A 115,343-nucleotide genomic window follows, 5' to 3' on the forward strand; every position below is an offset into this window, starting at 1 on the left:
GTATTCGGAATAATCCATTTTCATTTTCATTTCCTTCATCTTCGGCTTCAGCACAGCGGCCGCAAGCTTAGACGTAAAGTTTGACGTGAGCGCTTCTTTCATCATTTTAAAAATGGACATCGCAGAGCCTTCAAGCGTTTTGAGTGTAACATTCCCGGTAAATCCGTCCGTTACTACGACATCTGCTACATCGTCTAAAAGGTCCCGTGCTTCCACGTTTCCAATAAAGTTGATGTTTGCCTCTTTTAATAATTGGAACGTCTGCTTCGTCAATTCGTTTCCTTTTTTATCTTCTGTTCCGACATTCAAAAGTCCGACTCTCGGTGAAGTCACGCCTCGGACTTGCTGGGAATAAACAGAACCCATAATGGCGTATTGAACGAGATGCTCAGGCTTGGCATCTACATTGGCGCCGACATCAAGGAGCAGAAATCCGCCGCCTGATACAGTCGGCAGTGTCGGTGCAAGCGCAGGGCGGTCAATTCCTTTAATTCTTCCCACAATAAACAGGCCGGCTGTCATTAGCGCGCCGGTATTTCCTGCTGAAATGCAGGCGTCAGCTCTGCCTTCTGCAACTTCCTGCGCCATCAGGACCATAGAGGAGTTCTTTTTTCTCCGCACGGCGCGGACCGGTTCGTCCGTAGGCTCAATCACTTCATCTGCGTGCAGCACCGTGATGCGGTCTGATGATGTTGTTAAATACGATTCTATTGTTGTCTTGTCACCGACAAGTGTAATATGAAGATCATCAAATGACTCTATACCCTTCATAACTCCGTCAATAACAGCTTTGGGAGCGTGGTCTCCTCCCATTGCATCTACAGCTATTCTCATGCATGCTCCACCTTTATGAATGTTTTGAACGGTACATGTCAAAATGTCCAGAAAAAACAATTTCCTCTGCAACATAGCTGTTCACTTCGACAACCGTTCTTCCTTTATCTTTCTCAACCGCCGTCACTTTCGCTTTCGCAACGACGCGCTCACCCTGCTTTACCTGCCTGGTAAAGCGGATGTCTGCACTTGCAGTCAGCGCCAATTCGTCATCTATAATTGCAACGGCCAAAGAATTCGCCTGAGCAAATAAATGGTGTCCTCTCGCAATTTGATTCCGGCTGAATACATGCTCCTGTTTTATTTCTAAAATAGAAATCGCCTGATCATCCAGCTCAAGGTCAATAATTTCTCCGATGACTTCGTCTAGTGACAGGGACTTCACTTCATCTTCAAGCGTTTTCTCTGCCACGTTCTTAATTCTTTCTCTTAGCTCCGGTATGGAAAGCTCCAAGCGGTCCAAACGAATCGTCTGAATGCTAACTCCGAATTTTCCCGCTAATTCTTCATCTGTAATAAATGGGGTTGCTTTGATCGTCTGCTGAAGTAATTCCTGGCGTTCTTTCTTATTTCTTCTCATATCTAAACACCATCCGGCAAATTAAGACTAGGTACTAATAGTAGTATATAATTTCATAGATTGGAATGCAATGATTGTTTCTGGCTAAACACCAAAAACTTCTTACCTCAGCTCAATTTTTCCCCGTCCATGACTCCGCTTTTCAGCAAATGCTCTCTTAGCGCCCCATATTCAGGATCGTTCCAGAACGCTTCCGAAGCCACCAGATTTGCAGCGTCCTGCCTTGCCGTTTCAAGCGCTCTGTAATCATGAACCATGTCCGCCACCTTAAAATCAGGCATTCCGCTTTGTTTTTTTCCAAAGAAATCTCCCGGGCCTCTCAGTTCCAAATCCTTTTCAGACAGTTCAAAGCCGTCATTGGTTTCCGACATGATTCTCATCCGTTCTTTTCCTGTTTCTGATTTCGGATCAGCCATAAGAATGCAGTAAGATTGGTGCTCGCCGCGGCCTACACGGCCGCGCAGCTGGTGAAGCTGGGACAAACCAAAGCGATCGGCGTCGTAAATGACCATAATCGTTGCATTCGGGACATTCACTCCGACTTCAACAACAGTGGTTGATACGAGAATTTGACACGTATTCGCGCTGAATTCCCTCATCACCTGATCTTTTTCATCGGAATGCAGTTTTCCGTGCATAAGGCCGACGTTCCATTTTCCACGGAAAACCTCAGAAAGCATATTGTATACATCTATAGCGTTTTGCACATCAAGCTTGTCTGATTCTTCGATCAGCGGACAGATAATATATGCCTGTCTGCCCTGCTTTAATTCTTTTTCGACGAATGCCAGAATGCGGTCCAGCATGTCATGTTTCACCCAATAGGTCTCGATTTGTTTCCGCCCCGCCGGCATCTCATCAATGACGGAGACATCCATTTCACCGAAAACAGTAATCGCCAGGGTTCTCGGAATCGGAGTGGCTGTCATAAAGAGAACATCGGGATCCTGCCCTTTGTTCCGAAGCTTCTTCCGCTGTTCAACTCCAAATCGGTGCTGCTCATCCGTGATGACAAGACTTAGCGCTTTAAACTCGACCTCATCCTGGATTAAAGCATGGGTTCCTACAAGAATATCAATCTCTCCCGCACCAAGCCGCTCAAGCAATTCCCTTCGGCGCTTCCCTTTTACAGAGCTTGTCAGAAGGGCGACATTGACATCCCACTTTTCAAACAGTGAAACAAGGGAATCAGCATGTTGTTCAGCAAGAATTTCTGTCGGAACCATAAGCGCTCCCTGATATCCGGATAAAATGGCCGCATAAAGCGCGATGGCAGCGACTGCCGTTTTTCCTGATCCGACGTCTCCTTGAAGAAGACGGTTCATTCTGTATGGGGAAGACATGTCTGCTGTTATTTCGCGAAGCACGCGGGACTGGGCGTTGGTGAGAGGAAACGGGAGGCTTTTGACAAATGTCATGAGTTCTTCGTTTGAAAAACGCTGCCGTATCCCTTGCGACTGCTCTCTTTCCGCCTTTCGGAACGCCTGCATTTTCAACTGAAATAATAAAAATTCTTCGTAAACGAATCGGCGTCTGGCCAGCTTTAATGCTTCTCTTGTTTCTGGCTGGTGCATCGCTTTTAACGCTTGATGATAGTCCGGCAGCTTATAGCGAATTTTAAGATTTTCCGGGAGAGGATCAGGTATTGAGTCCGCATATTGTGTCAGCCCGTGCTGAATAAAACGTCTCATCATTTTGACGGTGACATTTTCTTTCACGGAATAAACTGGTTCAATGCTTTTATCCTCTTGATGCGGCCCATTTTTTAATTCCTGAACAGAAATGGTCTGACGGTGCTTGTCCCATTTACCGGAAATCGTCACAACAGAGCCCAGCGAAAGCTTTTTCTTTAAATAAGGACGGTTAAAACAAATGGCAGTGATTAAATAATGGCCGACAAGAAGGCGAAATGTCAGCCTGTTTCGTTTTTTTCCGTAATAGGTAAGAGAAGGCTCTGAATGAACCTTCCCTTCAACTGTGACTCTTTCATCATGCTGTACTTCTTCTAAATCCCTCAGCTCGTAGTCATCATAGCGATAAGGGAAATAATTCAGAAGATCAGAAATGTCATAAATACCGAGTTCATTTAATGTTTTTTCTGTTTCCGGCCCAATGCCCTTAATGTTGGCTATACTAGTTTGCTGATGTTGTTTCACTTGAACCCAGCGCTCCTCCGAATATTTTTTTCTCTAATTCTCTTCCCGTCGGTGTGGCCGCTAAACCGCCCTGGCCTGTTTCTCTAAGGGCAGTGGGCATCGTTTGGCCGATTTTATACATCGCATCGATGACCTCGTCACATGGAATCCGGCTTGTAATGCCTGCTAATGCCATATCAGCAGCAATCATCGCGTTTGATGCGCCCATTGCATTCCGCTTCACACAAGGCACTTCAACAAGGCCCGCAACAGGATCACACACAAGGCCGAGCATATTTTTTAATGTAATGGCCATGGCCTCCGCACTTTGCTCAGGTGTTCCGCCTGCCATTTCAACAATTGCCGCAGCTGCCATGCCCGAGGCAGATCCTACCTCTGCCTGACACCCGCCGGCCGCACCGGAAATACTTGCATTATTTGCTACGACAAAGCCGAAAGCTCCGGCCGTAAATAAAAAGCGGATCATTTGTTCTCTTGTGGGGTTCAGTTTTTCTTTCACGGCAAATAACGTACCCGGCACTACACCCGCAGATCCGGCTGTCGGTGTCGCACAGATTGTTCCCATGGCGGCATTCACTTCATTTGTTGCCACAGCTTTCGATACCGCGTCTAAAATCAGCGCTCCCGACAGGCTTTTTCCAGATCGAATGTAGGCCTGTAATTTAACGGCATCCCCGCCTGTTAAGCCCGTTTGACTCGTAACCCCTTCAAGCCCTTTCTGAACCGCCGCTTCCATAACAGTCAGATTGTGATCCATCTGCTGAAAAATTTCTTCTTTTGTTTTTTCTGTTACTTCCATCTCTTGAGCGATCATAATGTCAGAAATGGACATTTGCTTTTCTATCGTTATCTCAATTAATTCTTTTACATTACGAAACATAACTGGCTCCTCCTGACCCTTCGCTAGTCAGCAATCTTTGTCACTTGAATAATGTTCGGCAGCTTCGACAGCTCATCGAGAACATCATCGTCAATATTTTGATCCACTTCTATTGTCATCAGCGCAAGCTGACCAATATCCTTGCGGGCGACTTCCATATGGCCGACGTTGATTGAGAATTTCGCAAGGACATTGGCAACTCCTGCAATGGTGCCAAACTTGTCATTATGGACAACTAGAATGGCAGGGTGGTTTCCAGACAGACGGAGCTCAAAGCCGTTTAATTCTGTGATTTCAATTTTTCCTCCGCCTATCGAAATTCCCGTCAGTTCAAGTTCTCCCTTTTCATCAGAAATGCTGATTCGAGCTGTGTTCGGGTGAACCGGAACAGCGTCTTCGACTCGAAACTCTATATCAATTCCTTTATCTTCTGCAATTTGTATAGCAGTTTTAATCCGTTCGTCAAATGTATCAAAATCAAGCAGACCGCCGATGATTGCCACATCTGTGCCGTGACCCTTATATGTTTCAGCAAAAGAGCCGTAAAAGGACACAACGATGCGCTCAGGCTCTCTGCCAAATAAACTTCTGGCCACTCTCCCGATTCTCGCCGCTCCTGCTGTATGCGAACTGGACGGACCGATCATAACCGGGCCGATAATATCAAAAACGCTTCTGTATTTCATGCTATTCCTCCTTATGAATCAGAGCTTATAAGCGGCTTTGCTTCTAGACTAATTGATCGGATATAAAATGGCAAGCGGGCGCGTTACAGCGCTGCCGCACTTAAAAGCAGACATAAGAATAGAAGGGCAATTTGCCCTTCTATTCTGCAGAAACTATATACGAATACAGCGGCTGTTTTCCGTTGTGGATTTCAACCTCAATCTCTTCGTACTTGTCGTTGAGAAACGCTTCAAGCTCTTCAGCTTCTTCTTGAGACGCATCTTCTCCATAAAGAATGGTGACAATTTCGTCCTCTTCTCCGATCATTTCTGACAAGAGCATTTTTGCAGCACCCAGCTGATCTTCAGCACTGCCGATAATCGTTCCATTCAGAATTCCCATAAAGTCGCCTTTTTTTATGTCTTGCCCGTCAATATGAGTATCCCTGACTGAGTATGTCACCTGTCCGCTTTTTACTTGCTGAATGGCACTTAGCATATTGGCTTCATTTGCTTCAGGCTCTTGATCCGGATTAAATGCCAGCAGCGCTGACATCCCTTGCGGAACCGTTTTGGCAGGAATGACAAAAACCTTATCGCCTATCACACTTGCGGCTTGATTGGCAGCCATGATAATGTTGGAGTTATTCGGTAAGATAAACACAGTGTCTGCATTTACAGATCTTACAGCATCGACAATATCCTCAGTGCTTGGATTCATCGTCTGGCCGCCTTCAATCACAACGGAAGCGCCAATGCTTTTGAATAAATCAGAAATGCCTTCTCCCATCGCAACAGTCACAATGCCGTACGGCTGCTTTGCCGCTTTCTCGCTGTGAGCAGGCTCGCTGCCCTGGCTGATGATGGAAGTGTGCTGCTCTCTCATGTTTTCAATTTTGATTTTTATTAATTCACCGTAATTTTGAGCGTAGTTTAACACGTTTCCCGGCTCTTCAGCATGAATATGAACCTTCGCCAGAGACTCGTCTGCAATAACCAAAAGAGAATCACCAAATTGGCTGAGGTCATTTCTGAATGTGCCTTCATCAAATTCTCTTTTATTCTGATCGAGCCTTACCATCACTTCTGTACAGAAACCGAATTCAATATCATCTGTATTCATCATGCTCTGCGCACTCTTATGATGCTCTGCGCTGACCATGTCATCAAGTGACGGAAGAACGGTTTTCTCAGGAACGGTCTCTCCTTTTAATGAAGCGAGGAAACCTTCATACACACAAAGCAGGCCTTTGCCTCCGCTGTCAACGACTCCTACTTCCTTCAGGACAGGTAGCAATTCCGGTGTCCGATTTAAGGATGCCTCAGCTTCCTTTGTCACCGATGTCATCAGCGCAATGATATCGGTTTCTTTTTCCGCCAGGGCCACCGCTTGTTTCGCAGCATCTTTTGCAACTGTTAAGATGGTGCCCTCCACAGGCTTCATGACTGCTTTGTAAGCCATATCGACACCGGCTTGCAGCGCGGCGGCAAACTCTTTTGCATTAATTTCTTTTTTTGTTTCAATGCTTTTACTGAATCCTCGGAACAATTGGGACAGGATGACTCCAGAATTCCCTCTTGCCCCCATGAGCAATCCTTTAGATAACGCGGAGCCCACTTTACCGATATCAGTTGTCTCCAAATGCTCCACTTCTCTTGCCCCGGAAGTCATTGACAGGTTCATGTTTGTTCCCGTATCACCGTCCGGCACCGGAAACACGTTGAGCGCGTCAACCGCACTCGCGTTTTGCGACAGATTCTGTGCACCTGCAAGAATCATCTCGGCAAAGGTTCTGCCGTCTAATGTTCTGATAGACAATCCTACTCCTCCTAACTACGGGTTCGTCACTCGTACGCCTTGGACATAAATATTGACAGAGTCCACTGCAAGTCCGACTGTTTGATTTACTGTGTACTTTACTTTTGTTTGGACGTTATGTGCCACTTCAGAAATTTTTGTGCCGTAGCTGACAATGATATACATGTCAATATGTATCTGTTCTGCTTCTTGGCGAACTTGAACACCTCTGCTGAAATTCTCTTTCCGAAGGATTTCAGTCAGTCCGTCTTTAATTTGGTTTTTAGAGGCCATTCCAACGATGCCGTAACAGTCAATCGCAGCGCCGCCGGCAACCATTGCAATGACTTCATTCGATATATCAATCTGCCCGTATTTCGTTCTTAATTCAATGGACACACTAGTTCCTCCTTCGAATGCATAGAGTTACAGCTATTCTACTATATGAATTCCATTATGAAAAGAAAAGACGCGACAAACGCTGCACGTCTCTTTACATATACTATAGCGCCGCTGTTTGCGCAAGATGTCAAGTGAATTTTCTTGAAAGATGATGAAACAATAGTTGCAAACGTTTTTTAGCTGTGGTAAATTATTTAAAGTATCCATATCGAAAGCATCTAAGAACATATGAAAGTGAAAAAGTAGATGTTTTGTGCAAGTGAGGAGGGAAACAAATGGCACGTAAATGCGTTATCACAGGTAAAAAAACAACAGCTGGGAATAACCGTTCTCACGCAATGAACGCTTCTAAGCGCACTTGGGGCGCGAATCTTCAAAAGGTTCGTATCCTTGTGAACGGAAAACCTAAAAAAGTATATGTATCTGCTCGAGCTTTGAAATCCGGTAAAGTTGAGCGTGTATAACAAAATGAACGCCTGCCCTGATATGTGGCAGGCGTTTTTATGTGGTGAAAGGGGGCTTGAACCCCTGGGCTTTAATCTTTTCTAAATGAGCCCAGCATCGCCCGGACAATTCCTCCTAAAAACTTCGGCAATTTAATGGTGTAAAATTTCATTTTTGTCCCCTCCTATAAGTCCCGTAACCGCCTGTTCATCGCTTTAAGGTTCATTAATTTCAACAAATGAGTGAAAGCAGAAGCTAATCCGTGCTTCTTATCATTATTAATATGCCTTTCGCAAACGAAAAAGTACCTCGTGAATGAATGAGTTCGTTACTAATACATAGTGTTGAACCAAGCGTAATATGACACTTATTTAGCGGATATTTAAAACCGATGAGAGTCAGCTCATCCACTTCTTCTGTAAATGGGATGAAGGAGATATACCGTTTGTTTTGATCGATAAGAAGAGAATATTCGCCTGGAGAGAACATCTGAATATCATTCTGTTTGTCTATAAGCTTCATTTTCGAATTTGTTTTTACTCCCCTGTACAGCAGCTGAATATTTCCTAAAAAGTGATCTGCTCTGCCTCCCGTAATACCGAAGATCTGAATGACATCCGGCTGCTTTTCCAGGGCCCAATCAAGAGCGAGGTCTAAATCAGTTTGATCTTTTTCTGCCTGGTACACATGGAGAGCGGGCGCGGCTTTTTCGATTTGCCGGCGTTCCTGCTCCGTAATGCTGTCAAAATCTCCGAAAGCTTCATCAGGAATGATGCCGGCATCTAAAAGCGTGACTGTGCCCTTGTCAACCCCGACCCAGATCGTGTGATCAGCCGTATAACCAGTCAGGTCAGGGATCAAATCTTTTGGGCCTCCCGCAACGATATTGATTTTTCTCATCTCTTTTTCCTTTCTGCTTCTGGGTACAGGAAAAAGAGCTCGGGCTAAATGCGCCCGGCTCTTTCTCCTGCTGCTTATTTGCTTCCTCTTATCTCAGAAATAGCTTTTTCGCGATCAGTTTGGCCATAAACAGCAGAACCGGCAACAAGTAAATTTGCGCCCGCTTCGATGACTAGCGGGGCTGTTTCTTTGTTGACGCCGCCGTCTACTTCAATTAGCAGATCATGTTTCCCTTTTTCCTCTGCCATTCGTTTCACTTCTTTTATTTTCGGAAGAACAGAATGAATAAATTTCTGTCCGCCAAATCCAGGGTTCACCGTCATTAAGAGAACGAGATCAAGTTCTTCAAAAATATGCTCAATTACTTGAACAGGTGTATGCGGATTCAGGACAACGCCAGCTTTTACACCCTGCTCTTTCATAAGCTGGATTGTCCGGTGAAGGTGCGGACAGGCTTCGGCATGTACAGACAGGATATCTGCTCCAGCTTTTGCGAAAGCCGGGATATAACGATCCGGCTCTTCAATCATTAAATGTACATCCAGGGGCAGTTTCGTCACCGGACGAATTCCTTCTACAATCAGCGGCCCAATCGTAATATTCGGGACAAAATGGCCGTCCATGACATCAACATGAATGTAATCGGCTCCGCCTTTTTCTACATCTTGAATCTCTTTGCCTAAAGCGGCAAAATCAGCTGAAAGAATAGAAGGTGCAATCTTTACCATGATCTAATACCTCGGCTTTCTGTCTTTGATCTCTGTAATAAATTCAACATAATGGTCGTAGCGGTACTGCTTTAATTCCCCTTCTTCAACAGCTTGTTTGACTGCACATTTCGGCTCTTTCAAATGCAAACACCCTCTGAATTTGCATGATGCGCTTTTTTCTCTGATGTCAGGGAAAGTGTAGCCCAGCTCTCCTTCTTCTATGTCTGTAAACTCAAGAGAGCTGAAACCCGGCGTATCCGCAACCAGACCTCCGGACGTGTGAATGAGCTCCACATGGCGGGTTGTGTGCTTCCCGCGGCCTAAATGCTCGGAAATCTCGTTTGTTCTCAAACCCAGCTCGGGACTGATCGCGTTGAGAAGCGAGGATTTGCCAACCCCAGACTGACCGGCAAAGACCGTTGTTTTGCCGCGGAAATGCGGGATGATCTCCGTTAAACTGTCTTGGTCCTTTGAAGAGGTAAGATACACGTCATAGCCAATATTCCGGTAGTCTTCAGCATACGCTTGAATGAGCTTTTGTGTATGTTGATCTTCAATTAAATCCATTTTTGTAATACAAATAATCGGCTGGATGTCATTCGCTTCTACGAGAACCAAGAAACGGTCGAGCAATGCTGTGCTGAAAGATGGCTGCATCGCCGAGAAAACAAGCACCGCTTGATCAACGTTGCAGATCGGCGGCCTGATAAGTTCATTGGTTCTTTCTTTAATCTCTAGAAGATATCCTTCTTTATTATTTTCAGCTTGATAAACAACATAATCACCGACCAAAGGGGTGATTTTATTTTTTCTGAAAATGCCTCTTCCTCTGCATTGTATAACTTTTCCGTTATTTGAATCCTCTGATTCATCCAGTACGTAATAAAAGCCGCTAAGCGCTTTAATAATTTTGCCCTCAGGCATATTTTCCCTCCTTGTTATTCATCTTTCGGATACTCAATTGTTTTGTAGCTGACGACTTTATTATTTACCATCACTTGATAGTACCCTTTTTGGCCAGGTTCAATCTTCAGTTCGATCGTCCGTTCTACGGGCTCTTTAATCTTAAAATGTTCGTAAGTGTCAGAAATGCTGTGGTCCGCGTCGTCAATCGCGATTTGCACCTCCAGCTCGTCCCCTTCGTTTTCAGGCTCATATGGAATCTTGACTTTTTCTTTCACTGTTTTCGCCGGTTTTTTCTCAGGTCCGAGAGAAAATGTCACTTCGACCTCATTTCCCGGCTTTAGCGCCGTTCCCGCTGCCGGTTTTTGTTTGACAACCTGTCCTTCCGGAACGTCATTTGAGTACGCTTCTTTTTCCACCAGCTTGAGCCCGTTATCTTCCAGATATCCTGAGGCTGCTTCTTTACTGTATGTTTTTAAATCTCTGAGCGTAATATCTTCCGGCCCGATGCTGACTGTGAGCTTAACTTGATCTTCGTCCGGCACAAGTTCGGTCCCTGCTGACGGATTCTGGTCTATGACAGTGCCGGCGTCTTTCTCATCATTATTTACTTCATCCACCGTTACATTTTTAAAGCCCTGTTCCTTTAACACTTTTTTTGCCTTGTCGACTGATTGGTCCGTCACATCACCGATCTGCTTTTTTGCTTTACCTGTACTCTTATAAAGCGTAACCGTTGCTCCTTCTTTAACAGTGGACTCGGCTTTAGGATCGGTTTTGACCATCAGGCCTTCTTCGATCTTCTCATCTGAGATTTCCAAAACGTCTGAATCTACCTGCAAGCCTTCTTTTTCTAGAAGATCTGCCGCTTTCTCATATTCCATCCCTGCTACATCGGGTATTTTGACATCCTTAGGCATAAAAAGAGAAGGAAAAACAGTGACGGCGAGAACTCCTGCCGTGATAAAAATCAGGCATATGGTGAGCAAAATCCACGGCCATTTTTTTCTCTTAGCTTTTTTCTTCGTTTGGTTTTCTTGAGGAAATGTCATGTCAGCTTCGGTTTCATTAGAAGCTTTCGCAAGCTCTGCATCCTTAATAATCGGAATCGCTTTCGTCATTTCTTCATCATCTTGAATCGTAAATTTCTTTTCGTTGAGCCTGTCCGCGTCAAAAGCTGTTCGAATATCTTCTTCCATATCTTCAGCAGTTTCATAGCGATGAAAAGGATCTTTGGCGGTTGCCTTTAATATGATGTTTTCAACGCTTTGGGGTACTGAGGGATTCCACCTTTTCGCTGAAGGGGTTTCAGCCTGAAGATGCTTTAAGGCGATGCTGACAGCCGATTCTCCATCAAACGGGATTCGGCCGGTTAACAGCTCAAATAAGACAATCCCAAGTGCATAAATATCTGATTTTTTTGTGGCCAGACCGCCCCGCGCCTGTTCGGGGGATAAATAATGGACTGAGCCCAGCACAGAATTGGTGTGGGTGATTGTTGTCGAAGTCAGTGCAGTCGCAATTCCAAAATCCGTTACTTTGATATTGCCCATATGGTCGATCAAAATGTTATGCGGTTTAATATCCCTGTGGACAATATGATTTTGGTGGGCATGGGCAATGGCTGAGACAATTTGCTCCATGATGCTGAGCGCTTCTTTGGGGTGAAGCGGCCCATTTGCTGTTATGTATTCTTTTAGCGTCATGCCCTCTACGTATTCCATGACAATATAGTAGATATCATCTTCCTCGCCCAAATCATAAATGCTGACAATATTCGGGTGATCAAGGCTTGATGCCGATTGGGCTTCTCTTCGGAAACGCCTGATAAACTCATTGTCATTCACATAGTCAAACCGCAGGATTTTGATTGCGACTTCACGATCAAGAATAATGTCCTCAGCTAAATAAACGTTGGCCATTCCCCCGCCGCCTATGGCACGGAGAATCTGGTAACGCCCGCTGATTCGCTTGCCGATTAGCACTGATCTTCACCCTCTTCAACATGTAAAGCAAGCTCAAGCAAAACTGCTGTAATATTGTCTTCCCCGCCATTCTCATTGGCTTTGTCCACAAGCAGGTTTACTTTTTCCTGAGGAGCTGAATCGCTTTGCAGGATGTCTTTTAATTCAGTGACTTCCACTTTATTCGTCAGTCCATCAGAACATAAAAGGAGTTTGTCTCCGGGTTCAATTTCGAAAGAACGTGCGTCAATACTGACAGATTGATCTGTTCCGAGCGCCTTCGTCAGCACATTTTTGCGCGGATGATGCTCAGCATCTTCTCTGGAGATTTCACCGGTGCGAACCAGTTCATTCACAAGAGAATGATCCTCTGTCACCTGAACGAAAAGATCGTCCTGAAGCAAATAGCATCTGCTGTCGCCTATATGAGCAACGGAAACCGTTTTGCCTGTAAAAAGAGCGCATACAATGGTTGTTCCCATGCCTTGGCATTCTTCGTGCGCTTGGGCATGATCGTAAATCTTACTGTTTACCGCGAGAATCTGTTCAATGAGCCACTCTTCACACTCTGACGGCGCCGCAGGAACCGTATCTGCCTCATTCCATTTCTCTCCCATGGCTTTCACAGCCATCTTGCTTGCAACATCTCCAGCAAGATGGCCGCCCATGCCATCAGCGACAACCGCTAATACAAAATCGTCTTTCCCCTTAAAAATACCCGCATCATCTTCATTATGCTGGCGGATTTTCCCTGTATCTGTTTTTAAGGCTGTTAACAACCCTCATCACCTCGTCTCGTCTTGACGCTCCTTCGCGCGAAGCTGACCGCAGGCTGCGTCAATGTCATGGCCTTGCTCTCTTCGGATCGTGACATTTACTCCGCGGGATTTCAGCGTTTTCTCAAAAGCAAAAATCTGCTCGCGCGGTGTGCGGACGTAATCCCGTTCAGGCACATAGTTTACCGGAATCAAGTTCACGTGGCATTTTACGCCTTCCAGCAAGTCTGCAAGCTCTTCAGCGTGCTCGACCTGATCATTTACGCCGCCGAACAGACCGTATTCAAAGCTGATCCGGCGTCCTGTTTTATTAATGTAATATTTAACGGCTTCCATTAAATCAGGCAGCTTGTACGCTCTGTTAATCGGCATCAAACGGCTTCTGATTTCTGTATTTGGCGCGTGCAGAGAAATCGCAAAGTTAATCTGCATTTGCTGATCAGCGAATTCGTAAATTTTCGGGATGATTCCGCTTGTAGAAACAGTAATATGGCGGGCTCCTATATTCAGTCCCTTATCATGGTTAATGATTTTTAAGAAGGCAAGCATTTCGTTAAAGTTATCAAATGGTTCGCCAATTCCCATGATGACGACAGAGCTGACGCGTTCATCCGTTTCATCCAGCGCTTTTTGAACTTTCACCACTTGAGCGACAATTTCGCCCGCTTCAAGATTTCGTTTTAAGCCGCCGAGCGTTGATGCGCAGAATGTGCAGCCAATGCGGCAGCCGACTTGTGTCGTTACACATACAGAATTACCATACTCGTGTCTCATTAAAACGGTTTCGATTGTATAACCGTCGTGAAGCTCGAATAAAAACTTCATCGTACCATCTTGAGAAGTTTGTTTAACTGCTGTTTTCAGCGTCGTTAATACGAAATGAGTGTTTAATTTCTCACGCAGATCCTTTGACAGGTTTGTCATTTCGTCAAAAGAAGATACTCGTTTTTCGTAAAGCCATTCAAAAATCTGTGCCGCGCGGAACGGTTTCTCTCCGTTGTCTGTCAGCCATTGTTTGATTTCGTCTAATTCAAAAGAATAAATTGAAGGACGCTCTGTCCGCAATTCTTTTCTGATCTTTGTTTTTTTAAGTTCTGTCATTGCTTATCCCTTCTTTCTCATGCTGCAAATAAAGAAACCATCTGTTCCGAAATAATGCGGAAGGATTTGAAGCCTCCCATCCCGAACAAAGGGTCTCGCCTTTTCGGGCAGCCGCTTTTCAAGAGACAAATCGGGTTCAAAATCAGGATGTTCTTGTATAAAAGCATGGATAACTTCTTCATTTTCTGTCCGATCCATTGTACACGTACTGTAGACAAGAGTGCCACCTTTTTTTACTAATGGCGCAATTTCCCTTAAGATAGACAGCTGGATTTCAGCAAGCCGGGAGCTGTCATTCGGGGTTTTGGTGTACTTCATATCCGGCTTTCTTCTGATCACGCCAAAGCCTGAGCATGGAGCGTCAACCAAAATACGGTCAAACTGTTCACTTTTAAACGTTTCTCCCGCTTTTCTCGCGTCCATTGTTTTCGCATCAATAATGGAAAGGCCAAGCCGTTCTGACGCTTCTTTGATCAGCTTCACTTTATGTTTGTGAAGGTCAAGCGATGTCACACTTCCCTTGTTCTCCATTAATTCAGCGATATGGGCTGACTTTCCGCCCGGCGCTGCGCACGCATCAAGCACCGTTTCACCTGGCTTAGGGTCAAGGGCCCGGGCAACCAGCATGGAGCTTTCATCCTGGATGGACACTTCACCGGTCTGGAAGAAGTGAGTTCCGGCGATTGTTCCCTTTACAAGCTTCACAGCATCCTCGGCGAGATCGCCTTTTTCTGCTTCGATTCCTTCAGCTGCCATTTGATCAAGTATCTCCGCTCTGTCTGTTTTCATTTGATTGACACGCAGCGTTTGCTTAGGCGGAATGAGATGAATGCGGCAAATCTTTTCAGCCGCATCAAATCCGTATGCGTCTGCCCACTCTTTCACGAGCCATTCGGGATGGCTTGTTTCTGTCGCAAGCCGGAGAACAGGATCTTCGATGGCGTCAAAGGAAGGGACTCCTTCGCGCTGAATAGAGCGAAGCACGCCGTTGACAAATGAGGCAATGCCTTTATGCCCGCGGTTTTTAGCAATCTCTACCGCTTCATGGATGACTGCCCGGTCCGGGATTTTTTCTAAATATTCCATTTGATATAGGGACAGGCGGAGAAGCTGGATAACCCACGGCTTCACCTTTTGCGGCTTGTTGATAAACGGCTTGAGCATATAATCCAGCGCGATTTTGTTTTGCAATGTACCGTACACTAGTTCAGTCAAAAGCCCCCGGTCCTGATCGCTCAGTTTATTGGATTTAATAACCGATTTCAAAAGCAGGTTACTGTATGCCTGATTTTGTTCTAATTTGACCAGCGCCTCCAGCGCAATATCACGAACGCTATTTGTTTTCATTGTGCACTCCTAACATATCACCTGTCTCAACATGAGCGCCACGGACGAAGTCTTCGCCTCGCATGCGTTTTTTGCCGGCAGGCTGCAGTTCTGTTAATAACAGTGCCGTATCGTTTCCTGTGGCCACGATAATTCCTTCTTTTTCAATAGCAATGACTGTGCCGGGCTCGGCTTTTGCCGGCGCCGCTGTTTTCTTGGCCGCCCACACTTTCAGGTTTTGTCCATTTAAAGTCGTATAGGCAACAGGCCATGGGTTTAAACCTCGAACTTGATTATAAAGCTCTTCTCCTGCTCTGGACCAGTCAATCAGCTCTTGTTCTCTTTTAATGTTTGGCGCATACGTCGCTTTCTCGTCATCCTGCTTTTCAGGTGATATGTCGCCGGCTATAACTTGAGGAACTGTTTCAGACAGAAGCTTCGCGCCAGCAACGCTTAATTTATCGTGCAGGGTTCCGACATTGTCGGTTTCTTCAATGTCTACTTCCACTTTTGAAATCATATCGCCTGCATCTAATTTTTCCACCATGTACATAATGGTAACTCCGGTTTTTTTCTTTCCTTGGAGAATGGAATAATGGATAGGGGCCCCGCCTCTCAGTTCAGGCAACAGAGACGCATGAACATTAATGCATCCGTACTTAGGGCTGTCGAGTAGCTCTTTAGGCAGAATTTGCCCAAACGCTGCCGTCACAATAAGATCCGGTTGTAACGCCAGCACCTTTTCTATTTCTTCTGTCAGTCTGACTTTCTCAGGCTGAAGAACCGGGATGCCGTGACTTAAAGCTTCTTCCTTTACAGGCGGAGGCGTGAGCACTTTTTTTCTGCCCTTCGGACGGTCAGGCTGCGTGACGACCCCCACTACTTCATATCCGTCATCTATCAGGGTTCTTAAAACAGGAACTGAAAAATCGGGTGTTCCCATAAACACGATTCTCGTCATCAAATCATCCTTCCATATCCGCTAGTTCATCTTCTGTATAATATTTGCTTATTTTTGATGTGAACAGCACGCCGTCCAAGTGGTCCATTTCATGCTGCACGGCTCTCGCGAAAAAGCCCCTTGCTTCAAGAATAAACGGTTTTCCCTGACGGTTATACGCCCGCACTTTCACATAATCGGCACGCGTGACATCTCCGTAGACGCCGGGAAAACTCAAGCATCCTTCAACTCCGGTTTGCTCGCCGCTTTGTTCAAGAATTTCCGGATTCACAAGGTCAATTCTGCCGCTTTCTTCTCCGATATCAACAACAGCCGCTCTTTTTAAAATACCGATCTGCGGCGCTGCCAGTCCGACTCCATCCATTTCGAGCATGGTATCGTACATATCATCAAGCAGTTTTTTTATCTTTTTATCAAAAACAGTCACGGTTTCCGCGGGCGTTTCCAAAACCTCCGCGGGATGTGTGACGACCTTTTTTACTGCCAATTCATTACCCTCCAAGACGTGAGATCTTACATCATCATATAAGGATTCATATCAATTGAAATCATTACATGTTTTTGTTCAATTTCCCGTTTATAATGTTCCAGTATCTTCTTCAATAAAGCTGATATCTGGGTTTCCTGTTTGTATTTTATCACGCATTGATAGCGATATCTATCTTTGATCCTGGCGATCGGCGATGCGCTTGGACCAAGTATTTTCGTATCTGCCCCGCAGTTTGCTTTCAGAAAGTGTGCGATTTTCTCAGCGGTTACAGCCGCTTTTGCCACTTCCTCGTGAGAAACCGTCACAAGAGCCAAATAGTAATACGGCGGGTAGGATTGCTCCCTCCTGTGCGCCATTTCATGCTGATAAAACGTTTCATAATCATGCGTTTTCGTCAGCTGGATGCTGTAATGGGACGGTGTGTACGTTTGAATGATTACATTGCCGGGTTTTTCATGTCTTCCCGCGCGGCCGCTGACTTGTGTTAGCAGCTGAAACGTTTTTTCAGCAGATCTGAAATCAGGAATGTGCAGTGTTGTGTCAGCGCTTAAGACTCCGACAAGTGTCACATTCGGAAAATCAAGCCCTTTCGCAATCATTTGCGTTCCAAGAAGAATATCTGCTCTTCCTTCTCCGAAAGCAGACAATAATTTTTCATGGGCACCTTTCCGAGAGGTCGTATCAACATCCATCCGTATGACTCTTGCATGTGGCAGCACCTTTGTTAATTCTTCTTCCACTCTTTGTGTTCCCGTTCCGAAAAAACGGATATGATCGCTCCCGCATTCAGGGCAAGTATGCGGAACAGGCTCTTCATGTCCGCAATAATGGCATTTCATCCTCTGGCCGGAACGGTGATACGTCATGGAAATGTCGCAGTGAGGGCATTGCGGGACATATCCGCAGTCCCTGCACATCACAAAGGAGGAATAGCCCCTTTTATTTAAAAACAGCACAGCCTGTTCACCCTTGGCAATGGTTTCTTCAAGCTTTTCCATCAATTCTATTGAAAACATAGAGCGATTGCCGTTTCTGAGCTCCTCTCTCATATCCACAAGCGAAACCTCAGGCATCACTTGGTGATTGACGCGGTGTTTCAGCGAAAGCAGCTCGTACACTCCTTTTTGCGCCCGTGCATATGACTCTAACGTCGGTGTAGCACTACCTAACACAACCGGACAGCGGTGGTGCTCCGCCCGCTTGATCGCTACTTCTTTCGCATGGTAGCGCGGCATTTCCTCTTGTTTATAGGACGATTCATGCTCCTCATCGATGATAATCATCCCGAGATTTTCAAACGGGGCAAAAATAGCGGACCTCGCGCCAACGACAAGCCGTACTTCCTTGCGGTGGATTTTGCGCCACTCGTCATACTTTTCACCAGTGGATAACCCGCTGTGCATCACGGCTACCTGAGAGCCGAAGCGCCCTTTAAAGCGATGAACCATTTGCGGCGTTAACGATATTTCCGGTACAAGTACGATGGCTTCTTTTCCTTTCGCAAGCACTTTTTCAATCGACTGGAGATAAATTTCCGTTTTGCCGCTTCCTGTCACCCCGTGCAGGAGAAACACTTGATGTTCATTGTTATCTAACGTCCGGCGTATCGGCTGAAAGGCCGCGCTCTGCTCGTCTGTCAGCGGCAGCGGTTCTGTTTTTTTGAACATTTTGTCCTGATAGGGGTCTCTGTAAACCTCTTCATAGGTTTCTTTCAGAAGCCCCTTTTGGATCAGGGTCTTGATGGTGGCTGAGCTTGCGTCTGTTTTTTTGCACAGGTCCGCAGCAGGTATTTTCGTGCCTTCCGGTTCTGTCATGAAAAAGTGCAGGATCGCCTGCTGTTTAGCCGCTTGTCGGGATAAACCCTCAGCCTGCTTGGAGAGCTCTTCTTTACCGGCATTGGCCTGAATATACCTGACCATTTTTTTGTTCGCTTTTTGCGCCACTTTATAAGTTACATCGATATGGCCTTTTTGAACCTGCTTCTGGATGATTTTCAGCGTATCGTGATCAGGTATATCGGAATACAGCAAGCTCTTTGTTTCAGAAAACAGCCGTTCTACCTGCGGCGGGATATCCGCACCTTCCGCAATCTTCAGCTCTTTTTCATATTTTGCCTTTAATGCGGCAGGCAGCATCGCTTGAAGCGCCGTAATCTTAAAAGACAGCGTTTTGTCTGACAGCCATGAAGACAAATGCATCAGCTCTTCTGTCAAAACAGGCGTAAGATCTAATAAATCCTCCACTTCTTTGACAGATTTACCTGAGAGATCAGACGTATCTTTGACAGCTGTCACAAACCCTTGAATTTTACGGGGCCCAAACGGAACAATGACCCTCATTCCCGTTTTGATCATACCTTTAAGATGGTCTGGGATTTTGTAATCAAACGGCCTGTCTATATTTTTGGTGCTGACATCAACGATGACTTCGGCAAAATTCATGAGTGCTCTCCGGTTTGTTTTAAGAGGGCTGCGACTTCTCCAAGAATGTCAAACGAAACATCGAGCTTAGACATCTTCGGCAGCTCGCGTTTGCGCCCGCCTTTGAAAAAGAGCGTCACAATATTCGTATCAGCACCAAAACCGGCCCCTGCCGCTTTCACATCATTCGCCACAATCATGTCAAGATTTTTGGCAGAAAGCTTTTTGCGGGCGTAATGTTCCACATCTTGTGTCTCAGCAGCAAAACCGACTAACAGCTGATGCTGTTTTTTCTCGCCCAGTTCTTTTAAGATGTCGACTGTTCTTTTTAATTCAAGGGTCATTCCGCCGTCTTGTTTTTTCATTTTTTGGTCAAATACTGTTTTTGGCGTAAAATCGGCAACAGCAGCTGTTTTTATGACGACGTCGCTTCTCTCATACACAGAGAGCACCGCATCGCGCATGTCCGCAGCCGATTGGACAGGGATAAACTGAGAAAGCCCTTTAGGGACATCAAGAGAAACCGGCCCTGAGATCAAGGTCACGTTTGCACCAAGCCGCACCGCAGCCTCAGCTAATGCGTATCCCATTTTACCCGTCGATTTATTCGTGAAAAAACGCACAGGATCAACTGCCTCCCGTGTCGGGCCTGCTGTGATCACCACTTGTTTGCCTTCTAAAGGCGCGTCTTTTTCTTCTGCAAAATGCTTTGCCGCAAGCTTCACGATGTTTTCGGGTTCTTCCAATCTTCCTTTTCCGACGTAACCGCATGCTAAATAGCCCTCGCTCGGCTCAATAAAACGAAAACCATCCTGATATAGGACAGAAATATTGCGTTTGACTGCCGGATGATCATACATATGCACATTCATGGCGGGCGCAATCCATACCGGAGCTGTTGCCGCTAATAAGGTTGTTGTCAGCATATCATCTGCAATGCCGTTGGCCAGTTTTCCAATCACATTGGCCGTAGCCGGCGCTACGATAATCAGGTCGGCCCAGTCAGCTGCGTCTATATGAGAGATGACGTTTGGATTTTGTTCTTTAAATGTATCTGTATATACTTCATGGCGGCTCAATGCCTGAAATGTCAGCGGTGAAACGAACTGGCACGCAGATTCAGTCATAATGACTTTAACATTTGCCCCTGCCTGCACCAGCTTGCTTGTCAGCGCACAGGCTTTATAAACAGCGATGCCTCCGCTCACGCAAAGTAACACATTTCGATTGTTCAGCAATGACTTCTCCCCCTCTGCAATTTAAAACAGCACGGAAAAAAATAACAACCTACATGATATAGGTTGCTACTTGTGCTACTATTCGCGGTCTTCCTTTTCAAACGAAAGCAGGCCTGCATCAATTTCTTCTAAAGCTTTGCCTACATATTTGTGTGAAATCGTATGTTCAATCATCTGGTCTTTTTTGATTTGCATTTCACGCGCGCGTCTAGCAGAAACGGTTACGAGCGTGTATTTCGAATCCAATTTATTCATTAATGAGTCAATTGACGGATCTAACATCAGTTATTCAACCTCCAGCATTTTCTTATATCTTGGTGCAACGCGCTCACGCTTCAAATGTTCAGCGAGAACGATTGCTTTGATTTTGTCGCAAGCCGTTTCGACATTATCATTTTCTACGACGTAATCATATGCGTCCATCATTTCGATCTCAGCTTTTGCGGCTTTCATGCGATTTTCAATCAGAGCATCTGTTTCCGTTCCTCTTGTCACAATTCTGTTCTTCAGTTCAGAAAGACTCGGAGGCGCAAGGAAAATAAACAGACCTTCCGGGAAAGCATTTCTCACTTGAAGAGCGCCTTGAACTTCGATTTCTAAAAAGACGTCTTTTCCTTCTTGGAGCGTCTGTTCAACATAATCGACAGGAGTGCCGTAATAATTGCCGACATATTCTGCCCATTCAAGCAGTTTATTGTTTGCAATCATTTGCTCAAATTCTTCTCTCGTTTTGAAAAAATAATCGACTCCGTTCACTTCGCCCTCTCGCGGGTTTCTCGTTGTTACTGAAATCGAATACTCGAATTTTGTATCTTCTTGCGAAAAAATCGCTTGCCGAACCGTTCCTTTACCAACTCCTGAGGGACCTGAGAGAACGATTAATAACCCTCTTTCTTTCATGCGGCAATTATCCCTGCCCTTCATCCATAATTTCTTCTTTAACAGAAAGTCTGTGTGCAACTGTCTCAGGCTGGACGGCAGATAAGATAATGTGATCACTATCCATGACGACAACTGCACGGGTTCTTCGTCCGTATGTAGCGTCAATTAGCATTCCGCGGTCTCTTGCATCCTGGATCATCCGTTTGATTGGCGCAGACTCCGGGCTGACAATCGAAATCATCCGATTGGCGGAGATAATATTGCCAAATCCGATATTAATCAGTTTAATCGTCATCTTCTACGTTCCCCCTGTAAAATAGACGTCTCTAGTTTAGCCTAGCAAGTCCGTCTGTAAACAATACGCACAGTCACTATTCTATATTTTGCACTTGTTCTTTTATTTTTTCAATAGAACTTTTCATTTCGACGACAAGCTTTGTGATCTGGTGATCATTTGCTTTTGAGCCAATTGTATTTGCTTCCCGATTCAGCTCCTGGACAAGAAAGTCGAGTTTGCGCCCGACAGCTCCGCCTTCAGCTAATATATCACGAAACTGAGCGAAGTGGCTCTTCAGTCTTGTAATCTCTTCTGTAATATCAGAACGATCTGCAAAAATAGCGCATTCTGTAACAAGCCGGCTCTCATCCAACACGTCTTCGGTCCATTCCTTTATTCTGGCGTACAGCCGTTCCCTGTAACGAGATACCGCATCGGCTGCCAAAGATTCGGTCTTTTCGGCCAGCTCTTCAAGCTGATCAATATGCATCAGACAGTCTTTGGCTAAAAGCAGCCCCTCTTTTTCGCGCATCTCACAGAGTCCTTTTACGGCTTCCTCTGCAGCAGCTGTTATTAACTCCTCAAGCTTTTCATTTTGAGTCTGTTCCTCATGAATCTGGACGACATGATCAAGCTTGAAGAAGTCCATGACATCAGGCTCTGCGGACAATTGATAACGCTTTTTCATATCCTCTGCAGCTGCGACAAACTCATCGAGCAGCGGCCAATCAATGTCAAGCCTTCTCTCTACAAGCATATCACTGTCAACGGAGACGAAAAGCTCAATTCTTCCGCGCTGTATGTACTGCAGAATCGTCTGTTTCAGCTTATCTTCTAAATATAGCAAAGGCCTTGGCAAACGAGCGTTCACTTCTTTAAACCTGTAATTCACAGATTTAAGTTCAACGCTTACAGAGAGATCATCTTGTGTTTTGCTTGCACTGCCGAAGCCTGTCATACTTCGTATCATAAATAAAACACCCAATTTCTTCCCTGTTCTCAAAATAAAAGGGCAATAGACATGCTATTACCCCTAAGATTATATCATATGAATTTATTTTTTTCTTGTCAAAAGTGACCCCGCCAGCAAAAAAGTAGGGATGGCCGACATGCCGATGACCAGCATCCAGTCTCCCGGCGTGATGGCAACCGTATGGAAAATCGGCTGAAGCGGCGGATAGTAAATGACCACCAGCATCAGTAAAATCGATGACAATACAGCGCCGATCAGATACAAGTTTTCAAACGGATTTCTGGAAAAAACGGACGTTTCGCTCCGGCAGTCAAATACGTGAATGAGCTGAGCCAGCACCAACGTCGCAAACGCAATTGTCTGCGCATAAGACAAATTCTCAGGATTGCGGTGATACACGATGATAAAAGCCAAAATCGTGGCAGCACCGATTAAAAATCCTCTGGAGACCACCTTCCATCCAAGCTTGCGGGCAAACACCCCTTCTTTCGGGTGACGCGGCTTCCGCTTCATAACGTCTCCTTCCGGCTGATCCATGCCGAGCGCCATCGCCGGCAATCCATCTGTCACCAAGTTGACCCACAAAATCTGAATCGGCACGAGCGGCAAAGGAAGGGCAAGCAGCATGGCGAAAAGCATGACCAGAATTTCTCCTACGTTAGAAGCCAGCAGGTATCGGATAAATTTTCTAATATTTTCATAGATGTTTCTGCCTTCTTTAATCGCTGATTTAATGGTTGCAAAATTATCATCTACGAGAATGAGGGATGATGCTTCCTTTGCCACATCCGTTCCTGTAATACCCATGGCAACGCCGATGTCAGCCTGTTTGATAGCCGGCGCGTCATTGACGCCGTCTCCTGTCATTGCAACGATATGTCCGTTTTCCTGATACGCTTTAACAATTTTCAATTTATGCTCAGGGGAAACGCGGGCAAACACATACACATCCTCCACTACGTCAGAAAGCTCTTCTTGCGAAAGCTCATTCAGCATCTTGCCGTCCATGATTTTTCCGCTTTTCGGGAGGAGGCGCAAATCTTTCGCTATAGCTTTTGCTGTCTCAACATGATCCCCTGTAATCATGACAGTCTTAATTCCCGCTTCACGGCATTCTTTAATCGCCTGTCTGACTTCAGGGCGCGGCGGATCTATGATGCCTGAAAGGCCAAGCATTGTCAGGTCTTTTTCCGCCTGCTCCATTGACGGTGTTTCCCCTGCTTTTACCGGTCTATAGGCAACCGCAATCGTTCGGAGCGCCTGGGAAGCCAGTTGCCGTAATACTGCCTCTGTTTCTGCTTTTCTCTCATTTGAGAAAGGAGCGGCAGAGCCGTCATAATAAATACGGGCAGACCGCTGCATCAGGACATCCGGCGCGCCTTTCGTAATGATATAGCGCTTTCTGTCCTGATCCTCTACAATGACAGTCATCATTTTTCGTGCTGAATCAAACGGAAACTCCTCAATCACCCGGTAATGGGATTCCACAAACTCCTTTGAAAAGCCGCCTTTTCTTGCCGCAGTGAGCAGCGCTCCCTCTGTCGGATCTCCGTCAAGCACATAGTCACCGTTTCTATTCTCAATATTCGAGTTGTTACAAAGCGCTCCGAATAACAGCATTTGCTCCAGCGGCTTATGCTCATTCACACTGACCTCTTTATCGTTCAGTGTGAAGCCTCCTTTCGGATCGTAGCCCGTGCCCGACACTCTCCACGTTTTCCCTCCGGACCATACATGTGTGACCGTCATTTTGTTTTGCGTCATTGTTCCTGTTTTGTCTGAACAAATAATAGAGGCACACCCAAGCGTCTCAACCGCGGGAAGCTTTCTCACAATTGATTTTTGCTTGATCATACGCTGTACACCCAATGACAGCGCTACTGTCACAATGGCTGGCAGCCCTTCTGGAATGGCGGCTACCGCTAGCGAAACACCGGCTAAAAACATACTGTACAGATCGTGTCCCTGGATCACGCCAACAGCGACAACAAGTACAGTGAGCAGCAAAGCGACAACAATTAAAATTTTCCCGAGCTGCTCGAGCCTTCTTTGCAGCGGGGTTGACATAGTTCCCGCCGATTCAAGCATGTCAGCGATTTTCCCCATAGCCGTGTTCATTCCTGTACCGACGACAACACCGACACCGCTGCCGCGGGTGACGATGGTTCCCATAAAGGCCATATTCGTAATATCCCCCAGCGATACATCGGGTTTTTTCAATTTATCCGCATGTTTCACAACCGGGATTGACTCTCCGGTTAACGCTGATTCTTCAATTTCCAGGCTTTTCGCTTCGACAATCCGGACATCTGCTCCAATCCGGTCGCCGCTTGTAAACTTCACAATGTCGCCCGGCACCAGTTCTTTAGAAGGGATCTTTGTCCAGCTTCCTTCCCTGAGCGCCATCACATGAGGAGTTGACAGCTCTTTTAATGCCTGAAGAGATTGCTCTGCACGCCGTTCTTGAAAGAACCCAAGTATGCCATTCACAAACACAATCGCAATAATCGCAACCGCGTCCACATATTCACCAAGAAACCCTGAAATTAATGTTGCCGCAAGCAGCACAAGCACCATGAAATCTTTAAACTGCGCCAAAAACAAGATAAGCGCTGATGTTTTTTTCCCTTCTTGAAGCTCGTTTGGCCCATGCTTGTCGAGGCGTTTTTTCACCTCTTTTTCAGTTAATCCTTGTTTCATGGACGTATTTGTTGCCTCTAATAAATCTGTTTGTCCCATTTCATGAAACTTCATTCCGCTCGTCCACTCCCCTGCTCTCTTATAGAGATATCACTCTATAAGCATGCTTATTCTGACTCGTCCCATTTCATGCTATAATTATCGAATGCAGGAAGAATGAGAGGGTGTATTATATATGTCGTTTGATGGCATGTTTACATACGGAATGACACACGAACTGAACGAGCGAATAATGGGCGGACGGATCACGAAAGTCCATCAGCCTTATAAGCACGATGTAATTTTTCACATCCGCGCCAATGGAAAAAACCAAAAGCTTTTATTATCGGCACACCCAAGCTATTCACGGGTGCATATCACGTCCCAAACGTATGAAAACCCGAGTGAACCGCCAATGTTTTGCATGCTGCTAAGAAAGCATATTGAAGGCGGATTTATTGAAAAAATTGAACAGGCGGGCCTAGACCGCATTATGATTTTTCATATTAAAAGCCGTAATGAAATTGGCGATGAAACGCATCGAAAGCTTTATGTCGAAATTATGGGCCGCCACAGCAATATCATTCTGACGGACGGAGAGGAAAATGCGATCATCGACGGGCTGAAACATTTATCGCCGTCAATGAACAGCTATCGCACCGTACTGCCGGGATACGATTATAAGCTTCCGCCGGCCCAGGACAAGATCTCACCGCTAGAAGCGACTGAAGATGACATGTTGCGTCATCTCAGTTTTCAAGAAGGACGGCTAGATAAACAAATTGTTGACCATTTTTCCGGTGTTTCTCCGCTCTTCGCAAAAGAAGCTGTCCACAGAGCGGGCCTTGCCAACAAAGTGACACTGCCAAAAGCGTTGCTGGAGCTCTTTGCAGAGGTAAGGGAGCACCGTTTCAACCCTAACATTACGACTGTTAACGGGAAGGAATATTTTTATCTGCTGGAGCTGACTCACCTTAAAGGAGAAGCACGCCGCTTCGATTCATTAAGTGAGCTGCTGGACCGTTTTTATTTCGGAAAAGCTGAGCGGGACCGGGTTAAACAGCAGGCTCAGGATCTTGAGCGGTTCGTTGTGAATGAACGGAAAAAAAAACGCCAACAAAATCAAAAAACTAGAAAAAACACTGGAGTATTCGGAAAACGCTAAGGAATTTCAGCTTTACGGGGAGCTGCTGACTGCAAATTTATATATGATGAAAAAAGGCGACAAGCAGGCTGAAGTCATCAACTACTATGATGAGGAAAATCCGACAATCGCTATCCCGCTGAATCCGAACAAGACGCCTTCAGAGAATGCACAGGCCTATTTCACTAAGTATCAGAAGGCGAAAAACTCAGTTGCCGTTGTCGAAGAACAAATCAGGCTGGCTAAGCAAGAAATTGAATACTTCGACCAGCTGATTCAGCAGCTGTCGTCCGCTTCTCCGCGTGATATCAGTGAAATCAGAGAAGAGCTTGTGGAGGGGAAATATTTACGTCCTAAGCAGCAAAAAGGGCAGAAAAAACAAAAACAGAACAACCCTGTTTTAGAAACATACGAATCCTCTTCCGGTCACACTATTTTAGTCGGCAAAAACAACCGCCAAAACGAGTATTTAACGACCAAAGCAGCTGCCAGAGACGACATATGGCTTCACACGAAGGATATCCCGGGCTCCCATGTTGTCATCAGAAGCAGCGAGCCGGATGAACAAACAATTATTGAAGCCGCCACAATTGCAGCTTATTTTTCAAAAGCAAAAGATTCAAGTTCTGTGCCTGTTGATTATACAAAAATCAGGCACGTCAAAAAGCCGAACGGCGCAAAGCCCGGATTCGTGACTTATGACAGCCAGCATACCGTCTTTGTCACGCCTGATGCGGATACTGTCATCAGGCTGAAAAAAAGCTGATTCATATAAAGAAAAGCCAGAGCAGCAACTGCTCTGGCTTATTTATTTCTTCTGATCTGATAAAGCCTGTCTACTTCGCTGACAAAGTCTCCGTCAATGAGCACGTCCACTTTTTCAGCAAGTTCCTTCGTATGCTTTGGACTGGCTCCGTTTGTCGAAACAGAAACCGTAACATGCCCTCTTTTTACGATTTTCGGCATGTACACATTGCCCAGCTCAGCGTCACTGGCACAGTTGACAAGCTGGGAAGGCGATGCATTTTGCGCAATTTCTTTATTCACAGCGGCGTCATCCGTCGCGGCAATAATCAAAAAAGCATCGAGATAATCCTCTTTCTCAATCTTCCGGCTCAGCCACTTGATTTGGCGATTTTCTGCCATCTGCCTGATTTCCGGTTCCGCAACCGGACTGACAAGCGTAATATCCGCTCCCTCAGAAAGCACCGTTTTTAACCTTCTGAGCGCAATACTGCCGCCTCCTGCGATTACAATCTTTTTCTTCTGCAAACTAATGTGAAGCGGGAGCATATGAGCCTCCGTCAAAATTAAATTGCCCCTCATGGTTGTCAGCAGTTTCTTTCACACGATGTAAAAATGCCTTTTTCACATGCGGGTGGAAACCGATATAGGAAGAGAGGTAGACATTTGAATTTTCGGCCTTCAATTTCTGGACCTCACGTTCAATCTCATTCATCAGCATCCCGGTAAACAGCAAATACGGAACAATAAAGGTCGTCACGCCGTCATCTTTTTTCAGCTCAGAAAAAACCTCTTTGTAATTGGGACCGCATGCTGTCATAAAACATGGAATCACTTCCTTGACGGGCATGATGTTTTGGAGCAATCCGGCAATGCCGGTTACGTCTCTTTTTACATCTGGGTCTGAGCTTCCCCTGCCGATGAGCACAACCCTGGCGTTTTCGTACGGAACGCCTATGTCTTTAACACGATGATAGACAGCTTTGACCACTTCTTCGTCAATCCCAATCGGACTTCCGTATGAGATATGGACTGAAGGATACCGGGATGCGGCACGGGCAATTTCTTCCGGAATATCATGTTTTGCATGAGCAGCCGTTAAAAGAAGCAGAGGCACCACTGCGATGTGAGTGGCGCCTTGCTTCACACATGCTTCAAACCCTGTCTCAATTGCCGGCTCCTGCAGCTCTAAAAAACTGATTTCCTGAACAGGGGCAGAGATGTGCGCTTTGCATCCTTCCAAAAATGCAGCGGCCTCTTGCTGAGCCTTTTTTACCCGGCTGCCGTGGCCGACATATAAAATCGCTTGTTTCATTTACAACGCCTCGCTTAAATCTTGTTTTTTCAGCTCAGATTCAAACCATTCCAGCTTATAGTGATAATTTACAACATTTCCAACAACAATTAAACTCGGATTTTTAATGTCTTCTTTTTTCACCGTTTCTGAAAGGGTGTCAACTGTACAAAAAACAGATTTTTGCTTGTCCGTTGTTCCCCAATGAATAAACGCTGCCGGAGTAGAACCGTCCCGGCCGTTTTCCAGGAGTTTTTTTTCGATCTGCTGCACATTTTTAATGCCCATATAGATGACAAGTGTATCAATCCCTGTGGCCAGCGCTTTCCACTTTTCCTCAAAATCCTCTTCTTTTTTATAATGCCCCGTTACAAAAGCCACGTTAGAGCCCGCGTCCCGATGAGTGACAGGAATCCCGGCATAAGCAGCCGCCGCGATTCCCGATGTGATACCGGGGACAATTTCAAACGGAATGCTATTTTCAGAAAGGCATTCCGCTTCTTCCCCTCCTCTGCCGAACACAAATGGGTCTCCGCCTTTCAATCTGACAACGGTTTTCCCTTTTTGCGCATACTTCACAAGAAACCGATTGATGGTTTCCTGCTTCATTGTATGAAAATCTGGAAGCTTCCCGCAGTAGATCAGGTCCGCCTGCTCCTTGGCATAATGCAAAATCTCTTTATTTACTAATCTGTCATATAGGATTACATCAGCTTTTTCAATGGCTTTCAGCGCTTTAATTGTCAGCAGATCAGGATCTCCGGGACCCGCTCCTACAATATATACTTTCCCCATCGTCTTTCCCCCGATCTATTCGAGTTCTTCCAGAACGTTCGCTGTGATGTTGTTCTTGTTTGCATTTTCGGCATCTGAGAAGAACACAGCTGAGCGGCGTTTAGCTCAGTTGCTGCTTTACAAACTCGATCAGCTGATTTTTGCACTCTTCACGATCATATTGTCCTGAGTCAAGGACGAGCTCAGGAGCTTCCGGCTCTTCATATGGAGAATCAATGCCTGTGAAGAACGGAATTTCTCCGTTTCTTGCTTTTTTGTAGAGCCCTTTTGGATCTCTTTGTTCACAAATATCGAGGTCGCATTTAATATAAACTTCGTTAAATTCGCCTGCTTCCACAAGCTGGCGAACCTGGTCTCTGTCCTCACGGAAAGGAGAGATAAAAGCAGTAATGACAATGGTGCCCTGCTGCACAAAAAGTTTCGCTACCTCTCCGATTCGGCGGATGTTTTCTTTTCGGTCTTCATCAGAAAAACCGAGATCTTTATTTAAACCGTGGCGAATGTTGTCACCATCCAGCACAATAACTTGGTAGCCTTGCTCAAAAAGTTCTCTCGCAGCAGCATTGGCAATGGTGGATTTGCCTGATCCGCTTAAGCCCGTCAGCCAGAGAATGGAGCTTTTATGCTTGTTTTTTTGCTGATACTCTTCTTTTGTAATAGAGGCTTCATGCCATACGATATCGCGATTTGTCACTGCCAGTCCCCCTTAAGAAACGCCTGCTTCTTCTTTTTTCTTCATGCCTTTGATTAACACCTCTACAACTTCTGCGCGGCTGAATTCTGCAGGCGGCAGTACACCGTCTCTCAGCATCCCTCTTACCTTGGTGCCTGATAAAATCACGTGGTGCTCTCTGCCGTGCGGGCATGTTTTTGCCGTTCCCATATTTCCGCATTTTTCGCAGAAGAAGCTGTGCTCGAATTTCAGCGGTGTAATGCCGAGTTCTTCAGGTTTAAATGTGTCAAACAGCTCCTGGGCTTCGTACGTGCCGTAATAGTCACCGACACCGGCGTGATCGCGGCCGACAATGAAATGCGTGCAGCCGTAGTTTTTTCTGACAAGCGCATGGAAAATCGCTTCTCTCGGACCGGCATAACGCATTGCAGCCAAGAAAACGCCAAGGAAGACACGGTCTTTCGGGTAATAGTTGTCAAGAAGCACTTGATAGCTTTCCATCCGGACATCAGCGGGGATGTCATCAGATTTTGTTTCGCCGACAAGCGGATTTAAAAACAAACCGTCCACTGTCTCAAGAGCCGTTTTTTGAATATATTCATGTGCTCTGTGAACAGGATTTCTCGTTTGGAAACCGACAATTGTTTCCCAGCCTTTTTCTGCAAACTGGCGTCTTGTTTCCGTCGGTTCAAATGTAAACTCAGGGAATTGTTTGGAAGCTTTTTTAATCAGTGTGATCGGACCGCCGACATATGTATCACCGCGGCTGAACAGCTTTTTTACCCCTGGATGAGCCTGATCATCCGTTTTATACACGTTAACAGCTTCTTTTTGTTTGTCAGGCACGTATAAGTCTTCGATTTGGATAACGCCGTATGTTTCTCCGTCATACGTTAATTTTACTGTTTCGCCGACTGACAGTTCGGCTGCTTTTTGTGCATCTACCGGCAGCGTGATCGGAATAGACCATACAACACCAGAAGCAAGACGCATGTTTTCAACAACAGATACGTAATCTTTCTCATTTAAGAAGCCTTCGATCGGGCTGTATCCGCCGATTCCGATCAATTCCAGGTCGGCAAAAGAAATCAAATCAAGTTCAATTTCTTTCTGAATGCCGCTTACCTCATATGACTCATTTACTCGGTTTACCAGTTTTCCTCCATGTGGTGCTAAGCTCATAATATTCATTTCCTCCTAGTTAACAGATAAAATAACTCAGATTAATAGTTAGATTCCCCCGCCTTGATCGTGGACAGAGCGTCTCTCTTTACGAATGGCTTTTGTCAGGCTGACGGCACCGCCTGCCGCTAAAAGCACACTTACCATGATAAAGATTGAATAATAATCCGCCTTTAAAAACATAGATACAAGCAGATAGGAGATGGATAAAGATAAAAACGGCGACACGATCCATACTTTCAGCATCGTTTGAACGACCTGTTTATGAAATACGTTTGGTCCGTTTTTCGCCATGCCTATTCCGATAATAGACGATGACGTTACTTGCGCCAAGGGCACCGGCATTCCAAATATAGAACTGATGATCACCAGCCCTGCTCCTGTTCCGGATAGGAGAATGCCTTCCCCTTTTGAAAACCGCGTGATTTTCTTCCCGTTTGTTTCTAACACCCTGCGGCCTAATATCAGTGCGCCCAGGGCTACAAAAACTCCCCCATACAGGGTTCCTTTCGCTACATCCAGTACGCCGGCAGCCACTAACGGTCCAACAGCATTCGCTACATTGTTCATGCCCGCAGAAAATGCTTCAAAAAAACCAGCGCATAGCAAAAGGATGCCAAGGATGTTTTGTTTACGGGAAGACGTAATTTCGATTTTAAAATAACGAAACAGCTTTGCTACAAAAAATGTAAAACCAAAAGCGAACAGCGGAACGAAAATCCAAAATGAAACAATAATCAGAAGATTGTTTACAAACAATACTTTGTACGCAACGCCCACACCGACAACCGCCCCGACCGTGACTTCACTTGTCGATAAAGGAATGCCGAGCAGATTAGCTGTAAAAAGCGACAGTGCAGCAGCCCCGATAATGATGCAAACAATCGTCAGCGTGATCGTCTGTTCCGGGATAATCCCAGAGCTGATGGTTTTCACAACTTCGCCCCCGCCAATGACAGCCCCGGCCAGAACACCAACGGCACATATGATCAAAGCGTAGGTTTTCTTTTTGACGGCCCCAGAGCCGTAAGCAACTCCCATTGAAGCTGCAGCGCCGCTTGCGCCAATATTCACTGCGAAAAACAAGCTAAATAAAATAGCGGCTAATTCCATTTTACAGCTCCTTATTCATGCAGTCCGCATTCTGTTTTCGCCATACCGTTCCATCTGCCTGAGCGCAAGTCCTCTGCGGTAAATGCAGGTGACGTACAAGGCGCGCAGCCGATACTTGGATACCCTTGATCGTGGAGCGGATTGTAGTCCAGCTCATTCCGAGAGGTGTATCTCCAAATGTCTTTCCAAGTCCAATGGATAAGCGGGCAAACTTTTACTGATTTGAATTTCTCATCTTTGTTTAAGAAATTCGTATTGGCACGGCTTGGCCCTTGGTCGCGGCGCAGGCCGGAAAGCCATGCCGGGTGGCCGGAAAGCGCCTCTCTTAAAGGAACGATCTTCCTGAGATAGCAGCATTGATTCGGCTCTCTTTCCCACAGTTTATCACCATGTTCTTCCGCCTGTTCCTCAAGAGTAAGGTTCGGTTTCTTCAGGATGATATTGAGGCCGGGATAGCGCTCTTTCACGCGTTCTATCGTTTCATAGGTTTCTTTAAAATGAAGCCCTGTATCGAGAAATACAATCTCTGCGTCTTTTTTCACTTTATAGATTAAGTCAATCAGAACGATTCCTTCAATTCCGAAACTGCAGGCATAAACAAGCTGATTGCCGTAATGGCCGTAAGCCCATTTTAAAACTGACAGCGCCCCTTTATAAGGATCGTCCTCCGGAAATGTAATCGTTGGTTCTTCCCAATTATCGTACGTTAACATTTCTTCTTTCCTCCTTTCGGAGACAAACAAACAGTAGCTTTCTGCCGGTTGTCTTTCCCAATTGTAATGTGATGCGGCTGCTGTTATCTCCGTAAACAGCCCCTCTTAAAATAAAAAACTTTCAATCCGGCGGAAAGAAAGACAGGAACTGCATGTAGCCCTTATCTTTCAAAATGGAATACATTTTGCTGGAAGTAGCACCTTACACATTGTGCAGGTTGCCGGGCTTCATAGGACCAGTCCCTCAGCCGCTCTTGATAAGTTTTTCAGATTTGTAGTAAATTTTAGCACAATTCTAACATAAGTCAACCCGAGTTTTTTTATAGGATTAATAAAAAAACAGACCCAAGGGCCTGTTTTCAATCATGGCAAGGCATTAAAGCCCTTCACAATACTGAAATTTATTTTTTAATTTTTAAACCAATCTTTTGACTCGGGATTCATTTTCCATGTTTGCAGCTTCTTCAGGTCATCTGAATGAATATTTCCATTCTCAAGTGCAACCTCTGTCAGTGTGTCATAATCAGTTAACGAGTAGTATGGAAGATCAGCCTCAGCAAACGCTTCCTGCGCTTTAGGAAGTCCATACGTAAAGATTGATACCACACCAAGCACTTCACAGCCAGCGGCTTTCAGAGCTGCTGCAGCTTCGAGTACGCTGCCCCCTGTGGAAATTAAATCTTCTATGACAACTGTTTTCTGGCCTTTTTGAACTGCACCCTCAATTTGATTGCCTTTTCCATGTGCTTTCGGTTTGCTTCTCACATAACACATCGGCAGGTTCAAACGGTCAGCCGCCAATGCCGCATGAGGGATACCTGCTGTCGCTGTTCCTGCGATCATTTCAGCTTTCGGGAAATGCTCTTGGATAAGCTTGCTGATGCCTGCAGCAACATCATTTCTTACCTCTGGGAAAGAAAGGGTAAGGCGATTGTCACAGTAAATTGGCGATAAGATGCCGCTCGCCCATGTAAACGGCTCATTCGGGCGTAAAAATACAGCTTGAATGTCTAATAGATGTTTTGCGATGATTTGTTTCATTGTTTGATTCCCTCCCATTCGAGTTTGACAGCTTCATAGGCTTTTAGCGGATTTGCAGCTTTTGTAATAGAGCGTCCCACAACAATTGCTGATGACCCTTTTTCTCTTGCTATAGAAGGCGTTGCAACGCGGACTTGATCATTCGCAGTGTCTGCTGACGTACGGATACCCGGGGTCACCGTCAAAAACGACGGCGACACTGCTTCGTAAATGGCTTTCGCTTCATGAACAGAGCACACCACTCCATCAAGTCCGCTATTCTCCGCCAGTTTGCTGTAGTGTACAACCGTGTCGATGAGAGGCTTTCTGATCAGCAGCTCATCCTTCACCATTTGTTCAGATGTGCTTGTCAGCTGGGTTACCGCAATAAGTGACGGACGTTGTTTTCCTGCCGGCGTGCCTTCCTCTAAGCCTTCCAAGGCTGCTTCCATCATTTTTTTGCCTCCGGCTGCGTGAACATTGACGAGATCGACTCCAAGGCAGGCAAGCCGCTTCATTGCTTTATTCACCGTGGTCGGAATGTCATGTAGCTTTAAATCTAAAAAGATCTCACAGTTTCTTTCTTTTAATTGTGCAATTATAGCCGGGCCTTCTTGATAAAAAAGCTCCATTCCAACCTTCACAAATAACGGTTCCTTGTGAAAAGGCGCTAAAAACGACAGTGTTTCTTCAGCTGATGCAAAATCAAGCGCGATGATGGGCAGGTTGTTTTTCATGCTTCCAGCTCCTTCCGATGCATTCTTCAACAGATTCATAGCCGTATTGGCGTAAAACAGCTGGGAGCTGCTCAATGATGTCAGGGCATGCGAAAGGATTCACGAAGTTTGCTGTTCCGACAGCAACCGCACTTGCTCCAGCCAGAAGAAATTCCAATGCGTCTTCGGCCGTCTGAACGCCTCCCATCCCGATAATCGGAATGCTGACAGCCTGGCTGACCTCATACACCATGCGGATGGCAACAGGCTTTACAGCAGGACCCGAAAGCCCTCCAGTTTTATTGGCTAATATTGGCTTTCCTGATTTTAAATCGAGCCTCATGCCGATTAATGTGTTGATCATCGTTAGACCATCCGCACCCGATTCTTCGATCGCTACCGCAATTTCTGTGATGTTTGCCACATTCGGAGAAAGCTTCACATATACAGGCACATCTGACACTTTTTTAACAGCCTTCGTCAAATCAGCAGCCATGGCAGGATTTGTGCCAAAAGCAATTCCGCCTGTTTTGACGTTCGGACAGGAAATGTTCAATTCAAGCGCATGGACATTAGGCGCTTTGCTGATAAGTTCTGCTACTTCAACATAATCCTCGACCTGTGAACCGGCGACATTGGCAATAATAGGCGTTTCAAATTGCTCAAGCCATGGCAGCTCATTTTCTAAGACGCTTTCCAGCCCTGGATTTTGCAGACCGATCGCATTGAGCATACCAGCGCCAGTCTCAGCTACCCTAGGCGTCGGATTCCCGAAGCGGGGCTCCTTTGTCGTAGCTTTGATCATGATTGCTCCGAGACAAGACAAATCATAAAAACGCGCAAACTCTTTTCCAAAACCGAAGCAGCCTGATGCGGGAATGATCGGATTTTTCAAATCCAGACCCGGCAATTTCACCTCTAGCATTACAGCGCCACCTCCTGAGCTTTAAATACAGGTCCGTCAAGACATACCTTTACATAGGATGTCTCACTTTCGTTTGTATGGCACACACAGGCGAAGCATGCACCAATACCGCAGCCCATTCGTTCTTCCATGGAAATGTAAACCTCTTTGTGGGCGTATTCTTGTTTGAGCGCCTTTAGCATCGGTGTCGGCCCGCAGCTGAGGAGAATGTCAAATTCAAGATTTTTTTGTTTGATGACATCTGTGACAAACCCGGTTTCCCCGTAGCTTCCGTCAGCTGTTGCTACATATGTGTCGCCGTACTGTCGGCATTCTTTTTCGTAAAAAACATCCTTTGCCGATTGGAATCCTAAAACGTGTATGACCTTTACGCCTTTTTCCTTTAAACGTTTCGACAGTTCTTGGAGAGGCGGGACTCCTACACCGCCTCCTACCAGCAAAGCCGTCTTTCCGGGTTGGACTTCATCTACTGGAAAGCCATTGCCCAAAGGCCCGAGGACATCTACGAGATCTCCCTTCTGCTTCAGCGACAAGAGTCTTGTTCCTTCCCCATCTACTCGATAAATCATGGTGACTTCATTTTTTTCAAAGTTAACATCAGCAATGCTGATTGGTCTTCGCAAAAGAGGCGTAACCGCTTCGCTCACTTTCAGGTGAAGGAACTGTCCCGGGACAGTAAACCCTTGGACAAGCTCCCCTTTTAGAACCATTTGATACACCCGGTCTGCAATTTGCTGGTTAGCACACACCGTCAAATACGCTTTTTTCATATAGTGATTGCCGCCTCCTGATTTGTGTTGATTGCCGGCATTTGATCGGCACGGAACGTCATGCTTTCCAGCACCCGCAAAATGGCTTCTGCCGTATCTAAAGATGTTAAGCAGGCAACACCATTTTCTACTGATTCACGTCTGATTCTAAATCCGTCTCTTGCCGGCTGCTTTCCTTTTGTCAGCGTATTGATGACAAACTGGGCTTCTCCGTTTCTGATCACATCAAGCAAGTTCGGGCCGTCCTGGCCGATTTTTCCGACGACCTTCGCTGGAATTGACGCCTCCTTGAGATACCCCGCCGTTCCTTCGGTCGCTAAAATGTTATACCCGATTGCATGGAATCGTTTAGCGATGGCAAGCCCTTCTTCTTTGTCCTTATCAGCCACTGTTAAAAGCACGGAACCGTAGTTAGGAATTTGAATTCCTGAAGCTATCAGCGCTTTATAGAGGGCCTTTTCAAGAGTGGAATCTTTGCCCATGACCTCTCCTGTTGATTTCATTTCAGGCCCTAACGTAATGTCCACTCTTCTCAGCTTCGCGAAGGAGAAGACCGGCGCTTTTACAAATACTCCCTGCTGTTCAGGCTGCAGGCCTTCATTGTAGCCAAACTCGGCCAGCTTTTGCCCCAGAATGACTTTTGTCGCGAGGTTCGCCATCGGGATGCCCGTGATCTTGCTTAAGAACGGCACCGTTCTGCTTGATCTCGGATTGACTTCAAGCACGTATACCTCACCTTGTGACAGGACGAATTGAATGTTGAGCAAGCCGACAATGTTCAGCCCTTTCGCAAGTGCGATTGTATATTGTTCAATTTTTTTCTTAATGTCTTCCGTCAGAGACTGCGGCGGATAGACCGCGATGGAGTCTCCGGAGTGCACGCCCGCACGCTCAATGTGCTCCATGATTCCCGGAATGACAACGGTTTCGCCGTCAGACACCGCATCCACTTCGATTTCTTTCCCAGTCAGATATCTGTCAATTAAGACTGGATGCTGCGGATTGATTTTGACTGCGTTTTTCATGTAATGGAGCAGCTCTTCCTCATGATAGACAATTTCCATCGCCCGTCCGCCAAGCACATATGAAGGGCGCACCAGTACCGGATAGCCGATGTTGCTTGCGATGTTTACCGCCTGATCAACCGATGTCGCAGTTTTGCCAAGCGGCTGCGGCACTTGAAGTTCTTCCAGCGCCTGTTCAAACTTATCCCGGTCTTCCGCACGGTCTAAATCTTCTAATGACGTTCCAAGGATTTTGACTCCGCGTGCAGAAAGTTCGTCAGCAAGGTTGATTGCAGTTTGTCCGCCAAATTGCACGACAACGCCCATCGGCTGTTCGAGGTCAATGATATGCATGACATCTTCGATCGTAAGCGGTTCAAAGTACAGCTTGTCTGAGATACTGAAATCGGTCGACACGGTTTCCGGGTTATTATTGACGATAATTGCCTCATAGCCTGCTTGTTTAATTGCCCACACGGAGTGAACCGTAGCGTAGTCAAATTCAACCCCTTGGCCGATTCGAATCGGGCCGGAGCCAAGTACGATCACGCTTTTCTTATCTGTAACAACAGATTCATTTTCTTCTTCATATGTGCTGTAGAAGTATGGCGTTTCTGATTCGAATTCCGCCGCGCACGTATCCACCATTTTAAATACCGGTGCGATTCCCGCTTGTTTTCTCATGCTGTAAAGCTCAGATTCTTTCATTTTCCACTCGCGGCTGATGTACTTATCAGAAAATCCGAGTTCTTTTGCCTGTCTCAGCACATCTGTATCGCCCGCATTTGCTTTCAGCTCTTTTTCAAACTGAACGATTCCGAACAGCTTATGCAGGAAAAAGAGGTCGATGGCAGAGAATTCATGAAGCTGCTCAACTGTGTAGCCCCTTCTGTACGCTTCAGCCAGGTAGAATAAACGCTCGTCTCCGGCTTTTTTAATCCGCTTCTCGAGAAGCTCATCTGAAATATCAGCGGCATCTTTTAATTCAAGATGATACACATCAGCTTCCAGTGAACGCACAGCTTTCAGCAGCGATTCTTCAAGCGTGCGGCCAATCGCCATTACCTCTCCCGTCGCTTTCATCTGAGTGCCGAGCCTTCTGTTTGCTGATTCAAACTTATCAAATGGCCAGCGCGGTATTTTAGATACGACATAGTCCAGCGCTGGTTCAAACGCTGCGTATGTCTTTCCAGTCACCGGATTCATCATTTCGTCTAATGAAAGGCCGACGGCGATTTTAGCTGCGAGTTTTGCGATCGGATAGCCTGTCGCTTTTGATGCAAGGGCAGATGAACGACTGACACGCGGGTTCACTTCAATGATGTAGTATTGGAAGCTGTCTGGATCTAAAGCGAGCTGTACGTTACATCCGCCTTCAATTCCAAGCGCACGGATCAGTTTTAAAGATACATTCCGCAGGAGCTGATATTCCCGGTCGCTGAGCGTTTGGCTCGGTGCGACGACAATACTGTCTCCTGTATGGATTCCGACCGGATCAATGTTCTCCATATTACAAACGACAATCGCATGATCTTGGCTGTCTCTCATGACTTCGTATTCGATTTCTTTGTAGCCGGCAATGCTTTTTTCAAGCAAACATTGGTGAACCGGGCTTAATTTTAATCCGTTCTCAACAATTTCTTTCAGTTCGGTTTCATTCGAGCAGATGCCGCCGCCTGTTCCGCCTAATGTATATGCCGGGCGGACAATGACAGGGAATCCAATTTGGCTGACGAAGTTTTCTGCTTCTTCCAGGGAGTGGATAATCTCACTTTCAGGCACCGGTTCATTTAGTTCATTCATTAATGTTCTGAACAAGTCGCGGTCTTCAGCCTGCTGGATTGCAGACAGCTTTGTGCCGAGCACCTCAACGCCGCACTCCTCCAGCACACCTCGCTCAGAAAGCTCAACCGCAAGATTCAAGCCGGTTTGACCGCCGAGTGTAGGAAGAATGGCGTCAGGACGCTCTTTTCTGATGATCCGCGTCAGAAATTCAGATGTCAGCGGTTCGATGTAAACCCGGTCAGCCATTTCTGTATCGGTCATGATCGTTGCAGGGTTTGAATTGACAAGAATGACCTCATAGCCTTCTTCTTTTAATGCAAGGCAGGCTTGCGTTCCCGCATAATCAAATTCAGCTGCTTGGCCGATGATGATTGGTCCTGACCCGATTACTAAAATTTTGTTAATGTCTACGCGTTTTGGCATACCGCTTCCCCTTCTTTCTCTGTTGTTTCGATCATTTCGATAAATCTGTCAAATAGATGATTAGCGTCCTCAGGACCGGGTGATGCTTCCGGATGATATTGAACCGTAAATGCCGGCAGTGTTTTGTGTTTCAGCCCTTCAATCGTATCGTCGTTTATCGCGATGTGTGTGACTTCAAGCTCTGTTTCATTTATAGATGAAACTGTATATCCATGGTTTTGGGATGTTAAGGCAACTTTTCCGGTTGCAAGCTCTTTTACCGGATGGTTAGAGCCCCTGTGACCGAATTTCATTTTTTCAGTATCGGCTCCGCACGCCAGCGCAAATAACTGGTGGCCGAGGCAAATTCCGAATAATGGCACTTTTCCAAGAACACCTTTTATCATTTCAATTGCTTCAGGCACATCTTTCGGGTCGCCAGGCCCGTTAGAAAGCATGATGCCGTCTGGCTTCAGCTGAAGGACTTCTTCTGCTGTTACATTGTAAGGCACAACAATGACGTCACATTTCCGTTTGTTCAGCTCTCTTAAAATGCCGTGCTTCATGCCAAAGTCCACCAAAACAATGCGTTTGCCTCTTCCCGGACTAGGATATGCTGTTTTGGCTGACACTTGGGATACTTGATTTCTCGGCAGTTCAGTTTCGTTCAGTCTTTTCAGTACTGCTTCGATATCTTCATCAGGTGAGGCAAACGTTCCTTTTAGCGCGCCTGCCGTGCGGATCATTCTCGTCAGCTTTCTCGTATCAATTCCTTGCAGTCCCGGAATGTTTTTCATTTTTAAATACTCATCCAATGTGTAAGCTGAACGCCAGTTGGAAGGCAGTTCACATAATTCTTTTACAACCAATCCTTTAACAAAAGGCGTAATGGATTCAAAGTCATCACGGTTAATCCCGTAATTTCCGATAAGCGGATATGTTAACGTAACGATCTGCCCGCAATAAGAAGGGTCTGACAAAATTTCCTGATAACCAGTCATACCGGTATTGAAAACGACTTCTCCCATGCTGTGCTCCAAGCTCCCGAAGGCTTTCCCCTCAAATACCGCTCCGTTTTCCAGTACTAATCGTCTTTTCATTTCACAAGTCTCCCTTCTTCATAAGCAAGCGTTCCTGCTGCAATTGTAGCGACTGGCCAGCCGCTGCAGTTAAGGCCGTTAAATGGTGTGTTTTTACCTTTAGATAAGAATGTTTCTTTGTCTATCACTGCTTCTCTTTCCAGGTCGATTAACGTGATGTCAGCTGCTTGTCCCGTTTTCAGTGTTCCATATGGGAGACCAAACGCTTCGCAAGGCTTGATTGTCATATAATCAATCAGCTGTTTCAGCGTCCAGCTGCCGTTTTTAACAAAATGTGTGTAAAGAAGCGGGAACGCTGTTTCCAAACCGACAATTCCGAACGGCGCCAGCTTCATTTCTGTGTTTTTCTCTTCTTCTGTATGCGGCGCATGGTCGGTTGCTATAAAGTCGATCGTTCCGTCTAAAAGTCCTTCAATCAGCGCTTCTCTATCTTCCGCACCGCGCAGCGGCGGGTTCATTTTATAGTTTGTATCCAGCCCGGGAATGTCTTTATCACAAAGCAGTAAATGGTGAGGTGAAACTTCTGCTGTGACCCGAATTCCCGCTTTTTTCGCATCACGCACGACTCTCACAGATTCTTTCGTGCTGATATGGCATACATGGTAATGGCAGTTTGCCGCCTCAGCCAGTAACACGTCACGGGCAATATGAACCGATTCACACACAGAAGGAATGCCGTTAAGCCCGTTCGCTTTTGAAAACGTCCCCTCATGGACGCTGCCTCCGTAAATTAAGGAGTTATCCTCGCAATGTGCGACAATCGCTTTGTCAATCGCGGCTGCGCGTTTCATTGCCTCATACATCATTCCTGCTGTCTGTATACCGACGCCGTCATCTGTAAATGCAAATGCCCCAGCTTCTTTTAATGCTTCAAAGTTTGTCATCTCATCGCCAATTTGTCTGATCGTAATAGATGCATAAGGAAGGACTCTGACGCATGATGTTTCTTTAATGCGGCTTTGCACCCATTCCATCTGCTCCTTCGTATCAGGAACCGGCCGTGTATTCGGCATGGCTGCTACTGTTGTATAACCGCCGCGCGCCGCTGCTTTTGCGCCGGTTTCAATGGTTTCTTTTTTCTCTCCGCCAGGCTCTCTAAAGTGTACATGGAGGTCAACAAAACCCGGTGAAACGAGCAATCCTTTCGCGTCAATAACCGTTTCTCCATCTGCTGCATCAAGCTTGCCGATTTCGGAGATGACCTCTCCTGTCACTCGAATATCCTGTTCTGTTTTTTCACCATTTTCGTTAAGTATCCAGCCGTTTTTAATGAGATATGACATACGCTGCTTCTCCTCTTTTCGCATTGGTTTGTAAGGCTCGCTGTAACACTGCCATTCTGATAAATACGCCATTTTGCATTTGTTTGAAGATTCTTGATTTTCGGCTTTCTACTAAGCTGTGATCAATCTCCACTCCTCTGTTCACAGGCGCCGGGTGCATAATAATCGCATGCTGCTTCATACGTTCAGCCCGTTCTACAGTCAAGCCGAATTCATTTAAATAGCCTTCCTGGCTGACAGCTGACTGATGTCTTTCATTTTGAATACGCAGCAGCATGACAACATCCGAAGTCTCTACTGCTTCATCTATTGAGACATACGCGCCAAACGTATTTTCTTCATCCTGCCATTCCGGCGGACCGGAAAACAGAACGCGGGCACCGAGTCTTGTCAACACTTCAGCATTAGACCTCGCGACTCTGCTGTGCTTAATGTCGCCGTGAATGGAGACGGTAAGGCCTTTGAACGTATTGAATTCTTCATTGATTGTCATTAAATCAAGCAATGATTGTGTGGGATGCTGGCCGCACCCGTCTCCCGCATTCAGAATCGGGATATTTACATGTCCGACAAGCTCTTTGTAGTACTCATCCTCACTGTGTCTGATGACACACACGTCAACACCGATTGATTCGAGCGTTCGAATTGTGTCATATAAGGTTTCGCCTTTTTGTACGCTGGTGCTTGTTCCGTCGAGATTCAGGACATTCATGCCCAGTTTCTTTTCAGCTACCTCAAAGCTGAATCGTGTTCTGGTGCTTGGTTCAAAAAACAGATTCGCTGCAAATTTACCTGTCAGCTGATGGTCTGTTTTTCCGTTTTTGAGGTCTTGCGCAGTTTGAAGCAAATCTTTGATTTCCCCAGTGCTGAGTTCACTCATCGTCGTTAAATGCTTCATTTTCTTTCTCCTCTCAATTCAACTTGTTTAAGGCTGAAAAAACCCCGGTCTTGGATAGACTCGGGGTACGGTTAAATAGAGGAGCAGCGTGAAGCTTTCTTCTCTTTATAACCCTTCCAAGCCTCTCTGGACTTTCATTAAAAGGTTTAAATATGATGTTGTTCGGATGTGTCTGCCTGCTCTTCCTTCGCTTGCGGAAGAATCAGGTTTAAGATGACACCTACAATTGCAGCAAGCGCCATGCCTGACACTTGGAATCCTCCTTCAGACACCTGAATAAATGCGCCGCCTACGCCGATTACAAGGATGACTGATGTGATGATGAGGTTTCTGTTATTTTCATAATCAATTTTGTTGTCAATCAGCATTCTCAAGCCGCTTGAAGCGATGATGCCGAACAGCAGGAAGGAAACGCCTCCCATAACCGCTGACGGGACTGAACTGATAAGCGCAGATATTTTGCCGATGAAGCCGAAGCAAAGGGCAATCACTGCCGCGCCTCCGATAACAAAGACGCTGAACACTCTCGTAATGGCCAGTACACCAATGTTTTCTCCATAAGTTGTTGTAGGCGGGCCGCCAATCAAGGAAGCAAGGATTGTAGCCGCGCTGTCGCCCATTATTGAGCGATGGAGACCCGGTTTCTTAATGAAGTCTTGTCCTACAACTTTGCTCAGCACCATCTGGTGGCCGATATGCTCTGACATGGTAACAAATGCGACAGGGACCATTGCTGCGGCGATGCCAAGTGTCACTGACGGCGTATAATCTTTAAACGGGATGATAAATTCAGGGACTGCAAACCATTTCGCGTCAAGCACCGGCTGGAAGTTGACAATTCCTTGAGTCAAGGCAAACAAGTATCCGCCGATGATTCCGATCAAGACCGGGATTAAGCTTAAGAAGCCCCGCAAGAAAATCGCGCAAATGATCGTGATCGCTAAAGTGACACCTGCAACACTGAAATGTTTTAAGCTGTAAACCAGCTCACTGGCATTCGGATCAGCATACATGGCCATATTTACCGCTGTGCCGGCCAGACCCAGTCCAATGACGATAATAACCGGACCTACGACAACAGGCGGGAGAAGCTTCATCAGCCAGCCTGTTCCGAGCTGTCTGATCAGCAAGGCAATCAGCCCGTACACAAGCCCTGCCAGAAACGCACCAACCATTGCCGCTCCGGGTCCGCCGGTCGCTTTTACCAAGATGATCGGAGAAATAAAGGCAAAGGATGAACCGAGATACGCTGGTATTTGTCCTTTCGTGATCAGAAGGTAAGCAAGTGTTCCGATACCGCTCGTCACCAATGCAACAGCAGGACTCATTCCGACCAGCTTCGGAACCAAAATCGTTGAGCCAAACATCGCAAATAAATGCTGCAGGCTGAACGAAACCCAAGAGAAAGGTTTCGGGATTTCCCTGACTCCTAAATTAACTTTTTTCTTACTCATGATGATTTTCCCCCTGATTGATGACTTTTCATATTAGGATGACTTAATAACTGTATAAAAAAACCTCTTTGCTGTTTTTACGCAAAGAGGCATACAAAGACCGGCCGCATACTTTCGGGGCTTCGCTGTGCACCTCTTTGCAACCTCTCTGGATTGCGTTTAAAAAGGTGATACATTATTCATTTTCATAAATGGCGACGAGATCGTTTTTGTCAACCTCATCAAGCTGAACCATAACCTTTTCAGCTTTTGAAGTCGGGATGTTTTTCCCGATGTAATCTGCTCGGATCGGCAGTTCTCTGTGTCCTCTGTCAACAAGCACAGCCAGTTGAATTGAGGAAGGTCTGCCTACATCGACAAGGGCGTCCATTGCGGCTCTGACCGTTCTTCCTGTGTAAAGAACATCATCTACGACAATTACTTTTTGATCTGTGATGTCTACCGGTATATCTGCACCTTTCACGAGCGGTTCTTCATTGCTCGTTTTTTTGGATAGATCGTCTCTGTAAAGGGTGATATCAATTTCTCCAACCGTTACAGGATTCCCTTCAATCTGTTCTATCCGTTCGGCGAGGCGTTTTGCCAAGTAAATACCTCTTGTCTTGATACCGACAAGGATGCAGTTGTTCATCCCTTTATTGCGTTCAATCATTTCATGAGCAATTCTGGTCAGCGCACGTCTGATTGCCTGTTCGTCGAGAATGACAGCTTTTTGATTCATTATGTGACACCTCACAGTTCATTTAGAAGAAAAACCCCTCTTGCCATTGGCAGAGAGGGGTTTTAGGACAAGATGCGTGCATATACACGTATCCCGTCAATCCGTTATCCTTCTCAGCCTCTCTGGACTGTTTTAAAGAATCTATTCAGCTTCGTTTATTATTTCAGAAAAGAGATGTCCTGTCAACGGGTTTTTCTCAGATTTTCGATTAAAGCAGACATATCATCAGGAAGCGGTGCCTCAAATTCGATATATTCGTCAGTGCGCGGATGCTGAAAACCTAAAATTCCGGCATGAAGCGCCTGTCCGTTAAAATCGATCGTTTTTCTCGGCCCGTATTTCGGATCTCCTGCTAACGGGAATCCGATATACTTCATATGCACACGGATTTGGTGCGTTCTTCCTGTTTCAAGCTGGCATTCCACAAGCGTAAATTCCTGGAAGCGGTCAAGAACATGAAAATGAGTGACGGCGTTTTTTCCATCACGTGTTACAGTCATGCTTTGCCGATCTTTCTTATCCCGCCCGATCGGCGCATCAATTGTACCGTCATCGTGAGAAATAAGCCCATGGACAACTGCCGTATATTTCCGCGTAACCGTTTTGTTGACCAATTGGTTTACAAGTGACTCGTGCGCCATATCATTCTTCGCCACCATTAATAAGCCAGACGTGTCCTTATCGATTCTGTGTACGATCCCCGGACGCATCACGCCATTTATTCCGGATAGGTCCGTACAATGAGCCATAAGGCCGTTTACAAGTGTACCCGTAAGATGCCCGGGAGCTGGGTGCACAACCATTCCGCGAGGTTTATTGACGACCAGCACATCCTGATCTTCATAGTAAATATCCAGATCCATAGGTTCTGCCAGCACGTCGAGCGCTTCAGGCTCAGGCACAGTGACAGTCACCTGATCCCCCGGCTGAATTTTATAATTCGATTTTACAGGGCTTCCGTTCACGACAACTTGTCCGTCCTTCACCCATAACTGCACCTGGGTTCTCGACCAACCATTTTCAGTCGATGCCAGAAATTTATCAATCCGCTCACTTTTTTGTTCTTCTGAAGCGGTTATGTCAAATTGATTCATGCTATTGCTCCTTCTTCTTTTTCCCGCTGTCCAACAGCATTTGTATAAATAAAAGCATTACGCCGACACATAATGAAGAGTCCGCGATATTAAAAATCGGGTAATTGTAATTGACGATAATGACATGGATAAAATCCACCACTTCCTGTCTGACAGCCCGATCGATAAAATTGCCGATGGCGCCGCCAAGCATGAGTCCAAGGGAAACACCAAGAAGCTTTTGCCCTTTCGTATAACGCTGTATGTAATAAACAATACCAATAATGACTGCAGTTGTGATGAGGTAGAAAAACCACATCTGACCGGCTAATATCCCCCACGCCGCACCCGTATTGCGATGGGAGGTGATATAGAATACCTGATCAATGATCGGTATGCTTTGTCCAAGTTCCATGTTCTTGACGACAAGCCATTTTGTCAGTTGATCAGCTGCGATAATAAGTAGTGCGATAACGTAATACAGCACAAACGTTCCTCCATTATACGGTTACTTTAGTCCATTATGCATTTTATCAATAAAAAGCACTGGAGTAAAGAAATATCAGCCTCTATACAGACTTAATCGGAGAGGCGCTGTTATTCATACAGCGCCTGATCATATTCAATATCAGTTGATTTCCACAGAGGAAGTGTTTTTTTTTCAAATTGGACTGAATACAGAAAATCATTTGCTGTCCGCGCTGTCGGCAGCACAGCCAGCTTTGAAAGAGGAATGGGAGCTCCAGTTTCTTCACAGTATCCGAATGTGCCGTCCTCAATTTTCGACAATGCGAGAAGAACGTCTTGAAGCTCTTCTTTAATATGATAGATCAGAGTTGCTTTTTGTTTATGATTGATTGCTGCTTGCGGGCTTGTTGAAACCTGAAAGCAAGAATACTCAAATAATCTCGACTGTAATTCTTCTTTCATCAGAAGAAGTTCCGTATAAATTGCGGTCAGTTGATCATTCATTCATCACAACTCCTGCTCTTAACGTAATACCTATATTGTTACCTGTGAATGATGATCTAAAGCCCATAAGATTTTTCCTGCCATTCTAAACGATGTCACTCTTGGCACAAAAAAAGGCCCGGCTTTTGCGCCGGGCTCTTTTCATTAGTTCTGATAATACTTTTCAACGATTTCAGCGTTGCGCAGTGACAATGTAGGATATTTCGGGTTCGCACCTACATCTTTAGAAATCACACGGGATCTCTCACACATTTCGCCTTCAGCTTTCTCGACAGCGATTTTCCCTGTCTCAAAGCTTTGCGCATCGTTTGGCGCTTCATTTTCTTCGCTGATGGTTAATTCAGAAACAATAAACAGCTGAGAAAGATTTTCTTTAATAGAAGCTAATAGCTCTTTGTTTTCTTTATTCGGATACAATTTCAGGCTTGCTTCCAATGATTTACCAATGATTTTTTCATTTCGCGCTGTTTCTAACGCTTTTAGCACATCATCACGAAGAGACATAAAACGGTCAAACTTATCTTCTGTCGCTTCGCTGTTTGGAACCGCAATCGTTTCCGGCATGTCTGTCAGCTGAACGCTCTGCTCGTCAACAAATGTTAAGTGAGACCATAATTCGTCAGCGGTATGAGGCAGTATCGGTGCTGTAAGCTTCACTAACGCAAGCAGCGTTTCATAGAATACAGTCTGCATGCTGCGTCTATCCGGATGATCCGCGTGCTCAATGTATACAATATCCTTAGCGAAATCCAGATAGAATGAGCTTAATTCAATTGTACAGAAATTATGGATGCTGTGATACACAACCGCAAACTCGTACTCGTCGTACGCTTTTTTCACTTTATCAATCAGTTTGTTTAGCTTAACCAGCATGTACTGATCGACTTCACGAAGATCTTCAACAGCCACCGCATTTGTTTTTGGATCAAAATCGAACAGGTTGCCGTGAAGGAAACGGAACGTGTTGCGGATTTTACGGTATACTTCAGCAACCTGCTTCAGAATCGCATCAGACACGCGAACATCCGCCTGGTAGTCAACAGAAGACACCCATAATCTCAAAATGTCGGCGCCAAGCTGTTTCATGACTTTTGCTGGAACGACGACGTTACCGATGGATTTACTCATTTTGCGTCCTTCTCCATCCAGTGCAAACCCATGGCTGAGCACACCTTTATATGGCGCTTTTCCTGTTACGGCTACTGCTGTTGATAGAGATGAGTTAAACCAGCCCCGGTATTGGTCAGAGCCTTCAAGGTATAAATCAGCCGGCCGAACGAGATCCTCGCGTTCTTCAAGCACCGCTTGGTGGGAAGAACCAGAATCAAACCAAACATCCATGATGTCCTGTTCTTTTGTAAAAGTGCCGTTCGGGCTTCCAGGATGCGTAAAGCCTTCCGGAAGAAGATCCTTCGCTTCTTTTTCAAACCAAATGTTTGAGCCATGTTTTCTAAACAATTCTGAAACGTGCTCAATCGTTTCATCTGTGATGATTGGCTCGCCGTTTTCAGCATAAAATACCGGAATCGGCACACCCCATGCACGCTGTCTGGAAATACACCAGTCTCCGCGGTCACGAACCATGTTGTGCAAACGCTGCTCGCCCCATTCAGGAACCCATTTGGTTTCTTTAATGGCATCCAGCAGGTCTGATCTGAAATCTTTAATAGACGCAAACCATTGCGCAGTTGCTCTGAAAATGGTTGGTTTCTTTGTTCTCCAATCGTGCGGATAGGAGTGTGTAATGAATTCAAGCTTCACGAGCGCGCCTTTTTCTTCGAGCTGCTGTGTGATCACTTTGTTTGCATCATCATAGAACATACCTTCAAAGCCAGGAGCTTCGCTTGTCATCACACCTTTTTCATCAACCGGACAAAGGACGTCTAAGCCGTATTTTTGGCCAATGATAAAGTCATCTTCCCCATGTCCCGGTGCTGTATGAACACAGCCTGTTCCGGCGTCAGTTGTCACGTGATCGCCAAGCATAACGAGTGAATCTCTGCCGTATAGCGGATGTTCAGCGATAATATTTTCGAGATCTTTCCCTTTGATCGTTCTTGTCACTTCATACTGCTCAAAGCCGCATGCAGAAGCTACAGCTTCAACCAGTGCACTTGCGACAACAAAGCGGTCATCACCGACTGCAATCACGCTGTATTCCAGATCAGGATGAACTGAAATGCCGAGGTTTGCAGGAATCGTCCAAGGCGTTGTTGTCCAAATGATGATGCGCTCGCCATTTTCAAGCACGCCTTTTCCGTCTTTTACGCCAAAAGCAACGTAAATAGATGCTGAGCGTTTGTCTTGATATTCGATTTCCGCTTCAGCTAAAGCAGACTCACTTGAAGGTGACCAGTTAACCGGTTTAAGGCCTTTATAAATATAGCCTCGTTTTGCCATTTCACCGAAAACGCGGATTTGCTGCGCTTCATATTCCGGTTTCAGTGTCACATATGGATTTTCCCAGTCGCCGCGGACTCCAAGACGCTTGAATTGCTCACGCTGACCCTCAATTTGCTTCCATGCATATTCTTCGCATAGCTTGCGGAATTCAGCTACTGACATTTCTTTGCGGTTCACTTTTTTGTTTTTTGTAAGAGCTGTTTCAATCGGCAACCCGTGTGTATCCCAGCCCGGTACATACGGTGCGTTGTACCCGCTCATTGATTTGTAGCGGACGATGAAGTCCTTTAAAATTTTGTTAAGCGCGTGGCCCATGTGGATATCGCCGTTTGCGTACGGAGGTCCGTCATGTAAAACAAATTTAGGGCGGTCTTTCGTCCGTTCCTGTACTAGACTGTAGATATCCTGCTCCTCCCATTTCTTTTGCATGTCAGGCTCACGGTTTGGCAAGTTGCCTCGCATCGGAAAATCTGTTTTCGGCATTAAGAGCGTGTCTTTGTAATCCATTTTCATTCCTCCACCAATTTTTTCAGAAAATAAAAAAAGCCCTCTCATCCCATAAGGGACGAGAAAGCTTATCTCGCGGTACCACCCTTTTAGAAAAAGCCAGGCTTACGCTTTTTCCTCTCGAGCATCGTAACGTGATGAACGTCCTAACCTACTGTGAGTTCAGAAAGGAAACTTAAGGGCTGATCTACATGATTCCGGCCATCCCGGACTTTCACCATCTCCGGGTCGCTATGAAGGCATGATGGAAACATGACTGTCCCTTTCAATCGTCTTTTCATCTGAATTTATGAACGTATTATATTCGACAAGCTAAGAAAATGTCAAGGTAATCAGAGAATTTATTCCTTTTCCTCAAACACAGCGTCGACTTCATACTCAAGCAAATGATCCCAATCATCATTTTTCAGAAGATCAAGCTGCGCTTCAATCAGCATTTGGAAACGTGTTCTGAACACTTTAGACTGTTTTTTCAGCTCTTCGATTTCCATTGCGATTTTTCTTGATTTCGATAAAGATTCGTTGATGATGCGATCAGCGTTTTTCTCCGCTTCCCGAACAATCAGCTTTGCTTCCTTTTGAGAATTGCGCTTTACGTCCTCAGCTGCTTCTTGGGCAACCAGAATGGATTTATTCAGCGTTTCTTCAATGTTGGCAAAGTGTCCGATTCTTTCATCGAGCTCATTGACTTTCGCTTCAAGCTCTGTTTTTTTACGGAGAACAATTTCGTAATCTTTTCTGACTTGACTCAGAAATTCATTTACCTCGTCTTCATCATATCCGCGAAAACTTTTTGTAAACGTCTTGTTGTGAATATCATTCGGCGTTAATGGCATGATGCCACCTCCATTTTTTACATTTCAGTACGGTTATCTAGTTCACATTATAAAACAAATTTCGCACAGATGGAGAAAAAAACTGAAAAACCGACTATTTTTGTCGTTCAAACGTGACTCTCCACTTGTCTTTTTTGGTTTTCCCTTCGATTTTTGTCAGGCTGCAGCGGCCAAAGCCCCTGATAGAGAGCATATCCCCTTCAGCAACCTGGTAAGAAGGGTCTTCAACAACCTTCCAGTTCACTTTTACGAGACCGTTTTTCACCAGCGTTTGTGATTTCTGGCGTGATTGCCTGCTCATAGAGGCGCAGACCGCGTCAAGCCTTAAAGAAGAAACGGTGTCATCTCTTATTTCGACATCTCGTGCAGGAATTTCAAGGTCTGACAAGTCAATTTTCTCAAGCTTGACTGCAGCTTTTCCGGCTTGGGTAAGCTGAGCCGCAACAAAATCGGCTGTATCAGCTGAGACAATGATTTGCACCGCCGTCTCTGAAAACACTAAATCGCCAAACTTTTGCCGCTTCAGACCGATTCCCATTAACGAACCAAGGAGAGACCGGTGATCAACCGTCACAAATTTTTCAGCATAGCGAACGTCAAACGCCTGAAGCTCAAAATCCGATTCTTCCGGCGTAATGTACTCAGGATATAAAATGGCCCGTTTTCGCTCCGCTCTGTCATAGCCGCCGGAAAAAGCCAGTCCTACATCTGCCTGTCCCGTGACCGCAGCGAGAATGACCTGCTCCCGGGGATCTAAAAAGTCGGTCAGCTTCATCCGGTACTGCTCCTGGACAATTCTTTTCCATTCGAGCGCCTGATCGATAAAGGCACGCTCTTCTTTTCTGAAGTGCTGATAAATATCGCTCATCGTCTTTCCCTTCTATGTAAAGAGGCTTGGCTGCTGCCAAGCCCCCTATCAAACTGTCACCTTAAAACGCAATCATGCGATAAAGCCCCCACAAGCCGGTTGTTGCAAACCGCAGCACCAGAATGGCCACGATTGGCGAGATATCCAGCATTGCAATTGGAGGGATGATTTTTCTGAATGGCTCGAGGTATGGTTCACAGATCGACGCTAAAAACCGTCCGACTGCTGTTTCCCTCGTACTCGGCACCCATGACATAAAAATATATATGATCAGGGCAAATGAGTATATTGTAATTAATAAGCTTAAAACCGAAAAAACTTGATAAAGGATCATCTCGCTTTACCACCTCTGATCGTCTTCAGATATGAGCTCAGAAATTGTGCCTGAAACATCTACGTTGTCAGGCGTGCATAGGAAAATATCTGAACCGATTCTTTGGATATCGCCGCCAATGGCATAAACGGTGCCGCTTAAAAAGTCAACAATCCGTTTCGCCTGGTCATGCTGTATCCGCTGAAGATTGACGACAACTGCCCGCCTGTTCTTCAGATGGTCGGCTATTTCCTGCGCCTCCGCATAAACGCGCGGCTCACTCAACACCACTTTAGAGGATTTCTGAACACTTTGCAAGCTTACTACATTCTGTTTGGCTGCTGGTTTACCAGCATTATAAGCAGGTTTTTCTTTTTGTTCCTGTTCTTCATGAGAATCCCGCTCAGTTTCAATATATTCGTATTCGTATTCTTCTTCATCCATTGAGAAAAAGTTTTTCAGTTTATTTTTCATACTCATTGCTGTACACCCCCTGTTTCATTTCCGACTAACGATGAGCCGATTCTAATATAAGTAGCCCCTTCTTCAATCGCGATTTCAAAATCATTTGACATGCCCATCGACAGTTCTGTACATGGAGCGTTCGGCTGTTTCAGCTCTTGAACCTGATCACGAAGTTCTCTAAGCGTTCGGAAACAGCTTCTAATCTCATCTTGGTCATCAGTCAGTGGAGCCATTGTCATCAGTCCGGCCACAACAATGTTGTCAAAGCCGGAAAGCTCCTGTATGAATGGTATCACTTCTTCTTTATTCATGCCGTGTTTAGAGGGCTCAAGCGAGGTATTGACCTGCACAAAGCATTGGACAGCACCTTCAGCCCGTTTTTCAATTTCTTTCGCTAATGAAAGCCGGTCCAGGGAATGAATATAGGAAACAGAATTGACGACAGCTTTTACTTTTCTTGATTGAAGGCTGCCGATAAAATGCCATTCCGGATTTCCTTTAATGATTTCCTGTTTGCGAAGCAGTTCGGCGTCCCGGTTCTCTCCGAGGCACGTGATGCCCGCATCGACCGCCTCCTGTGCTCTTTCAGGCGACACATATTTTGTGACTGCAATAACCGTAACTTCATCGGATCTGCGGCCCGATCTGTTACATGCTTCGTTTATTCGTTCGTTTATATGTCGTAAATGATCAACAACACGCAAGATCTTTTATGCCTCCTTCATTCCGATAAAGGACATCATCCGTCCTGTTTTCCCCTGATCTCGCCGATGGGAAAAGAAAAGTGACGGCTCACTTTCCGTACATAAACCGCTGACAGAAATCTGCTCATTTGCCAAACCGCTGTCAATCAGTATGAGTCGGTTCAGCTCTTTCAGGTCAAGCTGATACTGCCCCTGCCCCGTCTGATTCACGGCGCGATCTGCTGAAAACGGCAATGCGCGGACAGCATTCATCACACGGTCATCTACCGTATAGCACGCACCGCAGATAGACGGTCCGACAACAGCGTATATATCAGAAAGCTTCGAGCCCTCCTGTTCGGTCCATTGCTTCACCATTTCTCTGCCAATCTGTTTGACCGTGCCTTTCCATCCGGCATGAGCGATCCCGACAAGCGATTTCACCGGATCGAAAAAGAATAGGGGCACACAATCAGCAAAGCATAATGCCAAAAATACATTTTTATCATTTGTATAGAGCCCGTCTGTTGCTTTAAAAGCTGAGTGATACTCACGGGCGCCTTTTCCCCTATCCCTCTGCGTCACTTTTTGGACGCGATTGTCGTGTGTCTGGTCAGCAAATACCCAAGACTGCAAATCAATATTAAACATATCGGCTATATATTCACGATTTTTAACCACATCTGCATCTTTGTCATGAACGTGCAATCCTGTATTTAACGACTCAAAAGGTTTTTGACTGACACCGCCGTTTTTCGTAGTAAATCCGGCAATGACTTCTGCATCGTTTTGATTCGTTTGTTTCCAGTCTTGTATCATGAGTGTCGAGGGGGTGGTGAGACTGAATGGGTGATATGTATTCATGATGATCCAACCTTTCGACAAACATTTATAAGGCGTAATTTCCCACTTATTTTACCACATCTTTCTGCATTCGTTTAGCGCCGATTTACATATTTCATAAATGAAATGTGCCGGAAGAGTTCAGACTTCCGGCATTTGACAATCAGCGGCAAAAAAGCAGGTTAAGCGTGGGATTCACTTAATCGGACTAAAATGACATCTTCTCCGATTTTAACTATATTTCGCCAAGGAATGACCATTTCCTCTTCCTTTCCAAAAAAACCGAGAACTTTTCCATTTCCCCCTAGTATAATCGCCTGAATTTTTCCTGTGGTGACATTGATATCAATATCACCGATGCTCCCTAATTTTTTTCCGTTAGAGACATTGACGACATCCTTTACTTGAAATTCTGAAATGCTGATCATCCCATCACGTCCTTTTTCGGTCCTTTTTTCTAGTATATGAACGGGCGGGCTGAACCTTGTCAGCAAGGAGAAATTTTCATGATCATTGTTCTTTTTTGCGGCTGCACCATCTTATGATGAACGTGAGCATGATTTTCGTATAATTTACGAGCTGCTCAATCGATACCTCTTCATTAACGGCATGAGCATTATATAAATCGCCCGGTCCGTATATTACGCTTGGAATACCGGCATGATAAAGCCATCCCCCATCGGTTACGGTTTGAGATACGTCAATGACCGGGCGTTCCCGTTTGATCTCCTCGTGTGACGCCGTAAGGGCTAAAACGCCGGGATGAGCCGGATCAACTTCCAAGGCCGGAAAAATTTCTCCTCTTTCTTCAATCATTGAAGAGCCTCCCCATTTGAAGACAGGACGGTTTTCCCTCAGCCAAATATCACTGTCACTCAGCCTGTTGATGTAATCTTCTATTTCAGCAGCCACTTCTTCATGCGTTTCATTGGGATAAAAATGGACGGTAATCCATAATCGGCACTCATCCGCTATAAAGGCCGCATGTCTGCCTCCTTCTATAACAGCGGGATTAATTGTGTTTGTACCGGGGGCAAAGCCGGGATAACGTTTCATAATGGCCCAATGTCGCTCCAGCTCACCGAGTCCAGAAATGATTTTTGCCATTTTTTCGATTGCGCTCGCCCCGAAGGTTCCTCCGCCAGCGTGGATCATATTCCGTCTTGTTCCATCGTGAAACGTTTGACTGCTTTTCATTTCGATCCAGCCTGTAATCACTCCGCCTTGACCTTGAATATGCATATCGCTCGTATCCGCCACAACTGCAAAGTCTGCGTGATAGCCCTTTTTGCAGCATTCAAGCGTGCCGGCCTCTCCGACTTCCTCCCCGATGACCGATTGCAGAATCAAATCGCCCGGGAGCTCAACGCCCGCTTCACGAATCAGCTTTAAAGCAAACAGCACACAGGCCATTCCGCCTTTCATATCTGAAGCGCCCCGGCCGATTAAGAAACCGTTTTTCTCACTGGGACAAAATGGGTCATGCACCCAGTCCTCGCCCTCTTTTACCTCTGCCACATCGACATGCCCATTGATGATTAAACTTTGATAGGCGGCTGAATTTGTTCCTTTTAAAACACCCACAACATTGGGATCTCCTGGATAAACGTCCCATTTGTCGATAGAAAATCCCCGTTCAAGCAAAAACTGTGCAATCCATGTTTGGATGCTGTCTGTATTTCTCGCAGGCGGCGCCGGTGTTTTAAAAGAAATCAGCGTTTTCGCAAGCTCAATGAGCTCGTCCTTTTGTTCTTCAGCACTTTTCAGTAAAGATTCTACTTGATCAATCATGTTATCCGCTCCTATTTTTAATAGAAAAAAGCCGTTTCATATTCATGAAACGGCTTAATAAAGAAAGCAGAGTGCAAGCTGCTGCATTCTCCGCTTTTTTCACCGCTTCCCTCCGCTGGTATGATCCAGATCAGGTCAATAAGGGTTGAGACCAGCGTCTCTCTCAGCTTCGAAAGCACCCCCAGGATGAATCGTATGTTGTTATGCATTTGTCACCGGCTCAGCTCTTGTTAAAAACGGACGATCCTGATTCCATAATACACGGATCGGCGTATCAAAAAAAGAAGAAAGTGATTCGTCTGTCAGCATGTCTTTCATTTGTCCTGACCTAAAGACTTCTCCCTTTTTTAACAAGAGGGCTTTATCAAAAATCGGCAAAATTTCTTCCGCATGATGCGTAACATAAAGAATAGACGGCGCATTTTCCCTGCTTGCAATGTGCGTAATCGTATCTAACAGTTTTTCCCGGGCAATAAAATCAAGTCCTGTAACTGGTTCGTCCAGTATAAGCAGCTCCGGATCAGCCATTAGCGCTCTTGCGATTAAAGCTCTTTGTTTCTCTCCTTGAGAAAGAGTTTCGTAGCGGCGGTCGGCATAATCAATGGCTCCTAAGTCCTCGAGCAGGGCAATCGCTTTTTCTCTGATTTCCGCACTTGGTGTTTCATACAAGCCAATCGAAGCATATGCCCCGCTCAGAGCAATTTCAAAAGCTGAATCTGCCGGATACAATTTTTGCTGAAGCCCCGCTGAGACAAGGCCAATTTTTCGTCTGAGTTTATCTCCCAGCTCCGTTTTTCCGAATACATGACCAAGCACCTGCATCTCGCCTGCTGTCGGAAAATAGTAAGAGCATAACATATTTAACAGCGCGGTCTTCCCAGCTCCGTTTAATCCGTAAAGCACCCAATTCTCCTTTTCTTCTACTTTCCAATGAATATCCTTTAGTATCCATTTTCCATTCCGTTTTAGTGAGACATTGTCAAGCTGCAAAATCATTGTGGTCCTCCTCTTTCCAAGCCAAAGAATTATTTTAATTTTCACAAAACTGTGTACGGACTAGGATACCTTACTTTTTCGAAAACGTAAACCGCTCGTTTCCAAATAGAAAAGCCTTTAAAACAGAAATTGTTTTAAAGGCTTTCGGCGTGCATGCTATTGATGAATATTCTTATTCATTTGTTTGATTGCTGCCTTTTCCAGTCTGGACACCTGTGCCTGGGAAATGCCGATTTCTTCAGCTACTTCCATTTGCGTTTTTCCTTGGAAGAACCGTTTTCTTAAAATCATTTTTTCCCTCTCGTTCAGTCTTCTCATGCCCTCTTTCAAAGCCAGCTCTTCAATCCATTGTGTATCTTTGTTGCGTTCATCACTGATTTGATCCATGACATAAATCGGATCTCCGCCGTCATTGTAGATCGGTTCAAAAAGAGATACCGGATCTTGAATGGCGTCGAGTGCGAACACGATTTCTTCATGCGGTACTTCAAGAACTTTGGCGATATCCTCTGCCGTCGGCTCCTTGCTTGTCTCACTGATTAACCGCTCTCTTACCTGAAGTGCCTTATATGCGATATCCCTGAGTGATCTCGAGACACGTATCGGGTTATTATCGCGCAAATACCTGCGGATTTCTCCGATAATCATAGGTACAGCGTATGTTGAAAACTTAACATTGTGGCTTAGATCAAAATTATCAATGGATTTCATTAGTCCGATACAGCCGACTTGAAATAAGTCATCAACATACTCCCCTCTGTTATTAAATCTTTGAATGACACTTAAGACAAGACGCAAGTTCCCGTTTACAAGCTTTTCTCTGGCTGAATCATCACCTTCGTCCTGCAATTGCCTAAACAGCTTTCTCATCTCTTCATTCTTGAGTACGGGTAATTTGGAGGTATCCACCCCGCAGATTTCGACTTTATTTCTCGACACTTTTTTCCCTCCCTACAGGAGCTGCTGTACAACGTTAAGTATCTCCTCGGGTGGGAAAAATATGCACTGCACTCAAACCGAAAAATAGTCATAATTGGGAAATCCTTGTAGAATCAAGGGATTAAGCCGCAAAAATTTTTTACACCATTTTGTTGAATTCTTTTCGCAATCTTTTAATGATTCTTTTTTCCAGACGGGAAATATAGGATTGGGAAATCCCCATCATATCCGCAACATCCTTTTGGGTCTTTTCCTCTTCGCCGACGAGCCCAAAACGCAGTTCCATGATTTGTTTCTCCCTCTCATTTAACTGTTCGAGCGCTTTTTTTAGAAGCTTTTTATCCACATTTGCTTCAATGTCCTTTGTGATGATGTCGTCATCCGTGCCCAGCACATCAGAAAGCAGAAGCTCATTGCCGTCCCAATCAATATTAAGCGGTTCATCAAAAGAAACTTCTGAACGGATTTTGTTGTTTCTCCTTAAATACATCAGGATTTCATTCTCGATACAGCGAGAGGCATATGTAGCCAGCTTGATTTTCTTTTCCGGATTGAAGGTATTCACAGCTTTGATTAATCCAATGGTGCCGATGCTGATTAAATCTTCAATATTAATTCCCGTGTTTTCAAATTTCCGTGCGATATAGACGACAAGCCGCAGGTTGCGTTCGATCAAAATAGCGCGGGCCGCCTGGTCGCCGCTTGGGAGCTTCATTAATAGAACCTGCTCCTCGTCTTTTGATAATGGCGGCGGCAAAGCTTCACTCCCGCCTATGTAATACACTTCATCGCTTTTTAAGCCCAGTTTCATCAGCAGCTTATACCAGAGGTGCGTCAACCGCAATTTAAGTTTTTTCATCTTCCTCTCCCTTCTAAATGTCACGTCTTATGAGTATGATAAGTAACGGACATTTGCGAACATTAGGATACGTGCTTAATGGCCTTTCCGGACAGCATTTTCGGATGAATAATCGCATCAAAATCTCCATCTGCCGACAGCTTTGACGTGCTGATGCCGATTAAGCATTTATCCGCGGCAATCATTTCATCTTTTGTCATAATCGTTACATGATCCGGTTTGATACATAATAAAAATTGATGCTGCTGGCCTACTCCCCGATATGGGATCAGCCTCATTTTATCTAAAAAACGAAACGAATCATCAAGCTGTTCAATCGCTTCCATCGGGTCTGCACTTCGGATAATCACCGTTTCAGCCTCTCCGAAAATTGGTTCAAGCTTATCAATGTGAAGAATCATGACCGGCGTTTTTGTGAGCGGATCATACAGCTGGTTGCCGGAATCCACCAGGCCTCTTGCGTGCAGTGTTTGGCCGCCCAGGTCCGCCTGTACCCTGACTCGTTCCTCATATTGAATGTTTTTTGTTTCAATATCTTCGATTCTTCTCTTGGAAAAAAACCATAACGCTGGAAAGCCAGCCACGATAAACATCCAGCTGATCGGGTCGCCAAATCCGGTTTGATTGGTGATCATGACACCGTTTCTGACAATAGAGTTTGACTGCAGCAATGAATGTGCTCCGATTATTCCCCCTCCCATTAGAAAAGTAGCAAAATAAAAGGAAAACAAATTTTGAAAGAAATAGCGAAACCGCTTAAAACCGAATGTCACGAGCACAATGACAACCGAAAAAGCGAGCTTTCCGGCCGGGTTCTCAACGATCGGCGAGAAAGGAGTAAACATCAAAAGGACAATACTTGACCCGATAAACGCGCCGCCTATCAATCTTCTTTTTTTCACATGGCGTTTCAAAATAAAAGCCGTCAGTAAAAGCAACAGTGCGTCAAAACAAAAGTTTAACAGCCAAATGACATCTAAATAGATTTTCACACCTGACCCCTTTCTTTCTTGCATCACGCTGTTCCCCTTCTTGTTTCATAAGTATAAAGCAAGCTCTGTGGGAAAGTCTGTCAATTAATGTTGAGAGGCCCATACAATTTTTCAGGGATAACTGCTTAATTTGTCGAGGGAATAAATGAAAGTATATAGAAAAAAAGCTGCCAAGAGCGGCAGCTTTCTTACACTTACTTTTCAGTATTGATATAAAGTTTTCCATTCGCTGTTTTTCTGGTTTCATTGCCGTAACCGTCTCGAACGATAACCTCTACTTTAGCTCCGTTTGCTTTAATAGAAGAAGTTGCTGTCCAGTAGCCTTCATATCGTCCCGGAGAAATTTCTCTTAACGGCAGCTCGGTAGCGTTTTGTACATTCGCTCTTGCATTTGTGAGCGGCAGGCGAATGACAAACGTTGCATCTGCGCCTTTCGCGCTTGAAAAAGCGATTTTGACCGATTCACCGGCTTTTAAAGTTTTGTCCTCACCAGGAATCAGTCCAGTAATGACTGGCTGGTCAAAATTCACATCAATGACAGCTTTTTTCGTCGTTTTGTTGCCTGCTAAGTCAGTGGCTGTCACCTTTACTTCGTTGCTTCCGTTTTCCAAAAGGATACGGGCAGAGTAGGAACCGTCTGTGACCGTTGCTTTTTTGCCATTAACCTTTACTTCTTTCAAGTTGTCATCTGAAACAGTGCCTTTAACAGTCAGCGTTTCTTTATTGATTTTCTCGCCATTCTTTGGATTGTCAAGCGTCAGTTCAGGCTTTTCTTGATCAAGTGTGACCGTGACAGGACTTGAAGCATCTGTCGTTCCGGAGTCTGTTGATGCAGCCGCTGTCAGCTTGTTTTCCCCTTTGCTGAGTGAAACTCCTGCCTCGAACGTGCCATCTGCGGCAGTTTTCGTTTCTCCTGCTTCTTTATCACCATTATAAAGGGTTACAGTCGTCCCCGGAGATGCCTTTCCTTTTACCGTGACGTTCTCCTTATTGGTGTATGATTTATCTTCAGGAGAAGTAATATCAGGTACGGCAGCTTCATAATCGACTAACGCGCGAATCATATAGTTGCCGTCTTCTTTATCTCCTTTTTGCCATGCTCCGTTAACATACTGCCAGTTGCGATCTGAGTACTGCCCGGTTTCATCCATTGCCAAGCCTGGTGAATATGGATCAGGTTTTGACTGGATATATACAAGATAAAAGTCTTTATCGACCATAATCCCCTTCGAGCTGAGATCGACTTTCGTCCATTCGCCATTACGAAGAGCTTCCGCGTTATATGGTCCCGCAATTTTTTTGCCGGGTGCTCCATCTTTCCCTGTAGCATCGTAAACCTCGACCTTAAACTCTGTGCCGCCAGGATCAGGGAACTCCGTATCCCAGAATCTGAATAGCCCTCCTGTCAGCATGCCTTTTTCCTTGCCGTCAGCAAGTGACATTTTAACCGCCCAGCCGTTTCCGGCCGCGAAATAGGAATTTGCATTCTCCGCTGTTCCGTCATCGTATCCGATCTCGCCCGGATATCCGACGAAAGGCTTCAGCACAGTTTCTTTTGTGATATCACCTTTTAAATCAACAGAAAATTCATCACTGTAATAGCCCGGTGCAGCCACTTTAATGGTGTAAGAGCCCTCGTAGGCCTCAAGTGTATATTCTCCTTTGTCGTTTGTAGTTGCCGGTTCAACAGCGGCATCCTCGATAACATAGACGGAAGCGCCTTTTACCGGCTCTCCTGTTGTTTTATTGATGACAGTGCCTTTTAATGTGCCTTTCTTTATTTCTTCTAACGTAAAATTAGCTTGGGTTGTCTGATCTGCCTGCAAAGACACTTTTTGCGTTTTTGATTGATAGCCGTAAGCTTCTGCCATAAGCGTGTAGTCTCCTGCTTTATGCGTCAGCTTGTACTGTCCGGTTGATTGATCTGAATAGGTTGATTTTCCTGTTTCAACCACACTGACCTGTGCTCTGAGCGGCAATGCTTGCGGCTGCATATCAGCACTATGTTTTGTTTTGGCAGCTGTATTTGTTGATGGCTTAGCCTTTTTTGGGTTAACCGCTTTTTTCTTTTGCTTTTCTGCCGGTTTTTGTACGCCCAGCTTATTCTTTTTGGCTGTTTTCCCGGAAGATTTGTCTGAAAGCTGAACATCATCAACGTACCAGCCCTCTTTTGCAATGCTTTCATCAGACTGAAGGTTAAACATCACTCGAATGTTTTGGCCTCTGTATGCGGATAAATTAATTTCTTCGCTGGTCCAGTTTGAAGTCTTTCCGTTATAGACCCCTGCCTGCTCCCAATTCGTTTCGCCTTCCGGTAAAACAAAAACGTAGCCATAATCAAAATCATTTTCCAGGTTGTGCCAGCTTTTAAATTGAAGAAACAGGCCGCCTGAATCAGGCACGTCAATTGGAGGCATAGTGAGATTCATATTCGCTCCATTGGCATAATTTCCAGTCAGGTTTGTCCCATATACTTTTTCTCCTGATGCAGCTGCATTAGGGCCTGATTCCGGAACTCCCCACTCCCAGTTATTATTTGTTCCGCTCGTAAGCCAGCCGCCTGGTTCTGTTTCAAAATCCTGCCTGTATCCAACAGTGATGCTAGGTTTCACGGATACATCATATATGTCAGACTCGACAACATGGCCGCCAAAATCCTGAATGATCCACTTATAGCTTAATGCGGTCCCCTTTATATTTGGGATTTTCGCCTGGTACGTTCCTTTCAGATGATCTCCGCTGATTCGTTTAGCTTTGACCTCGTTCCATTCGCCTTGATCCAGCTTATAGGACAATTTCACGGATGTCACACTCACATTGTCTTCAGCTGTCAAGGTAAGCGGAAGGCTGGCACCTTCATAAGCTTCATTTACTTTCTCATGCTGAAAGCCAGGCTGCTCGTCATCTTCCCCATCGACAGAAACTTGCCCTTCAGCTTTTCCTAAACCGTCTGTAACCGCTGATACGGCATCAAAAGCGTTCACCAAACCATGACCGTATCCGTTATTCGGAGAGTCAGGGAATGTAGAATCCGTTAATGGCTCAGCCGTGCTTGTCAATATATCCTCCATCTCATCGACAGAAAGTGAGGCGTCTGCCTGCTTCAATAGCGCAGCAACAGCAGAAACATGCGGTCCTGCCATCGACGTGCCATCCCAACCGTCTTCATATGTCTGGCCGGGAACTGAAGACCGGATGTTTACGCCTGGAGCAGAAATTTCCGGCTTTGTTTCATCGTATGGCGACGGTCCCTGGAGTGAAAAATCGCCAAGCTTTTTGTTAATATCAGTCGCTCCTGTCGCAAACGCTTCCGGATAATTGGCAGGATTCGCAATAGAACCAGGTCCTCCCGGGTTAAAGAGGTCCGCATTTCCCGCAGAGAATTCCGGGAAAATGTCGGCCGCCCGCCAGGCATTGACCATATCTCTGTACCATTCATCAAGACCGGAGCCCCCGCCCCAAGAATTATTGACGACATCCGGAGCCATTTCTGGATGAGGGTTGCCCTCTGCGTCCTTTGGAGCTAAAATCCATTCACCAGCCTCCAAAATGTCAGCGTCTGTCCCGCCATCTTCAGAAAACGCCTTAACAGCAATCCATTTTGCACCAGGTGCGACACCAATTTGATTCGTGCCATCAGGCTCAGAACCAACCATTGTACCTGTTACATGAGTACCGTGATCAAGATCATCATATGGACTGGACTCGTTCGCTACAGCATCAAACCAGTTCATGTCATGATCAGGCTCATTGGGGCTTTCCGGATGATACCCGCGATATTTTTCTTTTAATGCAGGATGTTCCCATTCAACCCCGGTATCAATGGAGGCGACAACCGTACCCGTTCCGTCATAGCCAAGCTCCCAAGCCTTCGGTGCGTCTATTTGGTCTACATTCCATTCTACACCGTCAGTTGCTTTTATCGCTTTTTGTGCTTTTTTCATATTGAATGGGGAAGCGGATGACTTAAAAAGCTGCCGCTTTTCATTCGGAAGCACTTTTTCTACTTCAGGGAACTGCGCCACTTTCTCCATGACTTCTTTTGAAGCATGTACAGCAATTCCATTTACCACATAATAGGAGTGAATATCATCGGCGTTCCCTTTATTTTTCTGGCTGTTTAAGTATTTCAAGACGTCTTTCTGAGCTTCATCAGCTGTCACTTTTAACGAAGACACGACGGCCGAACGCTTTTGATATTCCGTTTTAGCAGCGGTCAGCTTTTTAGATTTCGCTTTTTTGACAGCTGATTTTGCTGCTTTTTGGGTGTCAGCTTGATCTTTAAATTTGATCAGAAAGGTAGTTTTTTCTTCTTTTTTAAAGCTTTTCTTTAATGAGCTGGAAATCTTATTTTGAATCGATTCAGAAGATTGAAGCTCCTGTTTTACAGAAGAAGCAGCACCTTTGCTGCTTGCCCCGGCTGCACCCGGAAACAGCAGTGAACTGACGACAATTGTACTCAAAACAGAACTGATCAGTCTGTTTTTCGTTTGTTTCCTCATTTTTCATCCCCCTTTTTTAAACCACTTTGTAAAAAAATGTCGTCCCTCCTTTAACATTCAATTTGTTTGTCAAAGCTTCGCTGTACGTTAACTGTAGACAATCTCAATTACAGATATTGTCGTTTTCTGTCATCTTATTTCCATATAAATGAAAATGATAATATGGTCATGAAATATCAGTAGGTATAATAGGTTGATTTGTTGTTATGTGTAGGAAGACATAGTGCAAAAGGCATAAGGGATGAATGGAAATGGTTGAGGAAAAAATAAAAAAAGGACAAAATCGAAAACGATTTTGTCCTTTCAATTAGCCGCGTTTATTGCGGTTTCTTAAGAATGTCGGAATATCTAGCGTATCGTCAGCCGGCTGTGAGGTTTGACGGCTGACTGTGTTTTGATGCTGTGGTTCCTCTCGTTTCGGCTCACGTTTTGGAGCACTCTGATTATGTGATTTGATGTTCTGGTTTAATGATGGACGCTGGGGTTTCGTAACATCTTTCTCCTGTTCGATAAAACCAGTGGCAATCACAGTAACCACAATCTCGTCTTTAAGATTTTCGTTAATAACAGAACCGAAAATCATGTTTACATCCTGATCAGATGCAGAAGCGACAATGTCTGCTGCTTCCTGAACTTCATAAAGGCTTAGATTTGTTCCGCCAGTAATGTTCATTAAGACGCCTTGCGCGCCGTCAATTGCTGCTTCAAGAAGCGGACTGGAAATGGCTTTTTTCGCAGCTTCTGCAGCACGGTTTTCTCCAGTCGCAATACCAATACCCATTAAAGCAGATCCTTTGTTTGACATGATCGTTTTCACATCAGCAAAGTCTAGGTTAATGAGACCAGGAGTAGCGATCAGGTCAGAAATACCTTGAACCCCCTGACGGAGTACGTTATCAGCTTCACGGAATGCTTCAAGCATCGGCGTGTTTTTATCAACAATTTCAAGAATACGGTCGTTCGGGATCACAATCAGCGTGTCCACCGCTTCTTTCATTGCAGAAATTCCGCCCGCCGCCTGCAGCTGTCTTTTGCGACCTTCGAACGTAAACGGTCTTGTAACGACTCCGACTGTTAATGCTCCTAAATCTTTTGCGATTTGCGCAATAACCGGTGCGGCACCTGTTCCTGTTCCGCCTCCCATACCAGCTGTTACGAATACCATGTCAGCGCCTTTTAGCGCTTCTTCAATCTGCTCCTTGCTTTCCTCTGCGGCTTTTTTCCCGACTTCCGGATTCGCACCTGCTCCCAATCCTCTAGTCAGCTTTGCGCCGATTTGCATTTTCACTTCCGCTTTTGACAGGTTAAGAGCTTGAGCGTCCGTATTTACCGCGATGTACTCTACTCCTTGCACTTCATTCTCAATCATTCGGTTGACCGCGTTGTTACCGCCGCCTCCTACTCCGATTACTTTAATTGATGCTAAGCCGTCTATGTTTGTTTCGAACTCCAACATGCTAAATCCTCCTAATCTGCCGAATGACTATCTATCTATTCCCAAAACATGCTTAATAGTTTTTTCATTTTGCTCTGTTTGTTATGTTCGGCTTGTGTTTTTTGTTTTCCTTTTGGCCGTTGCTGCATCTCATTTTGGTGATGATGCTGCTCTTGTTCCTCTGCTGATGAGACGGCGATTTCCTGTATCGCTTCTTCAGGCATCTTGAAGCCAATTTTTCTGCCTTGAATTCTTGCATTCCGGCAGGCGAATTGAATCATGCCAACTGCCGTCATATACTGAGGATCTCTTACACCGATATAATTCGGGCTCGCCACTCTGACATTGTTTTGCAGCACATCCTGCGCTAGTGACATGATACCAGGCATTGCTGCTTGCCCCCCTGTCAGCACGAAGCCTCCCGGCAGATCGCTAATTCCCATATTGCGAAGTTCTTCTGAAGCAATCTCAAGAATTTCTTCGACTCTTGCTTCAATGATATTCGCTGCTTCCTGCTGTGTAAATGTTTGTTTTTGATTGGTGCCTATAACGGTTACCTCAAATACTTCATCTTCTGAAGCCTCGTTATAGTAGGCATGTCCAAATTGTTTTTTCACACGTTCCGCTTCTTCTGTGGACGTTCTCAATCCGATGGAGATATCTTTGGTGATATTTTCGCCTCCGAGAGGAATGACACGGGTAGAAGTCAGGTGTCCGTTCTGGAACACGGCAATGGTGGTTGACCCTCCGCCTATATCAATGAGAGCCACACCGAGATTTTTCTCATCCTTTGACAAAGCAGCAGAACCGGCTGCCAGCGGCTGTAGACAAATATCAGTTATTTCAACACCGGCTCTTTCAACGCAGCGAAGCAAGTTATGTAATATTGTTTTTGAACCGGTGATCAGTGTGCCCTCTACTTCTAAACGCACACCTAGCATTTTTTTCGGGTCGGTAATTTCATCTCTTCCATCTACGATAAATTGTTTAGGAATGACGTCGACTATCAGCTGTTCATGCGGTATTGAAACAACCTGAGCCGCTTCCATGACGCGGCGGACATCTTCTACTTGAATTTCTTTATTTTCACTGGAAACTGCTACAACACCGTTTGTATCTTGAATATTGATATAATTTCCATTAACGCCGACAATAGCTTTTCTAAGCGGAAAACCTACCATTCTTTCAGCTTGGTCAAACGCTTTTCTTATAGAATGAACGGTCTCATCTATATCAACGATTGAGCCTTTTTTCAACCCTTCAGACGGTACATTTCCCACACCGATAATATTTAGGGAATCATCTGTCATTTCTCCGACGATCACTTTTGTATTGGACGTACCGATGTCAAGACTGACGTAAAGTTCATTGTTGTTCATTCTATGGCACCTCCTCACATTTCGATCATTTCTATTCTATTATTTGCGGAACAACAATACAATGAATGTGGCTTTACAAGTGTGTAACAAAAAATAACAACGGAATATTCCTTATGTGCTTTTCACATTTTATGTTTATTGAAAATATTCGTTATATCCTATGTATATCCTCTTTTATATCACATTTTTTTTATTTTTTTTAGAAAGAGTCCACTTTGTTAGTAGATTTCTTCTTATAACGGCTATATTCTGAAATAACCTGACTCCAAATGCGAATATACCTGCTAAATACAAGTCTACACCAAGATGGACTCCCAGAAAAGCTAAACTTATTGCCAATATAATATTAAAAAAGAAACCGGAAACAAATACCATTTCATCATATGTACCTTGTAAATGCGCCCTGATTCCGCCGATTAGAGTATCAAGTGCAGCAAGCACCGCAAGTGATAAATAATTTGAGTATTCACTCGGTATCGTTAAGTTTGTCATCAATCCGATCGTTATTCCGAGCACGAGTCCAAGCACGGGCAGCCACATGACAATTCTCCTCCCTTTTAGTCTTTCAGCGGTTTTAGCTGTTGTACGTCCACTGCTCTGTCATAAGCTTTTAAAGTCAGGCTGCTGTCAGATTTACCTGCTTTTAACGCTACATTTTCAGAAGCAAAGATATCCTCTAAATCGGACCCCTTTACCCTGCTGTACAGCTTGTCCGGATCTTCAGCAAGCACTTTTACTGTTAAAGGATAATCATCAAGGCTGTATCCGTCTATTTTTGTTGTGCCGTTTATGTCCCGTATCACTGAAGAATTCACAACTCTTCGCTCATTTATTGAGATATGCTCAGCACCATAGGAGTTGAGTTCATTGATCAGCTTCTTTAGTAAATCCGGCGGTGGATTTTTGATCGCCTCTCCAGTTACGCTTTCAGAAAAAAGCGGAGAAAGGGTGATGACAATTCCGCTACCTGTTATATCGGTCATGCCGGCTGTTTTTTTTAAGGTTTGTAATGTATTATTGAGCGCTGTTTCTTTTGTCAATTCTTTGTTTTGTGTATAGGTATTCAGCAATTTATCATACTTTTTAATTTCAGCCAGCAGCTCTTCCTGCTTCTTCTGCTCTGATGTAAGCTCTTCTCTTATATCCCACATATCTCTTGTATCTCGGACTTGTGGATGCTTTAAAGAATTAAATTGAACAGATATCATAAGGCCGAATATAACCATAAGCACGCTGATGCTAATGAAGGAACGCTTTATTTTCAATCACTTCACCCGCTTTTCCAGTCATTCCTTCGTTTTCAGAATGGGTTCCATTTGTACATTTTTCTTTTTTTCTGCAGTAACAGAAATATGATCCATAGAAAGCTGATCGATCAGGCCTCCTGCTATATTTAACGAAGGAAGCAGGACATCAGGATCTCCGATGGCAGAAACGACAAACGGGGCGGGGTGCTGCACCCCGTCTACCGTTACGACCGGCCCGTTGCACTTGATGTAGGAATCATGGGTCAGCCGCTGGCCGTTGACGGAGACGGCTGCCGCACCAGATATATACAGTTCATTTATGACTTGAAAGAGATGGCTTTCGTGAACGATGTAGCTGTTCACGTTCTCTCCTTCCGGTATGTAAGAAGCATCTTCCAAAGTCACTTGAACGCCCTCTCCTTGTACACCGACTTCCCCAATATACATTCTGTACTTTTCTACATCTTCCAGGACGTTATAGTATTCTGTTTTTTCGTTCTTCAGCTTATTTTCAGTCTGACGGACTTTGTTCTGCTTTTGATACAGTTCTTTTTCAAGGTCCTTGTTTTCTTTCTCTTGTTTCAGCAGTTCATCCCGCAGGGCATATTCTTTTTTCCATTCTTCCGTCTCTGTCATGCTTTTGTGGTTTTCTCTTGTCGTCTGAAAAGAAAAAGAAATTAAAAAGCCGGCGATAAGCATAATCAAAGAAAGAAGGACGGCTGATTTGCCCCTCAATTTTCATCTTCCTTTTTGGCAGACGAATCGCTTTTTCCAAACTCCTCAAAATAGGTTGCAACTTCTAAATGAATAATCCCTTTTTTACTGCCGCTGAGCTGTGAAATAATAGAAGGATACGTTTTCATTCGGTCTGCAAAGGTTTTGATGGATGCAGTGACGACATACCCGTCGTTCATATATAATTTAATCCGGTTTTGATCCATTTTGACAGGAGTATAATACACTTCTGAAATCGATTGTTTTATAGAATTTGACAAAGCATCGAGCTGCTTGGCCATCTGAACACGTTTTTTAGCGTCTGTCCAATTCACCAAAATTGGTCCCGCATCATCCGGCGTTACTTCGTCTGGCAAAACTGAACCGTTTTCAAGGACTTCATAATACACATTGTCTTTTTCTAAATAAGCAATCGCTTTATATTCTTCGATCGCAATGTTGATTTTATTAGGAAGGGATTTGCTGATTTCTGCTTTTTTTACTAATTTATTTTGCTGAATCTTTTTTGCTGTTTTTTTCTTATCCAGACTCCAAAATTCAGTATCTCCGCTTTTGATATCGGAAAGATCAATAATTTCCTTTTTGGAAACATTCTCATTGCCGGTAACAGAGATTGATGAAATTTTACTGATCGGTGTCTGCAGATACACGATGATCAGCACCATCATAAAAAAGAGCATAATAAATGAAATAAGCCGGCGGTTTGCCTTCTGTTTTCTCTGCTCTTTAATTTTAGGGATCCGTTCTTCAATATTTACGATTTTTTCTCGGTCATGCCCCGGATTCATTGCCTGTTCACCTCATTCAAATGAAACAGCCTTAAAAGTCTGCCTATTCCAAAACAAACGGCATACTATGATGCCGTTTGTCGTTTGCTTACAGTATATCATATGAACAGCTTCAGTTCAGAACTTGAATCAGCGATTTTCACCGATGATTTCAACCTCTGTGTGCATCTCAATCTCGTATTTTTCACGGATCATCTTTTTCACATGGTCGATCAGATCAAGCACATCTTTTGCTGATGCTCCGCCCGCATTGACGATAAAGTTCCCGTGCATTTCCGATATTTTCGCACCGCCGATTTGATATCCTTTTAAGCCTGCTTTTTCCACTAGATTGCCGGCATGGTTCGGAAGCGGGTTTCTGAATATGCTTCCTGCACAAGGGCTTGAATACGGCTGTGTATTCTTTCTGTAGTCTTTATTGCTTTGCATTTGCTGAACGATTGATTCTTTATCCTTTTGTTCAAGCTGCAGAACGGCTTCAAGACAAACACCAGGACGTTTCTTTTGCAATACGGACGTTCTGTAGGTGAATTCCATCTCCTCATTTGTCAGCCACTCGATCGTGCCGTCTTCAAATAAAATATGCGCTTTGACAAGGATCTTACTCATATCAGACCCGTGAGCGCCTGCATTCATATAGACAGCCCCTCCAACGGATCCCGGAATTCCGGCAGCGAATTCTAATCCCGACAAGCCTTTTTTGCTCAACGATGTAGCAAGACGCACGACTGAATAACCGCCACCGACAGTGACTTGTTCCCCGTCAAGCTCCAAGTGGTCAAGACCCGCGCCCAGCTTGATGACCACGCCTCTGATTCCTTCATCTAATACAAGAAGGTTTGACCCGCGGCCGATGACTGTCCACTTTACTTCATATTTTTTCACAACATCCATGATGTTCTTGACAGCATCTACACTGCTTGGAATGACCAATACATCCGCAGGACCGCCGATTTTCATTGTTGTATGATTTGCGAGCGGTTCATTTGCAAGCACCTTGCCGACTTCGCGTTCTTTTAATTCTTGTATCACTTTCTCCATCGTAAACCTCCGCATTCCATTTGCTTTTCTATTATTTTTTCAAATCTTCGAGTACGCTGTATAAACGGGCAGCCGCATCAGGAACACCGAGTGACTTTGTCCGTTCGCTCATATCCTTTAATGTTTGTTCATCGAGCACAATCCGGTCAAGCGCTTCAATCAGCTTTTCCCCGCTGAGTTCTGTTTCTTTCAACACAATCGCAGCATCATGCTGACCGAGAGATCGCGCATTGACCTCCTGGTGATTCGCCGTTACGTACGGACTTGGAATCAGCACACTTGGGATTCCTAGTGCCGTAATTTCCGCAATGGTCGTCGCACCCGCTCTTGCTACAATCACATCAATTGCCTTTAAATATTCTGGCATCTGATGGAGAAACGGTTTTGTGACCATATTGTCAGCTGCACCCTTGTTTTTCAGCTCAGTCATTACTTTCTCATAGTGAACCTCGCCCGTAATATACAGTACTTGATACGCTCTTGATTTCAGCGCATCCTGCATATCAATGACCGCTTGGTTAATCGGTGCGGCGCCTCTGCTTCCGCCGAAGATTAATACGGTTTTTTTCTCTTCAGAGAGTCCGAATTCAGCCATTGAGCGGCCCGTCTTTATTGAGACGACCTCAGAGGCTCTCGGGTTTCCCGTAAATACAACTTTCTCACTTGGAAAATGTGATTTTGCTTCCTCAAAACATATTGCTACTTTATTAACATATTTTGAAAGAAACTTATTGGTGATGCCCGGCAGGCTGTTTTGTTCATGAACGATACTCGGAATCCCCATTTTTGCAGCAGCGTATACAACCGGCCCGCACACATAACCGCCCGTTCCAATCACGGCATCCGGCTTAAATTCCGCTAAATACGATTTGCTTTTTTTAACGCCCTTTAGAAAACGCATCACCGTTTTTACGTTTTCAAATGAAAGCTTTCTTTTAAAACCTGTAATTTCAATGGAACGAAACGGTATATTTTCCCGTTCTACAATTTTTTTCTCTAATCCGTTTTCTGTTCCGATATATAAAAATTCCGTATCAGGATGGCGGCGCTGCACCTCTTTGATAAAGGCAAGCGCAGGATAAATGTGTCCCCCTGTGCCGCCTCCGCTTATTGCAATTCGCATAACTCTTCCCCCAGTCTCAGTTTCTCTATAACATAACGATAACCCTGTTTTTATGGACAGGGTTATCGCTTCAATTGTTTCCCAGCTTCCTGTTTCATAGGATCGCTTTACTAATAAAATTCATTAATACCTCGAGTACCGGCTCACGTTCAGCAGCACGCCGACAGCCATCAGCATCAGGGTCAACGATGAACCTCCGTAGCTCAGAAACGGCAGCGTGATGCCAGTTACCGGAATAAGGCCCGTCACAACGCCGATATTGATCATAACTTGGATTGCGATCATTGAAATAATCCCCACAGCGACAAAGCTGCCATATAGATCTGGTGCACCGAGCGCGATCCTGATTCCTCTCCACAGCAGCACGCTGAACAGAAGCAAAATAAGCGACCCGCCGATAAACCCAAGCTCCTCTGACAAGATGGCGAAAATAAAGTCCGTTTGCGGTTCGGGCAGATAAAAGAATTTCTGTCTGCTTTGGCCAAGCCCCATTCCGAACAATCCGCCAGGCCCTACCGCATAAAGCGATTGAATGATTTGAAAGCCGCTGCCAAGCGGATCTTCCCACGGATTTAAGTAAGAGGTAATCCGTTTAATCCGGTATGGAGCCGACAGTACCAGCCCGACAAATCCGCTCAGGCCGATCAGCCCGAGAAAGACGAAATGGGCGATTCGCGCACCGGCTACAAAAATCATGACAATACAAGTACCGACCATTACCGTTCCTGTTCCGAGGTCAGGCTGGCACATAATAATCAAAAATGCGGAAAACACGATGCCGAGCGCCGGGACAAATCCACGTCTGAATGATGTAATGTTTTTTTGCTTTTCAGAGAGAAATTTAGCAAGGAATGCTATCATCGCAAGCTTCATAAACTCTGAAGGCTGTATGCTGAATGCACCGACTCCGATCCAGCTTCTTGAGCCGTTCCGCACCATGCCTACGCCTGGTATTAAAACAAGCACCAGCAAGAAAAAACAGATAACCATCAGCAATTTAGACCATGTCCGCCATGTCCAATAATCAACATTCATAATAAAGAACATGGCAATAACTCCGATGCCCGCAAACAGCAGCTGCCGTTTCGCGAAAAAGAATGAGTCGTCAAATTTATAATCCGCCCATACCGCACTCGCACTGTACACCATAATTAATCCAATTGTTAATAATAATAACGTAATGATGACCAATAACAAATCAGGCGATGTTTTTTTAGTAGTCAAATCAATCGACACCCCAAGCTTAAAGTCATTAGGGCTGCCGATTTCTCCAAGACAAGCCCTTACTTAAGCATATGCACGGCGTCTATAAACATGTCACCGCGTTCTTCAAATGTTTTGAATTGATCCCAACTCGCACACGCAGGTGAAAGCAGAATGACATCTCCTTCATTTGAGAGCGCAAACGCCGCAGATACTGCTTGTTCAACATTATCGACACGTTTGACATGTTGTATTCCCAGCTCATTTCCGAGCTGTTCAAGTTTCGGTGCTGTCTGTCCGAATGTAAGCACCGCTTTGACATGCTTCATGTAAGGCTTTAAGTCATCAAAGCCGTTTCCGCGATCCAGTCCGCCTGCAAGCAGAATGACAGGTTTTTCAAAAGCCGAAAGCGCCTTGCTTGTCGCCAAAACGTTTGTTGCTTTGCTGTCATTATAAAACTTACGGTTCTTCACCGTTGTGACATACTGGAGACGGTGCTTGACGCCGGTAAAGCTTGTCAGCACTTTTTTGATGGCCTCGTTGGACGCTCCAGCCGTTTTCACTGCCGCAATCGCGGCTAAAATGTTCTCCAGATTATGCGCACCTGGCAGCACAACCTCTTCCAGAGGAAGAATAGCTTCGCCGCTGTACATAATCATGCCGTCTTTTACATAAGCGCCGTGTTCAAGCTGTTTGTGTACTGAAAAAGGAACAATTCCGGCTTCTCCGGCTTCAGCCAGGCGCACGACTGTTTCATCATCCTGATTGACAATTGCTTTATCTGAAGCTTTCTGATGCAGATACACTTTCTGTTTCGCTTTTTCATAGTTTTCTCTCGTATGATGATAATCCAGATGGGCATCAAACACGTTTAAAATCAGGCTGATTTCAGGCCTGAAGTCGTGCGTTCCCATCAGCTGAAATGACGAAAGTTCCGTTACGATCCATTCATCTCCATCAGCGTGATAGGCAACCTCACTTGCGACTGTACCGATGTTTCCGGCGATCAGCGCCTTTTGAGAGTCTGCCTTCAGCATTTCATAAATCAGCGTTGTCGTTGTCGTTTTTCCGTTCGATCCGGTAATCCCGATAAATTTGGCATTAGTCAGATGGTAGGCAAGCTCAATTTCTGTCCAAATCGGGATGCCTCTTTTTTCTGCTTCCTGAACCATAATATTTTCATATGGAATTCCCGGGTTTTTGATCAGTACAGTAATCTGATGCTGATCAAACAGAGAAACAGGGTGCTCTCCGCAGACAACTTCGACCCCTTTTTCAGAAAGTTTCTGGGCTGGTTCGTTCTCATCAAAAGGCTTTTGGTCGTTGACTGTAACATAAACACCTTTTTCATGAAGAATAGACGCCGCCGCAAACCCGCTTTTCGCGAGCCCAAGGACTAAAAAATGCTGATTTTGCAAAAATAGATCGTTTTCCACTTATAACCACACCTCGATGTAAATTCCTAATACGGCAAGCAAAAGTCCCGCAGCCCAAAATGTTACAACAACTCTCCATTCAGACCACCCGACAAGCTCATAATGGTGGTGAAGCGGACTCATTTTAAAGATTCGTTTACCTGTCGTTTTAAAGCTGATGACCTGCAGAATAACGGATAATGTCTCAATGACGAATACACCGCCGATAATGACCAGCAGGATTTCTAATTTCGTTAAAATGGCAATGGTGACGATTGCTCCTCCCAATGCAAGTGATCCTGTATCTCCCATAAACACTTTGGCTGGATGCGCATTGAATACCAGGAAGCCCAGCACCGCTCCGACAACCGCGACTGAGAAAATAGCAACATCATATTGGGATTGATTCCAAGCCAGGATGGCAAAGGCGCCAAAAGCAATAGCTGCCGTCCCTGATAATAAACCGTCAAGACCGTCAGTCAGGTTGACGGCGTTTGATCCGCCGACAAGCATAAATAGCACAAGGATAAAGTAAGCCCATCCAAGATCAATTGACAGATCAGTCCCAGGAATGCGGATATCCGTCGCAAAATTGTAGTAATGATACACCGCATAAAACACAATTGCGATGATAATTTGTCCGATCAGTTTTTGCTTTGACGTCAGACCAAGATTTCGTTTCATTACGACTTTGATGTAATCATCCAAAAAGCCGAGTAAACCGTAACCGATCGTGACAAACAGCAGCAGGAACATTTCCGGACTTATTTCTGAAAACTTCTGTGTCATCACAATAGTTGTCACAATGATAGACAGTATGATCATGACTCCGCCCATTGTCGGTGTCCCTGATTTTTTCTGGTGTGATTTCGGTCCCTCTTCTCTAATACTCTGGCCGAATTTTAATCTTCTTAAAAACGGAATAAGAATCGGAGAGAGCAGAACACTGATTAAAAAACCCATTAAAATTGTAAACAGAATGACTTGCTCAAGCATTGTCCTTTTCTCCTCCTGTTTCTTTCAAACGACATACGTAGTTATCATATTCATGATTTTTTTCCATATGAAAAATCTTTTCAAGCTCCATCATTCAATAACATCTCTTTCCTATGAATTCGTCTTATTTTTATTCAGTTCGACAATCGCTCTTGCCGCCACTTCGGCATCGTCAAAGTCAAAGGTTTCGTTCCCAATCTGCTGATAGGTTTCATGGCCTTTCCCGGCAATGAGGACAACGTCGCCTTTTTTGGCGTTGGCAATGGCAAAGAAGATCGCCTGCTCGCGATTTGCAATGCTGTGGTAGTATTCGTTCTCTACCCCTGCTTCCATATCTCTTAAAATGGCACGCGGATCTTCGCTTCTTGGATTATCTGAAGTGAAAATCGGTTCGTCAGCCAGCTCAACAGCGATTTTCGCCATTTTCGGGCGTTTCGTCTTATCTCTGTCTCCGCCGCAGCCGACAACAACAAAAAGCTTTCCTTCCGCCATGTCTCTGCATGTCTTCAGCACGTTTTCAAGGCTGTCCGGCGTATGCGCGTAATCAACAATAACCGGAAACTCCTGCTGCTGATTAACCAGTTCAAAACGGCCTCTTACGCCATGCAATTCTTCCACAGCTTCTGTAATGGTTTCAAACGGAATGCCTGCCGCAATACATGTCGTAACAGCCGCGAGCACGTTATACACGTTAAACTGTCCAACGAGAGACATCGTGATGTGCTTAGTGCCTTTGTTCGTCACCAGTTCAAAACTTGTGCCCTGTGCAGTAGTTTTGATATCTTTCGCCATTACATCAGCATTGTTTTTAATTCCATATGTAGAAATATGTGCTGCAGTCACCTTTTCAAAATAAGCGCTTGCCTCATCATCCGCGTTTAAAACAGCCCGTTTTGGATTTTCATGGTTGAATGCCCCGCCAAGCTGAGAAAACAGCAGGCTTTTTGCCTGTCGGTACTCATCCATCGTTTTGTGATAGTCAAGGTGATCCTGTGTTAAGTTCGTAAACACGGCAATGTCATAATCACAGCCGTGAACCCGTCCCAGTGACAAAGCGTGAGAAGAAACCTCCATGATGGCCGTGTCGACATGCTTGTCATTCATTTTTTTAAATGTTTGCTGCAACGTGACGCTTTCCGGTGTCGTGTTTTTAACAGGAAGTGTTTCGTCATCGATTTTAATGTACATCGTGCCGATTAAGCCTGTTCGTTTCCCCGCTTTTTTGAGAATCTCATCAACCATATGGGTCGTTGATGTTTTTCCGTTTGTGCCCGTTATTCCGATCAGCTGCAGTTTCTTTGTCGGCTGTCCGTAAAACGCATCAGACAAAACGCTGAGCGCCCGCAGTGACTGCCGGACAATGATGACAGGCACATCCACATCGAGCTCCTTTTCAGCCACAATAGCCGCTGCGCCGTTTTCAACTGCTTTTTGCGCAAAATCATGGCCATCTACCGTATACCCTTTTACACATACAAAAAGACTCCCTTTCTTTACTTCCCTGGAGTCCATCTCAATTGAAGTTATTTCAGGGTCTTGTGAGTCATTTACAGAAGGTTCGGTTGTTAAGTATGTAAGCAGCTTTGTAAGTTTCATCGTATCAAACCTCTCAACATTCTATTCGTTCTTTTTATCATTGAAGTCACATCAAATGATGTGATAATGACTTTTAAGCATACAGTTCATATTTTAGCGTAAAAAAAAGGATACATCCAGCTAATCTTGAAAGATATCAGCATTTTTCTGCAATAAAATAATAGGCAGCCCGAATCAATCGGCTGCCTCCTTTTCATCTTCTTCAGTCAAATAAACACGTATCTTAGAGCCCTCTTTTACTTTTGTTCCTGCAGCTGGTGATTGTTTGACGATTTTGCTTCCTTTTCCGGAAGCATCTATATTCAGATTCACCAAGAGTGACTCAAGATCTGAGACAGACATCCCTACAACATTCGGAACTTCTATTGTTTTTGTGTCGTTCCATTGGTATTTTTTTTCGATTTGATTTTTCCTAGGCTTAACACCAAGCTCCGGCAGGCTGTCTCTCATAATACTTCCCACAATAGGTGCTGCAACGGTTCCGCCAAACTGAATCGTGCCTTTCGGGTTATCCACCGCGACATAGACGACAAGACTCGGGTCGTCAGCCGGAGCGAAACCGATAAATGATACAATGTGGTTGTTTTCGAGGTATTTTCCATCTTTAACCTTTTGTGCTGTTCCTGTTTTTCCGCCGACACGATAGCCTTCGACAAACGCATTGCGTCCGGTGCCTTCTGCAACGACGCTTTCTAAAGCATAGCGGATTTGTTTTGATGTTTCCTTAGAAATGACTTGTTTCTTGGCGATTGGCGATTGTTTTTTGACAGTTTTTTTGGTTACCGGATCAAGCCACTCTTTTGCTATATAAGGTGTGTAGAGCGTGCCGCCGTTAACAGCGGCAGAAACGGCTGCAACCTGCTGAATCGGCGTGACGGATACTCCCTGTCCGAAGGCGGTTGTCGCTTGCTCAACCGGGCCTACTCTGTCAAGTGGAAATAAAATCCCTGTTCCTTCCCCCTGCAGGTCAATCCCGGTTTTTTGGCCAAATCCAAAGCCTTTTATATATTTGAATAGCTTTTCTTTGCCCAATCTCTCGCCCAATTCAACGAAGCCGGGGTTACAGGAGTTTTGCACAACTTCAAGGTACGTTTGCAGCCCGTGGCCGCCCCTTTTCCAACAGCGCAGTCTTGCTCCGTCTACTTCTGCATGCCCTTTATCATAAAATTGGTCACGTTTCAGGTTGACTTTCTGCTCCTCCAGAGCCGCCGCAAGTGTAATAATCTTAAAGGTAGAACCCGGCTCGTATGTGCTCCATACAGGGAGATTCCGATTGTAAACGGACGGGTCAACAGATTGGTAATCAGCCGGATCAAAGTCAGGTCTGCTTGCCATTCCAAGTATTTCTCCGTTTTTCGGATTCATTGCGACTGCAATCATACCGTCTGGATGATATTTAGCTTCAGCATTATCAAGCTCTCGTTCCATTATAGTTTGCACCTTCGAATCCACAGTCAGCTTCATATCGAGTCCATCCTTAGGAGGCGTGTAGTCATCCGCTTCATCGGGCATTTTCTTCCCTTTGGCATCTGTATAAAACTTAACAGAGCCTTTTTCTCCTTTTAAATCATCATCATAATAGGCTTCAAGCCCAAGAAGTCCTTGGTTATCAATACCGGCAAACCCAAGTACATGAGATAAAAAGCTGCCGAACGGATAATGGCGGATACTATCCTCCGCTACATACACCCCTTTTAAATCGAGCGCTTTGATTTCTTTTGCCTTCTCATTTGAAATTTTTCTCCCTTCTGGCGTAATCTTTTCTATCGATGCTTTTTTCGTGACGTGCTTATATACTTTTTCTTCAGACATATTTAACACCGCAGCCAGCTGTTTGCTCGTTTTCAGCGGATTCTGGACTTGGCGCGGCACGACAAATACGGTCGGTGCACTTTTATTTGTGGCAAGCTTAACGCCGTTCCGATCAAGGATCTCTCCCCGTTCCGGCTCAAACGGCAGGTTCCGGCTCCAGGAATCCTTCGCCAGAGAAGTCAGTTTCTCTCCCATGACAAACTGAACATACCCCAGCCTTGTATCAATGATCAGAAATACGATCACTCCAAAAAGCAAAACAAATAATAAACGTTTTCTAACCGTTACATTCGAGACGCGCAAGGCACCGTTCACTCCTTATTTAGGCTTGTTTCATTTTATGCCTGCGTGTGGACAGGTAGAACGGCGCTCCTCTTTGGAGATATAAAAAAAGAAAGCTCACCCGACGGGGTAAGCTTTCTTTCTATTTAATCAGGATTCTTAAACTTCACCTTGATCACGGTTCCGTCTTTTATTTCTTTGTCCTTCTTAACGCTTTGGCTCACAGCGTAACCTTGTCCGCTCACTTCAATATGAATTCCTGCCAAATCGCCGTATTGAAGAACCTCTCTTCTCGACCAGCCTGTCATATCAGGCATCTTGATTTTGCCCCCCGTTTTCAGGAAGACCTTCTGATTGGTCAAAACTTCCTCACCCGCTTTTGGATATTGCTCTTTTACTGCAATATCACTTCCGATCACAATCGGTGTGAGGTTTTCGTCTTTCGCTTTCTTTTGAGCACCTGTTACAGTTTGATCTGTTAAGTCAGGCATCGCCTGCGCTTTCGTTTCTTCCTTATTTGAATCAGACGTTTCAGTCGGTTCAATGTTCAGGTAGTGCAGGCTGTTTTTCATTGTTGGGTTGAAGATTTCAGATACTGGATTAGAACCTGTTTCATCATTTTCTAATTGCGGCTGCTGCACTGCAACATAGATAAGCAGCTCAGGATCATCTTTAGGCGCCATTCCCATTACGGAAAATACGTAATTATCGCGTCCAGATAGATAACCGTTCTGTCCGGCAATTTGCGCTGTTCCGGTTTTAACAGCCACATCAAAACCTTCAATTTTATATGGCTGTCCAGTACCAATATCAGAGGTAACGACATCACCTAAAATATTACGAACCTTTTTAGCGGTATCCGCAGAAATTGGGGTACCGGCGGACTGAGGTTTATTTTGATAAATGGTTTTTTTCTTGTCAGGGTCAACAATATGGTCTATGACATAGGGTTTCATCATTTTACCGTCATTTGCTATCGCAGTTGCAGCCTGCAGCTGTTGAATTGGTGTAACAGCAGAGGCTTGGCCATATGCAGTCGATGCTTTGTCAAATTCATATTTAAAATTGATTTTACTTGATGCTTCACCCGGCAAGTCAATGCCTGTTTTTTGATAGAAATTGAACTTATGAAGATACTCATTAAACCGGGAATAGCCCAATTTTTCATTAGCCAGTTTGGCAAAAGCAACATTTGAAGACCTTACAACACCGTCATGATATGTTGTTGGCCCCCAGCCTACACCATCATTATGGTCCCTTACAGGTTCTCCGCCAACTATATATGTTCCGGACTTGTACTTTTCATTGCCGTTATACACATTCTCCTGTATGGCAGCAGCGAGTGTGAAAATCTTCATCGTTGACCCGGGCTCATACGCATATGAAATCAAATCGTTATAGTAATTCGTCACATCACGCGTATTCGGGTCAAAACTTGGACGCTGACCCATTGCTAACACTTTGCCCGTTTTCGGATCAACAACTGCGGCCATGACTTTTTTCGGTTTATACTTTTCCGCCACTTTTGTCATACTGTCTTCTAAAAAGGTTTGAATTTTCTGATCAATGGTTAAATATACATTGTCACCATTTTTTGGCGCTGTAATTTTATTTTTGCTGTTCGGGAGCTCCCAGCCGGATTTGTCACTTTCATATGTTACGTATCCGTCCCGCTCCTTCAAATACTGATCCAGCACTTTTTCTAAGCCCATCGCGCCCGTAATTTCATTTGTTTTTTGGTCAACCTCGGCATAGCCGATTAAGTTGGACGCAAATATGCCGTTCGGATAGTACCGCTTTGTATCACGCAAAAATGAAATTCCCGGAAGTTTCAGCTTTTCGATTTTCTGTTTTTGGGAATAGGTAATATCCCGGCCTGCTGATCCGAACTCAACTTGTTTTGCACCCTTCTTATTTAAGATATCAAGGATTTCAGCCTTGTCCAAATCTATCACTTTAGACAGTTCTTCCGCTGTTTTTTCCTTGTTCTGGACATGCTGCGGATGCTTTTTGTCAGTTGTCATTTTTTCATCAAGAACAGCGATCAGCTTATACGTAGCTGTATCCTCAGCAATCACTTTTCCATTTCTGTCTAAAATGGAGCCCCGGCTCGCTTCGATTGTCCGTTTCTTTTCATGCTGCTCTGTCGCTTTTGTCGCAAGCACTTCACCGTCGGCTTTTCCGGTTATTTGAATATATGCCATTCTCCCAAGGATGACAAAGAAAAAGAGAGCGAAACAAATACTTAGAATCGCCGCTCCTCTGTTCATAAATTTATTCTTTTTTGGCATTTGAATCATTCCTGTATGTTTTTCACTTTTTTATCTTTTAAATTCAAGCCGTTCTTTTTCGCAATATCCATAATGCGCTGCGGCTTGCTTAAATCAGCAACGCTTTTTTCGAGGTCACCAATCTGCTTGTTTTCGGAAGAAATTTGCTCCTCAAGCTTTTGCACCTCTATATTTGTTTGGTAAGCCGCATATGCCTTCGATACGATCAAAAGCGATACGCTCAGCACTGCCGCAGCGAAGAGGACGAGAAGCACCTTTTCTCCGAGTGTAATGGAAGCCCTTTTCTTGACAATCACTTTTTTCTCAGGACTGATCGCATGCCGTTGCTGTTTCTCTGGTTGATAAGCTAAATTGCTCATAGGCTGATGACCTCCTTTTAAGTTTGCGTTCGCGTATTGTTATTTTCTTTTTTCAGCAATTCGAAGCTTCGCAGAACGAGCACGATTGTTTTCTGCCAACTCTTCTTCAGATGCCGTGATCGGTTTTCTTGTGATAAGCTTGAGCTCCGGTTCAAACTCTTCCGGTATAACAGGAAGACCCGGAGGAAGTTCCGGAAGTGACGACTTCTCTTTAAACGTAGATTTACAAATTCTGTCCTCAAGTGAGTGGAAGGTAATCACTGATACCCTGCCCCCCGGCTTTAACACGTCAATCGCTTGCTCCAAAGCCTCTTCAAAAACCTTCAGTTCATCGTTCACAGCAATTCTGATTGCCTGAAACACGCGTTTTGCGGGATGTCCTCCGCTCCTTCTGGCCGGAGCGGGAATCGCGTCTTTTATTAGATCGACCAGTTGGCCCGTAGTTTGAATAGGAGATTTGCTTCTTGCCTCCTCAATTTTTCTGGCGATCTGTTTGCTGAACTTCTCTTCACCGTATTTAAAGAAAATACGGACAAGATCCTCATAGCGCCACTCATTTACGACCTCTTTCGCCGTAAGCGTGGCCGACTGGTCCATCCTCATGTCCAAAGGTGCGTCATGATGGTAACTGAATCCTCTTTCCGGTGTATCCAGCTGCGGGGAAGACACCCCTAAATCAAATAAAATACCGTCTACTTCAGTAATGCCGTGTTCATGTAAACATTCTTTTAAATACCTAAAGTTGCTTTTAATCAGAATAAGCTGTCCTTGATAATCGGACAACGCTTCTTCTGCATGCTGTAATGCCGTGTCATCTTGGTCAAAAGCGATTAAACGCCCTTTCTCTGATAACTGCTGTAATAAATATGTACTGTGCCCAGCTCCGCCGAGTGTGCAGTCTACATATGTACCGTCCGGTTTAATATTTAGGCCGTCAACGGTTTCACGAAGAAGTACTGTCTTGTGTTGAAACATTTGTGTTGGTCCCACCTTTTATCAGGATGAATTGAAATTGTTTTTAGAGTGTTATACACGAAGATTCATTATATATCAAACCCAATCATGTTTTCAGCAATTTCAGCGAATGAATCTTCTTGCTCTTCTGTGTATTGTTCCCAAATTACTTTACTCCACAATTCAATTCGATTCGAAACCCCGATAACAACACATTCTTTTTCCAGTTTTGCGTAATTCAATAGAGATGATGCGATATTCACCCTGCCCTGCTTGTCCAGTTCGCATTCTGTCGCACCTGAAAAGAAAAAACGGGTAAATGCGCGGGCATCTTTTTTTGTGAGAGGAAGAGCTTTTAGTTTTTCTTCAATCTGTTTCCACTCGTGCATAGGGTAGCCGAAGAGACATTGATCAAGTCCTCTTGTCAGCACAAACTGCTCACCGAGGCCTTCTCTGAATTTAGCGGGTACGATCATGCGGCCTTTCGCATCGATTGTATGCTGGTATTCACCCATAAACATGATCTTTTGCCCCACTTTCTCTCCTTAACTCACCACTATCCACCACTTCTCTCCACAACTTCATTTTACACTGTTTATACATAAAAAAAAAACCCTGAACTATTCAGGGTTCTTTAAAACTTTATTTCAAAGTTTGACAACTTGATGTTGATTTTGAAAAGAAAATGGCAGATTCTTGAATGATGTGAAGAATTTTGGACCGTACCTGTTTAAATAATACATGATATTCCAAATTCGCTCTTGCGGTGCGAGCAGCGGTTTAATGCTATTTTGGATTCTCTCATAATCCCTTAAGACATAGCCTTCTTTTTCTTCAATTCGTTTTGTCACTGTACGCTCTAAAAACTGAAGCTGGTCCTGAATAAACGCCGCGTTCTTCAGGAGCAAAGGCTCCATGCTCTGATCAACCTTAAGCGCCTCCTGCCGGACGGTTTTATGAATTGCTTCAATCTGGTTTTTTGCTTGCTCAATCACCGCGGTAAACTCTTCTGGAATCTGGTGTTCAAAGTATTTTTCTTTTTGGTTTTCCGTCCCGCCTTCTATCGCCTCTTGTAATGATATCTTTCGTTCAACCAGTTTTTTCTCAATATGGCGCTCGACTATCGTGATGTTCAGCCTCGGCATAACAGGAGGCATTTTAAAGCCCATCGCTGCAAAAGCCTGTTTGAGCTCACCCCAATAGTTGATTTCACCGGGGCCCGCGATAAATGCCAAGGTAGGAATCAAAAATTCCTGCATTAACGGTCTCGTTACAACATTATTGCTGAAGCGTTCAGGATGTTCTTCTATATGCGTATAAAGTTCATCCATCGACCATGCCAGATCAAGCTCCTTAATCACAAAACGGCCGTTGTCCTTCTCAATTAAAAAGCGTTCCTCTTCATATTCATAAAACAGATTTGCCTGCTCTTTTCCAGACTCGATAATCGGCTTGTAGCCCGCTTCGCGCATGAAGTCCTGCTGTTTAGAAACAGCGTGTGCAAGTTCATCATTGTCACGGAGGATCTTTTGGAACATGGCGGTTTCCAGCTTTTTAATTCCCGGGTCTCCGGAATTTAACAATACTAAGCCTTCCTCTTGAAACAGATCCGCAATCAGCTGTTCAAAGAAATCAGTAAACGTAACAGATTCCCTTAAACATCGTTTCACATGTTCTAGAAGTGTGTTCGTATGGTCTGTTTCTTCAAAAGCCGCAAACACATCGTCTATCCATGCGGCGCATTTTTCTTGGTCAAGCGGTGTGTTGGCGGCAGATGACTTTTTCCAGTAAGACTGCGGTAGCTTTTTTTTCACCGGACCGCTTTCTTCTGACGTGTGGACAAAATTAATTTCATCCAAATCATGGTCTTCTCCGGCAACCCAAAAGATCGGTACAACAGGCACTTGCAGCTGTTCTTCCTTTTCCTTTGCTAAAACAATAATTGAGATGATTTTATGTATGGTGTAAAGCGGTCCTGTTAAAAGCCCTGCCTGCTGTCCGCCGACAACAGCAACACTTGACGGATCCTTCAGCTTCTCAATAGAATGCTGCATGGCGCTTGAGCCGAATTTGTTGTGATAAGAGGATAAATAGGCTGTCAATTCCTCTCTTGCGAAAACCCGCGAGGATAAACCTTTCAGTCTTTCTTGCCACATATCCTTATGATGAATGCTGTAATCAAAAAAAGAAGACATTTCTTCTTTACCATCTATATAGTGCTGTACAAACACATTCTGATTTTTGATGGAAAGTTCAGTTAGCTGCATCTTCTAGAACTTCCTTTCTCCAATAAATAGTTAGTTATCCGAAATGAGTATAGCATGTTACCAGAAAAGCTCAAAAGACTTTGTTTGGGTTTCGCTCCAAAGCTTTGATGCTGCCATGTAAAAACGCAAGGTGAACAGCGTCGCGGCCTTGAAGCTGTGCTTCTTTCAGCAAATATCCGAGGATGGCGTCAGCCTCCGTCTGCCGTCCGGCGGCCACATCGACCAGCATGGAAGAGCGATTGTCTTTCGTTTGCTCACAAACTGCACGTACACGCTCCCAGGCCGCCTCTTCATCTTCCAGCCGCAAAATGCTGCACGCCTCTTGAAAAACGAGCTTCATATAAGAAAAATAAGCAGGCACAGTCAACAGCTCTCCATTTTTCACACGCAGAAGCGCAGTTAACGGATTGATGCAGGCGTTTACGATCAGCTTGCCCGTCAGCAGGCGATACCAATCCATCTCATAGCGAATTGGGAATTCGGAATGGTTATGCTGAAGCACCGCGTTCAGGAGATCTGGTTCAGCTTGCTTGAACGCGCTCCATTTTATCGCACCAATGCCTGTATGTTCAACGGCTGTATCCGATTTCCTTACAGCTCCGTGCTCAACAACCCCAACATAAACGGAATGGTCAGCACCCCAGTCTTTAAGGCCGTGTATATGGCCCATACCGTTTTGCAAAAATAAAATATTTGTTTTTTTGATTCGTTCAAGCATCGGGAAAACAGTCTGAAGCTGATGCTGTTTCACTGTCACGACAAGAAGGTCAAAACATGAATCAATAGCTGTGCCCGCGCTGCAATGAGCATTGAACGCTTTTCCGGCTTTATAAAGCTGAATCCCTTCCGATTGAATCGCTGCGGCCTGTTCATCCCGCCTTGTCAAAACAGTCACCTCATGATCCAAAGATAAATAATAGGCACATAAAAGACCGACGGAGCCCCCGCCGAGAATTCCAATTTTCATGATGTCACACCCAATTTAACATTTACGTATTATCATAGCAGAAGTATGAAAAAAATACTTCACAGAGATTTCAAAACACTTAAATTAAAGTTTAAATATTTGGATTTTTTAAATAAAGCGTTTACAATATATGTAGAGAACAACAAAGGGGGAGATTGGTTTGATTAAAGTAGAACGTCTGCTCGTCAACTATAAAACGCTTGAAGAATTCAAGAAATTCAAAGAATACGGTATACAAGAGCTCTCAATGCTTGAAGATCTTCAAGATAATATCATTGAAAATGACAGCACTTCGCCTTTTTATGGGATTTATTTCGGGGATAAACTGGTAGCGCGAATGAGTCTGTATCAAGTCAATGGCAAATCAAATCCTTACTTCGACCAACATCAGGATTACTTAGAGCTTTGGAAGCTTGAGGTCCTTCCAGGTTATCAAAACAGGGGCTACGGTACAGCATTGGTTGAATTCGCCAAATCATTCAGAATGCCGATTCGAACAAATTCTCGGATTAAATCAGCAGAGTTTTTTAGTAAAATGAACTTTGAACCAGTCAAATATGACATGGCGCGGGACAAAGGGGAAAACCCGCTCATCTGGCATCCGGATATGGATGGCGAAATGACACCGGGTGAATCAGCATAGAAATGAAACAACCGGCCTTTGATGATCCTAGGGCCGGTTCATTTGATGGTTCATTACGTTTCTTGAGCTGTTTTTTTCAGTCTCCCGTCTTCTTTCGAAACAACCATTTTTCTGGCTCGATCCATTATATCGATCAGTGCCTTGTAGTCCTCTTCTGTCATCTCCAACTGGTTTCTCAATGTTTGGTTTTCACTCCGTAAATCCTCGAGTTCTTTTTGCAGCGACTGAATTTGCTCCTTCATTTTTTCCTTTTCAATGTGGAATTCTTGCGCGGACGGCGCTTCTTTAAACTGTTCGAGAAACTCAATCACATCCTGAATGGACAAATCTCTTTTCCCCTCTGAAGCTGCCGGGGCAGCCTGCTTGACGGAATTCGGCATATTGACGGAATGAACCCCAATTTGTTTCCTTAGTTCTTTCCGCTGTTTTTTTGCCAGTTCTATGCCTGATTGGTATTGCTTTCTCACATAAGAGTTCCACCTGAATCCGCAGGCAGCGGCTGTTCTGGTCAGTGCCCTTCCGACCTCCTCAAAGGCAGAAAGCTGTGTTCCGCCCTCGCGAATATGACGAAGCACTACTTCTGCCAGCAGCAAATCCTCATCCTGTGTCCAAGCATCTTGTCTTGTAATGGTCAAATCAATCTCCCTCCATGTCAGCTTATTTATCTCATACATATGCCGGTAATAGATTAGATAGACTATTTGCACTCACAAATTTTCTGCAAGCTGACAGGAAGAAAAAAAGAAAAAGCGCAGGGTTTTCACCCTGCGCTTTTCTTATTAGTTACTTTTTACATTTATGTCTTTGCCGTTGTATGATCCGCATGCTTTGCATACACGGTGAGACAATTTCATCTCTCCGCATGACGGACATTCTGTCATACCAGGTACATTAAGTTTGAAATGTGTACGGCGCAATCTTTTTTTCATTTTAGAAGTTCTTCTAAAAGGTACAGCCATTATTCCCACCTCCTTAAAGAGTTAAGATTCATCATCTTGTTTTAAGAGCTTTTCAAGGGCTGCAAGTCTCGGATCGACTTTGTTCTTCTTGTCTTCCTCTGAAATGACTTGCCAGTCCTTTCCTTCTTGAGGAGCAGCTCCTTTTTCTTGTTCAGATTCACAAAAGATTTGCATAGGGATTTCTAAAAGAATTTCTTCTTTCACGATCGGAGTTAAGTCGATAGTATCGTCCTCAACAGTGTGAACGTCATCATCTTCTATATCATCCGTCTGATGAAATATAAACAGTTCTTTTGTCGAAATTGTAAATGGATACGGAACATCAACGAGTGTTCTTGAGCATGGCAAAATCATTTCGCCTGAGATCGTAAAATCAAACGAAACCTGCTTAGATTTGATATCCGCTCTGCCTTTCACCCTTACAGGAGAAATGCGGCGAATGTCAGAATTCAGCTTTGTCAGCTCATGTAACTCAACTGTCTCATCAAACTCAAAACTCGGTTTTTTCATTTGATGCAACTGATAAATCGTCCATTTCATTTGTATCACCTCAGGAAAGCAACAAACATGATTATAGCTTTTAAGAATGTTTTTGTCAATATTTTTTCTTTACAGCATAATGCTGCCAGCCAAGCATCGTTGACAGCTGAATATACTATGCATACACTTAAATCAAAAAAGACGTAAGAGTTTTCAATTGCAAATGTACCATACGTTTTTAAACATAGCAAGAAAGGCGGAAAAAATATGAAAGCTGTCGGATTGGTGGTTGAGTATAATCCCTTTCATAACGGACATCTTTATCATGCCCAAACAGCCAAGCGGCAAACCGGATGTGACACGGCTGTTGCGGTGATGAGCGGACATTTTCTGCAGCGCGGGGAGCCTGCTGTTGTATCCAAATGGGCCCGCACAAAAATGGCGCTTCAAAGCGGAGTCGACCTCGTAATCGAACTCCCTTATCTTTACGCGGTGCAAAAAGCGGAGATTTTTGCACACGGCAGCGTCTCCACTTTGAACAAACTGGGATGCGAGGCACTGTTTTTCGGGAGTGAGAACGGAAAGATTGAGCCGTTTTTAGAAACCGCAAAGGTAATGGATGAGCATAAAGATTCGTTTGATCAATGTATCAAAGAAGAGCTTAAAAAGGGTGCCAGTTATCCATCAGCTGCTGCTATCGCCTTCAAATCGATTTTACATACAGAAAACGGACTTGATATGTCGAAGCCGAACAATATTTTGGGGTACCATTATGTGAAATCGATTCTTTCCGGCGGATATGAAATGAAACCCTATACGACATCGAGAATCTCCTCGGATTATCATGATGCCGACCTTCCTGATGAAGACAGCCATATCGCCAGCGCAACCAGCATCAGAAAAGCCCTGATTGAAAAGCCTTTTGAAGACTGCGTTACGTTTCTTCCCGCAGCAGCTGCACGGGAATTAGCGGATTACCGCAAGTCTTTCGGGCTGTGGCATACACCAGAAAGCTATTTTTCTTACTTGAAATATAGTCTTTCGACTCTCACAGCCTTAGAATTACAGCAAATATACGAGGTTGAGGAAGGGCTGGAGAACAGAATCCTCCCTTCAATCAGAAAAGCCGGCTCCTATCAGGAATTTATGGAGTTTCTGAAAACAAAGCGATATACGTGGACGAGGCTTCAGCGGATGAGTACACACATTTTAACGAGAACGAAAAAACAGGAGATTCACCGTCTGCTCAATGTCGAAGAGGTGCCTTATATCAGACTACTTGGGATGACGAAAAAAGGACAGGCCTTTTTATCAGAAAAGAAAAAGGAGCTGTCCGTTCCGCTTGTCAGCAAGCTGGCCTCCTTTTCCCACCCCGCTCTCGATCTGGATATTAAAGCAAGCAGAATCTACAGCCTTGCGATAGAAGAGCCCCTTAGAACCGAGTTTGATTTACAAGAATACGGACATGCCCCAATACGATATGACGAGGATGAACGCCGTTTTTTGAGCATATAAAAAAGCACCTGGATAGGGACTGACCCCATAAGATGAGACAAATAAAAAACACCTTCAAGTTTGAAAACGGATAGTTGTTATCCGAAATAAGACTTGGAGGTGTTTTTTGTATGGGAACAAGAATGAGTTATCCGATTGAAGTCAAACAGAAGGCTGTAGAAATGAGATTGGCAGGCGTGCCTATGAAAGAGATCATGCAGGAATTGAATATCAAGAATAAGACGCAGGTTCAAACATGGGTTAGATGGCATAAAGCTGGAGATACACATCGATTTGAACAGCCTGTTGGTAAGCAATACACTTACGGAAAAGGTCCGGAGTATTCTTCCGAATTAGAGAAACTGCAGGCAGAGAACCGTTATCTGAGACAACAAAATGAAGTTTTAAAAAAGTACAACGAATTGGAAAGGAAGTTGATAGCCAAACGTCAGTCGAACTTGTAGAAGTATTGCACGGCACAATGACCGTACAGAATATCTGTGTTCATTTAGGTATCTCACGAGCGTCTTATTATCGTTGGAAGAAGAACCTGATGAAAGATCATCCCAAGCGCCATTTGGAAAAACAAATCGGCACGTTGTGCCGAGAGCACAAGTATCGATATGGATATCGAAAAATTACAGCTATATTAAAAAAGGAAATGCGTATTAACCATAAAACTTCAGCGTATCATGCAGAAAAATCAGTGGCAGTGCCGGGTTAAGGTGAAAAAGCGCAAGAAGAATGGGCAGCCATATGCCGTGGTTGATAATATATTAGATCGGAACTTTCAGTCCGATCATCCTCTTGAAAAACTAGTAACGGATATCACGTATTTGCCTTATGGACAGAAACAATTGTACCTTTCCAGTATATTGGATGTATACAATGGAGAAGTGATTGCTTTCACGATTGGAGATAAGCAGGACACAGACTTTGTCTTAAACACACTTGATCAGCTGCCAACACTGCCTCAGAAATGCGTGTTACATAGTGACCAAGGATCTGTGTATACATCTTATGAGTATCAGAAAGCTGTTAAAACAAAAGGCATTACCATGATCATGTCCCGCAAAGGGACGCCCGCTGATAATGCCTCCATCGAATCGTTTCATTCCTCACTAAAGTCTGAAACGTTCTATCTTAACAGCATTAATCGAACCACGACCGCCATCGTAGAACGCACTGTCAAAGAATACATTTATTATTATAACAACATTCGTATTCAAACGAAACTAAACAGCCAATCACCGATAAGCTATCGGCAATTGGCTGTATAAAAGGTGTTTTGATCCCTGTCTCAAAAACGGGGGTCAGTCCCATATCAGGTGCTTTTCGCTGTCAGCTTATTCAAATAATCAATCGCATCCTGCAGCGTATCAACAGGCACGATCTTCATGTCCGAATCAATGTCTTTCGCTGTTTTTACTGCATTTTTGTAATCAGAATTGCTGGCGCCGTTTTGATTCGGAGCGAAGAAAATGTCTTTGCCGGCTTTGTCTGCGGCAACAACTTTTTGGTCAATGCCGCCGATCGGGCCGACTTTCCCGTCAATATCAATCGTTCCGGTGCCTGCAATGTCGTAGCCTTTTGTTTCATCTGTTTTTGTCAGCTGATTATAGATTTCAAGCGACATCATTAATCCCGCTGACGGGCCGCCGATATTTTCGATTTCGAAATCAATATCAGGCTTTACCTTGACGTTTCTGTCCGTATACAGCGAAACCCCGATTCCGGCACGGCCAGGCTCATCAGGAAATTGTTTTAACGCAAGGGTGACCGTCTTTTCTTTTTCTTCTCTTTCGATTTTTAACTTTACTTTATCCCCGGCTTTTTTGCTGCTGATATAATCGATCAGCTTTTCAGCAGACTGATAGTTTTTTCCGTCCGCACTGATGATTTTATCGCCGACTTCTATTTTCCCTTTCGCTGGCATGTTTTCGACAACTGAGCTTGCGTAGATGCCGTTAAAGGAATAGCTTACTTTTTTTCCTGCCTTTTGATATGCGGCGATGACGGCATTTTCCTGAGAGCTTTTCATCATTTGCAGCTGCCGTTTCATATATTCCTTATCTGATTCGCCTTCTTCCTTGATGCTTTCATCAGGAACAATTTCATAATAGGGGTGCATTTTAGCCCATGCGTATGTAAATGGATTAGCCGGTCCCACTTTGACAGTCATTAAGGACAGACTCCCTGTTTCCAGGTAGCCCCCCTCCACTTTTATCAGTGAGCCGAGCTCTGTCGCTTCTCCCGGTTTTGTAATATAGTATGGCAGTTTTATAAATGATACAACGGCAATCAGTATGAGGATGACAAGCATCCAGCTGAAATGTTTTTTACGTAGCAAGTTATTAGCCCTCCCAATTCTCTATTTCTTTTTTTATCTGGCTGATCATTCGGTTTGTTGCCTCCTCGCCTGCCGATATCATTTCATCAATATTGGCAAACGAGCTGGAGCTGTATGTTTCAAGAGAAGGGCGAATCATGATATCAGCGGCAATCGTTTGATGTCGCACCAATTCATTTTGCAGTATATCCATACTTTGCATGATTACATCAAAAATATGCGCCGCCTTTTCGGTTTTCCGAACCCTGGAGACATCTGAAGCGATGATAATGTCAGCCCCCATATCTTTTACAACAGAAACCGGAATACGGTCGACCACCGCGCCGTCTACGAGAAGCCGTCCGTCCAGCTTCTGCGGAATAAAAATGCCTGGTATGCTGATGCTTGCCCGAACCGCATCTGACACTGACCCTTTGCGGAAAACAATCTTTTCTCCTGTCTGCAGATCACACGCGACAATTCCAAGAGGGATTTTGAGTTCCTCAATCGGTTTGCCGAATGTATAAGCATGCACGAGCTGCCTGACACGGTCACCTCTCAAAAAACCGAGTTTCGGTACCGTATAATCAGCATAGAGCCGCCGTTTGAAAGCCTTGGCGACTTTTTTCATCGTTTCCACGTCATGCCCCGCGGCATAGAAGCTGCCGACCAAAGCGCCCATACTGCTCCCCGCAATCATATCCACATCAATTTGGTGCTTATGTAAACTGGAAAGCACGCCGAGATGAGCAAGTCCTCTGGCGCCTCCCGATCCTAACGCTAACCCGATTTTAGGTTTGGCCAACATGTTAACCTCCTGCCCGAATTCCCTGTATACGGAATTCTATGGTCTAAACTGAACCCCTATGCTCGTATATTAGTACAAAGGGTCAAGAGGACAGGTACTGCTTGGCCGTTTCGAGTCATACCATATTTTATCATGATATACATGTCATTGTGCATTTTTAGCGTCGGGGAGGTAAGAATGAACTTGTCGAAGATTCATACACTTTTGATTGCTGCGTTTTTTATTTTTTTAACAGCGACTGTCATCTCACATCCGCAGGCCTCATTCGAAGCCTCTAAAACCGGGCTGTCCATGTGGTGGGAGGTCGTATTTCCGTCTTTGCTGCCGTTTTTCATACTGTCTGAGCTATTAATCGGCTTTGGTATTGTAAGGTTTGTCGGTGTTCTGCTTGAGCCTTTTATGCGCCCTATTTTCCGCGTGCCGGGTGTCGGCGGCTTCGTTCTGGCCATGGGCATGGCATCAGGGAACCCCGCGGGCGCAAAACTGACGGCAAGGCTGCGGCAGGAAAAACAGATTTCAAGAGTAGAAGCAGAACGGCTTGCTTCCTTCACCAATTCATCCAACCCGCTCTTTATTTTTGGAGCTGTCGCCGTCGGCTTTTTTCAGAATGCGTCATTAGGTATTTTATTAGCATCTGCACACTATTTGGGCAATTTGGCTGTCGGTTTAACGATGCGCTCCTACGGGCGTAAAGAAGAGCGCCAGCTCATGAGAAATAAAACCATAGCTTTGCCTTCTATCAAAGATGCTTTACATGCGCTTCACACCGCAAGGCTTGCGGAAAAACGGCCTTTAGGAAAAATTTTGGGCGACGCTGTAACCTCATCCGTTCAAACGCTTCTAATGGTAGGCGGTTTTATTATTTTGTTTTCTGTCTTTAATCGTTTGTTATCCGTCGTACAGCTGACCGATATTCTCTCTATTGTTACAAAAGGCGCACTGACCTTGTTTCAGCTTCCCGCTCAATTGGACATTCCTCTATTATCAGGAATGTTTGAAATCACATTAGGAAGCAAGCTTGTCAGCGAGACAGATGTCTCCCTTTTGCAAAAAGCTGTTGTTGTCAGCTTTATCCTCGGATTCAGCGGCTTTTCCGTTCAGGCTCAGGTGGCAGGCATTTTATCAGAGACGGACATCAGATTTAAACCATTCTTTATCGCGCGTGTGCTGCAAGGCATTTATGCCGCCGTTTTTGTCATTCTGTTATGGAAACCTCTTTACACTGCGTGGCATGACCATGATCAGTACGTTTTTAAATCTCTTGATACAGGTGAGCTGCCGACAGCTCTTATCAGCGGATGGAATCTGCTTGTGCAGATTGGCCCTGCTGTCACGTTATGTGCACTGTTTACGTACATTTTCATTTTTTCTTACAGACTGACAAACGGTACAAAAAAAGGATGAGCTTAAAAACACTCATCCTTGCCTGAATTTTTCCTGAAGCGCCTTCTCGACTTCCGGCGGTACAAATTCTGACACCGCACCTTTATACTTTGCCACTTCTTTTACTATGCTTGAGCTTAAGAAAGAATATTGGTTATTTGTCATCATAAAAAAGGTTTCAATTGATTCATCAAGCACACGGTTTACGGATGTTCCCTGCATCTCGTACTCAAAATCAGACACCGCTCTCAAGCCTCTTAAAATGGCTTTTGCATTTTTTCTTTTTGCATAATCAATTAACAGCCCTTGTGACGTTTCAACTGTTATGTTCGGAATGTCTTTTGTCACTTCTCTCAAAAGCTCACAGCGTTCTTCTACACTGAATAGCGGCTTTTTTGAAGAATTGTTCAGCACACACACATACACTTGATCAAATATATTGGCCCCGCGTTTAATGATATCCAGATGCCCGTAGGTCACCGGATCAAAACTGCCGGGACAGACAGCTATACTCGTCACATCACAACCCCCTCTTTTTATAGATCGCCACCCCTGTCAGGCCGTAGGTTTCTTTTCTTGTTATCACTAGATCACCTACTGCTTCGGGAAGCTCGACGTCTTTGTCATGCTCTGCGACGATAAAGCCGCCATCCTCCAGCATTTGTTGTTCGTCTATCACACTTAAGAGCGCCTTCAGTTTTTGTTCCTTATACGGAGGATCAAGAAAAATCCCGTGAAAGCCCGCTTCTCTTTTCGCAGCTGCGTGCAAAGCACGTTCCGCATCATTACGGTACACATCTGCGTATGCTGTAAGCTCTAATGTTTTCAAGTTCGATTTCACCGTTTGAATCGCTTTAAAATCACGGTCAACAAATACACAATGCTCAAACCCTCGTGAAAGCGCTTCAATACCAAGACCTCCGCTTCCTGCGAATAAGTCAAGTCCCCTGCCCCCGTCAAAATAAGGGCCAATCATATTGAAAATGGATTCCTTCACTTTATCGGTTGTCGGTCTCGTTGATGTTCCCGGCACTGCCTTTAGTGAACGGCCTTTTTTTGATCCAGAAATTACTCTCATGTTCCACACCACTTTTTCTAAAAGCTATTTTGTTTCCTTGTTCGGCCGGACGCCGTTATGTATAAGAAAAAACCAATCCTATCTTATCATAAAGCATTCTTTCAAACAATGAGCGCTAATCTTCATATACAAGTGTATAAGCGGAATGATCATTGTCCATACTATAAGCAACAGCATCCAGAGGATGTTGTTGCCAACCGCGGAGAAGACTTACGTTTCCCCATAAGTTCTTCCTCCGGTTTCTCCTCTCCCTTTGCCTTCTCCTTAACTTGTTAAGGAATAGAAGGACCCCGCAGAAACCTGCGGGGATTTTTTTATACAGCTATATTCCGATTTTATAATCATATTCTTTTGCTTTATCAAGCTTTGACTCAAATTCCAATTTTAAAAACGGTTTATATGAAGGCTCAACTTTCTTAACAAAAGAATAAGATGAGATCTTGTCCATTGTTTTTTCAATTTGGCCCATATCACAATACAGCACGACATATTTTAAGCGTTTTGACACATAATGCACATTTCCAAACTTTCTCAGCATTTTGCTTTGCTTTAAAGAATGAAGATACACAATCATGCCTTGGCGTCTATTCTCCAATACATTCACCTGCCTGATTTCTCTTATATGTAAAAGACGAGACGGCCAGTCTCGTCATGACACTTTGCATCCGCAGCCGCCGCCTGATCCGCAGCCGCCTCCGCATGAAGACAAACCGTCAAAATAAGGATTCCCAGTCGGAACTTTAATATGCTCTGATACAGCTGTCCCAATTTCAACGCTGATTTCATCAAGAATAGACTGCAGTTCCGTCTCTGCTTTTTTGAAGTCGGCCACCTTATCGTTCAGGTCGAGCTCCCGTTTGATCTCCCTCATTTTTCGGGATATTTCTCTATAGTCAGGATGATATTTGCCAAAACGCTGCACATCCTCATATTGCTCTTTTATTTTGATAAAAGAACGAATAATCCGCCCTGCCTCTTCATCTTCCTGGAGACGCTTGTAACAATTGCGGTAGTTCTCAGCCGTCTCCGACTGCAGAATCATCTCGGCAAGCTGCTGAGCTTCACTTTGAAGCCGCACGGATTCCATCGTCGCATACATAGCACGCACCTCCAGTTGTTAGTTTACCATGAAACCAGCCAATTGGAAAATGCTTAGCCGCACTTAAAAATGGAGTTGTAAAAGCCTCCCTAGTTTACACAATGAAAAAGACCCATTTTCGGGTCTTTTAATCTTTTGTCCGCATTGCCTGGAACATTTGCATCATCATTTGCGCCATTTGAATCCCGTTCGTAAATTGATTCACCCGATGCGGAATGGTTTTTTCGTAAAAATTCATCATCTCAAGCTGAAATGAAGCCAGGTCATCCGGCTTTCTCGCAAGCCTCCGATACCATATCGGCTGTTCTCTTAAGAATCGTTTTCGTTCTTTATCTGCTAAAATAAATTCCTGAACGTCTTTGCGCATATAAGCTCTCCTTTATTAATCCTTCCGAAAAGAAAAAGGATGCTGTCCGGGTCCTGGCTGAGATTGCTTCTGTCCGCTTCCGGAAAATGTGTTGAGAAGGCTTTGCAACGATGAGATCGATTGGCTCATTTTATTGATCTGTTCATTCATTTGATTGACATCCATCTTTTTCACAGCTGTAACCATTTTAGAAACAAAATCATTTTTTTCTGATGTTTCGGGTGCCGCTTCTGCGGCTTCCTCCGGTTCTCTGTACGGGTCCCAAATTGGGTCTTTCTCTCCGAAAAGGACCCAATTTTCGTACACGTCCTGCCAGCTTCTTTGTTCTTTGCGCACTTCTTTAATCAGCTTGGGATGTTTTTTAACGAATTGTTTAAAGTCATTAATTGAATGATTGGCATGTTGATTGGCCACAATCCTCACCCCCTCCGAAAAATATACCTACTACAATGTATCGGTTTGTGAGCCATTGTGTTCGCCTAATATTCATCGAAAAATCATTTTCTCGTAAAACAAGAAGCGCAGAATAACAGAAGCTTCCTCCCCCGATAAAGCCGGGGCCTTAATTGTTCCTGAAATCAAGATTCCTGCCTTTTGCAAATGTTTGGGATTCCGCATTCCAAAGCCCATCAGAACAAGATCCTTAATCGCCCCCGGCCGATCTTAAAGTCTCCTCATCAAAAAAGAGCCGGACAGCAACACGTTGATCCAGCTTCAGCTCCTTAAAAGTTCATTTTTTTGGTAATGTCACTCACAGTATCCATTGAGAAAGCTTCGTCTGCTGCAATCACCTTGTTCTAAAGCCTTTGCAGAAACAATAAAAAGCCGCAGAACCTGTCGTCCGCGGCTGATTTCAGCGTTTAATAAAGTTTTGAGTGTAATACTTCCGGTCTACACCGACGCCAAGGTGCGTGTAGTCTGAATGTAAAAGCGCTTTTCGATGGCCTTCACTATTCAGCCAGCCTTCTACAGCAGCCGGACCGTCCACATAATTGTACGCGATATTTTCTCCCGCTTGCTCAAAGTCGACATCCCCTTTTTCTAAGCGGTCCTTCAGCGTGCCGTATTTCTTCGATACATGGGAGAAATAGTTGTTTTCTTTCATATCCTCACTGTGGCCAAAAGCCACTTCGGCCGTCGGCTGATCCCACTCAAGCTTAGCTAACCCATGTTTGACACGAATAACATTGGTCAAATCGAGTATTTGCTTTTCACTCGTTGATTGGATCTCTTTCCACTTATCTTCCGTAACGGTTTGCGGTTCTACTAACTCACCGCGGTACACTACCTCATAAGGTCTTTGCTTGACAAAGGTTTGCGCATCAAACGCCCTGATGCTGGATAGCTTCCCTTCAAATTTGTCCATATACAGCTGGACGTACATCTTCCCTACTTTTACAGTCGGTCTGGTGTTGATGTCCTCTTCAGAAAACTCAAACCGATAGGAATTTCCTTTATACTCTACATTTACAAACGGAGCCACCTGGGTTGTCTTAAATACTTCTCCCGTTGACTCACCGATTTTGAAGGGCTTTGCGTTAATATCATTTCCCGCCGCAAATAATGTGACCACTTTATTGTGCAGCATCCCGATTTGCACATACTGGTCTTTTCCCTGATTGTAAACCCACCATTCGTAATCATAAGCCGAGGGGTCAATACGTTCCGGTTCCCCAAGTTTTTTCTTTACATCGTCGGCGGATTTGCCCATAAAGGACAATAATCCTGAAGTCGGCATATGTATTCGTTTGCCGCTTGCCGCTTCCTCGTTAGAGACTTGAGGTTCGCTGTCATTTGATTTTTTTTCAGGAACAGCCCCATATTGAATAAACAGAACGTAAGTTCCGCAAATAATCAAGAGGATAACCATGGCTCTTAATATATTTTTCAATCTATCACCCCCGTGATGTGAATTGCATGTCTTGCCTTATTTTTCATTACAATACAGCCTATTTAACATGTCAAAGATTTATGTGTTAATGCAAAAAGCCTTGCTCTCTGTTTTCGTCCTCTGAAATATCTGATAAAGCACTGCCGGCACGTTCATTTGTTTGTTCAGATAAGGAAAGATCGCCAAGCGTGACAATACCAGTCAGCTTGTTGTTTTTGGTTACAGGTATGCGCCTGAGCTGATGGGATGCCATTAAATGAAGAACCTCATCAACTGGCGCGTCCTCTTCCACACTGACAGGTTTTTCAGTCATAGCGTCAGTGATTTTTTGCGAGTTTGGCCTTTTTGAGGCGATGCCTCTTAACACCAGATCACGATCGGTTACGATGCCGACCAGTGTTTCTCCATCCTCATCAACTACCGGAATGGCTCCTACATCCGCGTCTTTCATCTTTACCGCAGCTTCATATACATTATCTAATACCGTGCAATATTGCAAGTCAGCTGTCATCAGATCTTTTATTTTTGTCATCCGTAAAACCTCCTTTTATCTAGTGATATTTTCGTCAAATTTTCATTTTTGCATACTTTCAAAAGAAGAAGATTCATTGAAAGTTTAACGCTTTCATACTATGATTGTCAGGAAAGGTAATTTTTATAAGGAGGGGTCAGTGTTGAAGTTTACTGATAGCGGACTTGAAGGGGTAAAGGCTGAGCTCAGCCTCTTGGACGATTTGATGGAAAGCAAGGGACTCATCAGAGCCGGTCAATGGGATTATGAAAGAGTGACCTATGACAGAAAGTTTTCGACGATTGAGGGAACGTTTTACCTGCGGGTTCAAGGCATTGCGGCAGAGGGCGATGTCGGAAGCGGCCGCGCCGTTATTCAATTAATGCCCCCTCTATTAGGAAAACACTATTACCCGCACGGAGTGGAATACGGAGAAACAGAAGAATTCCCAGTGCAGGTTGTGACCAAAAGCAAGGCACTCATCCAGGACATCTCCGACATGCTGAAAACAGTTCAAATGTAATAAAAAAGGTACAGCCGATTGCCGCTGTACCTTTTATGATATCGTCTGCTGAATATAAGGCGGCTCCTCCTGTCCATCCTTTTCCCTTTCCTTCTTCACCCATTGGAAAAAGACAATAGCCAAAAAAGCGCCGTACACAATTTCCTGAATGATTTTCATCATAACTGCCCCAAGCTGCTGATCCTCTAACAAAGGAAGTGTGTTAAACATTTCCGGTCCTGTTAACGGAACCTGTCCCAGCATATCCGCAGGAACACAAAGCTTCATTGCTTCCGCCCAGGCAGACGGATCGGTATAAGTGGCATATAATGGCGTGCCGCTAAACATGATCAGTGCACAAGCAGGCGTGAGCAGCATACCGTCCGCCATAATATAGCCCAGCTTCATCAAACCGCTGAGCTGCGGGAGCCGAGCCACCTTGTGTACGAGCGGCCACCACATAAAAAACGCTAACACGAAGATGAGCCAAGTCATTAACGCATGGTAAAGCGTATCCGTTTTGACAGTATCAAATATTAGCGGCACATGATATAGAGAAAAAATGCCGTTAAATAAAAGCAATGCAATTAAAGGTGTAGAGAAAAATGTAAAAAATGGTTTAATGGCAGGCCGAAAAATCATTTTTTCCCAGGCCCATGCGGGAATTCCTGCGATTAATAAAGGCGGAACCACTAAATACAAAACAGCCATCTGCACCATATGGGCGCTGAACATAATATGTCCGAGCAGATCAACCGGGCTTCCTTCGGCTGCATATAAAAACAGCATCGCCGACAGAAAACAGGCCATTTCTTTACCCGTGATACGGTCAGGCTTTGAAGTCAACCGTCTGTAAAAAAAGATGTAAAACACCGTGATGCCTAAAAGGATACAAAAAAGATAAGGGCTCCACATGGCGCGAAACCCAAACACGTCTAACTGATTCATGTCTTCACCTCCGGCGGCTGCTCAAATTACCACCATATAATTGTAACAAACGCAAGCACCGTAATGAACGCGACAAACATGCCTGAATACAGAAACAATGCCGGCGCTTCATGCCCTTTCTGATTCATATGCATGAAGTAATACAGCTGAAATATCACTTGAATAGCCGCGAGCAGTATAATGAAAGGAATCGTAAACCAGCTGCCGATGCCGTCTGTTGCCACAGTCAGAAATGCAACGAGCGTAAGGCCGATCATCAGGCCAAAAGACATGACTTGATATTTCATCTCCTGAGCATGCTTCTTTTTCTTATATTCAAGGTCGCTGCTGATATGTCCTCTGCTTTTTTTATCGACCATGTTTATCCCACCATCCCCATTAAATATACAACGGTAAAGATAAAGACCCACACGACATCAATAAAATGCCAGTAAAGACTGGCCACGTAAAACTTAGGCGCTGTATATAAGCTTAAGCCCCTTTTTGCATTGCGGATCATCAGCGTGCTGATCCACAAAAGGCCAAACGCCACGTGTGCACCATGTGTGCCGACAAGCGTATAAAACGATGAGCCAAGCGCCGAGCTTGTGATGGTAAAGCCAAACTCATGTGTGTAATGCTTAAATTCATAAATTTCCAAGCCTAAAAATCCCGCACCCAATAACAAGGTAATTCCCAGCCAGAGCTGCATTTTGCCAAATGAAAAGTTTTTCATATGGTACATCGCATACACACTCGTTAAACTGCTCGTTAATAAGAGCATTGTGGCGATAAAAACGAGTGTGACATCAAACATTTCTGTCGTAGGCGGGTCACCGGCGTTTGAATTCCGTAGTGCAAGAAAAGTGGCGAAGAGAGACGCGAACAGAACAGTCTCTCCCCCAAGAAAAAGCCAAAATCCTAAAAATTTATTTTTCCCTTCCAGTGTTGCTTTTTCGGGAGAAGCTGGAAAGGTCTCTGCGGTGAATTTTTCTTCAATTTGCATTACGCCTTCACCCCTTTATCATCGTTCGGCAGTTCCTCTTTGTGAATATGATAACCGTGATCATCAATCAATGAACGGAGCAGCATTGTAAAAAATGTGATGCCAAGTCCGATAAAGATCACCGGCAGGCCCCAAGCGTGGTCGGTTCTATACAAGAGACCAAAGGCAGCGACAAAGAGACCGAAGGAAATGATCAGCGGCAGAATTGAACCGTTTGGCATATGGATATCATCAACCGGTTCAGCCGGTGTCATAGATTTGTGTCCCGCCTGCTTTTCGATCCACAGCGGGTCAAGCCCTCTGACAAATGGAAGCTGTTTAAAATTATATTCAGGCGGCGGTGACGAAACAGCCCATTCAAGCGTACGTCCGTCATGCCATGGATCATCTCCGACATATTCGCCCTTCACCGAAGTCCATATGACATTGACAAGCAGGAGGATAACTGCTGCAGCCATAAAAAACGCCCCGATTGTACTGATCAAGTTGCCGGTTTCAAGGCCCTGGCCTGGCAAGAAGGTATAAACACGGCGCGGCATTCCCATTAAACCGACAAAGTGCTGGATGAAAAAAGTAAGATGGAAACCGATAAAAAACAAAACAAATGAAATTTTCCCCATTGTTTCATGCAGAATTTTACCGAACATTTTCGGCCACCAGAAATGAACACCGGCTAATAGCCCGAATACGACTCCGCCTATAATGACATAGTGAAAGTGCGCCACAACAAAATACGTATCATGGAACTGGTAATCTGCAGCTGCCGCAGCCAGCATGACACCTGTCACACCGCCAAGCACAAAGGATGGGATAAATGAGACGGCATACAGCATGGCCGTCGTGTACTTCACATTTCCTCCCCAAATCGTCAGCAGCCAGTTAAATATCTTAATCCCGGTCGGAATCGCGATCGCCATTGTGGCAACTGCAAAGATTGCGTTCGCAATCGGTCCGAGGCCTGTCGTAAACATGTGGTGCACCCAAACCATAAAGCCAAGAAAACCGATAAGCACGATCGCAAAAACCATTGAAGAATATCCAAACAAACGCTTTCTGGAAAACACCGGGATGACCTCTGAGAAAATGCCGAAAGCAGGCAAAATCAGAATATAAACCTCCGGATGTCCGAATATCCAAAATAAATGCTCCCAAATAATCGTGTTACCGCCAAGCTCAGGATTAAAGAAATTTGTGCCGAACAGCCGATCCAGCATCATAAGAGCCAAGCCAACCGTAAGCGGCGGAAACGCGAACAAAATCAATGCCGACGCCACAAATGTCGTCCATGTAAACAAAGGCAGCCTCATGTACGTCATGCCGGGAGCCCTCATGTTAATAATCGTGGCCAAAAAGTTAATCCCGGCTATCAGCGTCCCCAGTCCGGATATTTGCAGTCCAAGGACGAAAAAGTCTATGCCGTGCCCTTTTGAATGAAGCGAAAGCGAGGCATATGACGTCCAGCCCGCATCTGGCGCTCCTCCCAAAAACCAGCTTAAGTTTAAGAAAATGCCCCCGAAAAAGAAGAGCCAAAAACCAAGCGAATTTAAAAATGGAAACGAAACATCCCGCGCTCCGATCTGCAATGGAACAACCGCATTCATCAAAGCAAATAAAAGCGGCATCGCAGCCAAAAAGATCATTGTCGTTCCGTGCATCGTCATCACTTCATTGTACGCTTGAGCACTGAGAAAAGCATTTTCCGGCTTTGCAAGCTGGATTCTGATAAACATCGCTTCAATTCCCCCGACAAGAAAGAAGAATCCCCCTGCGATTAAATAAAGTATCGCGATTTTTTTATGGTCCACCGTCGTCAAATAATCCCAAAGCATAGATCCGCGCGTCCGCTTTTCTGTAAGCGCATTCAACATATGTGACCTCCCCCAATATCTCCCTTTCTTCCCTACTTGCTTTCTGCTTTCAAGCCTTTTAAGTATTCATAAAGCGCGTCCATTTCACTGTCTGAAAGCTTCGGATATGTTCCTGTCATTTTGTTCCCTGGCTTTATGCTCTCCGGGTCTTCCAGCCAGGCTTTCACATTTTCTTTATTCGCATCCTTCACCCCTGCCACTTTTGTCCTTTCACCGAAAGTAGCAAGGTTTGGCGCCGTTCTTGCTGCCTCTGCACGCTTATCATTTGGCTCGACCGCATGGCAGCTCAGGCAGTTCTTCTCTTTGAACAGCTCTTCCCCCTGCTTAGCCAAATCACTTTCTGCTGCCGTCTTATAGTTTTTCATATCTTTTGTCCATGACTGGAATTCTTTCGCAGAAAGCGCCTTTACTTTAAAATCCATGAGTGCGTGTGAAGGCCCGCAAAGCTCAGCGCACTTTCCAAAGAACGTATCTCCCGCCTCTTTGCTGCGTTTTGAATCGAAAGTTAAGAAGAACGTATTTTCGTTATCAGTATTGGTATCAATTTTTCCTCCTGCTGAAGGAATCCAGAAAGAATGTTTTACATCAGAGGCTTTTAAACTGAAATAAACCCGCTGGTCTGTCGGTACGATCAGCTCCTGGCTTGTGATAATGCCGTAATCAGGATACTCGAACTCCCACCAATACAAATTTGCTCTGACATTGACAACGAGAGCATCCTCGGCTTTGCGGTTTTTCTTATCCATAGGTGATGTATCTGCGAGTTCAAGCGTATATAATACGACAGGGATAACAAGAATGATGAGCAGCAAAATAGGGATCACTGTCCATGTGATTTCTAAAAATTTATTCCCTTCCACTTGTTTTGGTATCGTGTTTTCCCCAACCCGTGACCTTCTGAATCTTACAATCACGTAAAAGAAGATAACAGATACGACTGCTACGACAACAACCATAATCAATGTACTGAGCACTGTCAGATCATACTGTTTATCAGCCACCTCGCCAGCAGGCTTGAGCGTGGATAAAAAAGGTTTTCCACATCCGCTTAACAGAAGCGGCACCAAGGCTAATAATAAGATAAGACGCCAATGCTTTACCATTTCACCCAACCCCTTTTCTGGTCAATACAGCGGCGGAAAATAGATTGATTCCATCGCAATCCGGCCGCCTCCCAATAAAGCACTTACATTTCCTCTTCTCTTAAATTATGAGTTTTTTTACTCAAAATGCCATCTATGTATAAAAGTAAAGCCGCCTGATTAAACAAAAGGTCAAGGCGGCATTCACTAGTTGTCATCGGTTATTTTGAAGCGATAAAACAAGCAATGTATCTATTTTTTAGAAAAGCGTAAAGACAACCATTGCAACGAAATAGATTGTCATGTAATTCAGTGAGTAAACGAACATCATCGTCGCCCACTTCATGATATTCTTTGAACGGAAGCCCATCAAGCCAAGAATCAGCCAGCCGATATTTAACAGCAATCCGAGAATCACAATCGGAAGACCTAGGCTTCCTAAAAAGAATGGAAGCGGCATCAGGCACGCAACCCATACAATAATTTGTCTTTTCGTCACTTCAAATCCATATACGACTGGAAGCATTGGAATATTCGCGGCTCTGTAGTCCTCAGTTTTCTTAATGGCAAGCGATAAGAAGTGAGGAATCTGCCAAATGAATAAAATCATAAATAATACCCATGCCACGACGCCGATATTTCCTTCTACTGCCGTCCATCCAATCAGAGGCGGCACCGCTCCGGAAACACTTCCTACTACTGTGTTAATCGTATAGCGGCGTTTCGTCCACATTGTGTACAGGACAACATAAGTAAATACTCCGATAAAACCAATAACAGCAGCCATCACAGTGGTCATCAGCAGCATGATCAATCCTAAAGCAACAAGCAAAATTCCAGACCATAATGCCTGATTCGGCTGAATTTTACCCGTAACCGTCGGTCTTACTTTTGTACGCTCCATGATATGGTCAATGTCCCGGTCATACCAGTTATTGATCGCACAGGACCCCGCAATAATCAAAGATGATCCAAATAAAGTAAGAAGAACGGTGTTTATATTGCCTAAAAAGCTTAAACCGGAAATATGAAAAGCAAGCCACATTCCAGTAAAAGTTGTGATGAGATTAGAATTTACGATCCCTATTTTAATGAGGGACAGAAAATCTTTCCATGCCGTTGTTTCTTCAATTTGTCCGTCTATAGCTGTATCATTTAAGATTCTGGAGTTAGCCATAACGTAAACCTCCCTTACAAACCTAACGCAGGTTTATAATAACCTGCAACTCTATCATACAAGATAACAACTTGTAAAAAAACATCCTATTAAATATTAAACGAGAAACAGGAATTTATTTGTGAACTTTTTATGAATTTTACCAAAGATGAAGGCAAACGCCAATTCGATAATGCGTTTACCTTATTTCTATCAGACCCGGCATGAATAATCAAGTATACATTTCCAGAAGTCGTGATTCTATTATATTTTTGTGAACAAAGGGCTCTAAGAATTGCCACAAAACACATATTCGCTTACACTTGGTACGTATAAAAAATTGCAGCAGTTTGTTAAGAAGGTGGATATTGTATGAATAAAGCATTAAAAGCTCTCGGTGTTTTGACTACATTTGTGATGCTTATTGTTTTAATCGGGGGAGCCCTCGTTACAAAAACAGGTTCCGGCCAAGGATGCGGCAGACAGTGGCCGCTGTGCCACGGGCGCTTCTTCCCTGAACTGAATCCCGCTTCTATTATTGAATGGAGCCACAGATTCGCAAGCGGCATCTCAATTATTCTTGTATTAAGCCTTGCCTTTTGGTCATGGAGAAAAATCACACCTGTTTTCCGTGAGACAACGTTTCTTGCCATCATGTCCATTATCTTTTTGTTTCTCCAGGCACTGCTTGGCGCGTTAGCTGTTGTATTCGGTTCAAACGCGCTTATTATGGCGCTTCATTTTGGGATTTCACTGATTTCCTTTGCGTCTGTTCTAATATTAACATTGCTTATATTTGAAGCTGATAAATCAGCCAGAAAACTTGTCAAACCGCTTCAAATCGGCAAGAAAATGCAATTTCACATGATAGGTATTTTGATATATTCCTATATCGTTGTGTATACTGGCGCATACGTAAGACATACAGAATCCAGTCTGGCGTGTCCTGATGTGCCGCTGTGCAGCCGGCTGAACAATGGACTTCCGACCCAATTCCACGAATGGGTGCAAATGGGGCACAGAGCTGCAGCCTTGCTCCTGTTTGTATGGATTATCGTTGCCGCTGTTCATGCGATTACTTCCTATAAAGAACAAAAACAAATCTTTTGGGGCTGGATTTCGTGTCTTATTTTTATCACGTTACAGGCACTATCCGGCATTATGATCGTGTATTCTGAACTGGCGCTGGGCTTTGCGCTTGCGCACTCATTTTTTATTGCCTGCCTGTTTGGGGTTTTATGCTACTTCTTATTATTGATTGCACGCTTTCGTTACGAATCAAGACGGGTATAAGACATAAGACCAAAGCTCTTATACGCTTTGGTCTTTTTTATGATTCCATTTCGGCAGCTTCATATAATTCAACTTTCGGTTTGCATACTGAACTTGATGATTTATATAAGGTTTGGATAATCTCGGGCGATGATGTATTCTAAACGCGCTGCTCAATCGATGTTTGGGACAGGATTTTAATTAAAATAACTTTTCCTCAAGAAGTCAATTCATTCTCACCAGAAAAGAAGCCGTAATTATACCAAGCTTATTAAGCATCAGCTTTTCTCATTCCTGCACCCGCGAGCAGACAACCAATGCGTCCTTCACACACGTTTGAAACAGCCCCCGCTCGTTGCAGCAGCTGCACGTTCATATCTCGTTCCTCACTAAAAAAGAGTGTATATCAAATGATATACACTCTTTTTTGATTATGCTTTTTCAATTTCGAGAAGCAGATCTCCCGTTTGGATTGGCTCTCCATTTTTCACATGAATCTGTTTGATTGTTCCTGAGAATGGCGCCTGAACCGTTGTTTCCATTTTCATGGCTTCGTTGATCATCAAATGATCACCTTTATCAACTTTGGCACCCGCTTCTGTCAGTACCTTGATGACAGTTCCAGGCATAGAAGCTGCAATATGACTTGGATTTGTACGGTCTGCTTTTAATCTTTCCTGAACGGAAGACTTAATGCTTTCGTCCTTTATGACCACTTCACGCGGCTGGCCGTTCAGTTCGAAATAGATCACACGAGTTGCATCCGGCTGAGGTTCACCGATTGAAATTAGTTTGACGATCAGCGTTTTCCCGCGTTCAATTTCCACTTCTATTTCTTCGCCTAATGTCATGCCATAGAAGAAGGTCGGAGTATCTAATACCGAAATATTTCCATAGCTTTCAGCAGTTTTTACATAATCAGAGAAGACTTTAGGATAAAGTGCGTACGCCAAAGCATCCTGGTCTGAGATCTCTAGGTTATGCTGCTCTTTAAACTCCTGTTTGATCGCTTCAAAGGATACCGGCTCAAGCAGTTCTCCCGGTCTCACTGTGATCGGCTCCTGCCCTTTTAAAATGAGCTTTTGAAGTTTTTCCGGGAATCCGCCATGAGGCTGTCCAATATTTCCTTTGAAAAGCTCAATAACAGAGTCAGGGAAATCTAATGATTCGCCTTTTTCGTAAATGTCCTTTTCAGTCAGGTTATTTTGCACCATGTACAGCGCCATATCCCCGACTACTTTAGAGGAAGGCGTAACCTTCACGATATCACCGAACATATCATTTACTCGTCTGTACATCTCTTTGACTTCGTTCCAGCGATCGCCCAAGCCTACTCCCTTCGCCTGCTGCTGCAGGTTACTGTATTGGCCTCCAGGCATTTCATGCTCATAAATTTCAGTATGCGGAGACTTCATCCCGCTTTCAAATTCACTATAATATTTACGAACTGATTCCCAATACTGGGATAGTAATTCCACGCCTTGCACGTTCATTTCCGGACGGCGGGAGTTGCCTTCCATCGCATGGTAAAATCCGCTCGCGCTAGGCTGCGATGTTAAGCCAGCCATTGAGCTGACCGCCACGTCTACGATATCAACGCCTGCTTCTACTGCTTTTGCATACATATAAATTCCGTTGCCGCTCGTATCATGCGTATGAAGGTGAACCGGAATATTGATCGTTTCTTTCAACGCAGACACCAGCTCATATGCAGCTTGCGGTTTTAACAGACCTGCCATATCTTTAATTCCGAGAATATGGGCCCCTGCAGCCTCAAGCTCCTTCGCCATAGATGTATAGTAAGCGAGATCATATTTTGTACGGGTTTTATCAAGAATATCACCTGTATAACAAATTGCCGCTTCAGCCACTTTACCTGAATCCCGAACGGCATCGATGGCTAACGTCATCCCTTTTACCCAGTTTAAGCTGTCAAAAATACGGAAAACATCAATACCGGATTGAGCGGATTGCTTCACAAATTCTTTAATCACATTATCCGGATAATTCGTATAGCCGACAGCGTTTGAGGAACGAAGCAGCATCTGGAACAGCGTATTCGGCACTTCCTTGCGGAGATCCTCCAGACGCTTCCATGGATCTTCCTTCAGGAAGCGGTAAGCTACATCGAAGGTCGCGCCTCCCCACATTTCCATGCTGAACAGCTCCGGCCATAACGCAGCCGTCGGATTAGCGATTTTTTTCAAATCATGCGATCTGAATCTAGTCGCAAGTAAAGACTGATGGGCATCCCGGAATGTTGTATCAGTTAATAGAACAGATTTCTGTTCCTTAACCCAATTTGCAAGCCCTTCAGCGCCTTTTTCATCTAGAATCTGTTTTGTTCCTCTTGCAGGCTGCTGATCAACGTCGACTTTTACAGCTAACGGCTTGTCAAACGCCGGTTTTTCTTTTTTGCCGATTCCAGGGAAACCATTCACGGTCACATTCCCAATATAAGTAAGCATTTTTGTTCCGCGGTCTTTCTGCTTAGGGAAATTAAACAACTCAGGCGTTGTATCAATGAAAGACGTATCATATCGCCCTGTCAGAAACTTTTCATGCTTTGCGACATTTTCAAGGAACGGAATGTTTGTTTTAATTCCTCTGATTCTAAACTCCTGAAGGTTTCGAACCATTTTGGCCGCCGCCTGTTCAAACGTTAAAGCCCAAGTTGATAGCTTAACGAGCAGTGAATCGTAATATGGCGTAATAACGGCGCCTTGGAAGCTGTTTCCTGTATCAAGACGAACACCAAAGCCTCCGCCCGAGCGGTAAGCCATGATTTTCCCTGTGTCAGGCATAAAATCATTTTGCGGATCCTCAGTCGTTACCCGTGACTGAATCGCATAGCCGATTGTAAAAATGTCCTTCTGCTCCGGAATGTTGACTTTTTTGCTATGTAGGCTGTGGCCTTGGGCAACAAGTATCTGTGTCTGCACAATATCAACACCGGTAATCATTTCCGTAATTGTATGTTCAACTTGAACACGCGGATTTACTTCTATAAAATAAAACTCGTTGTTCGCGACAAGGAATTCAACCGTACCAGCATTTATATAGTTCACGTTTTTAGCAAGCGCAACCGCAGCTTCACAAATTTGGTCTCTCAATTCAGTTGACAGCGAAACGCTCGGCGCTACTTCAATCACCTTTTGGTGGCGTCTTTGAACAGAACAATCCCGTTCAAATAGATGAACCACGTTTCCCTGATTATCCCCGATAACCTGGACCTCAATATGCTTAGGGTTTTCAATCAGTTTCTCTACATATACTTCATCATTGCCAAAGGCTGCTTTTGCCTCTGATTTCGCACGTTCATATGCCTCTTTGACTTCACTTTCACTTCTGACAATTCTCATGCCGCGGCCGCCGCCGCCAAGCGAAGCTTTAATAATAATCGGATAACCGTGAGTTTGTCCGAATTGTTCGACTGCTTCAAGCGTTTCTGCAGGGCCGTCGCTTCCTGGTATAACAGGAATTCCGGCTTTTTCCGCCTGCTCACGCGCTTTTACCTTATCACCAAACATATCTAAATGTTCAGAAGTCGGACCAATGAACACGATCCCTTCTTCTTCACAGCGCCTTGCGAAATGTATATTTTCAGATAAGAAACCATATCCCGGGTGAATCGCATCCACCTTGTTTCTTTTCGCAATATCAATAATACCTTCAATATCCAGGTAGGCATCAATTGGTTTTTTCCCTTCGCCAACCAGGTACGCTTCATCGGCTTTGTAACGATGATAGGAACCGGAATCTTCTTTTGAATAAACCGCAACTGTACGAACATTCAATTCTGTACAAGCGCGGAATATACGGATTGCAATTTCTCCCCTGTTTGCTACTAACACTTTTTGTATCGATTGCTGTGACAAACTTTTTTCCCCCTTACCCGAATGGAATATAATCTATCATATCGGAATATCCTTCACGTGTACACACTTGTTTTTTACAGATAAACAGTTTTTTCAAGCTGCTTCTTTTTCATTCCCTTTGGCGCCAAGGACTCTCTCTTTTTCTTATTCTCTGAATATTTCACAAACATGCTGATGTTGATTAATATCCCCATGCTTCCCAATAATAGAAGTAAAGAAGAGCCTCCGTAGCTGATAAATGGCAGCGTAACACCCGTAATCGGAATTAGTCCGCTGACACCGCCAAGGTTAATAAACGATTGTACGGCAATCATGCTAGAAATGCCGATTGCCAGAAGACTTCCAAACGGGTCCTCGCATTTTCTCGCAATATAGAAACCTTTTAATACGATAAAGCCCAGCAGGAAAACAACAAACAATACCCCAAAAATGCCAAGTTCTTCAGCAATCACGGCCATGATAAAGTCAGTATGTGACTCAGGAAGATACCCGTATTTCTGGATACTTTCTCCGAGCCCAAGACCGAAAATACCTCCCGACCCAATCGCATAATAAGAATTGATCACTTGTAAACCTGATGTATTCGCATATTTAAACGGGTCTTCCAGACTCTCAAAACGAGCTAAACGCTTTTCTGTTAAAATGTTATCCATATTAAAATAAATAATTGGACTGACCAGAATTAAGACAATTCCACCCAGCAAAACAAGCCTTACCAGCGTCTTCCCGCTGAAACCCGAGCACAAGATCATACACGTAGCGATGATGGCGATAATCATCGCTGTACCAAAGTCAGGCTGCATGGCAATTAAACCGCAGATAATAACCGTCATCACCACAGGAGGCGCAACTCCTGTTAACAGGTGATCAATATAGCTTTGTTTTTTTGCATATACAGCTGCTAGATATAAAATCACTACCAGCTTGACAAATTCACCCGGCTGAATACTCATTCCGCCGATTTTAAACCAGCTTTGCGCATTTCCGGCAACATGCCCGAATACAAACAGTGAGATAAGCGCAAACACTGAAACAAGCAGCATCACCTTTTGAAATTTTTGATGAGCCAGTGCTTTGTAAGGAAACACGGCCATAACAATAAAAAGGATGCCTCCTGCGATTAAAGCAAACAGCTGACGCATGAAGAAATAATTGCTGCTTACGTTATACCGAGAAACAGCCGTAATCATACTTGAGCTGTACACCATCACTAAACCGAATCCGCATAGTAAAACAATTGCGAATATCAGTGAGTAATCATAAGATTTTAGCATTTTTTTTAACATAACATCCTCTTCCCTGCTTCCAACTTCCATTACCTATGGTTTTTATGTATTTATATTTTTTATTTTACTACAATTTATCAAATGACACGAAGATTCTCTATACGATTCGGATGAAATGCACAAAAATAGACCGTCATTATACGGTGAAAAAGCAAGCGGTTATAAAAAAACCCAAACTGTTAATTAGTTTGAGTTTTATCATTTATTTACCTGTAAACGCGTCGTGCAAAGCAGACAATTCGCGTTCTAATGTGTATAAAAGGTCTTTTCCATCTTTTTCGTCAACCAATCCCAGGCGGACAGCAAAATCGATTTCCCTCGAAAGTCCGAACATTTGAGTATCTAATACCTCTTCATATAGAGGACATTGAGGCATCGTTAAGTTATCCATTTGTACTCGGATCAGCTTCAAAATCTTCTCAGCGTCAACTTTCAGTAGCTCAAAAGCTTTTTGCCGATGGTCAACTATCATATCTGAAGCCAAAAGTATCCCTCCGTTCCCCAGGCGAGTACCTAATTCTTCTATTTATCATAAAGGGTATCAGCAGAAAATGCAAGAGGATTTAAACAGATGACATAAATTAAAAAATACTCAGCCTATACGTTTCAGACATTATTTTCAAAAGCTTTACACCTGCAATGCTGTTCCCTTTTTCATCCAAAGCCGGGCCGAAAATGCCGATCCCAAAATCATAGGGTGAAATGCCCATAATCCCTCCTGATACACCGCTTTTCGCAGGAATTCCGACCTTAATCGCAAATTCTCCGCTTGCATTATACATTCCGCAGGTGACCATAAACGTCTTGCAAATTCTTGCGACATCTTTTGAAATGACTTGTTCTCCTGTTTCTGGATGCCTGCCGTTAAGCGCAAACACAGCCCCGATTTTCGCTAAATCAAGACTGTTCATCTCAATCGCACATTGCTTCGTATATAAATCCATTACTGCTTCAACATCATCCTCAAAAATCCCGTACTGCTTCATATAATAACACATCGCCCGATTAATCATAGATGTGCTGTATTCAGACTCAGCTACGTCCCGGCAGTAGGTGATGCCTTGGTTGTTTGTCAGTTTTCTGATAAAAGAAAGGAGATAATCGAGTCTCTCTTTAGACGTTTGTCCTTTAATCAAGCTGGTGACAACCAGTGCCCCGGCATTTATCATAGGATTTAGCGGCTTGCTCGGATTCACGGTTTCAAGCTTAATGATTGAATTAAACGGATCACCGGTCGGCTCCTGTCCGACATAACTGAAGACTCTGTCCTTGCCGTATTCCATTAACACAAGGGCAAGCGAGAGCACTTTCGATATACTTTGAAGAGTAAATGTTTTTTCTACGTCACCCGCTGACAGACAAGTATTATTGGAATAATAAATCGCTACTGAAAGATCGTGCTGATCAGCTTTTGCTAAAGCGGGAATATAGCTGGCCACCTCTCCCTTGTCTGTCACTTTTTTCGCTTCTTTCACTAACGCTTCCAGCTCGTCATTATGCCGGCATACCATGCGACCACCCTCGCTCCCTGAGCATCTCAATACATATAATTTGTTACACAAAGTGACAATTCATGCGAAAACTTTTATAATTTTGAGAGAAGGGGGTTATACCATGAGCGTTATACAAGTAAAAGGCAATGTTACATATCCGATTACGATCGATCCTAGCGTATGGATTTTTGATGATCGCAAATTTTCCTTTGACCGTAAAGGGGACGGCCAAGAAATCAATTTTCATACGGCTGAGAATGAATCTGGCCTTGATACTGAACGTGTTATTAGAGAAGGACGGATTGCGCCGCCTACATTAAAGACGGAAAAACAATTTGAGAAACAAAAACTGATGAACGGCAGCTTCGCAATGAAATTGGGAAATGTGCTGAAAAATGCCGAGCCGCTCAGTTCTGCATCACAATGCGTATTTATTACAAGTTCCGGTAAAGCCGCTGTTCCTCTTGAAACCGCGCTGAACAGTATTGTCCATTTCAGCCAGGCAGGCAAGCCGATTCAGGAAGGCGGCCCGGTTCATATTTATTTTGAAGATCCAGTTGATCACAAACAGCCAATCACCAATATAAAAGAGATCGACATCATTTAAATCGTCACAGCAAGTCAGCGGCAAGCTGGGCAAGCCCGGATCTCTCACCTTTTAAAAGCTTCACACTGCCAGAGATGGGTTGTCCTTTAAACCGCTCAACCACATATGCCAGACCATTATTCAGACTGTCTAAATATGGGTGATCAATTTGTTCAGGATCGCCCATTAAGACAATTTTACTGCCTTCGCCCACTCTTGTAAGAAGTGTTTTCACTTCATGCCTGGTCAAATTTTGCGCTTCATCAATGATTATAAATTGATCAGGAATGCTTCTCCCTCTGATATACGTCAGCGCCTCTACCTGGATCGAACCGATCCCCGCCAAAATCGCCTCGAGCTCTCCCGGTTTCTTGGCATTAAACAGAAACTCTAAGTTATCAAAAATCGGCTGCATCCAAGGCTTTAGCTTCTCCTCTTTTTCACCCGGCAAGTATCCGATATCCTTGCCGACAGGAACAATCGGCCTTGCCACGACCAGCTTCTTATATATCCCTAAATCTTCTGTCTGTAAAAGCCCCGCTGCCAAAGCAAGCAACGTTTTCCCGGTTCCGGCTTTTCCGATCAGCGTCACCAGCGGAATATCTTCTCGCAGCAAAAGCTCTAACGCCATTGTCTGCTGAACATTTCTCGGCCTGATTCCCCATACGTGTTCATCATCAAACACAAGTCTTTTTAGGACCGTGCCCGTTTTATCCGCAATACCGACGGCAGAGGACGACCCTCCTAATTCATCCTTCATTAAGGCGAACTGGTTTGGGTAAAATGCATGCTGCTTCATATCCTGAACTGAAATTTGTTTTTTTCCGTAAAAAGAGCTAAATAGCTGCTGGTTTATATATAAATCCTTATATCCGCTGTACATTTCATCATTGTCCACAACCCTGTCATTTAAGAAATCTTCAGCAAGAAGGCCGATGGCATCCGCTTTGACTCTGACTAATACATCCTTGCTGACAAGGATCACAGGCCTACCGTCTTCCTTCGTCTCTTCTTCAAGGCTTAAGTTTTTAGCAACGGCTAATATACGATTATCATTCGTTTTTTCGATAAAGATTTCTTGAAGCTGGTGAAAGGAACGGTGGTTCAATTCAATTCGCAGCGTTCCCCCCGTATCAAGCGGAACCTTCTCATGCAGCCTCCCCTTCAGTCTTAGCGCGTCTATCAGCTTAGATACGTGCCTCGCGTTCCTCCCAACTT

Annotated in this window: 108 protein-coding genes, 3 pseudogenes, 2 riboswitches and 1 other annotated feature (2 of these 114 only partly in view); of the genes and pseudogenes, 10 read left to right on the plus strand and 101 right to left on the minus strand. The window is 44.5% G+C overall.

The window, feature by feature from the left end; genetic code table 11:
• The 7 genes from plsX to H7F27_RS12455 form a co-directional block, all read right to left on the minus strand.
• Positions 1 to 834: the 5' portion of a phosphate acyltransferase PlsX gene (gene plsX, locus H7F27_RS12425; RefSeq protein WP_024121373.1), read on the minus strand. Its footprint begins 165 nt before the window's first position; 834 of the gene's 999 nt are visible here — the first part of the coding sequence; its start codon is at positions 832 to 834; the stop codon falls past the left edge of the window.
• Between the two features lie 13 nt (positions 835 to 847).
• On the minus strand, positions 848 to 1,414 hold the full coding sequence (gene fapR / locus H7F27_RS12430; protein ID WP_095713823.1) for a transcription factor FapR: 567 nt from the start codon (positions 1,412 to 1,414) through the stop codon (positions 848 to 850).
• 107 nt (positions 1,415 to 1,521) lie between these two features.
• Positions 1,522 to 3,570, minus strand: coding sequence for an ATP-dependent DNA helicase RecG (recG, locus tag H7F27_RS12435; protein WP_024121371.1), 2,049 nt, complete (start codon positions 3,568 to 3,570; stop codon positions 1,522 to 1,524).
• Positions 3,548 to 4,450, minus strand: coding sequence for an L-serine ammonia-lyase, iron-sulfur-dependent, subunit alpha (sdaAA, locus tag H7F27_RS12440; protein ID WP_185847975.1), 903 nt, complete (start codon positions 4,448 to 4,450; stop codon positions 3,548 to 3,550). The genes recG and sdaAA overlap by 23 nt, the downstream gene beginning before the upstream one ends.
• A gap of 23 nt (positions 4,451 to 4,473) precedes the next feature.
• Positions 4,474 to 5,136, minus strand: a complete 663-nt coding sequence (gene sdaAB / locus H7F27_RS12445; protein ID WP_024121369.1) for an L-serine ammonia-lyase, iron-sulfur-dependent subunit beta — start codon at positions 5,134 to 5,136, stop codon at positions 4,474 to 4,476.
• A gap of 139 nt (positions 5,137 to 5,275) precedes the next feature.
• On the minus strand, positions 5,276 to 6,934 hold the full coding sequence (locus H7F27_RS12450; RefSeq protein ID WP_103671402.1) for a DAK2 domain-containing protein: 1,659 nt from the start codon (positions 6,932 to 6,934) through the stop codon (positions 5,276 to 5,278).
• Positions 6,935 to 6,949: 15 nt separating this feature from the next.
• A complete protein-coding gene (locus H7F27_RS12455) occupies positions 6,950 to 7,312 on the minus strand; it encodes an Asp23/Gls24 family envelope stress response protein (RefSeq protein WP_024121367.1) in 363 nt (120 codons plus the stop codon).
• 278 nt (positions 7,313 to 7,590) lie between these two features.
• Between H7F27_RS12455 and rpmB the strand changes: the two genes are divergently transcribed.
• Complete coding sequence (rpmB, locus tag H7F27_RS12460) at positions 7,591 to 7,779, plus strand: 50S ribosomal protein L28 (protein ID WP_003221548.1); 189 nt, start codon at positions 7,591 to 7,593, stop codon at positions 7,777 to 7,779.
• Positions 7,780 to 7,850: 71 nt separating this feature from the next.
• Here rpmB and spoVM read toward each other — a convergent pair whose 3' ends face one another.
• From spoVM to H7F27_RS12545, 17 genes are all read right to left on the minus strand, one after another.
• Entirely contained in the window at positions 7,851 to 7,931 is an 81-nt protein-coding gene (gene spoVM / locus H7F27_RS12465) for a stage V sporulation protein SpoVM (protein WP_003221545.1), read from the minus strand.
• An 83-nt stretch (positions 7,932 to 8,014) separates the two neighbouring features.
• Positions 8,015 to 8,659 carry a thiamine diphosphokinase gene (locus H7F27_RS12470; protein WP_101861203.1) on the minus strand — a complete coding sequence of 215 codons (645 nt, stop codon included), beginning with the start codon at positions 8,657 to 8,659 and terminating at the stop codon, positions 8,015 to 8,017.
• Positions 8,660 to 8,733: 74 nt separating this feature from the next.
• The gene (gene rpe / locus H7F27_RS12475) at positions 8,734 to 9,387 is read right to left on the minus strand and encodes a ribulose-phosphate 3-epimerase (protein WP_185847976.1); all 654 of its coding nucleotides are present in this window, start codon (positions 9,385 to 9,387) and stop codon (positions 8,734 to 8,736) included.
• Positions 9,388 to 9,390: 3 nt separating this feature from the next.
• Positions 9,391 to 10,293 carry a ribosome small subunit-dependent GTPase A gene (rsgA, locus tag H7F27_RS12480; protein ID WP_024121364.1) on the minus strand — a complete coding sequence of 301 codons (903 nt, stop codon included), beginning with the start codon at positions 10,291 to 10,293 and terminating at the stop codon, positions 9,391 to 9,393.
• 14 nt (positions 10,294 to 10,307) lie between these two features.
• Positions 10,308 to 12,257 carry a Stk1 family PASTA domain-containing Ser/Thr kinase gene (gene pknB, locus H7F27_RS12485; protein ID WP_185847977.1) on the minus strand — a complete coding sequence of 650 codons (1,950 nt, stop codon included), beginning with the start codon at positions 12,255 to 12,257 and terminating at the stop codon, positions 10,308 to 10,310.
• Positions 12,251 to 13,015 carry a protein-serine/threonine phosphatase PrpC gene (gene prpC / locus H7F27_RS12490; protein WP_024121362.1) on the minus strand — a complete coding sequence of 255 codons (765 nt, stop codon included), beginning with the start codon at positions 13,013 to 13,015 and terminating at the stop codon, positions 12,251 to 12,253. The genes pknB and prpC overlap by 7 nt, the downstream gene beginning before the upstream one ends.
• 6 nt (positions 13,016 to 13,021) lie before the next feature.
• Positions 13,022 to 14,113, minus strand: a complete 1,092-nt coding sequence (gene rlmN / locus H7F27_RS12495) for a dual-specificity RNA methyltransferase RlmN (protein WP_024121361.1) — start codon at positions 14,111 to 14,113, stop codon at positions 13,022 to 13,024.
• Between the two features lie 3 nt (positions 14,114 to 14,116).
• Positions 14,117 to 15,460, minus strand: coding sequence for a 16S rRNA (cytosine(967)-C(5))-methyltransferase RsmB (rsmB, locus tag H7F27_RS12500; RefSeq protein ID WP_185847978.1), 1,344 nt, complete (start codon positions 15,458 to 15,460; stop codon positions 14,117 to 14,119).
• Positions 15,447 to 16,400 carry a methionyl-tRNA formyltransferase gene (fmt, locus tag H7F27_RS12505; RefSeq protein ID WP_185847979.1) on the minus strand — a complete coding sequence of 318 codons (954 nt, stop codon included), beginning with the start codon at positions 16,398 to 16,400 and terminating at the stop codon, positions 15,447 to 15,449. The genes rsmB and fmt overlap by 14 nt, the downstream gene beginning before the upstream one ends.
• A gap of 4 nt (positions 16,401 to 16,404) precedes the next feature.
• Positions 16,405 to 16,887 carry a peptide deformylase gene (def, locus tag H7F27_RS12510; protein ID WP_101861200.1) on the minus strand — a complete coding sequence of 161 codons (483 nt, stop codon included), beginning with the start codon at positions 16,885 to 16,887 and terminating at the stop codon, positions 16,405 to 16,407.
• 26 nt (positions 16,888 to 16,913) lie between these two features.
• Positions 16,914 to 19,331, minus strand: a complete 2,418-nt coding sequence (gene priA, locus H7F27_RS12515; RefSeq protein WP_101861199.1) for a primosomal protein N' — start codon at positions 19,329 to 19,331, stop codon at positions 16,914 to 16,916.
• A complete protein-coding gene (coaBC, locus tag H7F27_RS12520) occupies positions 19,328 to 20,548 on the minus strand; it encodes a bifunctional phosphopantothenoylcysteine decarboxylase/phosphopantothenate--cysteine ligase CoaBC (RefSeq protein WP_024121356.1) in 1,221 nt (406 codons plus the stop codon). Before coaBC ends, priA begins: the two co-directional genes overlap by 4 nt.
• 78 nt (positions 20,549 to 20,626) lie before the next feature.
• Positions 20,627 to 20,830: a DNA-directed RNA polymerase subunit omega gene (rpoZ, locus tag H7F27_RS12525; protein WP_003221520.1), complete on the minus strand. Its 204-nt coding sequence runs from the start codon at positions 20,828 to 20,830 to the stop codon at positions 20,627 to 20,629.
• Between the two features lie 3 nt (positions 20,831 to 20,833).
• Positions 20,834 to 21,448 (minus strand): guanylate kinase, encoded by a 615-nt coding sequence (gmk, locus tag H7F27_RS12530; RefSeq protein ID WP_024121355.1) that lies wholly within the window; start codon positions 21,446 to 21,448, stop codon positions 20,834 to 20,836.
• A gap of 7 nt (positions 21,449 to 21,455) precedes the next feature.
• Positions 21,456 to 21,725, minus strand: coding sequence for an extracellular matrix/biofilm regulator RemA (gene remA / locus H7F27_RS12535; RefSeq protein ID WP_003154355.1), 270 nt, complete (start codon positions 21,723 to 21,725; stop codon positions 21,456 to 21,458).
• 76 nt (positions 21,726 to 21,801) lie between these two features.
• Entirely contained in the window at positions 21,802 to 22,677 is an 876-nt protein-coding gene (locus H7F27_RS12540; RefSeq protein WP_024121354.1) for a YicC/YloC family endoribonuclease, read from the minus strand.
• A gap of 84 nt (positions 22,678 to 22,761) precedes the next feature.
• A complete protein-coding gene (locus tag H7F27_RS12545; protein ID WP_024121353.1) occupies positions 22,762 to 25,434 on the minus strand; it encodes a calcium-translocating P-type ATPase, SERCA-type in 2,673 nt (890 codons plus the stop codon).
• Positions 25,435 to 25,555: 121 nt separating this feature from the next.
• Between H7F27_RS12545 and rqcH the strand changes: the two are divergent.
• Positions 25,556 to 27,269, plus strand: a pseudogene (rqcH, locus tag H7F27_RS12550) (tRNA modification protein RqcH).
• Positions 27,270 to 27,307: 38 nt separating this feature from the next.
• On the opposite strand, the gene sirC reads toward rqcH, so the two are convergent.
• The 53 genes from sirC to H7F27_RS12815 all read right to left on the minus strand — a co-directional run bounded on the left by sirC (position 27,308) and on the right by H7F27_RS12815 (position 86,027).
• Entirely contained in the window at positions 27,308 to 27,796 is a 489-nt protein-coding gene (sirC, locus tag H7F27_RS12555) for a precorrin-2 dehydrogenase (RefSeq protein ID WP_185848942.1), read from the minus strand.
• Entirely contained in the window at positions 27,777 to 28,562 is a 786-nt protein-coding gene (gene sirB, locus H7F27_RS12560) for a sirohydrochlorin chelatase (protein ID WP_024121351.1), read from the minus strand. Before sirB ends, sirC begins: the two co-directional genes overlap by 20 nt.
• Entirely contained in the window at positions 28,563 to 29,336 is a 774-nt protein-coding gene (gene cobA / locus H7F27_RS12565; protein ID WP_103671396.1) for a uroporphyrinogen-III C-methyltransferase, read from the minus strand.
• Between the two features lie 100 nt (positions 29,337 to 29,436).
• On the minus strand, positions 29,437 to 30,030 hold the full coding sequence (gene cysC, locus H7F27_RS12570) for an adenylyl-sulfate kinase (RefSeq protein ID WP_010334195.1): 594 nt from the start codon (positions 30,028 to 30,030) through the stop codon (positions 29,437 to 29,439).
• Between the two features lie 12 nt (positions 30,031 to 30,042).
• Complete coding sequence (gene sat, locus H7F27_RS12575; RefSeq protein ID WP_024121349.1) at positions 30,043 to 31,191, minus strand: sulfate adenylyltransferase; 1,149 nt, start codon at positions 31,189 to 31,191, stop codon at positions 30,043 to 30,045.
• 48 nt (positions 31,192 to 31,239) lie between these two features.
• Entirely contained in the window at positions 31,240 to 32,304 is a 1,065-nt protein-coding gene (gene cysP, locus H7F27_RS12580) for a sulfate permease (RefSeq protein ID WP_024121348.1), read from the minus strand.
• An 11-nt stretch (positions 32,305 to 32,315) separates the two neighbouring features.
• Positions 32,316 to 33,017: a phosphoadenylyl-sulfate reductase gene (locus tag H7F27_RS12585; protein ID WP_024121347.1), complete on the minus strand. Its 702-nt coding sequence runs from the start codon at positions 33,015 to 33,017 to the stop codon at positions 32,316 to 32,318.
• A 158-nt stretch (positions 33,018 to 33,175) separates the two neighbouring features.
• Positions 33,176 to 33,281: riboswitch (SAM riboswitch) on the minus strand.
• Positions 33,282 to 33,425: 144 nt separating this feature from the next.
• Positions 33,426 to 34,058: an orotate phosphoribosyltransferase gene (pyrE, locus tag H7F27_RS12590; RefSeq protein WP_303621304.1), complete on the minus strand. Its 633-nt coding sequence runs from the start codon at positions 34,056 to 34,058 to the stop codon at positions 33,426 to 33,428.
• Positions 34,055 to 34,774, minus strand: a complete 720-nt coding sequence (gene pyrF, locus H7F27_RS12595; RefSeq protein ID WP_095713806.1) for an orotidine-5'-phosphate decarboxylase — start codon at positions 34,772 to 34,774, stop codon at positions 34,055 to 34,057. Before pyrF ends, pyrE begins: the two co-directional genes overlap by 4 nt.
• Entirely contained in the window at positions 34,743 to 35,678 is a 936-nt protein-coding gene (locus H7F27_RS12600; RefSeq protein ID WP_095713805.1) for a dihydroorotate dehydrogenase, read from the minus strand. The genes pyrF and H7F27_RS12600 overlap by 32 nt, the downstream gene beginning before the upstream one ends.
• On the minus strand, positions 35,678 to 36,448 hold the full coding sequence (gene pyrK, locus H7F27_RS12605; protein WP_024121343.1) for a dihydroorotate oxidase B electron transfer subunit: 771 nt from the start codon (positions 36,446 to 36,448) through the stop codon (positions 35,678 to 35,680). The genes H7F27_RS12600 and pyrK overlap by 1 nt, the downstream gene beginning before the upstream one ends.
• Positions 36,445 to 39,660, minus strand: a complete 3,216-nt coding sequence (gene carB, locus H7F27_RS12610) for a carbamoyl-phosphate synthase (glutamine-hydrolyzing) large subunit (protein ID WP_185847980.1) — start codon at positions 39,658 to 39,660, stop codon at positions 36,445 to 36,447. Before carB ends, pyrK begins: the two co-directional genes overlap by 4 nt.
• On the minus strand, positions 39,645 to 40,739 hold the full coding sequence (locus H7F27_RS12615) for a carbamoyl phosphate synthase small subunit (RefSeq protein WP_024121341.1): 1,095 nt from the start codon (positions 40,737 to 40,739) through the stop codon (positions 39,645 to 39,647). Before H7F27_RS12615 ends, carB begins: the two co-directional genes overlap by 16 nt.
• A complete protein-coding gene (locus H7F27_RS12620) occupies positions 40,736 to 42,022 on the minus strand; it encodes a dihydroorotase (RefSeq protein WP_095713803.1) in 1,287 nt (428 codons plus the stop codon). The genes H7F27_RS12615 and H7F27_RS12620 overlap by 4 nt, the downstream gene beginning before the upstream one ends.
• Positions 42,006 to 42,920, minus strand: a complete 915-nt coding sequence (locus tag H7F27_RS12625) for an aspartate carbamoyltransferase catalytic subunit (protein WP_185847981.1) — start codon at positions 42,918 to 42,920, stop codon at positions 42,006 to 42,008. Before H7F27_RS12625 ends, H7F27_RS12620 begins: the two co-directional genes overlap by 17 nt.
• Positions 42,921 to 43,066: 146 nt before the next feature.
• Complete coding sequence (gene pyrP / locus H7F27_RS12630; protein ID WP_024121339.1) at positions 43,067 to 44,374, minus strand: uracil permease PyrP; 1,308 nt, start codon at positions 44,372 to 44,374, stop codon at positions 43,067 to 43,069.
• 175 nt (positions 44,375 to 44,549) lie between these two features.
• Positions 44,550 to 45,095, minus strand: a complete 546-nt coding sequence (gene pyrR, locus H7F27_RS12635) for a bifunctional pyrimidine operon transcriptional regulator/uracil phosphoribosyltransferase (RefSeq protein WP_024121338.1) — start codon at positions 45,093 to 45,095, stop codon at positions 44,550 to 44,552.
• Between the two features lie 182 nt (positions 45,096 to 45,277).
• Positions 45,278 to 46,189, minus strand: a complete 912-nt coding sequence (locus H7F27_RS12640; RefSeq protein ID WP_024121337.1) for an RluA family pseudouridine synthase — start codon at positions 46,187 to 46,189, stop codon at positions 45,278 to 45,280.
• Between the two features lies 1 nt (position 46,190).
• On the minus strand, positions 46,191 to 46,655 hold the full coding sequence (gene lspA / locus H7F27_RS12645) for a signal peptidase II (protein WP_010334181.1): 465 nt from the start codon (positions 46,653 to 46,655) through the stop codon (positions 46,191 to 46,193).
• 110 nt (positions 46,656 to 46,765) lie between these two features.
• Positions 46,766 to 47,140: a sporulation-related RNA polymerase-binding protein YlyA gene (gene ylyA / locus H7F27_RS12650; RefSeq protein WP_024121336.1), complete on the minus strand. Its 375-nt coding sequence runs from the start codon at positions 47,138 to 47,140 to the stop codon at positions 46,766 to 46,768.
• A 144-nt stretch (positions 47,141 to 47,284) separates the two neighbouring features.
• Entirely contained in the window at positions 47,285 to 50,050 is a 2,766-nt protein-coding gene (ileS, locus tag H7F27_RS12655) for an isoleucine--tRNA ligase (RefSeq protein ID WP_095713828.1), read from the minus strand.
• Positions 50,051 to 50,101: 51 nt separating this feature from the next.
• Positions 50,102 to 50,329 (minus strand) — a binding site (T-box leader).
• A 62-nt stretch (positions 50,330 to 50,391) separates the two neighbouring features.
• Entirely contained in the window at positions 50,392 to 50,886 is a 495-nt protein-coding gene (gene divIVA, locus H7F27_RS12660) for a septum site-determining protein DivIVA (protein WP_010334179.1), read from the minus strand.
• A gap of 94 nt (positions 50,887 to 50,980) precedes the next feature.
• Entirely contained in the window at positions 50,981 to 51,754 is a 774-nt protein-coding gene (locus H7F27_RS12665) for a YlmH family RNA-binding protein (protein WP_095713801.1), read from the minus strand.
• 61 nt (positions 51,755 to 51,815) lie between these two features.
• On the minus strand, positions 51,816 to 52,088 hold the full coding sequence (locus tag H7F27_RS12670; RefSeq protein ID WP_003221463.1) for a YggT family protein: 273 nt from the start codon (positions 52,086 to 52,088) through the stop codon (positions 51,816 to 51,818).
• Between the two features lie 6 nt (positions 52,089 to 52,094).
• Entirely contained in the window at positions 52,095 to 52,547 is a 453-nt protein-coding gene (gene sepF, locus H7F27_RS12675) for a cell division protein SepF (protein WP_024121333.1), read from the minus strand.
• Complete coding sequence (locus tag H7F27_RS12680; protein WP_024121332.1) at positions 52,544 to 53,236, minus strand: YggS family pyridoxal phosphate-dependent enzyme; 693 nt, start codon at positions 53,234 to 53,236, stop codon at positions 52,544 to 52,546. The genes sepF and H7F27_RS12680 overlap by 4 nt, the downstream gene beginning before the upstream one ends.
• Positions 53,237 to 53,242: 6 nt before the next feature.
• Positions 53,243 to 54,079 (minus strand): peptidoglycan editing factor PgeF, encoded by an 837-nt coding sequence (gene pgeF / locus H7F27_RS12685; RefSeq protein ID WP_095713799.1) that lies wholly within the window; start codon positions 54,077 to 54,079, stop codon positions 53,243 to 53,245.
• 161 nt (positions 54,080 to 54,240) lie between these two features.
• A complete protein-coding gene (locus H7F27_RS12690; RefSeq protein WP_010334173.1) occupies positions 54,241 to 54,486 on the minus strand; it encodes a YlmC/YmxH family sporulation protein in 246 nt (81 codons plus the stop codon).
• An 82-nt stretch (positions 54,487 to 54,568) separates the two neighbouring features.
• Complete coding sequence (locus H7F27_RS12695; protein WP_185847982.1) at positions 54,569 to 55,849, minus strand: acetylornithine deacetylase; 1,281 nt, start codon at positions 55,847 to 55,849, stop codon at positions 54,569 to 54,571.
• Positions 55,850 to 55,939: 90 nt separating this feature from the next.
• Positions 55,940 to 56,042: riboswitch (TPP riboswitch) on the minus strand.
• Positions 56,043 to 56,050: 8 nt separating this feature from the next.
• Entirely contained in the window at positions 56,051 to 56,845 is a 795-nt protein-coding gene (locus H7F27_RS12700; RefSeq protein ID WP_024121328.1) for an ABC transporter ATP-binding protein, read from the minus strand.
• 156 nt (positions 56,846 to 57,001) lie between these two features.
• A complete protein-coding gene (gene sigG / locus H7F27_RS12705; protein ID WP_010334169.1) occupies positions 57,002 to 57,784 on the minus strand; it encodes an RNA polymerase sporulation sigma factor SigG in 783 nt (260 codons plus the stop codon).
• Between the two features lie 139 nt (positions 57,785 to 57,923).
• Positions 57,924 to 58,643, minus strand: a complete 720-nt coding sequence (gene sigE / locus H7F27_RS12710; RefSeq protein ID WP_024121327.1) for an RNA polymerase sporulation sigma factor SigE — start codon at positions 58,641 to 58,643, stop codon at positions 57,924 to 57,926.
• A 62-nt stretch (positions 58,644 to 58,705) separates the two neighbouring features.
• Positions 58,706 to 59,635, minus strand: a complete 930-nt coding sequence (spoIIGA, locus tag H7F27_RS12715) for a sigma-E processing peptidase SpoIIGA (protein WP_024121326.1) — start codon at positions 59,633 to 59,635, stop codon at positions 58,706 to 58,708.
• A 194-nt stretch (positions 59,636 to 59,829) separates the two neighbouring features.
• Complete coding sequence (locus H7F27_RS12720; RefSeq protein WP_185847983.1) at positions 59,830 to 64,137, minus strand: S8 family peptidase; 4,308 nt, start codon at positions 64,135 to 64,137, stop codon at positions 59,830 to 59,832.
• 307 nt (positions 64,138 to 64,444) lie between these two features.
• The gene (gene ftsZ, locus H7F27_RS12725) at positions 64,445 to 65,593 is read right to left on the minus strand and encodes a cell division protein FtsZ (protein ID WP_024121324.1); all 1,149 of its coding nucleotides are present in this window, start codon (positions 65,591 to 65,593) and stop codon (positions 64,445 to 64,447) included.
• 35 nt (positions 65,594 to 65,628) lie between these two features.
• A complete protein-coding gene (ftsA, locus tag H7F27_RS12730) occupies positions 65,629 to 66,951 on the minus strand; it encodes a cell division protein FtsA (RefSeq protein ID WP_024121323.1) in 1,323 nt (440 codons plus the stop codon).
• A gap of 174 nt (positions 66,952 to 67,125) precedes the next feature.
• Positions 67,126 to 67,491 (minus strand): small basic family protein, encoded by a 366-nt coding sequence (locus H7F27_RS12735; protein WP_010334164.1) that lies wholly within the window; start codon positions 67,489 to 67,491, stop codon positions 67,126 to 67,128.
• A 17-nt stretch (positions 67,492 to 67,508) separates the two neighbouring features.
• Positions 67,509 to 68,216 (minus strand): DUF881 domain-containing protein, encoded by a 708-nt coding sequence (locus tag H7F27_RS12740; protein ID WP_095713794.1) that lies wholly within the window; start codon positions 68,214 to 68,216, stop codon positions 67,509 to 67,511.
• Positions 68,217 to 68,237: 21 nt separating this feature from the next.
• Entirely contained in the window at positions 68,238 to 68,933 is a 696-nt protein-coding gene (locus tag H7F27_RS12745; RefSeq protein ID WP_059292825.1) for a DUF881 domain-containing protein, read from the minus strand.
• A complete protein-coding gene (locus H7F27_RS12750; RefSeq protein WP_024121318.1) occupies positions 68,930 to 69,721 on the minus strand; it encodes a cell division protein FtsQ/DivIB in 792 nt (263 codons plus the stop codon). Before H7F27_RS12750 ends, H7F27_RS12745 begins: the two co-directional genes overlap by 4 nt.
• Before the next feature lie 129 nt (positions 69,722 to 69,850).
• Positions 69,851 to 70,762, minus strand: a complete 912-nt coding sequence (gene murB / locus H7F27_RS12755) for a UDP-N-acetylmuramate dehydrogenase (RefSeq protein WP_185847984.1) — start codon at positions 70,760 to 70,762, stop codon at positions 69,851 to 69,853.
• Between the two features lie 31 nt (positions 70,763 to 70,793).
• Complete coding sequence (gene murG / locus H7F27_RS12760; protein ID WP_024121316.1) at positions 70,794 to 71,885, minus strand: undecaprenyldiphospho-muramoylpentapeptide beta-N-acetylglucosaminyltransferase; 1,092 nt, start codon at positions 71,883 to 71,885, stop codon at positions 70,794 to 70,796.
• A 123-nt stretch (positions 71,886 to 72,008) separates the two neighbouring features.
• Positions 72,009 to 73,109 (minus strand): stage V sporulation protein E, encoded by a 1,101-nt coding sequence (spoVE, locus tag H7F27_RS12765; protein ID WP_003221421.1) that lies wholly within the window; start codon positions 73,107 to 73,109, stop codon positions 72,009 to 72,011.
• 59 nt (positions 73,110 to 73,168) lie between these two features.
• Positions 73,169 to 74,524, minus strand: a complete 1,356-nt coding sequence (gene murD, locus H7F27_RS12770; protein ID WP_024121315.1) for a UDP-N-acetylmuramoyl-L-alanine--D-glutamate ligase — start codon at positions 74,522 to 74,524, stop codon at positions 73,169 to 73,171.
• Positions 74,525 to 75,499 (minus strand): phospho-N-acetylmuramoyl-pentapeptide-transferase, encoded by a 975-nt coding sequence (mraY, locus tag H7F27_RS12775; RefSeq protein ID WP_185847985.1) that lies wholly within the window; start codon positions 75,497 to 75,499, stop codon positions 74,525 to 74,527.
• Positions 75,500 to 75,610: 111 nt separating this feature from the next.
• Positions 75,611 to 77,095 carry a UDP-N-acetylmuramoyl-L-alanyl-D-glutamate--2,6-diaminopimelate ligase gene (locus tag H7F27_RS12780; protein ID WP_024121312.1) on the minus strand — a complete coding sequence of 495 codons (1,485 nt, stop codon included), beginning with the start codon at positions 77,093 to 77,095 and terminating at the stop codon, positions 75,611 to 75,613.
• Positions 77,096 to 77,269: 174 nt separating this feature from the next.
• On the minus strand, positions 77,270 to 79,210 hold the full coding sequence (locus tag H7F27_RS12785) for a stage V sporulation protein D (RefSeq protein WP_024121311.1): 1,941 nt from the start codon (positions 79,208 to 79,210) through the stop codon (positions 77,270 to 77,272).
• Positions 79,211 to 79,335: 125 nt separating this feature from the next.
• Positions 79,336 to 81,489 carry a penicillin-binding protein 2B gene (gene pbpB / locus H7F27_RS12790; RefSeq protein WP_101861186.1) on the minus strand — a complete coding sequence of 718 codons (2,154 nt, stop codon included), beginning with the start codon at positions 81,487 to 81,489 and terminating at the stop codon, positions 79,336 to 79,338.
• Positions 81,486 to 81,839, minus strand: coding sequence for a cell division protein FtsL (gene ftsL, locus H7F27_RS12795; RefSeq protein ID WP_003232200.1), 354 nt, complete (start codon positions 81,837 to 81,839; stop codon positions 81,486 to 81,488). Before ftsL ends, pbpB begins: the two co-directional genes overlap by 4 nt.
• A 39-nt stretch (positions 81,840 to 81,878) precedes the next feature.
• Positions 81,879 to 82,814, minus strand: coding sequence for a 16S rRNA (cytosine(1402)-N(4))-methyltransferase RsmH (gene rsmH, locus H7F27_RS12800; RefSeq protein WP_044155985.1), 936 nt, complete (start codon positions 82,812 to 82,814; stop codon positions 81,879 to 81,881).
• Positions 82,815 to 82,882: 68 nt separating this feature from the next.
• Positions 82,883 to 83,314, minus strand: a complete 432-nt coding sequence (gene mraZ / locus H7F27_RS12805; protein ID WP_003221402.1) for a division/cell wall cluster transcriptional repressor MraZ — start codon at positions 83,312 to 83,314, stop codon at positions 82,883 to 82,885.
• A 126-nt stretch (positions 83,315 to 83,440) separates the two neighbouring features.
• Positions 83,441 to 85,060, minus strand: coding sequence for a bacillithiol biosynthesis cysteine-adding enzyme BshC (bshC, locus tag H7F27_RS12810; RefSeq protein WP_185847986.1), 1,620 nt, complete (start codon positions 85,058 to 85,060; stop codon positions 83,441 to 83,443).
• 70 nt (positions 85,061 to 85,130) lie between these two features.
• The gene (locus H7F27_RS12815; protein ID WP_185847987.1) at positions 85,131 to 86,027 is read right to left on the minus strand and encodes a 2-dehydropantoate 2-reductase; all 897 of its coding nucleotides are present in this window, start codon (positions 86,025 to 86,027) and stop codon (positions 85,131 to 85,133) included.
• 160 nt (positions 86,028 to 86,187) lie between these two features.
• Between H7F27_RS12815 and H7F27_RS12820 the strand changes: the two genes are divergently transcribed.
• Complete coding sequence (locus H7F27_RS12820) at positions 86,188 to 86,670, plus strand: N-acetyltransferase (protein ID WP_024121303.1); 483 nt, start codon at positions 86,188 to 86,190, stop codon at positions 86,668 to 86,670.
• 53 nt (positions 86,671 to 86,723) lie between these two features.
• Here the strand turns inward: H7F27_RS12820 and gerR are convergent, their stop codons facing one another.
• The 3 genes from gerR to H7F27_RS12835 all read right to left on the minus strand — a co-directional run bounded on the left by gerR (position 86,724) and on the right by H7F27_RS12835 (position 88,169).
• Positions 86,724 to 87,305 carry a sporulation-specific transcriptional regulator GerR gene (gene gerR, locus H7F27_RS12825; RefSeq protein WP_185847988.1) on the minus strand — a complete coding sequence of 194 codons (582 nt, stop codon included), beginning with the start codon at positions 87,303 to 87,305 and terminating at the stop codon, positions 86,724 to 86,726.
• Positions 87,306 to 87,449: 144 nt separating this feature from the next.
• Complete coding sequence (rpmF, locus tag H7F27_RS12830) at positions 87,450 to 87,629, minus strand: 50S ribosomal protein L32 (RefSeq protein WP_003154457.1); 180 nt, start codon at positions 87,627 to 87,629, stop codon at positions 87,450 to 87,452.
• A 21-nt stretch (positions 87,630 to 87,650) separates the two neighbouring features.
• On the minus strand, positions 87,651 to 88,169 hold the full coding sequence (locus H7F27_RS12835; RefSeq protein WP_024121301.1) for a YceD family protein: 519 nt from the start codon (positions 88,167 to 88,169) through the stop codon (positions 87,651 to 87,653).
• A 27-nt stretch (positions 88,170 to 88,196) separates the two neighbouring features.
• On the opposite strand from H7F27_RS12835, the pseudogene H7F27_RS20725 reads away from it, so the two are divergent.
• From H7F27_RS20725 to H7F27_RS12845, 3 genes and pseudogenes are all read left to right on the plus strand, one after another.
• Positions 88,197 to 88,380, plus strand: a pseudogene (locus H7F27_RS20725) (hypothetical protein).
• On the plus strand, positions 88,377 to 89,624 hold the full coding sequence (locus tag H7F27_RS12840) for a nucleotidyltransferase (protein ID WP_185847989.1): 1,248 nt from the start codon (positions 88,377 to 88,379) through the stop codon (positions 89,622 to 89,624). The pseudogene H7F27_RS20725 and the gene H7F27_RS12840 overlap by 4 nt, the downstream one beginning before the upstream one ends.
• A gap of 110 nt (positions 89,625 to 89,734) precedes the next feature.
• Positions 89,735 to 90,883 (plus strand): annotated as a pseudogene (locus tag H7F27_RS12845) (IS3 family transposase).
• Positions 90,884 to 90,927: 44 nt separating this feature from the next.
• On the opposite strand, the gene ddcP reads toward H7F27_RS12845, so the two are convergent.
• Positions 90,928 to 91,953, minus strand: coding sequence for a protease DdcP (ddcP, locus tag H7F27_RS12850; protein WP_185847990.1), 1,026 nt, complete (start codon positions 91,951 to 91,953; stop codon positions 90,928 to 90,930).
• Positions 91,954 to 91,957: 4 nt separating this feature from the next.
• Positions 91,958 to 92,737, minus strand: coding sequence for a patatin-like phospholipase family protein (locus H7F27_RS12855; protein WP_024121297.1), 780 nt, complete (start codon positions 92,735 to 92,737; stop codon positions 91,958 to 91,960).
• Between the two features lie 180 nt (positions 92,738 to 92,917).
• On the opposite strand from H7F27_RS12855, the gene ylbJ reads away from it, so the two are divergent.
• The gene (ylbJ, locus tag H7F27_RS12860) at positions 92,918 to 94,144 is read left to right on the plus strand and encodes a sporulation integral membrane protein YlbJ (RefSeq protein ID WP_103671646.1); all 1,227 of its coding nucleotides are present in this window, start codon (positions 92,918 to 92,920) and stop codon (positions 94,142 to 94,144) included.
• Between the two features lie 12 nt (positions 94,145 to 94,156).
• Here ylbJ and coaD read toward each other — a convergent pair whose 3' ends face one another.
• The 8 genes from coaD to H7F27_RS12900 form a co-directional block, all read right to left on the minus strand.
• On the minus strand, positions 94,157 to 94,642 hold the full coding sequence (gene coaD / locus H7F27_RS12865; protein ID WP_024121295.1) for a pantetheine-phosphate adenylyltransferase: 486 nt from the start codon (positions 94,640 to 94,642) through the stop codon (positions 94,157 to 94,159).
• A 1-nt stretch (position 94,643) separates the two neighbouring features.
• Entirely contained in the window at positions 94,644 to 95,201 is a 558-nt protein-coding gene (gene rsmD / locus H7F27_RS12870) for a 16S rRNA (guanine(966)-N(2))-methyltransferase RsmD (RefSeq protein ID WP_105954181.1), read from the minus strand.
• 322 nt (positions 95,202 to 95,523) lie between these two features.
• Positions 95,524 to 95,796 carry a YlbG family protein gene (locus H7F27_RS12875; RefSeq protein ID WP_024121293.1) on the minus strand — a complete coding sequence of 91 codons (273 nt, stop codon included), beginning with the start codon at positions 95,794 to 95,796 and terminating at the stop codon, positions 95,524 to 95,526.
• 54 nt (positions 95,797 to 95,850) lie between these two features.
• A complete protein-coding gene (gene ricF / locus H7F27_RS12880; RefSeq protein ID WP_010334140.1) occupies positions 95,851 to 96,300 on the minus strand; it encodes a regulatory iron-sulfur-containing complex subunit RicF in 450 nt (149 codons plus the stop codon).
• Positions 96,301 to 96,427: 127 nt separating this feature from the next.
• Positions 96,428 to 96,667, minus strand: a complete 240-nt coding sequence (locus tag H7F27_RS12885; protein ID WP_024121292.1) for a YlbE-like family protein — start codon at positions 96,665 to 96,667, stop codon at positions 96,428 to 96,430.
• 15 nt (positions 96,668 to 96,682) lie between these two features.
• Entirely contained in the window at positions 96,683 to 97,081 is a 399-nt protein-coding gene (locus H7F27_RS12890) for a YlbD family protein (RefSeq protein WP_103671645.1), read from the minus strand.
• Between the two features lie 439 nt (positions 97,082 to 97,520).
• Complete coding sequence (locus H7F27_RS12895) at positions 97,521 to 98,558, minus strand: CAP domain-containing protein (protein ID WP_024121290.1); 1,038 nt, start codon at positions 98,556 to 98,558, stop codon at positions 97,521 to 97,523.
• An 85-nt stretch (positions 98,559 to 98,643) separates the two neighbouring features.
• Positions 98,644 to 99,090 (minus strand): CBS domain-containing protein, encoded by a 447-nt coding sequence (locus H7F27_RS12900; RefSeq protein ID WP_010334136.1) that lies wholly within the window; start codon positions 99,088 to 99,090, stop codon positions 98,644 to 98,646.
• A 139-nt stretch (positions 99,091 to 99,229) separates the two neighbouring features.
• On the opposite strand from H7F27_RS12900, the gene H7F27_RS12905 reads away from it, so the two are divergent.
• Entirely contained in the window at positions 99,230 to 99,592 is a 363-nt protein-coding gene (locus H7F27_RS12905; protein WP_106020356.1) for a YugN family protein, read from the plus strand.
• A 33-nt stretch (positions 99,593 to 99,625) separates the two neighbouring features.
• Here the strand turns inward: H7F27_RS12905 and ctaG are convergent, their stop codons facing one another.
• The 6 genes from ctaG to cyoE all read right to left on the minus strand — a co-directional run bounded on the left by ctaG (position 99,626) and on the right by cyoE (position 105,631).
• On the minus strand, positions 99,626 to 100,519 hold the full coding sequence (gene ctaG / locus H7F27_RS12910) for a cytochrome c oxidase assembly factor CtaG (RefSeq protein WP_024121288.1): 894 nt from the start codon (positions 100,517 to 100,519) through the stop codon (positions 99,626 to 99,628).
• 26 nt (positions 100,520 to 100,545) lie between these two features.
• The gene (gene ctaF / locus H7F27_RS12915) at positions 100,546 to 100,878 is read right to left on the minus strand and encodes a cytochrome c oxidase subunit IVB (protein ID WP_024121287.1); all 333 of its coding nucleotides are present in this window, start codon (positions 100,876 to 100,878) and stop codon (positions 100,546 to 100,548) included.
• A 2-nt stretch (positions 100,879 to 100,880) separates the two neighbouring features.
• On the minus strand, positions 100,881 to 101,504 hold the full coding sequence (gene ctaE / locus H7F27_RS12920) for a cytochrome c oxidase subunit III (protein ID WP_010334132.1): 624 nt from the start codon (positions 101,502 to 101,504) through the stop codon (positions 100,881 to 100,883).
• Positions 101,504 to 103,372, minus strand: a complete 1,869-nt coding sequence (gene ctaD, locus H7F27_RS12925) for a cytochrome c oxidase subunit I (RefSeq protein ID WP_024121286.1) — start codon at positions 103,370 to 103,372, stop codon at positions 101,504 to 101,506. The genes ctaE and ctaD overlap by 1 nt, the downstream gene beginning before the upstream one ends.
• 32 nt (positions 103,373 to 103,404) lie before the next feature.
• The gene (coxB, locus tag H7F27_RS12930; RefSeq protein WP_024121285.1) at positions 103,405 to 104,475 is read right to left on the minus strand and encodes a cytochrome c oxidase subunit II; all 1,071 of its coding nucleotides are present in this window, start codon (positions 104,473 to 104,475) and stop codon (positions 103,405 to 103,407) included.
• Positions 104,476 to 104,713: 238 nt separating this feature from the next.
• Positions 104,714 to 105,631 (minus strand): heme o synthase, encoded by a 918-nt coding sequence (cyoE, locus tag H7F27_RS12935; protein ID WP_010334129.1) that lies wholly within the window; start codon positions 105,629 to 105,631, stop codon positions 104,714 to 104,716.
• A gap of 351 nt (positions 105,632 to 105,982) precedes the next feature.
• Between cyoE and ctaA the strand changes: the two genes are divergently transcribed.
• Positions 105,983 to 106,903: a heme A synthase CtaA gene (gene ctaA, locus H7F27_RS12940; protein ID WP_095714822.1), complete on the plus strand. Its 921-nt coding sequence runs from the start codon at positions 105,983 to 105,985 to the stop codon at positions 106,901 to 106,903.
• Between the two features lie 410 nt (positions 106,904 to 107,313).
• On the opposite strand, the gene pyc is transcribed toward ctaA, so the two are convergent.
• The 4 genes from pyc to glsA all read right to left on the minus strand — a co-directional run bounded on the left by pyc (position 107,314) and on the right by glsA (position 113,557).
• The gene (pyc, locus tag H7F27_RS12945) at positions 107,314 to 110,760 is read right to left on the minus strand and encodes a pyruvate carboxylase (RefSeq protein ID WP_101860692.1); all 3,447 of its coding nucleotides are present in this window, start codon (positions 110,758 to 110,760) and stop codon (positions 107,314 to 107,316) included.
• 74 nt (positions 110,761 to 110,834) lie between these two features.
• Positions 110,835 to 112,046 (minus strand): FtsW/RodA/SpoVE family cell cycle protein, encoded by a 1,212-nt coding sequence (locus H7F27_RS12950; RefSeq protein WP_095714824.1) that lies wholly within the window; start codon positions 112,044 to 112,046, stop codon positions 110,835 to 110,837.
• 202 nt (positions 112,047 to 112,248) lie between these two features.
• On the minus strand, positions 112,249 to 112,530 hold the full coding sequence (locus H7F27_RS12955; protein WP_101860691.1) for an Fpa/YlaN family protein: 282 nt from the start codon (positions 112,528 to 112,530) through the stop codon (positions 112,249 to 112,251).
• A gap of 97 nt (positions 112,531 to 112,627) precedes the next feature.
• Complete coding sequence (glsA, locus tag H7F27_RS12960; RefSeq protein WP_101860690.1) at positions 112,628 to 113,557, minus strand: glutaminase A; 930 nt, start codon at positions 113,555 to 113,557, stop codon at positions 112,628 to 112,630.
• Positions 113,558 to 113,660: 103 nt separating this feature from the next.
• On the opposite strand from glsA, the gene H7F27_RS12965 reads away from it, so the two are divergent.
• Positions 113,661 to 114,146 (plus strand): hypothetical protein, encoded by a 486-nt coding sequence (locus tag H7F27_RS12965; RefSeq protein WP_101860689.1) that lies wholly within the window; start codon positions 113,661 to 113,663, stop codon positions 114,144 to 114,146.
• Between the two features lie 4 nt (positions 114,147 to 114,150).
• Here the strand turns inward: H7F27_RS12965 and H7F27_RS12970 are convergent, their stop codons facing one another.
• Positions 114,151 to 115,343, minus strand: the 3' portion of a protein-coding gene (locus H7F27_RS12970) for a PhoH family protein (protein ID WP_024121278.1). Its footprint extends 136 nt past the window's final position; the window shows 1,193 of its 1,329 coding nt (coding positions 137–1,329); the start codon falls outside the window, past its right edge; it ends in the stop codon at positions 114,151 to 114,153.

Origin of the sequence: Bacillus sp. PAMC26543 (assembly GCF_014250375.1) — a bacterium.
Taxonomy (GTDB): domain Bacteria; phylum Bacillota; class Bacilli; order Bacillales; family Bacillaceae; genus Bacillus; species Bacillus halotolerans.

What these genes read in the sequence shown, in the direction of transcription:
- H7F27_RS12545 (WP_024121353.1), bottom strand. Translation starts at nt 25,434, where the DNA reads ATGAAGTTTCATGAAATGGGACAAACAGATTTATTAGAGGCAACAAAT.
- fmt (WP_185847979.1), bottom strand. Translation starts at nt 16,400, where the DNA reads ATGACGAGAATCGTGTTTATGGGAACACCCGATTTTTCAGTTCCTGTT.
- bshC (WP_185847986.1), bottom strand. Translation starts at nt 85,060, where the DNA reads ATGCAGCTAACTGAACTTTCCATCAAAAATCAGAATGTGTTTGTACAG.
- pyrP (WP_024121339.1), bottom strand. Translation starts at nt 44,374, where the DNA reads ATGAGTAAGAAAAAAGTTAATTTAGGAGTCAGGGAAATCCCGAAACCT.
- rsgA (WP_024121364.1), bottom strand. Translation starts at nt 10,293, where the DNA reads ATGCCTGAGGGCAAAATTATTAAAGCGCTTAGCGGCTTTTATTACGTA.
- mraZ (WP_003221402.1), bottom strand. Translation starts at nt 83,314, where the DNA reads ATGTTTATGGGTGAATACCAGCATACAATCGATGCGAAAGGCCGCATG.
- rpe (WP_185847976.1), bottom strand. Translation starts at nt 9,387, where the DNA reads ATGGTAAAGATTGCACCTTCTATTCTTTCAGCTGATTTTGCCGCTTTA.
- H7F27_RS12840 (WP_185847989.1), top strand. Translation starts at nt 88,377, where the DNA reads ATGAAAGCTGTCGGATTGGTGGTTGAGTATAATCCCTTTCATAACGGA.
- H7F27_RS12965 (WP_101860689.1), top strand. Translation starts at nt 113,661, where the DNA reads ATGAGCGTTATACAAGTAAAAGGCAATGTTACATATCCGATTACGATC.
- cyoE (WP_010334129.1), bottom strand. Translation starts at nt 105,631, where the DNA reads ATGGCTAACTCCAGAATCTTAAATGATACAGCTATAGACGGACAAATT.
- carB (WP_185847980.1), bottom strand. Translation starts at nt 39,660, where the DNA reads ATGCCAAAACGCGTAGACATTAACAAAATTTTAGTAATCGGGTCAGGA.
- cobA (WP_103671396.1), bottom strand. Translation starts at nt 29,336, where the DNA reads ATGGGGAAAGTATATATTGTAGGAGCGGGTCCCGGAGATCCTGATCTG.
- H7F27_RS12815 (WP_185847987.1), bottom strand. Translation starts at nt 86,027, where the DNA reads ATGAAAATTGGAATTCTCGGCGGGGGCTCCGTCGGTCTTTTATGTGCC.
- H7F27_RS12470 (WP_101861203.1), bottom strand. Translation starts at nt 8,659, where the DNA reads ATGAGAAAAATCAATATCGTTGCGGGAGGCCCAAAAGATTTGATCCCT.
- H7F27_RS12735 (WP_010334164.1), bottom strand. Translation starts at nt 67,491, where the DNA reads ATGTGGCTGCCCGTGCTTGGACTCGTGCTCGGAATAACGATCGGATTG.
- H7F27_RS12690 (WP_010334173.1), bottom strand. Translation starts at nt 54,486, where the DNA reads ATGATCAGCATTTCAGAATTTCAAGTAAAGGATGTCGTCAATGTCTCT.
- H7F27_RS12695 (WP_185847982.1), bottom strand. Translation starts at nt 55,849, where the DNA reads ATGATTGATCAAGTAGAATCTTTACTGAAAAGTGCTGAAGAACAAAAG.
- sdaAA (WP_185847975.1), bottom strand. Translation starts at nt 4,450, where the DNA reads ATGTTTCGTAATGTAAAAGAATTAATTGAGATAACGATAGAAAAGCAA.
- rsmH (WP_044155985.1), bottom strand. Translation starts at nt 82,814, where the DNA reads ATGTTTCAACACAAGACAGTACTTCTTCGTGAAACCGTTGACGGCCTA.
- rpoZ (WP_003221520.1), bottom strand. Translation starts at nt 20,830, where the DNA reads ATGTTAGATCCGTCAATTGACTCATTAATGAATAAATTGGATTCGAAA.
- remA (WP_003154355.1), bottom strand. Translation starts at nt 21,725, where the DNA reads ATGACGATTAAACTGATTAATATCGGATTTGGCAATATTATCTCCGCC.
- rlmN (WP_024121361.1), bottom strand. Translation starts at nt 14,113, where the DNA reads ATGACAGAACTTAAAAAAACAAAGATCAGAAAAGAATTGCGGACAGAG.
- mraY (WP_185847985.1), bottom strand. Translation starts at nt 75,499, where the DNA reads ATGCTTGAGCAAGTCATTCTGTTTACAATTTTAATGGGTTTTTTAATC.
- sdaAB (WP_024121369.1), bottom strand. Translation starts at nt 5,136, where the DNA reads ATGAAATACAGAAGCGTTTTTGATATTATCGGCCCGGTTATGATCGGT.
- H7F27_RS12585 (WP_024121347.1), bottom strand. Translation starts at nt 33,017, where the DNA reads ATGTTAACGTACGATAATTGGGAAGAACCAACGATTACATTTCCGGAG.
- H7F27_RS12900 (WP_010334136.1), bottom strand. Translation starts at nt 99,090, where the DNA reads ATGACAAAAATAAAAGATCTGATGACAGCTGACTTGCAATATTGCACG.
- rpmB (WP_003221548.1), top strand. Translation starts at nt 7,591, where the DNA reads ATGGCACGTAAATGCGTTATCACAGGTAAAAAAACAACAGCTGGGAAT.
- ftsZ (WP_024121324.1), bottom strand. Translation starts at nt 65,593, where the DNA reads ATGTTGGAGTTCGAAACAAACATAGACGGCTTAGCATCAATTAAAGTA.
- ctaD (WP_024121286.1), bottom strand. Translation starts at nt 103,372, where the DNA reads ATGTTGAATGCGCTTACAGAAAAGCGGACGCGCGGATCTATGCTTTGG.
- rsmD (WP_105954181.1), bottom strand. Translation starts at nt 95,201, where the DNA reads ATGAGAGTAATTTCTGGATCAAAAAAAGGCCGTTCACTAAAGGCAGTG.
- pyrE (WP_303621304.1), bottom strand. Translation starts at nt 34,058, where the DNA reads ATGAAACAAATCATCGCAAAACATCTATTAGACATTCAAGCTGTATTT.
- ctaG (WP_024121288.1), bottom strand. Translation starts at nt 100,519, where the DNA reads ATGAATCAGTTAGACGTGTTTGGGTTTCGCGCCATGTGGAGCCCTTAT.
- cysP (WP_024121348.1), bottom strand. Translation starts at nt 32,304, where the DNA reads ATGGAATTAGCCGCTATTTTATTTAGCTTGTTTTTCGCAGTGAATATT.
- pyrK (WP_024121343.1), bottom strand. Translation starts at nt 36,448, where the DNA reads ATGAAAAAAGCGTATTTGACGGTGTGTGCTAACCAGCAAATTGCAGAC.
- H7F27_RS12670 (WP_003221463.1), bottom strand. Translation starts at nt 52,088, where the DNA reads ATGATCCTTTATCAAGTTTTTTCGGTTTTAAGCTTATTAATTACAATA.
- ctaA (WP_095714822.1), top strand. Translation starts at nt 105,983, where the DNA reads ATGAATAAAGCATTAAAAGCTCTCGGTGTTTTGACTACATTTGTGATG.
- pgeF (WP_095713799.1), bottom strand. Translation starts at nt 54,079, where the DNA reads ATGAATACATATCACCCATTCAGTCTCACCACCCCCTCGACACTCATG.
- H7F27_RS12615 (WP_024121341.1), bottom strand. Translation starts at nt 40,739, where the DNA reads ATGAAAAGACGATTAGTACTGGAAAACGGAGCGGTATTTGAGGGGAAA.
- H7F27_RS12640 (WP_024121337.1), bottom strand. Translation starts at nt 46,189, where the DNA reads ATGAATCAATTTGACATAACCGCTTCAGAAGAACAAAAAAGTGAGCGG.
- sirC (WP_185848942.1), bottom strand. Translation starts at nt 27,796, where the DNA reads ATGCTCCCGCTTCACATTAGTTTGCAGAAGAAAAAGATTGTAATCGCA.
- H7F27_RS12950 (WP_095714824.1), bottom strand. Translation starts at nt 112,046, where the DNA reads ATGTTAAAAAAAATGCTAAAATCTTATGATTACTCACTGATATTCGCA.
- H7F27_RS12750 (WP_024121318.1), bottom strand. Translation starts at nt 69,721, where the DNA reads ATGAATCCGGGGCATGACCGAGAAAAAATCGTAAATATTGAAGAACGG.
- ftsA (WP_024121323.1), bottom strand. Translation starts at nt 66,951, where the DNA reads ATGAACAACAATGAACTTTACGTCAGTCTTGACATCGGTACGTCCAAT.
- H7F27_RS12600 (WP_095713805.1), bottom strand. Translation starts at nt 35,678, where the DNA reads ATGCTAGAGGTGAAATTGCCGGGTCTGGATTTGAAAAATCCGATCATT.
- H7F27_RS12885 (WP_024121292.1), bottom strand. Translation starts at nt 96,667, where the DNA reads ATGCGCAAAGACGTTCAGGAATTTATTTTAGCAGATAAAGAACGAAAA.
- sigE (WP_024121327.1), bottom strand. Translation starts at nt 58,643, where the DNA reads ATGAAAAAACTTAAATTGCGGTTGACGCACCTCTGGTATAAGCTGCTG.
- pbpB (WP_101861186.1), bottom strand. Translation starts at nt 81,489, where the DNA reads ATGATTCAAATGCCAAAAAAGAATAAATTTATGAACAGAGGAGCGGCG.
- H7F27_RS12700 (WP_024121328.1), bottom strand. Translation starts at nt 56,845, where the DNA reads ATGATTTTGCAGCTTGACAATGTCTCACTAAAACGGAATGGAAAATGG.
- H7F27_RS12835 (WP_024121301.1), bottom strand. Translation starts at nt 88,169, where the DNA reads ATGAAATGGACGATTTATCAGTTGCATCAAATGAAAAAACCGAGTTTT.
- murG (WP_024121316.1), bottom strand. Translation starts at nt 71,885, where the DNA reads ATGCGAATTGCAATAAGCGGAGGCGGCACAGGGGGACACATTTATCCT.
- fapR (WP_095713823.1), bottom strand. Translation starts at nt 1,414, where the DNA reads ATGAGAAGAAATAAGAAAGAACGCCAGGAATTACTTCAGCAGACGATC.
- H7F27_RS12665 (WP_095713801.1), bottom strand. Translation starts at nt 51,754, where the DNA reads ATGAGCGATATTTATCAGCACTTCAGAAAAGAAGAGCGTGCCTTTATC.
- rsmB (WP_185847978.1), bottom strand. Translation starts at nt 15,460, where the DNA reads ATGAAAACAAATAGCGTTCGTGATATTGCGCTGGAGGCGCTGGTCAAA.
- gmk (WP_024121355.1), bottom strand. Translation starts at nt 21,448, where the DNA reads ATGAAAGAAAGAGGGTTATTAATCGTTCTCTCAGGTCCCTCAGGAGTT.
- spoVM (WP_003221545.1), bottom strand. Translation starts at nt 7,931, where the DNA reads ATGAAATTTTACACCATTAAATTGCCGAAGTTTTTAGGAGGAATTGTC.
- pyrF (WP_095713806.1), bottom strand. Translation starts at nt 34,774, where the DNA reads ATGAAAAACAACCTGCCCATCATCGCGCTTGATTTTGCATCAGCTGAA.
- H7F27_RS12720 (WP_185847983.1), bottom strand. Translation starts at nt 64,137, where the DNA reads ATGAGGAAACAAACGAAAAACAGACTGATCAGTTCTGTTTTGAGTACA.
- H7F27_RS12625 (WP_185847981.1), bottom strand. Translation starts at nt 42,920, where the DNA reads ATGAAGCATTTAACGACGATGAGTGAACTCAGCACTGGGGAAATCAAA.
- ileS (WP_095713828.1), bottom strand. Translation starts at nt 50,050, where the DNA reads ATGGATTACAAAGACACGCTCTTAATGCCGAAAACAGATTTTCCGATG.
- H7F27_RS12620 (WP_095713803.1), bottom strand. Translation starts at nt 42,022, where the DNA reads ATGTCATATCTCATTAAAAACGGCTGGATACTTAACGAAAATGGTGAA.
- H7F27_RS12540 (WP_024121354.1), bottom strand. Translation starts at nt 22,677, where the DNA reads ATGATACGAAGTATGACAGGCTTCGGCAGTGCAAGCAAAACACAAGAT.
- ylyA (WP_024121336.1), bottom strand. Translation starts at nt 47,140, where the DNA reads ATGAATGATCAACTGACCGCAATTTATACGGAACTTCTTCTGATGAAA.
- ricF (WP_010334140.1), bottom strand. Translation starts at nt 96,300, where the DNA reads ATGTATGCGACGATGGAATCCGTGCGGCTTCAAAGTGAAGCTCAGCAG.
- ctaF (WP_024121287.1), bottom strand. Translation starts at nt 100,878, where the DNA reads ATGGTCGATAAAAAAAGCAGAGGACATATCAGCAGCGACCTTGAATAT.
- pyrR (WP_024121338.1), bottom strand. Translation starts at nt 45,095, where the DNA reads ATGAATCAAAAAGCTGTCATTCTCGACGAACAGGCAATCAGACGTGCG.
- murB (WP_185847984.1), bottom strand. Translation starts at nt 70,762, where the DNA reads ATGGAGAAAGTGATACAAGAATTAAAAGAACGCGAAGTCGGCAAGGTG.
- ctaE (WP_010334132.1), bottom strand. Translation starts at nt 101,504, where the DNA reads ATGCAAATTGAAGAAAAATTCACCGCAGAGACCTTTCCAGCTTCTCCC.
- ylbJ (WP_103671646.1), top strand. Translation starts at nt 92,918, where the DNA reads ATGAACTTGTCGAAGATTCATACACTTTTGATTGCTGCGTTTTTTATT.
- rpmF (WP_003154457.1), bottom strand. Translation starts at nt 87,629, where the DNA reads ATGGCTGTACCTTTTAGAAGAACTTCTAAAATGAAAAAAAGATTGCGC.
- priA (WP_101861199.1), bottom strand. Translation starts at nt 19,331, where the DNA reads ATGAATTTTGCCGAAGTCATCGTTGATGTCAGCACCAAAAATATAGAC.
- divIVA (WP_010334179.1), bottom strand. Translation starts at nt 50,886, where the DNA reads ATGCCATTAACGCCGAATGATATTCACAACAAGACGTTTACAAAAAGT.
- coxB (WP_024121285.1), bottom strand. Translation starts at nt 104,475, where the DNA reads ATGGTAAAGCATTGGCGTCTTATCTTATTATTAGCCTTGGTGCCGCTT.
- sat (WP_024121349.1), bottom strand. Translation starts at nt 31,191, where the DNA reads ATGAGCTTAGCACCACATGGAGGAAAACTGGTAAACCGAGTAAATGAG.
- ftsL (WP_003232200.1), bottom strand. Translation starts at nt 81,839, where the DNA reads ATGAGCAATTTAGCTTATCAACCAGAGAAACAGCAACGGCATGCGATC.
- glsA (WP_101860690.1), bottom strand. Translation starts at nt 113,557, where the DNA reads ATGGTATGCCGGCATAATGACGAGCTGGAAGCGTTAGTGAAAGAAGCG.
- sirB (WP_024121351.1), bottom strand. Translation starts at nt 28,562, where the DNA reads ATGAAACAAGCGATTTTATATGTCGGCCACGGCAGCCGGGTAAAAAAG.
- H7F27_RS12780 (WP_024121312.1), bottom strand. Translation starts at nt 77,095, where the DNA reads ATGAAACTTACAAAGCTGCTTACATACTTAACAACCGAACCTTCTGTA.
- sepF (WP_024121333.1), bottom strand. Translation starts at nt 52,547, where the DNA reads ATGAGTATGAAAAATAAACTGAAAAACTTTTTCTCAATGGATGAAGAA.